Source organism: Gangjinia marincola (assembly GCF_039523415.1).
Classification (GTDB): Bacteria; Bacteroidota; Bacteroidia; order Flavobacteriales; family Flavobacteriaceae; genus Gangjinia; species Gangjinia marincola.
Genome location: NZ_BAAAFG010000002.1, coordinates 173,015 through 288,357, shown reverse-complemented (window position 1 = coordinate 288,357; position 115,343 = coordinate 173,015). Strand labels below are relative to the sequence as shown.

Here is a 115,343-nt window from a genome sequence, read left to right as displayed (position 1 = left end):
ATTCTGAACGTGATGATTTTACACTAGAGAATGCCGAAACTCAATCGTATAACGCATCGATTAATGCTAGCTACTTGTTATTTGATGGACTAGGGAGGTTGTATAACTTTAAGCGCTTACAAGAGCTTTATGCATTAAGTGAATTACAGGCTAGAGAAACAGCAGAGGTTACTGGTTTACAACTCTTTAGTGTATACTATGATGTTGCACGTTTAACAGAAAATGTTGAGGTTTTTAAAGAGACACTAAACACCTCAAGAGATCGTATCACCAGAGCTCAATACAGATTTGAGTACGGTCAGGCAAATAAACTGGAAGTACTAAATGCCCAAGTAGACGTAGCAAATGACAGCATTAACCTTCTCAATGCAATCCAATCATTAGGTAACGCTAAGAGAGATTTGAATCTGGTCTTGTCAAGAGATTTGATGGAAGAGTTTGAAGTAGATACCTTGGTAAACTTTACATCAAAATTGGTTATTGATGCATATTTAGTAGCTCCACTACAAAAAAATGTGCGCTACATGCAGAGTGAACAAAACATCAAAATAAATGAATATGATCTCAAAATAAGTAGATCGGGTTATTTCCCACGCATCGATTTATCAGGCTCATACGGTTGGAATCAAAATAGAAATCCTCCCAATCCACTTTTTGGTCAGCCACCAAACATCAACGAAAATGAAACGCTCTCTGCCGGTATCAATTTAACTTGGAATATTTTTGATGGAGGAGCCACTGTAAATAGGGAACGCAATGCGAAAATAACACTACAAAATCAGGAAGTCACTAAAAAACAGGTGGAACAAGAAGTACTAAGGGACATTAAAAATGCAGAAGCAAACTACCTTAGCCGCCTGATCGTTTTTGATATTCAAAAAAAAAATGTAGCTACTGCAAAAAATAATTTTGAACGAACTCAAGAAGTGTATAAGCTTGGTAGGGCTACTTCTATTGAGTATCGACAGGCACAAATAAATTATCTCAATGCCAGGACAAATCGCAATGCAGCCAAATATGACGCTAAACTGGCTGAACTCCAACTACTGCAGCTTACCGGAGAAATTCTAAATACAAAGTTTTAGTCATGTATGAACATTCTTTTCAATGTCCTTACTGCTGGGAAGAGATTTCAATGCTGCTCGATACATCAGTAAGACTTCAGAACTATGTAGAAGACTGCGAAGTGTGTTGTAACCCAATAAGCATTACCGTAGGTTTCCAAGATCATGAACTCATATCCTTTCAAGCAGAAAATTTAGAGCAGTGATGTCTACTGTAAGTTAATCTTAGAATATCGTCATACTTTCTTTAAGAGCAGCTCTCAAACTTATCCAGATATAGTTAAAAAAGGATTTTTGTTTATCCCGCTGTGAGGTGGCTTTCACGTTGTCAAAACTACCAGAATTTGATGTCGTATCTCCAGCCACAAGTAAGTTTCCTAAAAGTGTTTTGATGGTATTTTCGTCGCCGTCTGATCCAAGTACTTGGATATCCATTCCCGTATAGTCAATTTTCACGTCGGTAGTTGAGGAATCTTGATCGCCGTATATAGAAAAGTATAATTGATTTATGTTCCCTTTAGCAGTTATGTTAAAAAGGTTACGAATAAAAGGGGAAATACTTTCTAAATTTAAATGCTTCACATCTGCTCTAAAGGTGAAATTATCCCGCTCATCAAAAATATCGAATGACCACTGTGCATCAACATCGCCACTTCCCATCAGTAAAGTTGTAGCATCAATATCTATTTGCGATTTTTCTGCAGGAAAAGTATTAACTCCTGCAATTGTAGCATTCATATTAGTTAAAAATAGGGTGGCGGGACCATTGGCCTCAATCCTTTTTTCAGCATAAGCTATATACCCATCTTTAAGGGTAACGTCGCCAATGTTGAGATGTATAGGAAGATTTCTAAGCAGCTCACTGTACATTGCCCTTTTCTTTGGGTTATCCTTTATCAATTTATTGCGATACACATTAATTATGGGCTTATTTAGTATAATATCAGTAGCAGTAAACTCCGGCATTTCAGCGTTAAATTTAAGGTCATACTCTTTAACTGCTATCGATGGGAATTCCACATCAAAAATATCTCGTTCCATTCCAAACCTATCATAAATTTCTTGAGGTGAAACGATAGTTTTAAATGCAGCATTATTTAGGGTAATCGAGTCAGCATTTAATTTCAGTGCATTAAAAGTCAGTTGGTCATAAGGACTAATGGTCACAGATGTACTGTCTATATCCAGATCAAGTGTATTATACGTAAAGGGCAGTGTTGCGTTTAAACTAGTTGAATCGATCTTAATATTCTTAATGTTCAAGTCATTGATATAACTCTTAATCCAAGGCCTTTCTAACGAGTCTCTTTCAATAGTAACATTACCATTTCGTACTGAAAAGCGATTGATGGCAATACTTCTATCAAAATTTTTAGATTGCTTATTATTGCTGTCATTGCTTTTTGGTCGTAACATTGAATAGTTGAGATCAAAACCATGAACAACCACTTCCTCCATAGAGAGTGAAGTGCCCGTCAAAGCTTTTAAAATTTGTACTCCATTTATCTCTATCTGATCAGCCGTAAATGAATGATTTGATGTCCTATCCTTTTTTCCGGTTATTGTGACATCTCTAAGCGCTAAGTTTCCGGCAAACAATGAAGTAGAAATATCACTGTAGGCAATTTGATAGGATGATATAGCGGAGTCGGTCAAAAGAGAATCTATTTTTTGATGCACATACAACTTAACCACTACATACAACAGCACTAATACAGCAAGAACAGCTAAAATAATTTTCCAGGTTCGGCTTACATTTTTTATCATGATATAAAAATATAGAAATCAGCACGCTGCACTTTATTTTTATGATTTAGTGTTAAATCTGCGTGGTTAAGGTTTTACTGAATAGAAAAATAATGTATCTTTGTGCTTCAATAGCGCGAGGTAGAGCAGTAGGTAGCTCGTCGGGCTCATAACCCGAAGGTCGCTGGTTCGAGTCCAGTCCTCGCTACTAAATCAAAACCGCAACAAACCGTTGCGGTTTTTTGTTTACATTTATTTTCATTTAGATTGGATCCATATCCGCGGGATGGCGGACGCTGGTTCTCCCGACAGATTCGGGGCAGATCCTCGCTACTAATTGAAAGCTCAACAAACCCTTGCGGTTTTTGCTTTCTTTTATTTTTATTGAAGTTGGGCTCATATCCGCCGCCTGGCAGACGCTGGTTCTCTCGACGGATTCGGGGTAGATTCATACGCTACATTGAACCTTAACAATCATTGTTTCGATTTTCTGTTTTAGTGATACAGCTTAAAAACAATTACGAGTTAGCTTTCCTTTTTAAAATTGTATTTAAACACAAATCGGTATCTCAATCGGCTACACAATAATTCAAAATATCTTTAATAAGAGAACACCATCAATTATTTTGTCTTGTCTGAAAAATTTTGGTTCTATAAGAAAAATTGATGGCACCCTTTTTCAATCTTCTTTTAATCTATGTACATTAGTAAACCTATTTTGAAACTAATCCAATAAAATCATATACCATGGCAAATGAGAATACCGAAACTTTTGCAGTAAACGATCCCAGTCCAATTGCAAAATGCCCATTTATGGGCGGACCTCAAACTACAACAGCTGGTGGAGGAACCACTGTGCGTGATTGGTGGCCAAATGAATTACGCTTAAATATTCTTAGGCAACACTCTCCAAAATCTAATCCCATGGGAGAAGATTTTAATTATAAAGAAGCCTTTAATAGTCTTGATTTTCCAAAACTTAAACAAGAAGTGCTGGATCTGATGACCGATTCTCAAGACTGGTGGCCGGCAGATTATGGACACTACGGCGGATTTATGATTCGTATGGCTTGGCATAGTGCCGGGACGTATCGTATTGGTGATGGTCGTGGCGGAGCAAACTCTGGTACACAACGTTTTGCTCCTTTAAACAGTTGGCCCGATAATGGAAACTTAGATAAAGCCCGCCTATTGCTCTGGCCGATTAAAAAGAAGTACGGTAGAAAGATATCATGGGCAGACTTAATGATTTTAGCAGGAAACTGTGCCTTAGAATCCATGGGCTTTGAAACAATGGGTTTTGCAGGAGGCCGTGAAGATGTTTGGGAACCAGAGCAGGATATTTATTGGGGATCAGAAACGGAGTGGGGAGCAAATGATGCGCGTTATGCCGATGGTAAACTAGAGGAACCACTTGGTGCAGTAATGATGGGTTGGATTTATGTCAATCCTGAAGGTCCTAACGGTAACCCTGATCCTATGGGTTCTGCTGCTAATGTGAGAGAAACCTTTGGTCGTATGGCGATGAATGATGAAGAAACAGTTGCGCTTGTAGCCGGCGGACACACATTCGGAAAAGCGCATGGTGCGGCAGATCCAATTAAATACGTAGGGACAGAACCACATGGTGCATCCATAGAAGAAATGAGTACTGGATGGAAAAATTCCTACAAATCAGGAGTATTAGAAGATGTTATAACCAGTGGTTTAGAAGGTGCCTGGACACCTAACCCAACCCAATGGGATCACGATTATTTTGATATGCTGCTAAATCATGAATGGGAACTAACTAAGAGTCCGGCAGGGGCACATCAGTGGACCCCAACTAAGGAATCTAATGCTAAAATGGCACCGCGGGCGGGTGATAAGTCTAAATCCCAACCATTAATGATGACCACCGCAGATATTGCACTTAAGGTCGATCCTGATTATCTTGAAATATCTAAACGCTTCCATAAAGATCATAAAGCCTTTGAAGAAGCATTTGCTAAAGCTTGGTATAAGTTGACCCATCGGGATATGGGACCTATTGATCGCTACTTAGGTCCAGAGGTTCCCAAGGAACAAATGTTATGGCAAGATCCTGTTCCTGCTGTTGATCACGAATTAGTAAATGAACAGGATATAGCAGCTCTTAAAAAAGCAGTATTAGATTCAGATTTGTCTGTTTCAGAATTGGTAAGCACAGCCTGGGCCTCGGCATCTACTTACAGAGATTCAGATAAGCGAGGTGGAGCAAATGGAGCTAGAATACGATTGGCACCTCAAAACAGCTGGGAAGTGAATAATCCAAATCAACTGCATAGAGTACTTGGAGTTCTGAAGGATATTCAAAAGGAATTTAACGATCAACAATCTGGAAGCAAAAAAGTCTCGATGGCCGATTTAATTGTTCTTGCCGGTTGTTCAGGAGTAGAGCAAGCTGCTAAAAATGCAGGTTATAATGTTTCTGTTCCATTTACTCCAGGTAGAACAGATGCTACTCAAGAAAAGACAGATGTGGATTCATTCGGATATTTAGAGCCTAAGGCAGACGGTTTTAGAAACTATATTCAGAAAGATCAAAAAGCAGCAGATGAAGATTTTCTAGTTGATCGGGCGCAATTACTAACACTGTCTATTCCAGAGATGACTGTATTGGTGGGTGGATTACGTGTTCTGGGAGCGAACTACGATGGTTCTCACTATGGTGTATTTACAGACCGTATTGGAGCCTTAACCAATGATTTCTTCACTAATTTATTAGATTTTTCGTATACGTGGAAGGCTAACTCTGCTTCAGAGCGTGTGTTTGAAGGAAGTGACAGAAAAACCGGTGAAGTGAAATTTATAGGGACACGTGCAGATTTAATTTTTGGTTCGAACACAGAACTTAGAGCTGTTGCGGAAGTGTACGGAAGCAATGATGCACAAGAAAAATTTGTGCATGATTTTGTCGCAGCTTGGGATAAAGTGATGAATTTGGATAGATTTGATTTGAAATAAATACGAACTAAAAACCTTCCAAGATTTAAATCTTCAAAGTGTCTTTCATTTCTAGCTGTACTAATAGCCCTTAGGATATGCCCAAGAAAATACGACTGTCAACCGATAAAGTTGTGGCGATTGCAGCAATTGTCATTAGCGTTTGTGCTTTAGTAACTACCGTGTACCAAACGATCATTTTGAAAAAAGAACAGCACGCCTCAGTTTGGCCTCGTATTTCCTTACTACATACTTGGAGAACAGGAACTAATGAGAGTCATTATCGGCTAACCTTAAGCAATCTTGGACTTGGACCAGCAATCATTGAAGATTATAAGATCATTCATAAGGATTCCTCCTTTGTAAATTTTGCTTCATTGAGCAAAAATATCGCTAAAGAGGCAGGCCTTGCAGATTCGCTGGCATATGAGGATTATATGGATTTGTTCGGAGATCAAGTTGTTCCTCATAATAAGACTTTTGTAGTATTATATATTTCAAATAAGAATCAGATAGAAGCTTTCCTCAAAGAATTAAAACATATTCATATTGAAATCAAATACAAATCTCTTTATGACGATACATTTCAAGTGGAATATCCTAATGTAAATCACAAAACACTTTAGTTCACCTTGAACCCAGGCTTTTCATATCCTTCCGGGATATTTTTGAGGGGAACTGTTAATGAATTCCCATCTCGTATTGCACTGTAGTGAGGAGATAAAATTTCTATTCCCGCATCATGCATTGCATCTTTGATCGAATCGTGTAGGTTAGAGTAGATCAGCGCAGCTTTTTCAGGGGACTTGGTGTAAGCATTGATTTCATAATTAACGTAAAAATCGTCCAGACTTTTAATCAATACAAAAGGTTTGGGGTTTTCTAAAATAGCTTCCGTGCGAGTAGCACCTTCCACTAAAGCCTTAATCACTTCGTTGCTGGGTACATCATATCCTATGGTTACACTGGTATGTAAAATGATTCCGATATCTTCCGCAGCATTTTTTGAAAAATTTACAATGTGATTATTCAAAATCGCAGAGTTAGGTATAGTAATATCCAGATTTTTAATGGTTCGTACCCTGGTCACCAGTAAACTCTTATCGGTCACGTCACCTATGGTTTCTCCTATCTGAACACGATCTCCTAATTTAAATGGTCGCATGTACGTAATGACAATTCCCGCTACAATATTTGATATGGCTGAGGTTGACCCCAGTGAAAAAAGCACCCCAAAAAAGATAGATACTCCAGTGAATGCTTTAGAGTCAGATCCAGGGATATAGGGAAAAACAATTACTAGTGCAAAAGCGATTATAACGACTTTTGCCAGATTGTAGGTAGGTTTCGCCCAGTCGGCGTGAAATCCATCAATGCGAACGGCTTCGCGTTCCAACTCATTCGCCAGGTATTTTATAAAGCGCAATAGGTATTTCGTCACAAAAAAAATGACCAGAATAAAAAATAGATTTGGGATAAAACCAATTATTCCATCCCATAAAAAAAGAACAGGCTTTTTCAAATGTCCTAGTACAGTATCTGATATTGATCTTGTTTGAGGAAAAATCCTAAATAATATAGGAGTGTAAAAAATTAAGAATACAATGATTATGGCAATCCTCAAGAGTTTTGCTAGGAAGACCAGTATGTCTCGTTCTCGTCTTGGAGTGATATATTTAAAAAAAGAAGAAAACTTAGTCTTCTTAAAGAATAGATTTTTCTCAAGATGGTCAATTTTCTTTAGTGTTAGTTTATATCCTTTATTAAGCAGAAAAAAGAAAAGAATTATTCCACCCAATGCAAGAATGAACAACAAGATTTCTTTGACTAATTCATTCATGTGTGATCATTTAGTGGTAAATGTACTAAATGTTAGTATTTATATAACAGTATCATTTTAGCGTTATATATGGATTATAGTAGTTCTACGCTTTATTCATATTTTTTCATACGATAACCTACTTTTAGTCTATAGACTAGTATTTGATATGCATCTAATTAAAAAATGGGTTTAGAAAAAGATGAAGTATTTGATAATGCTGAGTATCAGTACAAAAAAACGCTTCAGGTTGAGCTGAAGCATTTTAATAAATATTAATTTAAAGATTTATTTCACAATGAGTAACTGCTTTTTTACCCCATGATTACTTCCGATAAGAATTACAGCATACACACCGGGCTTAAGTTGACTAACATCAATAATGTTTTCTGTAGTACTTGCAAAAGTTTTAATATTGGTGAACCTTGAACAGTAATTAGTTCTATCACATATTCTTGGCCCATCATGAGTTCACTTTCGTGAATAGGAAAGGTTTCAATAGCTGGGTTTGGAAATATGTTCAATGCCATCTGGGCATCAATATTACTGGTTTTTACTCCAAGTGTATTGTCTCCAGCTGCCTATAGAATAGCCTCAAGCATCATAGTCCTATTATTGATGTCACTTTGATAATCCACACTATTATGACCTAAAGCGGTATAGAAAGATCTACCGCCATCATACTCTTTATACCATGTGATAGGTCGTGGGGCATCTTGACTGTTATCGCCGGTTGATTCAACTTCTAGCAAATTAATGTTACCATCAAATAAATATCCTCGATTGAGTTCCCAGTAATAATACTCTTCATTTCATTCCAAGTATCTACTAAATGATCTACCGTATGACGTGAGGTCAATACAGTCATTGTAGCATTAAAATTATTTGAGGTATGATTGGTAGAAGTTTGTGCAATTTCTCCCACCAAATTATTATACGAAGGACAACTAGTATCACGGTAAGTATCTGTTATAGGATGAACGCCTACAAAGCCACCTCCATTTTGGATAAAGTTTTCAAATGCATCCTGCTCTGCGCCGGTACGTAAATCATTTCCTGAAGTATTTAACCAGACTACTACATCTGTATTTTTTAGATTGACCGAATTAAATACACTACTATTTTGGCTATCAGATACGGTCCACCCCAGATCATCTCCAAATTCATTAATCATATCTATTCCAACGTTTATAGAACTATGTCTAAATCCATTGGTTTCGTGATAAATCAAAATAGATAGATCATCATTCGCTTGTGTAGGTAAAAGTAGTGCCAACCAATCCTGATTGATATCACTAGGTGGATTTCCTATGGAAGTATTGGCTGTGGCCTGAACACTATTCACAGTTCCTGATTCAAGATTACCCGCTGTTCTAGGATAATACTATTAACGCTAAATATTCTTAAAAAACCAATTAAATCGATGGTATTTACTGCTTCATATGGGATTTAAATCCCATAGGCTGAATTAGGCGCTGCAAGTGCATATTTGTCGCTTTTGAGGTGATATTATCTGCACTATAGGTCAAGCCGAAAATGAAGAGCAAGGAGAAATAGGGAAAGGCCACATCAAGGGTATCGATAAATATGAAATCTAGATATAATACTTAGAAGTATATGTGTCCAAACTAAAAATGTAAGTTGAGAACGTCCTGGAGACGATATATGAGATAACCGGGAAGAAGCTTTAAACTCAGCAGAATTAATACCGCGGCAATCAATGAATTGTTATATGGTACAGTATAAATAAAAACATCCGCCGATCAGCGGATGTTTTTGTCTAAGACTTTCTTTTAAACCAAATATTCTTTCCTAAAAGAAATGCTAGCAGGCAGAGCAACAGAAGCATTGCAATATTTCCTGCTAAAAATCCTGCTCCGTACTCATTTAGATTATCAACCTTTAACAAAAATAAGTTGATTACATAATACGAAGCTCTAATGATTAAAATCAAAAGAAATAAAAAAAGTATTTGTTTTAAGACTCTCATTAGTACTTTACAGTAGTTGTCGTTGGCGTATAGATATTGAAAGTAATAGCAGCAACTAAACCATTAATGAAACTATGACGCGTGTGAACAGTGTAGTCTTTTGCACCATTTGCCATAGCAGCTGGGTCACTAACACCTACGGGCGCTAATCCAGCAATTACGTAATGGTTCCATTTAGTAACTTCATTACTACCTTGAGCACCTTGTCCTACAATGTGCATTTGAGAAAAACAAGACACCAAAAGAGCTGCCATTGCAATAACTAAAGTAAAATTTTTCAATTTGTTCATGTTGATTAAATTATGATTTATAATAGTCAAATATATGTTAAAGAAAGCTAAATTAATATAGTGAACGGTCTTTTTATTTTTCGATGCGTACCTTTGATTTATGACACATAAAGCAGGTTTTGTAAATATTATTGGTAATCCCAATGTAGGTAAAAGCACGTTGATGAATGCCTTTGTTGGTGAACGATTATCAATTATTACTTCTAAAGCACAGACCACTCGGCATCGTATTTTGGGAATCGTAAACGGTGAAGATTTTCAAGTGATTTTAAGCGATACACCAGGAATAATAAAACCCGCGCATGACCTTCACTCTTCGATGATGGACTTTGTGAAGTCTGCTTTTGAAGATGCAGATGTATTACTGTATTTGGTTGAGGTAGGCGAAAAGGAATTAAAAGACGAGGCTTTTTTTAAACGGATTAAACATGCCGAAATCCCTGTGCTGCTCTTGCTTAATAAGATTGATAAAGCCAATCAGCAACAAGTGGAAGAGCACATGGCACATTGGAAAGAAAAACTACCGACTGCCGAAATTATCCCGATTTCTGCACTAGAGAATTTTGGTGTTCGCGAAGTATTTGATCGTATTTTGGAACTTTTACCAGTGTCTCCACCATTTTATCCTAAAGATACACTAACCGATAAACCCGAACGGTTTTTTGTGAATGAGATTATTAGAGAAAAAATCTTATTGTATTACAAAAAAGAAATCCCCTATTCAGTTGAGGTAGATACCGAAGAATTCTTTGAAGAAGAACAAATCATTCGCATTAGGAGTATCATTATGGTAGAACGCGAATCTCAAAAGGGGATCATTATTGGTCATAAAGGAGCTGCCTTAAAACGTGTAGGCATTGAAGCCAGAAAAGACCTCGAAAAGTTTTTTGGCAAACAAATCCATCTGGAAACTGTAGTCAAAGTCAATAAAAACTGGCGTTCTAATCTGCGTCAACTTAAACGGTTTGGGTACAATCAAAAATGATAGAAATCATAGCTTTAATTTAGATTTCGTTCTATAGGCGTCTAATCTCTAAATTCTAAAAGCGAAGCGGTCTTTGCTCTTAGATAAACGCTACCTTTGTACTCAATTTTTTTATTATGAGTATTGTTGCTATTGTTGGACGCCCGAATGTAGGGAAATCCACTCTTTTTAACCGATTAATCCAGCGTAGAGAAGCTATTGTAGATGCCACCAGCGGAGTTACGCGCGATCGTCACTATGGTAAAACAGATTGGAATGGTAAAGAATTTACGGTGATTGATACCGGGGGGTATGTTAAAGGGAGCGATGATGTCTTTCAAGACGAAATTGACAAACAGGTTGTGCTTGCTATTGAAGAATCAGATGTAATCCTTTTTATGGTCGATGTAGAGTCAGGAATTACGGGCATGGATGAAGATGTGGCCAACCTCCTACGACGATCAGATAAACCTGTATTTTTGGTGGTGAATAAAGTAGATAGCGCTACAAGAGTGGCAGATGCCACAGAATTTTATGCACTAGGTCTTGGAGAATACTATACCCTTTCTAGTATAAACGGCAGCGGAACAGGAGAGCTCTTGGATGCGCTAGTGGAAAAATTACCAAATGAGGAGGAAAAAGAAGAAGATGAACTCCCCCGTTTTGCGGTAGTCGGTCGTCCAAATGCCGGTAAATCTTCTTTCATCAATGCGCTTATTGGGAAAGATAGATACATTGTGACTGATGTTGCCGGGACTACACGAGATTCCATTGATACGCGCTATAACCGTTTTGGTTTTGAATTCAATTTAGTTGATACCGCAGGAATACGCAGAAAAACTAAAGTCAAAGAAGACATTGAATTCTATTCGGTGATGCGAAGTGTTCGGGCTATTGAACATTGTGATGTGTGTATCGTAATGTTGGATGCCACACGGGGCTTTGATGGTCAAGTTCAAAATATCTTTTGGCTGGCAGAACGTAACCGAAAAGGGATCGTGATTTTAGTCAACAAATGGGATCTGGTAGAAAAAGAAACCCAAACCATGAAGGAATACGAAGAAACTATTCGCAGGCAGATGGAACCTTTTACAGATGTGCCGATTATCTTTATTTCGGTGCTGAATAAACAACGTATTTACAAAGCGATTGAAACAGCGGTTGAGGTTTATCAAAACAGAAGTAAACGCATCAAGACCAGTGAACTTAATGAGGTGTTACTGCCAATCATAGACCGTTATCCACCACCAGCTTATAAAGCAAAGTACGTTAAGATAAAATTCATTACTCAGCTGCCCACTCCGCAACCTCAGTTTGCGTTCTTTTGTAATCTTCCGCAGTACGTAAAAGATCCTTATAAGCGATTTTTAGAAAATAAGCTTCGGGAAGAATTTGACTTTACAGGGGTACCGATATCGGTATATATGCGTAAAAAGTAAAGTCCGCTTTTGACAACTACTTAGTAATATCGATAATACTATTATACAAGACTACCTCAGTACAGTAATGTACCAATATGCAATGGTTAGCCTGAGTTATAAGTTCAACACTCTAGGATCAAAAGGAGACGCCGGTAGAAGCTCTTTTTTCTTTTTTTTTGATTCCGTTTGAAACAAAGGAATCTTTCACCATAAGACGTGATTTTATTTTATTAGAAGACGATTTCCATTTTCCGCTCACGCGGAAGAATATTTTAAGCGACTACATTTGCTTTCTGTTATTTAACATTTGACATAAGGTTTGGGCTTTGCTTTTATCTGCATCGATTAACCAAATATGAAGCGTTTTGTTTTTTAAAGCTATTTCCAATCTAGCTTTATCTTTAAATGTACCACTTGCGCCCGTGCCGGATAAAAAATCAAAAATATAACTTAAGGCTGAAACCAGATAGACGGTACTTTCTTTTTTATAAACTACATTTTTGAGATGAGAAAACAAATATTGGCCACTATTTTTTTGATCAGCCAAGTCAATAACCTCAAATTCGTTTGAGCCAATGTTAAATGCTAATTTTGGCTTATCTCTTAATAAAAAAGTGTAGGGTTTCATTTATGTCTTGTAGGATGAATTGCTTACTAACTAATGTAGACTGATAGCTATGTGCTAAAATTCAAAATATCATTAAAATAATTAAATCTGATTTCGATAATAAGATACCGCCTTTAGGCGGCATGACCGATTCATACACATTTACGACTGTAAATGCGGTTCTCTGGTCACCAACTCCCGCCGGCACCACCACCTCCAAATCCGCCCCCACCGAAGCCTCCTCCAAATCCACCGCCTCCAAAGCTTCCGCCGCCTGATGATCCACCCCAGCTACTTCCGCCTCCAAATCCGCCCCGACCCATATTGCTCAGGATAATGGCTTCTAGGATATTTGTTGCGGTAGTACTTCGGCGACCGCCGTTGCGTCCTCCGCCTCTTCGATTTTTACTTAGTGCAAAAAGGACAATTATAAAGATGATGAATAACACGATCTGAAATGGAAATCCATCGCCAGAAGCATTCCGCTTGACGGGTACTCCTTTAAAGGTACCGCTAAGTGTTTGCATAATTGCAGTGGTTCCTTGATCCAATCCAGCGTAAAAGTTGCCTTGCTTAAACTGCGGAGTGATAATTTGGTCGATGATTTCTTTAGATCGTAAATCGGTCATATATTCCTCTAGACCATACCCTGTGGTGATCCAGATTTTTCGATCATTTTTCGCCACTAAGATAAGTAGCCCATTATCTTCTTTTGCCTGACCAATGCCCCATATAGCAGCCCAGTGTGCGGCATACGTCCCAATATACTCGCCGTCTAATGAATTGATGGTTGCCACTACGATTTGAGTCGAAGTCGTATCTGCATAGCGTATGAGCTTTTGCTCCAGCTGACTTTTCTCTACCCCAGATAATAAATTAGCATCGTCATAAACGCTGGTTTGTTTAGATGGTTTAGGCGGGATATCACGCTGCGCCATGAGGGAAGAACACACTCCCGTAAGCACTAGTAGATATATCAAAAAATGTTGCAATACCTTCATTTATCCTTTTGAGATTTCATCTGGTAGTTCATTGATATCACCCTGTTGCCAGGGGAAGTAGATACTTAATGCCTTGCCAGCCTCTAAAACACCTGCGACCAGACCTTGTTTGAATTTTCCCTTTTTAAAGTGGTCTTGAATGGTATCGCGCGTAGAGTCCCAAAAGCCCTGTCCCACTTTAGCGTGTATGCCCTTATCACCATAAATAATAAAATCACGATCATCCACAGCTACGTAGATGAGCACGCCATTTTTGAGGGCAGTATTATCCATTTTAAGCAAATGAAAAACCTCTAAAGCACGTCGCTCAAGAGGTGTTGTTTTGTGAGAGTGTTCTAAGTGAACACGTATTTCACCTGAAGTATTTTTTTCAGCCAGCCTTATTGCCTCAATAATTTCTTGCTCTTCGGCTTGGGTTAAAAACGCTTCAAGGTCTGCCATTAGGATTCAAAGTCAAAGTCTACATCAACCGCATTCTCACTTCCTGGATCAGCAGAATATCTGGCCATTTCATCAAAACCAAACCAACCCGCCAGAACAGAATTAGGGAATTTATTGGTGTATTTTTCGTATTGGCTCACTTGTTCATTGTAGCGGTCTCTAGCTACGTTAATACGGTTTTCAGTTCCTTCTAACTGTGACTGTAAGTTCAAGAAATTTTGATTCGCTTTAAGATCGGGATAGCGCTCTACAGTAACTAATAATCTTGATAACGCACCGGATAAGCCACTTTGAGCTTGTTGAAAATTAGCAATTGCCTCAGGTGTGAGGTTATTGGCATCAATATTTACCTGGGTAGCTTTAGAGCGCGCTTCAATCACGTCTTTTAAGGTGCCACGTTCAAAATCTGCCGCTCCTTGTACTGTTTTTACTAAGTTTCCGATAAGGTCATTACGGCGTTGATATGAACTTTCAACATTAGACCAAGCGGTTTTTGCGTCTTCTTCATAGACCACAGCTTGATTATTAAATCCTACTGCCCAATTGTATATGGCAAAAGCGATTACGCCAATGATTAATAATGGGATGAGCCATTTTTTCATAATTCTAGGTATTGATTGGTTATAAGTTTTCTTTAAGTGAAAGTAGTTCACTTTTTATACCCTCTAATTTATGGATAAGTTCGAAGTTGGTAAGGGTTTTCTTCTTATTTTCTTTTAAGTGCGTTTTAGCACCGTCAAGGGTAAATCCTCGTTCTTTTACCAGGTGATAGATCAATTCAAGATTTTTGATATCCTCTGGCGTGAATTTGCGATTCCCTTTGGCATTCTTTTTAGGCTGAATGACATCAAATTCTTTTTCCCAAAACCTAATTAATGAAGTATTTACGTCAAAAGCTTTAGCGACTTCGCCAATTCCATAATATAATTTCTTTGGCAAGTTAACATTCATTAATCCAGAGATTGATTTTCTTGAGTTGATTTGGTCAGCATGATATCGTACTCTTGCGCCGTAAGATCACCGTGATAAAAATTAACAGGGTTGATAGGAACACCGTTTTTATGTACTTCATAATGAAGGTGAGGCCCCGCTGATAATCCTGTGTTACCTATATATCCTATGATTTCTCCACGTGTAATTTTTTGCCCGTTTTTGACAGAAGATTTACTCAAATGCGCATAAAATGTTTCGTATCCAAAACCGTGGTCTATCACAATAAGATTACCATAACCACCGCTGTTAGCGGTATTTCGTTTTACAACACCATTACCCGTAGCGTAAATAGGTGTACCCGTAGGAGCAGTAAAATCCATCCCGTTGTGCATTCTACGATATTTTAGAATAGGGTGCATGCGCATTCCATATCCTGACGCCATTCTACTTAGATCTTTGTTTTGAACAGGTTGTATCGCAGGAATAGCTTCAAGTAAGTCCTCTTTTTCGCTGGCAAGCTGCGCGATTTCATCAAGTGATTTGGATTGGACATAAATTTGCTTGACCAGTCTATCCATGCGTTTAGAAGACTCAATAATCATTTTTGAATTATCAAAACCTTCTAAATCTCTGTACCGATTAATACCACCAAAACCAGAGGTTCGCTCCTCCTGAGAAATAGGATTTGCTTCAAAGTATACCCGATAAATATTATTGTCTCGATCCTCCAGGTTATTAAGGACTAATTCTGCTTCATCCATTTTTTTACCCAATAACTCGTATTGAAGCGAGAGATTATTGAGTTCTCTTCTCAATTCTTTTTCTTTAGGAGTTTGAATTTGGGGTAAATTAAGATATATGACCAATAGAAGAAAAGCTGCTAAGAAAACGGCTGCGATAGATACAAACGCAACGCCTATTTTTTTTCCTTTGCTATGTTGTATTTTTCGATAGGTGAGCGTCTCACTATCGTAGTAATATTTAACCTTCGACATAAGTTAAATTATCTTATTTTTACTGCCTTATTTGTTCTGGCAGCTACTAATATTTAAAGTTATTAACAGGCAAATATAAAAATTGTTTATTAAACATTGTGATCTTAATTACGACATTCGACTCAATTGCATGAAATCCAATAAAATACGCTCTACGTTTCTAGAATTTTTTGCCTCCAAATCACATCAAATTGTCAATTCTGCACCTATGGTGTTGCGTGATGATCCTACTTTGATGTTTACCAACGCAGGCATGAATCAGTTTAAAGAATATTTTCTAGGTGATGCAACTCCTAAGCATTCCAGAGTAACTGACACTCAAAAATGTTTACGCGTTAGTGGGAAACATAACGATTTGGAAGAAGTAGGAAAAGATACCTATCATCATACCATGTTCGAGATGTTAGGGAATTGGAGTTTTGGAGACCCGGGCGACGCATCAAAGGGGTATTTCAAAAAAGAAGCGATTCAATGGGCGTGGGAGCTTTTGACTGATGTATTTAAAATAGACTCTGCTAGTCTTTATGTGAGCGTTTTTGAAGGGAGTACTGATGCAGATCAACTTGATATGGATCAAGAAGCCTATGATTTGTGGAAAAAAATTGTTCCTGAAGATCGCATCATCATGGGCAATAAAAAGGATAACTTTTGGGAAATGGGCGATCAAGGACCTTGTGGCCCCTGTTCTGAAATTCATGTCGATATTCGGTCTGACGCCGAAAAAGCTAAAACACCGGGTAAAGACTTGGTCAACATGGATCATCCCCAAGTGGTCGAAATCTGGAACCTGGTTTTTATGCAGTTTAACCGAAAAGCAAACGGTTCACTAGAAAAACTACCGGCAAAACACGTAGATACCGGGATGGGGTTTGAGCGACTTTGCATGGTCTTGCAAGGCGTTCAATCTAATTATGACACAGATGTATTCAAGCCTTACATAAGGGAGATAGAAACCATTACCAAATCAACCTACGGTAAAAATGAGGAGACAGATATTGCCATTCGCGTGGTGGCAGATCATGTGAGAGCAGTAGCCTTTTCGATAGCAGATGGTCAGCTGCCCAGTAATACCGGCGCCGGTTACGTGATTAGAAGGATACTACGCCGCGCGATACGGTATGGTTTTACCTTTCTAAATACTCAGGAGCCGTTTATTTTCAAATTGGTTGAAACCATGAGTCAGGAAATGGGAGAGGCTTTTCCAGAGCTTAAAGCTCAAAAGCACCTTATTCAAAATGTGATCAAAGAAGAAGAACAGTCCTTTTTACGCACCTTGGATCAAGGATTGATCTTATTAGAAAATGTTATTTCTTCGGCTAAGGGGAAAGAGATTTCAGGGAAAAAAGCCTTTGAATTATACGACACCTATGGATTCCCCATCGACTTAACTGCGCTTATTCTAAGTGAACGTGGACTAACGCTCAATGAGGCTGAATTTAATTCCGCTCTTGCGGAACAAAAAAATCGTTCACGGGCTGCTTCTGAAACCTCTACCGAAGATTGGACCATCCTAGTTGACGATAACGAGCAGGAATTTGTAGGATATGACACACTTCAAACTCCGGTGAAAATTACCCGCTACCGGAAGGTCACCTCAAAAAAAGAAGGTGATCTCTTTCAGTTGATATTTAACATCACCCCATTTTACGGAGAGAGCGGAGGACAAACAGGAGATAAAGGATATTTAGAAGGTGCCAGCGGGGATGTGGTCTACATCATCGATACAAAGAAAGAAAATAACCTTACGGTTCATCTCACTAAAAACTTACCAAAAAAATTAGACCAAACCTTTAGCGCAATCGTGGATGAAAAACAACGTAAACGATCTGCCAGTAACCATACAGCCACGCATTTGTTGCATCAGGCGCTGAGAAAAATTCTAGGAACCCATGTAGAGCAAAAAGGATCTATGGTGCGCAGTGCATCGCTACGATTTGATTTTTCAAACTTTAGCAAGGTTACAGATGAAGAATTGCAACAGGTTGAAGATTTTGTCAATGCTAGAATAGAAGAGCAGTTACAAAAAGAAGAACGACGCGCTATCCCCTATAATCAGGCGATAAAAGATGGAGCGATTGCTTTATTTGGAGAAAAGTACGGGGATGCTGTGCGAACCATAAAATTTGGAAAATCTATGGAGCTCTGTGGGGGAACCCACGTGCAAAATACCGGAGAAATCTGGCATTTTAAAATCACTTCAGAAAGTGCAGTCGCTGCCGGGATCAGACGAATACAAGCCATCACCGGGGATGCAGCAAAAGAGTATTTTCAAAAAGAAAGTGAGCAGTTTGAAGAGATAAAATCTCTCTTAAAAAATCCAAAGGATACCATAAAGGCTGTTGAAGATCTACAATCTGAAAATTCGCACTTAAAAAAGCAAATCGAAGAACTTTTAAAAGATAAAGCAGCCAATATAAAAGGTGAATTGAAAAGTGAATTGAGCGATAAAAATGGCGTTCAGTTTTTAGCTAAAGAAGTCGATTTAGATGCTGCAGCAATCAAGGATGTAGCATTTCAACTGGGTGGAGAAGTTGAGAATCTATTTTTGGTGTTGGGAAGCAAAAAAGACGGCAAGGCAATTCTTTCTTGTTATATCTCTAAAAACCTGGTCAACGAAAAGAATTTAAATGCCGGGCAAATTGTGCGGGAATTAGGGAAGTACATTCAGGGCGGCGGCGGCGGACAACCTTTTTTCGCAACTGCAGGAGGTAAAAACCCGGCTGGTTTGCAGGAGGCATTGGATAAAGCCGAAACCTATATTAATTAGCACGCAAAGTCGCTAAGGCGCAGAGAGATGTATATGACTGAAAATGAACTTGCCAGAGTAATTGTGAATTCTTGTTACGACATTCACACGAAATTGGGTGCAGGTCTTTTTGAGTCAGTATATGAATCGGTACTATTTTATGAACTTGACGAATTGGGATATAATGTTAAAAGACAATCTCCGCTTCCTGTAATTTGGAAGGATCTTAAAATGGATGTTGGATTTAGAACAGATTTGATAGTGAATGATAAAGTCATTATAGAAATTAAATCTGTTGAGCATGTTCTACCTGTGCATTCAAAACAATTACTAACATACTTGAAACTAACAGGGTTAAAATTGGGATTATTGATTAACTTCAATGAATCTCTGATTAAAAATGGGATTAAGAGAATCGTTAATGGTTTATAATAGTTATCAAGAATGAATTCATGATAGCTAAACTTTTGCAAGTATTATGTATTTTACTTTTTGTTTTTCTGTGGAATAGATTTATAGTGGTCACGTTAGTTGACACATTCATTAAATTTTTAGAAAAAAAGAAAATATAAATTCTAGAAAAATCTATCTTATAATTAACAGAAATAGGAGTAATACTGTGTTATTTCTCAGCCTTTTTTACTGGTTGGGAGGTTGAATAATAATCTATGGAATTATTTTAAAATAATACTTTGCGCCTTAGCGACTTTGCGAGATGATACTACAAACCCCCGTTCCAATCCCTGATCTGTCAATTAAAATTGACTATGAGTCTAAATGCCTTTTTATAGGTTCTTGTTTTTCTGAACATATAGGTAACAAACTTAGATATCATAAAATCCCTACGCTGATCAATCCTTTTGGTGTTGTATTTCATCCAAAGCCATTAGAACACCTTGTCACGCGGGCTGTAAATCAATTGTATTTTTTTAACCAAGATTGTTTTGAGCATCTGGAACAATGGCATTCGTTGGAGGTGCACTCATCCTTGAACCAAGGCTCACAGAAAGCGCTAATCACGTATTTAAATCATGAGTTGGATGTACTTAGGCATAAACTTCAGTCGGCGACTCATGTTTTTATCACTTATGGTACCGCATGGGGATATAAACACCTGGAAAAAGATCAGATTGTTGCCAATTGCCATAAGCTTCCGCAGAAAAATTTTGCCAAAGAATTATACTCCGTAGAGGAGGTAACACAAACGACTCTAGAGATTGTGACTTTGCTAAAAGACCTCAATCCATCAGCAGAAGTCAGTTTTACCGTTTCACCGGTGCGACACCTAAAAGATGGTGTTGTCCAAAACACGCTTAGCAAGGCACATTTAATTGCCGGGATTCATCAGGCAAGAGAAAAGGAGCCGCGTATAGGCTACCTTCCGGCATATGAGATTATGATGGATGAGTTACGCGATTATCGGTTTTATCAAGATGATATGATTCATCCCAACTTAACGGCAATTGACTATATTTTTGAGCGTTTTAAAGAAGCTTGTATAGCGCCTTTGGCCTATAAAACTATGAGCAAGGTGTTGGACATACAAAAGGGATTAGCGCATCGACCTTTTAATGAAAATAGCGAAGCTAATCAACGCTTTTTAGCTCAGCTTAACGAGAAGATAAGCACGCTTCAAAAGGAGGTTCCACAGATCTCATTTTAAACCTTATCTTTGGTTTACCCAAATGTATTAATCGTGAAAAAGAGCCTTTTTTTTTTACTGTTCACCGGTATCATTGCTAATGCGCAATCTAAAACCTACGACGATATTCAGTGGGCTTGTAAGGTGATTTCTTCCAGTCAAGCCTACACCCGAGAGGCTAAAACCCCGCTAAAAGCAACGGGGACTCCAGATGTTATGATGTCTAAAGCGGGACTCTCTGATCAATCCTTTCATTTAGGCTTTAAAGAAGGGTTTACACAAGAGGTACCATTTTCGAGAGTAAAAGTCGGCTTTTGCAGTCCGCAAAAAATTAATAAGATTTTTATTGCAGAAAGTCATGCCCCCGGTAGCATTACCAAAGTCACGGTATATGATGAAGCAGATAAAGCGTATGAGGTATATGCGGAAAAGGCAAAAAAAGTAAATCAACCACGACGTTTATTGCAAATAGATCTGCCATTCACTAATTACAATGTAAGTGCAGTGAGTATTGAAGCTAATACAGGATTTGATACTGCAATAAATACCATTGATGGAATAGGAATCATAGAATCAGTGAATGACATTGAATTGCCGGTATATCTGCAAAATTTAGGTAGTCAAATAAACGATGGAGTGGACGATCTGGCACCGCACATTTCGGCCGATGGTAAAACCATTTATTTTGTACGCGATTCGCACCCTCAAAATGTAGGGATTAGGAAAAATAAAGATGATCAGGATATCTGGGTAAGTACTCAAAATAGTACAGGCGAGTGGCAGCAAGCTCAAAATATGGGAGAGCCCATCAATAATGAGGTGTATAACTTTCCGGTAAGCATCTCACCAGATGAACAAACAATTTATTTGTACGGTCATTACGATAAGTATGGTCGACCCAGCGGCGCGGGCATTTCATACAGTACTAAAACGGCTTCAGGCTGGTCTGTGCCCAAAAATATAGAGATCAAAAAATATTATACTAAGGTGCGACAGGTATCCATGTTTATGTCACAGAATAAAAAATACCTGCTTATGGCGATAAATCCCAAGTCTGGTAAGCACTTAGATTTGTACGTTTCTTTTCAAGAGAAAGAAGATAAATACGGCAGACCCATTTATATGGGGAACACAATCAATACAGATGCCAATGAGGTAACTCCTTTTTTAGCTTCAGATAATAAAACGCTTTACTTTTCATCAAATGGTCACGGCGGTAGAGGGAGCAATGACATTTTCGTCACGAAACGTTTAGATGATACGTGGACCAATTGGAGTACTCCGGTGAATTTAGGCGCACCCATTAACACCCCGGGTTACGATGCAGATTTTAGTCTTTCGGCCAAAGGAGATTATGGCTATTTGGTCACCACGACAGATACCTACGGCAAGGCAGACATTGCTCAGATTAAGTTGACTAGTGAAGTGAAACCAAACCCAGTAGTGTTAGTCACAGGTAGAGTATTAAATCAAAAGACCAATGAGCCCATAGGTGCAGAGGTGGTTTACGAACTACTTAAAAACGGGCAGGTTGAGGGTGTGGCGGCTTCAGATCCTAAAAATGGTGTTTATAAAGTGATCTTGCCGTATGGAGAAAATTATGGATATCGTGCTAATGTTTCGGGATTCTACCCCATTAGTAAAAACCTTGATTTAACCCAAGTGAGTGATTATAAAGAAGTAGTTAACGATTTGTATTTGGCACCCATTGAAAAAGGGGAAACCTTTAGAATGAATAATATTTTCTTTGAAACAGCAAAGTATGAATTGTTGTCAGAGTCATACCCAGAGTTGGATCGATTAGTGACCTTTTTAACTAAGCAGAAGGAAGTTTCCATAGAAATTTCCGGACATACAGATGATGTAGGGAACGGAGAGTATAATTTGGAACTTTCTCAAAACCGCGCCCAAGCAGTGGTAAATTATTTAGTGGAAAAGGGAATTGATACCAGCCGAATCATAGCACGAGGATACGGCGAAGCAAAACCGGTTACCACAAATGATACCGAAGAAGGCAAACAAGAAAACCGAAGAGTAGAATTTACTATCTTGTAAACTAAATATAAAAAAACACCTGCCATACTGAGCTAGTCGAAGTAGACAGGGATAAGGGGAGGACATGAGAAACATATTATTCGGTGCCGTATTAGCCTTAATCATTGTGTTTGGACTTCGATATTGCGAACAGCAAAAAGATGATCGGGAACAGTTAGAAGAATCTTCGGTGCTTATCCAGGAACAAATCAAAAATGTAGGTAAACTCATTGTGACCGAAGGGTATTTTTCTGAAGTCTTTACCTATAAAAACTCCAAAGAGTTATTCGGTAGATACATTCATGCCGATAAAAAAGCACTTGTTGTCGTCAATGCAAAAGTTACAGTAAGTTATGACTTGAGTAAGATTCAGACTATTGTTGATGAAGAAAACAAAACGTTGAGGATTCTTTACATTCCAGAAAAAGAACTAGACATCAATCCAGATTTTAATTATTACGATGTCAAGCAGGATTATTTAAATCCGTTTGAAGCTTCAGATTACAATACAATCAAAAAGAAAGTCGAAGCCCGTCTTGAAAATAAAATAGAGCAATCAAGCATTATCTCTAATGCAGAAAACAGATTGATTTCAGAATTACAAAAAATTTATTTACTTACCAATACGATGGGGTGGACCTTAGTGTATAAACAACAACCTATTCAAAACCTCGAAGAGATAAAGCTCTAATCCATCAAGCGCCAATACGCTCAATGAAAAAGAAAATTCGCAAAAAAGAAATTCTCAAAACAGCAGCAGGTCTTTTTAAAGAAAAAGGCTATAACGCCGTTACTATGCGTGACCTGGCCAAAGAGATGGATATTAAAGCAGCCAGTTTATACAATCATATAGATTCAAAGCAGCAAATTCTGTCAGAATTAATTCTAGAAGTTGCCCAGCGCTTTACAGAGGGAATGGATAAAATTGACTGTAAAGAAAACCCTGCGCTAGAAAAGCTGGAAGAGGTAATAGAATTTCATATTGACATTACCCTATCCTATACCGATGTGTTGGCGTCATTAAATAATGATTGGATGCATCTTGAAAATCAGGAGCTAGAGGATTATTTGATGATGCGCCAACGCTATGAAGATAATTTTAAAACGATCATTAAAAAAGGAATAGAAGAAGGTTCTATACAGCACTACAACGAGGAGATCATGCTGTTCTCCATTTTATCAACGCTGCGAACATTGTATTTGTGGTATCCAAAAAAGGAGAAAATTAAGGCAGAAATTCTTAAAGAACAAATGGTCGATACGCTGCTCTATGGGCTGGTGAGACGAAATTTAACGTAAAAAATTTGAACATTAAACTAACAAGCGTTAGTTTTGTTGCTCAAACGATATCGTACATGGCTAAATTTCATGACATACAAGTAAAAGATGTGTATAAAGAAACAGCAGATTGTGCCGTGGTCACGTTTGATATTCCGCAGGAATTAAAAGAGAATTTTGCCTTTGAGCAGGGACAGCATTTAACGCTCAAGGCGCAGATTGATGGAGAAGAAGTAAGAAGATCGTACTCCTTGTGTTCAAGTCCGGTGGATGATTTATGGAGAGTAGCGGTGAAAGAAATTCCAGGGGGTAAATTTTCAACTTTTGTAAATAACAAGTTGAGTGCTGGGGATACCTTAGGGGTCATGCCACCAAGTGGTAAATTCAACACAGCCGTTCATCAAGAAAATGCTAAAAACTATATCGTATTTGCCGCCGGTAGTGGGATTACGCCCATTCTGTCGATTATCAAAACCCATTTGGCACTAGAGCCCAAGTCCACTTTTAAGTTGTTTTACGTTAATCGTACGGCAAAATCCATTATCTTTAAAGAAGAGATTGAACAGCTTAGGAATCAGTTCTTTGGTAGGTTTGAAGTATTTTATTTTCTCACCCAAGAGGAGCGAGATATAGAATTTTTAAATGGACGCTTTTCCGCAGAAAAACTGGCATTCTTAACCCAGCATATTATTGATGTAGACACCGTGGACGAATGTTTTATCTGTGGTCCAGAGGAGATGATTTTTCTCATCAGGGATGAATTGCAAAAGGCAGGATTAGATAAAAATCACATCCACTACGAGTTGTTTGTGACCGGTTTATCAAAAGAAGATAAAGAAAGAGTAAAAAAACTAGCTCAAAGTCGTGTAGAGGGAACTGATGTAACCATCATTGATGGAGGAAAGCAATTCCATTTTGTCATGGCCAATGAACATGATAATATTCTCGATGGCGCACTCTCTGCCGGTGCAGATTTACCGTTTGCCTGTAAAGGTGGGGTTTGCAGCACCTGCAAGTGTAAGGTTGTAGATGGAAAAGTTGAGATGAAAATCAATTACGCGCTTGAAGAAGATGAGGTCGCCAAGGGATTGGTGCTTTCTTGCCAGGCAGTGCCACTAACTGATAAGGTGGTGGTTGATTTTGATGTGTAATGTAACTCCCTTCTTTTTTTGAAGGGGTAAGGTTTGAGAAGTTGGGCGTTCCTCCCCAAAATTTGGGGAGTCGGGCTTTCAGCAGTCGCTTCCCGATTAGATCGGGAGAGCTTCAACAAAGCCTCAATCCCTAACGCAAAAAGAAGTTTTGAATAATATGCAATGCTTCTAAAAGAATAGTAGCATAGCCTGGTGCGATAGTTAGAATTAAGAAAAAAAGAAATTATGAGCGATAAAGAAGTTAAAGATTTAGAAAAGATTTTCGATCAACGCATCGCAAATGATGAGAAGATTGAACCCAGAGACTGGATGCCAGAGAAGTATAGAAAAACACACATTAGGCAAATCTCTCAGCATGCACATTCAGAAATTGTGGGGATGTTACCCGAAGGGAACTGGATTACCCGTGCTCCCTCGTTAAGAAGAAAAGTAGCATTACTAGCTAAAGTACAAGATGAAGCCGGCCACGGACTTTATCTCTATAGTGCCTGCGAAACTTTGGGTATTTCTCGTGAAGAGCTCTACGAACAACTTCATTCAGGTAAAGCAAAGTATTCCAGTATTTTCAATTACCCCACCATCACTTGGGCAGATATTGGAGCCATAGGTTGGTTGGTCGATGGTGCAGCAATTATCAATCAAGTGCCATTGTGTAGTACCTCATTCGGTCCTTATGCCAGAGCAATGGTACGTGTATGTAAAGAAGAAAGCTTTCACCAGCGTCAGGGATTTGAAATCATGATGAAGTTAGCAAAAGGCACACCAGAACAAAAAGCTATGGCACAAGACGCGCTTAATCGCTGGTGGTGGCCATCGCTTATGATGTTGGGACCCACAGATTCAGAGTCTGTGCATACAGAGCAATCCATGAAGTGGAAACTTAAACGAAAAACCAATGACGAACTCCGTCAACAATTTATCGATCAAACCGTTCCTCAAGCAGATCTTATTGGACTCACTATTCCTGACCAAGATTTAAAATTTAATGAAGAGACAGGGCATTATGATTTTGGAGAGATTGATTGGGATGAATTTTGGCAGGTAGTCAAAGGTGAAGGACCTTGTAACAAAGAGCGTTTACAAACCAGAGTAGATGCTTGGGAAAATGGTGCATGGGTGCGAGATGCCGCCATGGCATACGCCGAGAAGCAAGAGAATAAGAAAGACGATTTAAAAGAAGCAGTATAACTTCTAACATGCAGGTTTCCAAAACTTGTGGTTAGAGACAAAATGGTGCTTAACAGTAAAATTATAACTAACAAAAAATTCCCTTTCCTTAGGAAAGGGTCAGGGATAGGATGAAAAAAAATTGGCCACTTTGGGAAGTATTTGTTCGCAGTAAGAATGGATTAGAGCATCGGCACTTTGGTAGCCTGCATGCAGCAGATGCCGAAATGGCACTGAAAAATGCACGCGATGTATACTGCCGCCGTAATGAAGGCGTAAGCATTTGGGTGGTGGAGTCCAAACATATCACGGCTTCAAACCCAATCCAAAATCAAGAACTCTTCGATCCGGCAGAAGATAAGGTATACCGTCACCCTACCTTTTACGATCTCCCAGATGAAGTCAAACATATGTAAGTTGAACTTGTTCAAATTACATTTCCCATGAAAAGGGAAAACTAATTTATTTACAATTTAAAATAAAGATCAATTTAAAATCGAAAAAGCTGTCACGCTGAGCGGAGTCGAAGCGCAGGGTTAAGACTTAAGTAAGACTTCATCTTCATATAAAGATTCATGAAAAACCTTAAAAATTACATCCTCCAAATAGCCGATAACAATTTGATCTTAGGTCAGCGTTTATCAGAATTATGCGGGCATGGACCAAGTCTGGAAACCGATATCGCCTGCACCAATATCGCATTGGATCTTTTGGGACAAACCAGAAGTTACTATCAGTATGCTGCCTCTCTTGAAAATGACGATGTAACAGAAGATGATCTAGCCTACCAAAGAACAGAGCGGGAATATAAAAATGTTCTTTTAGTTGAATATCCAAACAAGCACTTTGGCTATATTATTATGAGACAATTCTTGTTTGATGTGTTTCATCAGCTTTTTCTTACAGAACTACTTTCAAGTAAAGATGAGCAGTTAGCAGCCATTGCCCGCAAGGGCATTAAAGAGGCTAATTATCATGTGAGTTTTTCAGGAGATTGGATAAAGAGATTAGGTGACGGCACACAAGAGAGCCATGAAAAAGTCCAAGAAGCCTTAGATGCATTATGGTCATATACAGGAGAATTATTTGATCCTTCGGAATATGAAAAACAATTGATAGAAGAAGGTATAGCCGTGAATCTGGAGAAAATAAAACCTATTTATCTGGAACGTGTAAGCAAATTGTTCGCAGAGGCCACCTTAACCATTCCGGAAACCAAATGGTTTAAAAAAGGAGGGAAACAAGGAGTGCATACAGAACATATGGGGTATATATTGGCAGATCTGCAGTATATGCAGCGTACTTATCCTAATATGAGCTGGTAGGATTTTCCGCGAAAGCAAAAAAATAAAAAGTCAATTTGGGTGATTTAAAGAACATAACAACCACAAATACTGGTCAAAACATTGATCCGTCATTGATTCCAATACTGGAAGAAATTTCAGACCCAGAAATTCCTGTACTCAAAATTTTGGATATGGGTGTGGTGCGCAAAGCTGTTTGGCAAGATGATGAGGTTTATATCAACTTGACCCCAACCTACAGTGGATGCCCGGCAATGGATGTGATGGCAGATGATATTACCGCAGCATTTGAAAAAGAAAATATAAAAGTGAAAGTGAAGTTGGTGCTCTCTCCTGCGTGGACAACAGATTGGATCACCCCAAGAGGTCGTAAGGCTTTAGAAGAATATGGAATAGCAACTCCATTAGAAGAACATGCAGACAAAGAAGCATTACTGGGGAATAAACGTATCGTAAAATGTACCAACTGTGGTTCGCTTAACACGACCATGGTAAGTCAATTTGGCTCAACAGCCTGTAAGGCACTGTTTCAATGTCAAGACTGCCAAGAACCTTTTGATTATTTTAAATGTTTAAAATGATGCCGTTACAAAGCCCTTTTTCTCGGTGGGAGAGGGGTTGGGGTGAAGGCAAATTAATATAAAATGACAGAATCCATACAATTACAGATAGAACATAAGGTCGCTACCATTACTCTCAATCGTCCTAAAGCCTTCAATAGTTTTAACAGAGAAATGGCGCTACGTGTTCAGGATGTGTTAGATCAATGCGAATCTGATGAACAGGTAAGAGCGATAGTTCTCACGGGGAACGGAAAAGCCTTTTGTGCAGGTCAGGATTTAAAAGAAGTCACCAGTCCAGAGCTGAATCCCGGATTCAAAAAAATCTTAGAAAAGCATTATAACCCCATCGTACTACGGCTTCGGGCGATTGAAAAGCCCATTATAGCTGCCGTTAACGGGGTGGCAGCCGGTGCGGGAGCAAATTTAGCCTTGGCATGCGATATAGTGATTGCGCATGAGGAAGCGAGTTTTATTCAGGCATTTAGTAAAATTGGGCTTATTCCGGATAGTGCCGGTACATTCTTCTTGCCGCGATTAATCGGTTTTCAAAAAGCTTCAGCCTTAATGATGCTTGGCGATAAAGTTTCGGCTCAAGATGCCATGGAATTAGGGATGATCTATAAAATCGCTTCCGCAGAAGCGTTTACAGAAGTAGTTCAACAAACAGCATTAGAACTGGCAAATATGCCTACAAAAGCACTGGGTTTAACCAAGCGCTTACTCAATCAATCAATGAGTAATACGTTAGAAAAGCAACTCGACCTAGAGTCGAAGATTCAAATTGAAGCTGCTCAAACTAAAGATTATGAAGAAGGAGTAAATGCATTTGTAGAAAAACGGAAACCAAATTTTATCGGCAAATAGAAAAAAAATGGCTTTATAGAGCTTTCAGTTTCGTTTGAATAATGTAGGCAAGAGTTATGCAGCCTAGATTTTTTGTTTCTTTTTCATCAATGGAGAAAGAATAAAGAAAAAATAGAATGATAAAAAATATCGGAATTATAGGCGCAGGAACCATGGGCAGCGGTATCGCTCAAGTGGCAGCAACTGCCGGATGCAAGGTTCATGTATATGACACCAATAAAACGGTTCTTCAAGATGCTAGAAGCAAGCTAAGTAAAATTCTTGCGCGTTTGGTAGAAAAAGGCCGCATAGGTCCAGCCAAAAAAGAAGAAATTGAACAGAATATCACTTATGTTTCCGACCTAAAGGATTTGGCAGAGTCAGATTTAGTGATTGAAGCCATCGTTGAAAATCTTACCGTAAAACAAAAGCTCTTTAAGGAACTAGAGCAATTGGTTTCTAAAGAAACCATTTTGGGAACTAACACCTCATCCCTTTCTATCGCTTCTATTGCTTCTGCATTAAAACACCCGGAGCGCTGTATCGGAATTCATTTTTTTAATCCGGCCCCATTGATGAAATTGGTAGAAGTAATTCCAGCAGTTCAAACTTCATCCACAGTTACAACACGAGCTGTTCAAACGATAGAGGACTGGGGAAAAGTCGTAGCCGTGGCTAAGGATACGCCCGGATTTATCGTAAATCGTGTTGCACGTCCTTTCTATGGAGAGGCCTTGCGTATCTATGAAGAAGGCTTCGCATCTTTTGCGCAAATCGATGATGCCATGAAAAGGCTGGGAGGATTTAGAATGGGACCTTTTGAGCTAATGGATTTCATTGGGAATGATGTGAATTATGTGGTGACTGAAACGGTATTTACCTCTTTTTACTTTGATCCCCGCTACAAGCCTTCATTTACGCAAAAGCGTATGGCAGAAGCCGGCTATTTTGGTAGAAAATCGGGTAAAGGATACTATGACTATGATGAAAACGGGTCGAAAGTAATTTCGATTTCAAGTGAAGAATCTCACGATCCTGCGTTAGCAAAAAAGATTTTGAATCGCATTCTGGTTATGCTCATCAATGAAGCCGCAGATGCGCTTTTTTGGAACGTGGCTTCAGCACAGGATATTGATAATGCCATGACTAAGGGCGTAAATTATCCCAAAGGATTACTGGCTTGGGCAAACGAAAAAGGAATAGCTTGGTGTATAGAAGAAATGGATCAACTGTATGATACGTATCGAGAAGATCGCTATCGGTGTAGTCCTTTGCTTAGAAAGATGGCATTAGAGGGAGTTAGTTTTGAGTCTTTCAGTGGTGAGTAAAAATTCTTATGGGTAAAAGTAATTATCATTTTAGATTTGAAGATTTACAGGTGTATCAAAAAGCAATTGACTTTGGCGAACATGTAAATGGTTTAACGATGACATTTCCAAAAGAAGAAATGTACAAGCTTTCTAGTCAATTTAGCAGAGCCGCAGACTCTATAGCATATAATATTGCTGAAGGATCTGCAAGTACAGACATAAATTTTAATCGATATTTGAAAATGGCTTGGGATAGTTCCCATGAATGTGTTGCAGCCTCTACGAAAGCGAGATTAAGGGGATATATATCTTTTAGCCAAGATGAAGAAAATAGACGGTTATTGACAGAAATTGGTAAAATGATTTCTGCGCTTAGAACTCACTTGAAGAAAAAATTTTAATATAAAAACACTCATCAACTCACCTCTCATGGACTCACTACTCATACCAAAAAAAATGCTCTCACAAGACGCATTCAGCACATGGCTAGGTATTGAAATTATTTCGGTAGAGTTGGGAAGGTGTAAAGTTGGGATGATCATTAGAAAGGATATGTTGAATAGTATGAATAAAGCTCATGGCGGAATTAGCTATTCCTTAGCCGATACTGCGTTTGGATTTAGTGCAAATACGCACGGTAATTATGCGGTATCTATAGAAACCAGCATTAATCATATTGAGGCCTTGGAAGAGGGTGATTATATCACCGCAGAGGCAGTAACCGATATTTCAAAAAACAAACTGGGATTTAATATAGTGGAAGTAAAACGTGGAAATGAAATCGTAGCCTTGTTTAAAGGTGTAGTATATCGCACGAACAAAAAATGGGAAGTATGAAAATTCTTTTTTTAATAAGTATCTTAATAATTAGTACGCATATATTTTATGCGCAAAATGATGATAAAGATGATGGGATATATGTAGTGGAAGAATTTAACGCTTCCAACGCCTCCTCATTTGAAGGCGTACAGATAATTTACTTGGGACACAGAGAATTTTCTACTTATTTCAGAAAGCTTTCAAAAAAATTAAAAAATATTGGACACCTTAATATTCAACACACTATTTCATTAGAAAAGGAAGAAATTTTTACTGTTAACAGTTTCGATGATTTGAATGTAAATAGTGATTTAATTTCAAAAGAGATGCCGGCTATATGTCTTCTACATATTGGGGAAAATATTGTTGTAGAAAGAACAAGAAATAAGAGCCTTACAGATATAAACCAAAGACCAGTTAATTATTATTTGTATTTAAAATTGTTAGATACAAATACAAACGAAGTAGTTTTAAAAAGAAAATTCTTGGTAAAAACTAGGTATACAATGTTAGAAAATGTAAAGGAGTTAGCCAAAGAGATTTCTCAAGTATTATTATTGAAAAAAATAAAGTGATTTGAAAAATGCATACATAATCGACGGCGTACGAACGCCTATAGCTAATTATAAAGGAACCTTATCGCCTGTTCGAACAGATGATCTGGCTGCGATGGTGATCAAACATCTGGTTGAGCAACAACCCAATATTCCGCAAGAGAAATATGACGATGTAATTTTAGGTTGTGCTAATCAAGCCGGTGAGGATAATCGCAATGTTGCGCGCATGGCTAGTCTATTGGCAGGATTACCTTATAGCGTTCCTGGAGAAACGGTGAATCGCTTATGTAGTAGTGGACTTTCAGCAATCATACATGCTAATAGAGCAATTAAAGCAGGTGACGGAGATTTGTTTATTGCCGGCGGAGTGGAACATATGACGCGTGGTCCTTACGTGATGTCAAAAGCCTCTACTGCCTACGGGAACGATAGTAAGATGTACGATTCCAGCTTTGGATGGAGGTTTATAAATCCTAAAATGCACGAGGCTTACGGAACCGATGGGATGGGGGTCACAGCCGAAAATCTGGTAGAAAAGTATAACATCTCACGTGAAGATCAAGATGCATTCGCCTATCGCAGTCAACAAAAAGCAGCAAAAGCGCAAGAGAACGGAAGACTGGCTAGAGAAATCATGACGGTTGAAATTCCGCAGCGCAAAAAAGAATCCATCGTATTTAATCAAGATGAATTTATAAAGCCAACTACCTCAAAAGAAGTGCTGGCAAAATTACGCCCTGCCTTCAAAAAGGATGGATCAGTCACCGCAGGCAACAGTAGCGGACTAAACGATGGAGCAGCAGCGACAATCATTGCCTCTCAAGAAGCAGTAGATCAATACAACCTCAAACCATTGGCGAGAATAGTTAGCTCTGCTGTAGTAGGTGTAGAACCCAGAATTATGGGGATAGGCCCGGTAAAAGCTTCCAATTTAGCACTAGAAAAAGCAGGATTAACCATGCAAGACATGGATGTTATTGAATTGAACGAAGCCTTTGCAGCTCAGGCATTAGCCTGTATTAGAGCATGGGATTTAAACGATGATGACCCCAGAATAAATCCAAACGGTGGAGCTATCGCAATAGGTCATCCCTTGGGAGTGACGGGAACCAGATTAGCGCACACCGCAGCGCTTCAGCTTAATGAAGAAAATAAACGCTACGCACTTATCACCATGTGCATAGGCGTGGGTCAGGGGTATGCAGCAATTATTGAAAATACCAATCAAAAGCAATAATCGATGAAGAAAACACAGCATTATATCCAAGGCCATTGGCGTGAAGGAGAAGGTGAGGGTACAATTATTCACGATTCAGTTACCGGCGAAGCCTTTACTTCAGTTTCGGTAGAAGGATTGGATATACCTTCCATCTTGAATTACGGCCGTGAAGTTGGGAATAAAGCGCTTAGAAAAATGACCTTTCAAGAGCGCGGTAATATGCTTAAAAAGCTGGCGCTTTACCTCACCAAAAGAAAAGAAGAGTTTTATGAACTAAGTTATCGTACAGGCGCAACTCGCGTGGATAGCTGGATTGATATTGAAGGAGGCTTTGGGAATTTGTTTGCCAATGCTTCGCTGCGTAAACTATTTCCTAATCAACCTTTTCATGTGGAGGGAGATCCCATTGATCTCTCCCGTGGTGGTCGATTTATGGCGCATCACATTTTAGTGCCAAAGCGCGGCGTGGCAGTGCATATTAATGCGTTTAACTTCCCCGTTTGGGGCATGCTGGAAAAATGTGCAGTAAACTGGATGGCTGGGATGCCCGCAGTAGTGCTACCGGCACCACAAACGGCTTATCTGGCTGAAGCTGTTGCAAAAGCTATGATTGAATCGGGTATTTTGCCTGAAGGTGCCCTGCAAATCATCAATGGTACCGCCAAGAATATTTTAGATACTGTTAGCTCACAAGACGTAGTAACCTTTACAGGATCTGCCAGTACGGGTAAAATTCTAAAAGCTCATCCTAGATTAATTGAAGAATCTGTACCCTTTACCATGGAGGCAGACTCGCTTAATGCAGCGATTCTAGGAAAAGATGCCGTACCAGGCACCCCTGAGTTTGACCTTTTTATCAAGGAAGTGCGCAAAGAAATGACGGTAAAATGCGGCCAAAAGTGTACTGCAATTCGCCGAATCATCGTTCCCGAAAATGTATTGGAAGATGTTCAAATCGCGTTGGGTCAGCAGTTAGATAAGGTAACCATAGGTGATCCACGGCTGAAAGAAGTTCGCATGGGAGCATTAGTGGACAAAAATCAAGTAGAAAGCGTTAAACGTCAAGTTGCTCAAATTGCTAAATCAGCAGATCTAGTGTACGGATCGATGGATTCACTCAACCTTACCGGTGCTGATGCTGAAAAAGGTGCGTTTATCAGTCCGATATTATTACGAGAAGATGATCCGTTTAACAATGACGCTGCCCACATCACCGAAGCTTTTGGTCCGGTGAGTACTCTCATGCCTTATAAAACCTTAGATGATGCCATTGAATTAGCTCATAAAGGGAAGGGATCATTGGTTTCTTCTATCGCGACCTTTGATGATCAAATTGCGAGAGAATTTACAGTAGAAGCGGCCACACATCACGGTAGAATCTTAGTGCTCAACCGTGAAAACGCCAAGCAAAGTACAGGTCACGGCTCACCCTTACCATATTTAGTCCACGGCGGACCGGGACGAGCAGGCGGCGGAGAAGAAATGGGTGGTATGCGCGGGATTAAGCATTATATGCAGCGTTGTGCTATCCAGGGAAGTCCGACCACAATTTCAGAAATTACCGGGATTTATCAGGCCAATGCTGCCTATAAAGAAGCAGAAAAGCACCCCTTTTCATACCATTGGGAAGATATCCAACAAGGCATGTCGCTCAAAACACATAAGCGTACGTTGACTGATGGAGACATCGTAAACTTTGCCAACCTTACCTGGGATCATTTCTACGCACATACCGACATCACTTCACTAGAAGGGAGCATTTTTGAACAGCGCACTGTTCATGGATATTTTATTCTGGCAGCAGCAGCAGGACTTTTTGTGTATCCTAATAAAGGACCTGTAGCAGCCAATTACGGACTGGAAGAATGTAGATTTTTGAAGCCGCTGTATCATAATGACACGGTATATGTACGACTGACATGCAAAGAGAAAATTGATCGCGATCAACGCGGCAGAGAACTCCCGGCCGGTGTGGTAAAATGGTTTGTAGAGGTTTTTGATCAAGAAGATGAGCTGGCGGCAATTGCTACCATTTTGACCTTGGTTCAAAAAAAGCAGAATGTTTTCACTGAAATCACCGAAGAATCACTCCATCAGGCACTTGCTAAATTGAACGAAGATAGCGAACCGGTTTGGGGAAGTATGAGCGCTCAGCAGATGATAGAACATTTAGAGTATAGTTATCGCATTGCTTCGGGAGAAATTCAGGATTTTGATATTGTGACTCCGGAAAAATACATTGAAAAAGTAGCTGAAACGCTTTATCAGTACGAAGTTATGCCGAGAAACTATGATTTTCCGTTGGCAGACAAGGCCAAGATGAGTGAGCTAAAACATCCTGATTTAGCTTCCGCGAAAGCGAAATTAGTAGAAGCCAGAGACGCGTATTTAGCCTATTTTGAAGAACATCCCAAGGCTACGCTTAAAAATGCAGTGTTTGGAGAATTGAATAAATTTGAGTGGTATTTGTTAGATCGCAAACACGTGAATCATCATTTCACACAGTTTGGTCTTTTTTGACCAAACTGTGTGAAACTCCCGTGAAAACGGGAGTCTAAAAAATGAACAATTAGAAAAATTGGATTCCCGTGAAAACAGGAGTCTAAAAAATGAACAATTAGAAAAATTGGATTCCCGTGAACACGGGAGTTTAAAAAATTAACCAACAGGAAAATTGTATTTTCTTAAAAACGAGAGTCAAATTTAATGAGTAAGCTGAAGAAATTTGTTCTGTGAGAAAGATTTCGTGATATGACAGCAGGTGATTCAGAAACTTGCACGGTGTATATTATTACAAATAAAACGAACACGACATTATATACAGGTGTGACCAAGGATTTAAAAAGAAGGATGTATCAGCATAAGAATAAAGTACGTCCTAAAACTTTTTCAGCACGTTATAATTTGAGTAAGTTGGTACATTTTGAAAAGTTTAAGTCTAAAGAAAAAGCTTATTTAAAGGAAAGACAGCTAAAAAAGTGGAATCGAGATTGGAAAGTACAGCTAATTGAAGAAACGAATTCTGATTGGATCGATTTAACAAAAATGATTTAATAATTAAAAAGACTTCCGCTTTCGCGGAAGATGAATATGACAGCACCATACGTAAAAGAACACCTAAACAACGGAATATCAACCATAGAATTTTTTCATCCCGCACATAATTCGCTCCCTGGGGATTTGTTAGCCCAACTAGCGGAAAAAATTGAACAAGCCGGAAAGAACGATGAGGTAAAAGTAATTGTATTAAAAAGTGGAGGCGACCGAACCTTCTGCGCAGGAGCCAGTTTTAAAGAACTCGTCAATATCGACGATGAAGAAACCGGAAGAGTATTTTTTTCGGGATTTGCCAACGTGATCAACGCTATGCGTAAATGCCCCAAGTTTATCATTGGGCGAATTCAGGGAAAAACCGTGGGTGGTGGAGTAGGTTTAGCATCAGCGACAGATTATTGTATGGCAACTAAATTTGCCTCCATAAAACTGAGTGAGCTCAATGTAGGAATTGGTCCTTTTGTGGTAGGACCCGCCGTAGAACGAAAGTTAGGAACAAGCGGAATGTCTCAAATAGCGATTGACGCCAATAGCTTTTATTCCGCAGCGTGGGCCAAGGAAAAAGGATTATTTGCCCAAGTGTATGATTCGACCGAAGAACTTGATGAAGCAGTAGAGGCTTTTGCGAAAGATTTATGTTCCTACAATCCTGAGGCTATGAAAGAAATGAAACGAATGTTCTGGCAAGGCACAGAGGATTGGGATGAACTCTTGGCAGAACGTGCGAAAATTAGTGGTCGATTGGTGCTCAGTGAATTTACTAAAAATGAATTAAGTACCTACAAGTAGATTATAATGAGCTGATTAGATTTTAGCCGTTAGCTTTGAGTATATTAAATATGGATTTCGAAAGTAAATATCATTTTAGTTTTGAGAATTTGATTGTTTATCAAAAAACGATTGATTTTGGAGAGAAGATTAACGTTCTTACAGAATCCTTTCCTAAAAAAGAAATCTTTCGTTTAACCTCTCAATTTTGTAGGGTAGCAGATTCAATAGCTGCCAATATTTCTGAAGGTTCGGCTAATACGGACCCAAATTTTAATCGTTATCTCAAGATGGCTTGGGATAGCAGTCACGAATGCGTTACTTGGAACACAAAGGCATATTTAAGAATATATATCACGAAAGAGGAATTTGAAATGAATAGAGCCGCACTAACAGAAATAGGAAAGATAATTTCTTCTCTACGAAAGAGATTGAAAACGAAATAACTCAAAACTCATCACTCATCACTCATCACTCACGAACTATGATCTACAGCTTTAAAGGACATATCCCGGTAATTCACGAATCCAGCTTTGTGCATCCATTTGCTGCAGTGACAGGCAACGTAATTATTGGTAAAGACTGCTACGTTGGTCCTGGGGCTGCGATACGTGGCGATTGGGGTGAGATTATTTTAGAAGATGGGGTGAATGTACAGGAAAACTGTACGATACATATGTTCCCGGGTAAATCTATACGCTTACAAGAAGGTGCTCACGTAGGCCATGGAGCGATTATCCACGGAGCAAACTTAGGAAGAAATTGCCTTATCGGAATGAACAGTGTGATTATGGATGGCTCTAGTGTTGGAGCAGAATGTGTCGTAGGTGCCATGAGCTTTATAAAAGCTGAAACTCAGGTTCCAGAAAGAAGTCTTATTGTGGGTAATCCTGCAAAAGTGGTTAAACAAGTAACCGATGAGATGATTGCCTGGAAAACTGCAGGGACAAAACTATATCAACAACTGCCTGCAGATTGCCATGAGTCGTTAAGGGCAGTAGAGCCCTTGAGAGAAATTCCGGCGAACAGACCTGTTCAAGAAGATTTTTATAAGACACTTAACGAATTTAAGAAGACGGAAAGTTAACTTTAAAAGCACTAAATGAACTTAGTTGCAGAGTGCTAAATAAGATTATAATGAAAACCAAAGATAAAACAACAACCACCGACTTTAAAATGCCTAAAATGGGCGAAAGTATTACTGAGGGTACCATTATCAACTGGTTGGTGGCCGTGGGAGATGAGTTTGAAGAAGGCGATGTTTTAGTCGAAGTAGCCACCGATAAAGTAGACAATGAGATACCAGCCCCTTTTTCCGGGAGAGTGGCAGAAATTTTGTGCGATACAAATGAGGTGGTTGAGGTAGGAACGTCAATCGCACGACTTGAACTAGCAGAGGTTGGAAATACAGATGAGATCAAAAAACAACTTGTAATAAGTAGCCCTAACACTTCTGCGAAAGCCAATAAGGGTAATAAAGCTTCGGGTAAGTCTACAACTAAGAAAACTGAGCAAAAGTCTTCATCCAGTAAGAATTATTCCATTCCGTCAAACCAAAATACGTTTATTTCTCCTTTAGTGAATCAAATTGCTAGAAAGGAACACATCAGTTATGAAGAACTGGCCCGAATAAAGGGAACAGGAAAGGATGGTAGGTTACGAAAGAGCGATATATACCAATACTTGGAGGAGGGAAGGCCGGCTCAGTTCGCTCAACCCGTCGCGCCAATAGATGAAGAAGCGTTTAGACTTCCAAAAATTAAATTAGACAAAGGAACGGGTGAGATAGTAGCGATGGATCGCATGCGGCAGATGATTGCAGATCACATGGTGTACAGCAAACACACTTCGCCGCATGTTACCGCCTATGTAGAGGCAGATCTTACCGATTTAGTGAATTGGCGTACGGCCAATAAGCAGGAGTTTCAAGAAAAACATGGAGAACGACTTACATTTACTCCGCTAATCATTCAGGCAGTAGCTAAAGCGATCCAAGAATTCCCCATGATCAATGTATCGGTGGATGGCACCAATATTATCGTAAAAAAGGAGATCAATATAGGAATGGCAACAGCCTTACCTTCGGGGAATTTGATTGTGCCTGTGGTAAAGAATGCAGATCAAAAAAGCTTACTGCAGATTGCTAAAGATGTAAATCAACTTTCGGCGAAAGCCAGAGAAAACAATTTAGGCGGGGATGATATTAAGGGCAGTACCTTTACGATTTCTAACGTGGGCACCTTTGGCAGTTTAATGGGAACACCTATCATTAATCAACCAGAGGCAGCAATTCTCGCAACCGGAATCATAAAGAAGAGGGCAGAGGTCATGGAGCGACCCGAAGGAGATTCGATTGAAATACGACAAATGATGTATCTTTCTCTAAGTTTTGATCACCGCATCGTCGATGGATATTTAGGAGGGAGCTTTTTAAGGCGTATCGCAGATCATTTAGAAAATTTTGAACAAGAACAAGTTTAGGCCATCTCACCTATACTCACCATAATTTATTAAAACAACGACCATCAATCAAAGCGCAGTGACAAAAAATACCTTAAAAAAAATGTTCATCAATCTGGTCAAGGCAAAAGCCATGGCAGAATTGTATGAAGCCAAAGTCAAGGTCACCTCAAAGTACGTTCACGCGACGTCCAGGGGTCACGAAGTTATTCAGACCGCAGTGGGGATGCAGCTTTTGCCACAGGATTATGTCTATCCTTATTACCGGGATGATGCAATGTTATTATCTATGGGACTTACGCCCTACGATTTAATGCTGCAGTTGCTGGCAAAAAAGGATGATCCCTTCTCTGGCGGGAGAACCTATTACTGTCATCCTAGTTTGCGAGATGAGGATAAACCAAAAATTCCGCATCAAAGTAGTGCCACAGGCATGCAGGCGATTCCTGCAACCGGAGCTGCGATGGGGATGTGGTACAAAGAGGTGATTAATAACAAAGAAGGCAAGAATGTTTTTGACGTTTCTGAGCAAAATCCGGTGGTGGTATGTTCATTGGGAGATGCTTCGGTCACCGAAGGGGAGGTAGCAGAGGCATTTCAAATGGCGGCCTTAAAACAGTTGCCAATTTTATATTTGATTCAGGATAATGAGTGGGATATTTCGGCGAATGCTAAAGAAACCAGAGCTCAAAATGCCTTTGAATACGCTAAAGGATTTCACGGCATAGAAGCCATAAGCATTGATGGAACTGATGCCGAGGAGTCATATCTCACCATTGGGAACGTGCTAAAAGTCATGCGAAAGGAACGTCGTCCATTTCTTATCCATGCTAAAGTACCTTTACTAAACCATCACACCTCAGGCGTTAGAATGGAGTGGTACAGAGATGATCTGGAAGAAGCAAGAAGCAAAGATCCCTATCCAAAACTTAAAGAACTTTTGTTGCAGAATGATTTTTCTTCGGAAGAGATTGAGCACATAGAACACGAGGTAGTACAAGAGGTTCAGGCAGATTTTGACCGAACGAAAGAGGCTGAAGATCCACAACCCGAGGATCTATTTACCCATGATTTTGCACCTACATCCATCACCGAAGAAGAGGGAACCCGATCTCCTCAGGACGGCGAACCTACGGTGATGGTGGACTGTGCGTTGTTTGCGGTAGAAGAACTCATGCGTGAACATCCCGAATGTTTATTATATGGGCAGGACGTCGGCATACGTCTAGGCGGAGTTTTTAGAGAAGCAGCCACTTTAGCCGAAAAATTTGGGCAAGAACGTGTGTTTAATACTCCTATACAAGAGGCATTTATCATTGGATCTACCGCCGGAATGAGTGCGGTGGGTTTAAAACCTATTGTTGAGGTTCAATTTGCCGATTACATCTGGCCGGGACTCAACCAACTTTTTACTGAGGTAAGCCGTAGCTGTTATCTTTCTAACGGTAAATGGCCCGTATCCATGATTTTGCGGGTTCCTATCGGGGCCTATGGGAGTGGTGGGCCGTACCACTCGTCTAGTGTGGAGAGTGTGGTTGCCAACATTCGCGGAGTCAAAATTGCATATCCCAGTAATGGTGCAGATTTAAAAGGCCTGATGAAAGCAGCCTACCATGATCCTAACCCCGTGGTGATTTTTGAGCATAAAGGCTTGTATTGGAGTAAGGTTAAAGGCACCAAAAGAGCAACCAGCGTAGAACCAGATAAAGATTACGTGCTGCCTTTTGGCATGGCAAATGTAATTCAAGAAATTTGGCCAAGTGATGAGGATGAGACAGTCTCCATCATAACCTACGGCATGGGCGTCCATTGGGCGCTTAATGCTTCAGAACAATTAGGTATGACCGATCAGATTGAAGTAGTGGATTTGAGAACGTTACATCCATTAGATGAAGAAACGATCATAAAATCGGTAAAAAAGTGTAAAAAATGCTTGGTGGTAACAGAGGAGCCCAGCGATAATTCTTTTGCCAGAGCCCTGTCCTCAAAAATTCAAGAGGAGTGTTTTCAACACTTAGATGCACCCGTCATGGTGATTGGTAGTGAAAACATGCCGGCTATACCGCTTAATAATGTATTAGAAAAAACCATGATACCTTCGACGGAGAAGGTCAAGGCTAAAATTGAGGAGTTGCTGAGTTATTAAGAATATTTAATTGAACTCCAATAGATACAATAAAACTATTTGATTGGTCAAATTGATCTTGTATTAGATCATTTGTTGTAATATCTAAAAAATCAGTGTAATTAATTAGATTTAAGTAAATCGAGATTGTTTTGTCAAAATGTGCTTGGATTGTTGTTGACAAACTTAGAGAATTGCCTGTATCCTTAAAATTTGAGTTTTTTGTATTCTTATATTTGACATGGGAATATCCAATTTTTGGAGTGATTGACATCATTTGAGTAATTTGGAACATATAACCTGCTCTTAAATTAGCTCTGCTTATTCTAGATCTTTGTAAATTTCCTGTAAATCTGTCATCTTTTACGCTCAGATTATTCCAGGACAATCCTCCTTCAAAGATGATCTTACTCAATACAGAAAATCCCATATTATATTCCACTCCTGTTTTTCCACGATAGGCATTCGTGGCAAAATTGTCTCCATATAGAAAAGGATGTGATAAGCCTATTTGAATAAAGAAAAAATCATCTGAGGGCTTTTCTACTTCTGGTTGTACTTCTTTTTGGGAGTAAAGAGACAGTGATAATGTGAATAATAAAATAAATAGAAGAATTGATTTAATAGATAACTTCATAATTTGTAATTGGTTCATTTATCATTATCACTTCAGACTCTTCTGATATGATCTTACCATCTTCATCATAGAGGCTGTAATTTATGGTTGCCATAGAATTGAGTATTAGGTTATCAATAGCTCTAGTAAAGTTTTCCTCTGAGGTCGTGCCTTGAGCAGGAAAGTATGAAATCAACTGATTTGTAGAGAGATCAATTTTTCTTATAGCTGGAGTATAATCAACTTCATATTGAAGTTCAACGGCAATTCCATTTGTGTTATTAAAATTTATTTGAAGTTGTGCTCTTGGTCTTAATCTAATTTCTGGTAGCACTAATGCTAGATTCATAAATTATTCAGGGTCAACCTGATAAATAATCTTTTCTAAGGTTGAATTTTCTTCAATTTCTTCATTTGATTCGCCATTGATGACGACTTCTATGAATTCTTCGTCTGATGGTGATAATGTGATAATTACCAAATCCCCATTTTCATCGCTAACGTTTCTACCAATTATTTCTGTATATCCTAAGCCTTTTGCATAAACCGTTGTTTCAATACCAGAAATAGGATCATTGTTTTGATCTTTTATCGTCGTTTGAACAAGTAGCCTTTGATTGTCATTTAAGTCAATTTCACTACAATCAGACATTAAAAATGAGATTGCTAACGGCAGGTAATAGAAAAATTTCATTTGTACATTTATTACTAGATGCAGGGTGACATGATAGGTTGTATTTTTGTATGTTACAAAATCGTTAACAAAAAAACTCCGCCAATAGGCAGAGTTTAACACGATAAAGCACGATGAAGTTTAATTATCCTCTCTTCCAGGAGGATAGGTTGCTAAAATTTCTTTCACAATTAAATTAATACGCTCCTGTTTTTTTGCGATATCTTCTACATATAATCTAGCGTTTCCAACACCTTGCCAGACCAGTTCTTTGTTTTCAGCATCGATTAGGTCTATGATGAGTGAGCCCTCTGTTGTAGTGGTGACATTTGTGCCGCCCATACCCCACCAGGGATTCCAGCCCCAACCCCAGCCCCAGCCTCCCCAGCCAAAGTTGTTGTTGTATACATTTACATTTTCGCGTTCTTCTGTAAAGAAGCTTACCAAAAGATCTGGATCTTCAGATTTGATCATTCCCTGTGTAGAAAGTTCAGCTTCAATGGAGCGTAAAATTCTTTTTTTATCTAAATCAGAGATTTCGGCCTGGTCAATGCCTGGTTTAAAAAAAGCAAAGGTCTTATATTCATTAAAATTTGCTTGCGTATCATAATCGTTAGTTACTCTCACCGCATTACATGAGGTAAAAGCAATAAGTGCAACAATACTTAGTAAGGTGAAAAATTTATTCATTGCGTTACGTATTTAATAGATTATAGCCTTCGGGTACATTTACAATTTACTTCATCAAGAAATATGCCAATAGACTTGTAAATCCATTACTAAGATATTGGATACAAGTAAAAAGGAACACTAATTTAAAAGAAGTTTAAGGAAAATTAATTGATAATAACCTACCTCAAGATAAAGATTTTAATAAAGGTAGTTTATCGATTTTTGTCGTAGCCGTAAGGACAATGTCTACAGCCGCTTTCACAACAATATCCACGCTTTAGGTGGTACTGCTCTGTAAAACATTTGTATCCCTCTGGGGTGAGGTAATAGTCACCTTTTTCTAGCGGAATTTTTTTCTTGAAAAAACTCATGCGTCAAAAATACATTAAAAACCTTTAATACTTATCTTTGTACCATGTTCGTGATTACTAATAAATATCTGATTGGTAGACGCTTTGCAGGTGTAACCTTATGGCCGTTTATCATTTTAAAGCGAAAAGAGCTGGCACAAGACCGCAGGTTTATGAATCATGAATATATTCATCTTAGACAACAGCTTGAGTTATTCATTGTACCTTTTTATCTCCTATATTTTATGGAGTATATTTTTAGACTAATTCAATTCAGAGATTTCTACAAAGCCTATCGTAACATATCCTTTGAGCGTGAGGCCTATGCTAAAGAATGGGATTTAAGCTATTTAGAGAACAGATCATTTTGGGCACATATTCAATACCTGTGGCATGAAGATTCCTTATAAGCAGGAACCTTTAAATCAATTTATTTATACCGATAAAAAAAATCATGTTTCGCTGTATATCAAGCGAGAAGATTTAATTCATCCCACGGTTTCTGGCAATAAACTGCGGAAATTAAATTATAATCTGGCTTACGCCGAAGAAAAAAATTTCAGCACCTTACTTACCTTTGGCGGAGCATTTTCAAATCATATTGCTGCAACGGCCGAAGCTGCTAAGCGCTGTGGTTTTAAGAGCGTAGGTATAATCAGAGGTGAAGAGCTGGGTAATAATATCGCAAAGACATTTCAAAATAACCATACCCTAAAGCAAGCACATGAAAATGGGATGGAACTTAGGTTTATTTCAAGAGCCGCGTATAGGGGCAAAGAAACCCAGGAATTTTTAGACAATATCAATGCAAAATATCCCAATGCCTATATTCTGCCAGAGGGTGGTACAAACGCACTAGCGATTAAAGGTTGTGAAGAAATATTGACTAAAGAGGACTATATCTTCGATTATGTCACTTGTGCTTCGGGAACAGGAGGTACTGTTGCAGGCATTATTAATTCAGCACAAAAACATCAACAGGTACTAGCTTTTTCTGCCTTGAAAGGGGATTTTCTTCAACGGGAAATAGAAAAATTCACTCATTCAAAACGATGGAAATTAATGACATCATACCACTTTGGAGGATATGCAAAAGTACCCGTCAAGCTAGTAGATTTTATAAATGATTTTAAACGTGATTACGGCATTCTTCTTGATCCGATCTATACAGGAAAAATGCTCTATGGGATCATTGATTTGATTAAAAATGAGTATTTTGCACCACATTCTAAGATACTGGCTATTCATACTGGCGGTATCCAGGGAATACATTCAATCAACACACGATTGAAAGCTGGGGGGCGAACATTAATTAATACAAACTATGAATAATTTTAAAATGATTATTGCCATTTTATTGGCGATGACCATCATCTCTTGTGGTGCAAAGAAAAATACCACTACTTCTACAACGAGTGACACAAAAACTAAAACAACGACAGTTCAGCAACGTACTAAAACTATCGGGCTAAGTAAGAAAGAGAAAAAAACTGATGCCTCAAGTCTAATTGACAGGCCATATTCAGAGATCATTAAAAATTACATAGATGATTACGCTCAAGCGGCAATATCTGAAATGGAATTATACGATATCCCCGCAAGTATAACCTTAGCACAAGGTATTTTAGAATCTGGTGCAGGAATTGGCGATTTAAGTCGAAAAGCGAACAATCACTTTGGCATAAAGTGTAAGGATTGGAAAGGTGCTCGCGTTTATCATGATGATGATAAAGAGCAGGAGTGTTTTAGAAAATACACAGATCCAAAATTTTCTTTTAGGGACCACTCTATATTTTTATACTATGCTAAGCGCTATGCGCCCTTATTTCAGCTGGAGGCAGACGACTATAAAAGTTGGGCAAAGGGCCTCAAAAAGGCAGGTTATGCCACAGATCCAAAATATCCTCAAAAATTGATCAGCTTGATTGAACGCTATCAACTAGATCAGTATGATGCAAAGGTATTAGGCAAGAGTGTTTCCAAAAGCAAACGAGAATCAGGGAATACTGTTGCTGATTTAGAAAGTGAACAATACGAGGTTAAAAAGGGAGATACGCTCTATAGTATTTCCAGAAAATTTGGTCTCAAAGTTGAAGAACTTAAACGATTGAACCAATTGACCTCAAATAGTCTGGCCATTGGTCAAATGTTATTTGTAAAAGAAGCTCAATAATCCATGATATATCAGCGTAGTAGCGCTTTATTTAGTGAAGCGCAAAAAGTAATCCCAGGCGGAGTGAATTCTCCCGTACGTGCATTTAAAGCCGTTGGAGGAGATCCTGTATTTGTAGAACGTGCTAAGGGAGCCTATTTATATACTGAAGATGGCACAACACTCATCGACTACATCAACTCATGGGGTCCTATGATTCTGGGTCACGCCTTTGACCCTGTGGTAAAAGCGGTACAAGAGAAAGCTGAAAAAGGCACTTCTTTTGGAATGCCAACCGCCATAGAGACAGAAATTGCTTCATTAGCTGTTAGCATGGTTCCTGGTATTGAAAAAATACGATTTGTCAACAGTGGTACAGAAGCGTGCATGAGCGCGATACGATTAGCACGCGGTTATACAGGTAAGGATAAGATCATCAAATTTGCAGGCTGTTATCACGGTCATAGTGATTCATTTTTGATTCAGGCAGGCAGTGGAGCAGTAACCTTTGGTTCTCCAAACAGTCCTGGTGTAACCCAGGGAACCGCCAAAGACACCTTATTGGCAGATTACAATAACCTGGCTGATGTGAAGCGTCTAATTGAAGCAAATCCAGGCGAAATAGCAGCCATTATTCTTGAACCTGTCGCAGGTAATATGGGGTGTATTCCGCCGGCCGAAGGTTTTTTAGAAGGATTAAGGCAACTCTGTGATGATCATAATATTCTTCTCATTTTTGATGAAGTGATGACCGGTTTTAGACTGGCAAAAGGTGGTGTACAGGAGCTTAAAGGAGTAACAGCAGATATAGTCACCTTCGGAAAAGTAATAGGTGGTGGCTTACCGGTTGGGGCATTTGCCGCCAACAGTAAAATTATGGATTATTTGGCTCCGGTAGGACCCGTATATCAGGCAGGTACGCTTAGCGGTAACCCGTTAGCAATGGCAGCAGGATTAACCATGCTAACACATTTAAATACGCATTCAAAAGTATTTTTAAGTCTGGCAGAAAAAACGGCTTATCTACATGAAGGTTTAGCTAAGGTGCTCACCCAACATGGCGTTACACACTCCATCAATCGATTAGGTTCGATGATTTCTGTACATTTTGCTAAAGATGAGGTTATCGACTTTAAAACTGCAGCTGCCGGGAATAATGATACGTTCAACAAATTCTTTCATGGTATGTTGAATGAAGGAATTTACATTGCTCCTAGTGCATTTGAAAGTTGGTTTTTGACCGATGCACTTTCTTATCGGGATCTGGATAAAACTATTGATGCTGTGGGACAGGTTGCAAAGGTCTTATAGTTTGTAATTACTATTCCTTCACTAAACTACTATTTATCACAATATCTCGTATTCCTGTTTCAAAATGGTACACCACGCTTGGGTCTTCGTGGTCGTGATACACATTCTCTACTATAATTATGCTCATTTTTTCTCCGGGACGTAGAATTTAAAATTAACAAAACCCATTCTCCTACCGCGATGACCAATGTATTTTATGGGCGTATTTTCACATAAATTAACTCCATAACCATACTTCACATTGCTGTCAATATGATGTGTATCAATAATATCAGAGGTAGTCATAAGTTTATAGGTTTCATTTTCTAGAATATCATCATTGTGCAGTTTTTTGTCCCAGAGACTCAAATCATAGGCGTTAGAAACCATTCCGCCAGCTGGAAGCATTTCTTGCCAGGATTCTTTAGTGTATTCATACTCTTCAAAGGTGGCAATTCTAAAATCATCTTCAAAAATCCAGTAACCATCGATCAACTCAGCATCAGTATGACCGTATTCAAAAGCGTAACTATTTTCCATTCCTAATTGAGCAAAAAGTGAATTAGCCATTGCTGCAAATTTTCTATTTGTGACTTTCTCGATAATCTTACCTAAAAGACCATACGCCGGATTACTATAGTAAAAGTCCGTTCCCGGTTCAAAGGCTAAAGGTTGATCGATATCTGTTATTCCAGAGGACATATTTAAAAGGTGATGAACCGTTACAGTATTTGCCCAAGATTGGTCAAAATCAGGTAAATATTCACTAATGGGTTTTTGTAAATCGATAGTTCCTTTCTCAACTTCCCTAAGAATTAGTACTGCTGTTATTTGTTTACTATTAGACCATATTCTGAATTTATCATCTAACGATATCGGTTTTTTAGTTTCAAAATCTGAATAGCCATATTCCTTTTTATAAACGACTTCATCGTCTTTGGTAATGAGGATAACACCGTTAAAGAAATGAGGTTCTTTGGTTTGTATCAAACTGTCGATTCTAGCAGAGTAATCATCAATAGTTTGATCTTCCTTTAGTGTATTCGGCTTATTCTTTTTCTCGCTACAACCAGTAATAGGGAGTAGGATAAATAAAAGTAAGATTTGAAAGATTTTTTTCATTGTAGTGTTTATACAAATAAGTTTTTAATTATTTCACCAAGCTACTATTCAACACTATCTTTCTTATCTCTTTTTCAAAATGAAAGAAGATCTCACTATCATCATAAAATAGATTTTGCAAAACGATTACGCTCAAATCTGTGTCAGGGACATAGAATTTGTAAGAACCAAAACCAAGACCTTTTCCAGGGTGCCCTATATTTAATAAAGGTTCGTTACTAATGCATACCCCGTAGCCATAACCTATTTTCTCTTCACCATACGCTTTAAAATAGTCTGTTCTTCTATCATCGCTACTTATCATTAATTTGTATGTTTCTGGTTTTAACAAATCCCCTTTATGCAAGTGTTCGTCCCATATTCTCAGATCATTTAAGTTTGAAATAATACCGCCAGCAGGAATAAAGTTTTTCCAAGATTCTTTAGGATTAGGTAGGGGTGACAAATTCTTATCTATGTCCTTTACCATAAATTTTTTTGTTTCATTGTCGTTTCCATATCCATTTATTAATTCATTATTAATCATTCCTAGTTCATAACAGTACGTACGATTCATTCCTAATTCCTTAAATAATTCATTTGCGATCTCAACATATTCACTACCAGTAACATTCTTAATGATCTTCCCCAAAAGTCCGTATGCAGGATTACTATAATAAAAATCTGTTCCAGGCTCAAAAAGTAACGGATCCTCGATACTTGAAATTCCTGAAGACATATTCAGCAGCTGATGTACCGTGACAGCATTAGCCCAAGTTGCCTTTAAGCCTGGTAAATATTGTTTTATGGAGGTGTGAAGATTTATATTTCCCTTTTCGAATTCTTTTAAAATCAAAACTGCAGTTATTTGCTTACTGTTCGATTGAATACGGAAATTATCACTTAAAGAAATGGGTGTCTTATTTTCAAAATCTGAATAAACGTGGGCTTTGGAATACTTAATTTCACCTTTCTGGGTTATTAAAATAACACCATTGAACTTTCTTGGGTTGGTGGTTTGTATTAAACTATCAATTTTTGCAGAATAGTTGTCAACTACTCGATTTTCTTTGGGTGTATTCGGCTTATTCTTTTTTTCGCCACAACTAAAACTTATAAGAGATATGATTATAAGTGAGATCTGAAAGACTTTTTTCATTTTAGTATTTTAAGGAAACGATTATATAAACAGCATTTACGAAAAATAGAGTTGGTTTCATCTATTAGTCTTTTTATTGACAATTGTCCTAAGTTCATCTGAAATCTCTCTAACATTACCGTGCTTTTGATTGGTAAGCACAACGATGTATAAATCCTCATCTGGGAAATACCGAACAATGCCTTCGTAATTGACACTTGACCCATGGTGCGAATGTTCTATGACCTGGTCATCTTGCCACTCACAATAACCGATAGGCGCCGATATATTTCCAAATCCATCATACTCTTCTGATAGCTTTTTCAGAGAATTCCTGTTTATAATTTTACCTTGATGAAGTGTTTTAAGCCATTGATATAAATCCTTTGTCGATGCTAAGAACAAAAGATTTTTCGTTGACATCCTGTACGCGTCTTCTTTAAAATTCTCATCAAAAGGTATAGCCATCAAGTCCTTATTTTCATACGGAAAGTTGTTTTTTAAAACTATAGATTTCATTTCTGAAGGTATAAACAAATGTCTGTTTGCAAAGTCTTTAAAAGACAAACCGCTAATCCGCTCAACTATTTTCATCAGTAGTATTGGGCTATAGTTGGTGTAGATGTAATCTGTGCCAGGTTCAAACTGAAGTGCGCCGACATTTAAAAGGTCTTTCCAAATTTTGTCATCTGTAAGCTTGATATCATTTTCAAAGTATTTATTCCAATCTACTTTCGGCAGTCCGCTGGTGTATTGTAATAAATGCAAAATTGTAATTTCTTCTGACCACTTTGGCAATTCTTTAATGTAAGTGTTGAGCGAATGACTAAGCTGTAATTTTCCTTGTTCTTGAAGTTGCATAATGGCAACCGCAGGAAATTCTTTATAAATAGAGCCTATGTTGAATCTATAATCTGGTGTTAACTCGCTGTTTTTACTCCCATCGATATATCCAAATGAACTATTGATGATTATAGAATCATTTTTCACGACCAATATATTGCCGTTCAATTTTCCGTTTTGATGCATTTCTTCGAGGTAGGCATCAAGGGATTGGTAGTTTTTACAGCTGAAAACGGTTAATATAACTGTTGTTAATAGCAGTTTTAATATTGAATTGATCATTTTAACTTTTATTGCATCGATTTATACGTATAACTCTTATGCACGATCTTCCATTTCCCGAGATATTTTACAAGTAAAAAAAAATCGGTAAATACTCTACGTTCCGGGATGATGATTTCGGCTTTTGCGGTGGCTACATTCTGGTCAAAGTCGATGGAAATTATTCGTCCAACTCTATTGGATTTTTGACCCTTTTTAATCTTTGAAGTATAGTCCGAACCTTTCCAGATGCGCAAACTATCTTCTTGAGTGACTGAATACAAATTAAAGTCGGGATGAAAGGCTTCTTTGAGTTTTTCCAGTTGGCCATTGGCTGTACCGTCGATGTATAGCATTAGTGTTTTTGAGATTTGTTCAATTTCGGAATCACTTTCGATCGTTTGTCCAAAAGAAATAGATGAAAAAAATAACAAGGTAATTGTAATTAGTGAAAGTCTCATTTTATTTGTTTGTAGATTGATTTGATTGCTCTTTAAGTTTCGCTACAACTAATTCCGCCACTCTAGCAGAAGCCGTGGGATCCTGTCCCGTAATTACCCTACCATCTGCAATGGCATAACCATCCCAACCATCAGCTGAATAGGTAAAGAAGCCATCGTGTTCATTGATTTTTTCTTCAATCGAAAACGGAAAATATTGATAATACGGTCTGTCTTTTTTCTCAAAGGCATCTGGAAAACCGTTTATTTTCTTTCCTTTGACTAAGTAGTTTCCATCTTGAGTTTTCAGGCTTACAATTCCTGCTGTACCATGACATACTGCTGAGATGACGCCATTTTGTTTTTCATAAACAGTCATCGTGATATTTTGAATAGCCTTGTTTACAGGAACGTTGTACATCGCCGCTCCGCCACCCACATAATAGACAGCATCGTAATTAGAAGCTATAACTTCCGTAGGTTTCAAGGTTGAATTAAGGCGCGTCATGAATTTGACATCGTTATAATACCGATATTGAAGCGTGTCTTTTGCCTTGTAGTAATGCCCCAAATGAATCTTTCCACCATTAGGTGTTAAAAAATCGACTCTGTAATCATTTTTGACAAAGACATCATATGCATAGACGATTTCGGCAAAACTGGTTCCGGTTTCAATATCTGAATCGCCATAGGTTTTAGCGTTGGACATTATAAAAAGGATCTTATTATGACCATTTTTTTCTGAAGGAGTTTGCGCTGATAATCCTGAAACAAAACAAAGTAAAAAAGCTAGGATGTTGAATTTCATTTTTCGGTGTTTTTGAATCCATTACCAAAACTCAGAAAACAAAATAAAAATCCATTCCTATTTACTATCAGAAAGGTGCAAGATTATAATTTTGGACTAAAAATCCTTACGAAATCTGCTTTTTGAAAGATGAAGGTGTGGTGCCAGTGACTTTTTTAAAGGTACTATAGAAAGAAGATTTTGAACTAAATCCCGCTTCAAAACCGATAGCCTCAAGCGTAAACTGGTCGTTGTTTTGAATCAATTTCTTAGCGGTTTCCACACGCCAGGTATTGATATACTGTGAAAAAGATTTCCCTAAATTATCGTTGAGCAATTGAGAAAGGAAATGCGAAGAAATATTCAATTTTTCCGCAAGTTGTTTCAATTTTATCTCGGGTTTTTTATGTAATTCTTCCTTTTGCATAATGATATTTAATTGTGCAATAATAGTTTCGGCTTCGGATGCGGTTATTTTTTTTGAAGTATATTTTTGGGGTTCTTCAAAGAAAAGATCCGACTTACGTCTTTTGAGAATCCAAAATAGTATACTTAGGTACAATACAAATGAAAATGAGAGCGCACCTACAATATAAGAGGTATAATTGGTGGTGAAATAAGCCAGCCAAATTATGAAAACACCAGTGTTTATTGTGATTAGCCAAACCTGCTTGTTGGTAAGCTCTACTCTTTTAAAGATCAGCTTTTTTAACTCGGATTTTAGCATCATAAAAGATAAAAGTACATAGGTAAACCACTGCCCGAATAGAAACCAACATAAGTAGCCTGATTGAGTCCGCATCCATAAATACCTGTGTTCTTTATAAGGGTAATATATTCCTATCAACGTCATTCCAATAATTACGGGTACCACGTGCCATAACCATTGATAAGATTTTTGTTTTACGGTTGACGTAGCTTCTTTTACATAGAGGTACAAAAAAGGGCCTATAAGCATACAGGCAGAAAGCCCCACCTGAATAAAATGCGTCGATATCCCTTCATAAAAGATGAGGAAGACAGATTTAGTGACACGCACACTTACTACAAACAACAGTGCTGCTAGAAAATAAGTAGATCGGTTTTTATTTTTAATAAAAAATGCAAAATACGCACTTAAAAAAAGTCCGTTAAAGGCGCCGATTGCACTAAAAAAGAAGAGTATTTGTTGGCCAATATCCATGAGGGTAAGACAACGGTGTTACTTATTCATTTTTAATAATTCCTCCAAATAGTCACGTTTATTCGATAATCGAGGAATCTTATGTTGACCTCCCAATTTTTCATTTGCTTTTAGCCAATCATAAAATAAGCCGGGTCTTGCATTGTTTATTTTTAGATTGGTAAGCGTGATATCGTTATGTCGCTTAGCCTCATAATCACTGTTTAGCTCTTGTAAGGTTTTGTCCAGCCTCTTTTCGAACTGTGCCATATCTTCAGGCGGATTTCTAAACTCTATGATCCATTCATGACTTCCCTTTTCTGTTCCTTCCATAAAAATGGGAGCTGCCGTATATTCCACGATATCACAATTGAGTGCTACTGTAGTAATATGAAGTGCTTTTTCAGCGTTTTCAATGATAAGTTCTTCACCAAATACATTAATGTGGTGCTTTGTTCTTCCGCTAACTCGTATGCGATATGGATGCAATGAGGTGAACTTTACCGTATCACCAATTTTATATCGCCACAGTCCTGCATTGGTAGAAATGATAATGGCGTAATTTTTATCTAACTCAACTGCTGAAAGTGGTATAACTTGCTGGTGTGGAGTACCATAGGTTTCCATTGGGATAAATTCATAGAAGATCCCATAATCCAACATTAAGAGTAGATCCTTGCTATTGTTTTGATCTTGTACAGCAAAAAAACCTTCTGAAGCATTATAAATTTCATAATATTTCACATCATGATTGCCCATTAGCTTATTATATTGCTCTTGATAAGGTTCAAAGCTGACTCCGCCGTGAAAATACACTTCAAGATTGGGCCAGACTTCCTTTAAATTTGTGGCTCCTGTTTTATCTAAAACATTGTTAAGTAAGACCATCATCCATGAGGGAACTCCAGCTAAACTCGTCACGTTTTCTTTTACGGCCTCATCTACAATAGCAGGCATTTTAATCTCCCAATCACTCATTAGAGATACATCGTTACTTGGAGTACTGCTGTAATTAGCCCAAAATGGCATATTAGCAATAAGAATAGCAGATAAATCTCCAAAGACTGTCCCGTTTTCCTGATACAATTCTTTACTGCCGCCTAAACGTAAACTTTTTCCGGTGAACAATTTAGAGTCTGGATTATTGTTGAGATACATACATAGCAAATCCTTCCCTGCATTAAAATGACACGCTTCAAGTGATTCTGCACTTACCGGAATAAATTTACTTTTTGAGCTAGTAGTTCCGCTGGATTTAGCGAACCATTTTATAGGTGTAGGCCAAAAAATATGATGCTCTCCACGTCTGCTTCGTTCAATAGCTGGTTGATAATCCTCATAATTCTGTATAGGTACCTGGTGTTGAAATTGATCGTAATTCTTTATACTTGAAAAGCCGTATTTTCTTCCAAACTCGGTTTCAGATGCTTTTAAAAGCAACTGGCTAAGCAGTTCGTGCTGTACTTCGTTTGGATATTTTAGAAAAAGTTCAATTTGGTGAATGCGTTTTTTCAAAAACCAGGAAGCAATAGAATTTACAATAGGAATTGGCATTAAACGCGTATCTTTAGTGTTGAAATGTATGTAAAAATCTTCGGTTAAAAATAAAAAAAAATGCAATACCAGGGCGTACTTAAAAAGATGCAAACTTCTTATGACTCACCGATTCAATATTATCTCGTGTTTGAAAATGATTTTATTCACGTTAACCAACTCATCAATAAAAAAATAGGCATTGCCTTCGTAAAATATCAATGCCTTGCTTGTGGAGAGAATAAAAAGATATATCGCCAAGGCTATTGCTATGATGATTTTTTTAATCAACCTCAGGCAGGAGACTGGATTATGAATCCAGAGTTAAGCAAAGCACATCTTGACATAGAGGATCGTGATCTGGCTTATGAAAAACGAGTACAGCTTCAACCTCACGTAGTTTATTTAGCCAACTCCAGTAACGTAAAAGTAGGGGTGACACGAAAGTCTCAGGTTCCCACACGTTGGATCGATCAAGGGGCTCATGAAGCTATAGAAATAGCAGAATTACCTAACCGTTATTTAGCTGGAATTACAGAAGTTGCCTTAAAAGATCATGTGGCTGATAAGACTAATTGGCGTACGATGCTTAAAAATGAGATTAAGGACGAAGATTTAGTAGAATGGCGCAACAAGCTGAAGCAATTCTTACCCGCCGAAGCTCAGGAATATTATATAGAAAATAATACCGAAACAGCTATCGATTTTCCGGTGGAGCGTTACCCCGAAAAACTTAAAAGCCTAAACCTAGACAAAACCCCAGAATTTGAAGGGACATTAAAGGGAGTAAAAGGTCAATACTTGATTTTTGAAGATGATACCGTGTTTAATGTACGTAATTGGGAAGGGTATGTCGTCGCGATAACCGTGAATTCTTAGTATGGGTATAACAAACCGCAAAATGTAGTACTATACCACTAATGACGCTGATTTCTAATTCACGCCAGCAAGGTTGAAATCTGCCCGTTAAGTATCATTGGTTGCATAATGAAAGCTTACAAGGTCTCAAACCTTGCAGGGTAATCTATTACTTTATTTTCATTTCTCTATCATTTAATTCCTTTTGAGTAAAATCACTGGGTAACGCTATGGGTGCTTTAAACTTGGTTTGATCAGTCAATGCATTCATAAATGCAATGAGGTCGTTAATTTCCTGTTCAGATAAATCCAGCGCATCTGGTGCTAGGGTTTGATGCGGCACTTCCATCCCATGACCTGCGCCACCACCTTTATTATAAAAATCCATGACCTCTTCAAGTGTATTGTAAATCCCGTTGTGCATGTAAGGAGCGGTTAAGGCAATATTGCGTAAAGTAGGGGTTTTAAAGGAATTTTTTAAGTGATCTGCCTTAGCTGTCTCTCTACCGTTAGCGAATCTTCCTAAATCATCATCCATAATGGATTTATCTTCAAACGCTTCAGAAACGCCTAGAACTTCAGACTCAGATTCTGTATAGAGTGGGGGAACGGTACCATTAAACGTGGGAATAAAATGACAGGTCGCGCATGCAGCCTTTCCCGTGAATAGATTAAATCCACGTTTAACATCATTTGGTAAGTCTACTAGTTCACCACGCATGTATAAATCTAAAGGAGAATCAAACGCATTGAGTTTTAGTATGTAGGCTGTAAGCGCATAATCTATCGTATGTGCTGCAACTCCGTCATATTCAGGAAAGGCCTCTGTAAATAGATTAGTATACGTAGGACTATGTTGTAATTTTTGAATAACGGCATTATAGGTCGTATTAAACTCATTGTCATGAACGATTACGTGCTCAAATTGATCTTCTAGACGCTCTACGCGCAAATCATGAAAAAAGCCTGTTGCCAATCCGGAATAATTTAGTGTAAGTGTATTCCTTTTCAAAGGTTTACCATCAGACCCTAAACTTAAAACATTACCATCTGTAAATGCTTTTTCCGGATTATGACAGGTTGCGCAAGACATAGTATTATCTGCTGATAAAACCGGATCGTAAAATAATAACTTCCCTAGGGCTGCTTTTAACTCAAACTGCTCGTCTTCTTGTAAACTAACATAGTAAAATTTATTAAGGAAATCCTGATCAAAAATATTCTCGGCTTCATAGGTAAGCGAAGAAGCATATGGGCTAATTTCTTCCAATGTTTCATACCCCAATGCTACGTGTACTTGCTTGTACTTGCGATACAGTGGATTGATAACATCTTTTATGAAGGAGAGTCTGTCAAAAGAGTTGAACGTTTTGTTTTGCCTTAATTGCGCTTCCGCGGAAGCAAAAACCTCTTGTGTATCATTTTTTAAATCAGGTCGCTTTATAGTATGCAACTCATGATCATAGAAGCTAAAGGTCTCCCGAAGCGTATGTATAAGATAGACAGCATCCTCAATACCCTTGAGTGTTCCAGGAGTGTCGAATCCTGTGATTCCTAGTGCTGCCAGCCTTACCAATGCTTGTCGTGAAGCTTCAAAATATTGCCTGTTTGAAAATTTATACGACCCTATATAGCTTTGCATTTTTTTTATATCCCCTGCCAGCTGTGTAGAAACATCTACAATTTCTTCGCTGTTATCTACGGGATTTGCCATGAGTTCGTCCAGAACTTGAAAGCCTTTGGGAGAAATGATCATAAAATCTGCTGTTTTAGGTTCAACTTTGAGCAAAGGAGCACCATTAAGTGTTTTTTCATATGCCTCTTCATCCAGGTAGGCAACGATATACTCTACTTTTTTAAATTTTTCCCTTAAAGAGGCATAAGCCTGCTGTAGTTTTTGAGAAGATTTTTGTTTTTCATGATACGATTGAGATAGCTTGACAAACAAATTGGACTCGGTTCTTAGTGCATCAAAATCTTCATTGTATTTTTTTTGGATGAGGGGAAGTGCTTTAGAGGCGTATGTATGATCAACTTTTGGAGGTGAAGAACAAGAGTTTGCCAATAATGTGGCTATTACCAACATTACGATGGATAAACGTTTCATAATTGAAGAATTTTGTAATAATTAAAAAAGTGAAGCCGAATTACAGGAACCCGACTTCACTTCGTACTAATCAACTGCAATGCCTAAGGATTATTTTTTGATGAATTTTACACCTTCACCTTCTGCAGTCTTTATCAAGTAAGTTCCTGCGCTCATATGCTGTGTGTCATAACTTTTAGCCTGACGTTTCACAGCAATTCGCTTACCGGTCAAATCGTAAATCGCAATATCGGTGACCTTATTGAAGTACAGAATTTCTTCTACTGCATTAGGGTACACACTAAAGCCTTCTTCCGGTTTTCCATCAAAGTCTGGCGTTGAAAGTGCGCCAATCGCATCTGCATTATCAAAGCCAGTAATGGCAAAGGTTAAGCTGTTGTTGTATGGAAAAGGATTATCTGTAGAAGGATGTTGAGAGTTCACCAAGACTGATTTACCATCTGGTGTTCCCACCGCTCCAGTGATTTCTGCACCACGCGGAGTTTGAGTTAACCTGATCATATTATCGATCGTAGGATTGTCTACACTCATGTCAAGAATGTACATCTCGCACATTCTATCATTAGGATATTCTGCCGGTGTTCTACCAAAGGAAGTTCCGTTGAGATCCTCTTGGACAAGCATGAACGTTTTATCCTCACCATCAACATTGGTGTATAAAAAATTAAGCCCATCAGGATTAGAAATATGTTTATCTGGATAGTTCGCTAGGGTAGGGCTTTCATCAAAGAATGGTCCTCCCTCAAAGAAAACAGTTACTTCATCAGTTGCAGGATCATACTCAAGGATTCTACCGTAGTAATCCCAGTAGTTATCATCATCGGGTCCTGTTGCGCCTTGCTCAGTAGCTCTGGCGATGTGATGAGGAGCGTATACTGCTCCCGCAGCAGCTTCATCAGCCCATCTTGAAGCCGGGTTGTCACGACCTGTTTCAGTCATATATACTTTCCCAGTATTTTTATTATAGGCTACCCACTCTAGACGATTAAACATGGTAGCTCCACCAGCAACTGCCTCATCGGCATAGTTAAGCATCTTGTCAAAATCCTCATTGTCAATTTCAACCCAATTACCGTCGCCACCAGCTGCGTCATGTTTATAAACGTATAACGATCCATTTGTGAAGTCTCCCGGAATATCGGCCACAAATTTTGTGAAGAACCCGGGGGTTGCATCTGCACCTGTATATACAGTTCGGTTATCATTGGCTACGGTTCCACCTTCAAAGGGTTGGCGGCCCCAGTTATACTGCTTTCGTATGGCTTTAGCCTGGCGGGGATCAACTTCTACCATCCAGTTGAAGTTTTGGTATTTCTCGATGGTTTGAAAGTTTGCAAATTCAAGCTCAGTATACTTAATGGTATAGTCTGATAAGTCGCGCACTGCAGGAGTGATATCGTCGTTTGAATTTCTAAACCATTCTTCTGCTGTCCAGATACGACCGTCAATTCCAGAGTTGATACCACCACAATTCATTCCTGTTTCACCCACATTGGCAAAGTCCACATTAAAGAATGAACCTTCACGACCATCAGTCAGTTTTTGATCGATAACATATAGTTCGTCGGTTACCGGATCTCTTCCCAAGAGAAAAGCGGTCATACCGCCACCATCTCCAATCTTATCGTCAGAAATGATCATCTCATGATTTACACTTACCCATCCTAAAACATTAGGATCATCAGTACAGTCATCATTATCATTAAATGGAGTAAAACCAATAAAGTCATGCCATTGCTTGGCAGGAACAGATTCATTGATGCCGGTTTGTACCTGGTCTTCCCCACCTACAAAGATCACTTGAAATTGAAAAGGAGATGGAGGCATCACCACTTCAGTCGCCTCCCAGTCTACGTCTACTTGTAATTGAGACTCAAATGTGTTTTGAGCAAACGATACTGCAGATGCTATCAGCGCCGCAGTACCAAGGATAATTTTTTTCATTGTTTAGTTTGTTTGATTACGTGTGGCTAAAGTAGAAGCAGACTGTTAGGGCAGTCTTACACATAGTTTATCAAACAACTATTACAATGTTAATTTTATTAAGATTTCATTACTGAAGTTTAGTTATGAACAGGTATATTTAATATTCAAGTAATCTCAATAACCTTATTCTAACATTAAATTAAAATCACTATTTATGTTAATTATGAGCTCAAAGTAACCACGGTAGGGGGTGAGTAATGAGAAGAATTAATTTCCTTTATTCGTTGAATCGGCAGCTTTTTTCTTTCTTCCAAAAAGTCCTCCTAAAACATCTTTAGCGATATCCTTTACAGCGTCTTCGGGTTTTACCTTGGTAGAATCTTGTTTCACCGCAGTGCTGTCCTTCTTATTTTTATTAAAGATGTCACTAATTACCTCATTGAGCTTATCTTCTCCTTTTTCTTTGAGTTTTTCTTTTTGCTTAGCAACAATTTGTTGCGTGAGATTTGTAATCGCAGCTTTTGTATTTAGTTTTACAGTAGGGTTTAAAAACGATCCTGTAAGCTGAATGGGCAAATCTACCTTCATCGTATTAACCTCTTCTTGACTTAATGAAGCTAATTTACCACCAACTTCATCGCCCAGGTATTTTGCAGGGATGTCCAACGCCACATTATAGTTCAATTGGTTATCAAAGCCATGACCACCGCTAACGTTAACCTTAATGTCCTTAACATCAAAATCAAAGGGTTTAACGTTGATCTGCCCATCTTCAAAAGCTACTTGAGTCGTAAGGTTGTTTAGGTTTATCTTATCTAAATCCACAAAATTTAATTGTTGATCCAGCTTGCTCAACAATGGTGTTTGAGAAGAGTTTACCTTTGCTTCTAATAAGGTGGCCAGCGCATTCCCTTTTACACTATTTAGTACTGGAGTAAGGTCTTTAGTAAGATTTCCATCTAATGATAAAGTGGTATTGAATGAGCCGGCTAATGCTTTTGCAATAGGAGCCAATCCTTTTATAAGTTCCATTTTCTCAAAAGTTTCGGCAATGTTGATCGCGTTTAAATCTACATTCATGGCAAATGTGGGAATTTCATTTTTTGTAGAAACGTTTCCGTTTACTGCGATTTTTCCCTTAAAGATATCTGAGGTGAAATTTTTGATTTCAGCTTTTTCATCTTTAATAATTGCAGTCCCTCTTGCATTGGTAAGGCTTAGATTGTCATATAAAATTTTATCTGCCCTAAAGTTTAGCGTAGCATCTAAAAACGACGGAATCTTAATCGCCTTGTCAGAAGAATCAGATGTATTGTTACCATCAGAGGTTTTAGATGAATCACCAGATTTTTTAGGATTGTTCTCTGCAATCATAAAATCATTTAAGGCAAACGTGTTGGATGAAACATCAAATACTCCTTTTAAATTTTGATCAGTAAATAAATACCCTAACAAATTATTGATTGTACCCGTCGCTCTCATATCAGTACTGCCAGAGGTTAATTGCATTTCTGTCAATTTTAATGTTCCCGGAGTAAAAGAAAGTGCAGCAGCAGCTATTTGCACGGGGTTCGGAATTTCTGGCGAAGAAAAACTAAATCCTTTAATCGATGCAGAACCCTGGCTTTTGACATTTTGATACTGTTCATTTTCAAGAGAAGCCATGTCAAAATTTGTAGTGAGATCAGCATTTAAAATTCCTTGTAATTTTTGTTCCAGCTCTAGCGGATACGCCTTGTCAAGATTAGCCAAATTAAGTGTTCCTTTTACCCCTAGATTCACTAACATATTTTGAGTTAGATTTTTTAGACTTCCGCGAAGCGCAAATACATCTTGATCAATTCTAAAGGTGGCTTGATTAATATTGACGTAGGTGTCATCTATTTTTCCGGTTTCATTGATAATCTTCGTATCTATGGAGATATCCTCTACTCGCTTGGGCAAGTCTGAAAATTTGAAGGATGCATTATTACTTGTAATGGCAATGTCCATGGTGGGTATCGTATTTTCATCTGCAATACCCTTAATTTTTCCATCTACGATAAAGTCCCCGGTGGTAGTAACTCCGTCAAGGTTTTTTCGGTATACTTCGGGAATAACGGCAAGAAAATTCTTAAAGTCAGAAGAAGGTGTTTTAAAGCTGAGGTCAATTTCATTATTATCTTCATTGACCTTCACGAATCCATCAAACTCAAGTGGAAGATCATTTATATGCGCACTATTTTCAAGAAATGTATATGTTTGATTCTCTAAATTAAGCTGAAAATTAGCATCTAGGTCGAGATGGTTTTCATTTAAATAGTTAATGCCGTCAAAAGCAAAAGATACATTTCCGCTAGAGGTAGTCTCCAGAATAAATTCATTTGCCGAAAAATCACCTGTTCCTTCATGGGTAAAATCAGATAGCGTCAAATACGTTGTGGAGGCTTTGTCATCATAGACAAGACTGGATTCATTAATCTCATAGTGATTAACGTCAAAGGTAAAACTTTGAGAAGCTTGCGTACCTTCGGTTACTTGAGGTGCATCAGACGTAACGGCAATATCGTAGTTTGCATTACTTAAAGAATCTACTTTAATGAGAATGTCGGCTTTATTGACGATGAGTTCATCTACTTTTATGGCTTCTTCGGCACCTTTGAACAGCTCTTTGACAGACATTTTTAAAGAAAGGTTTTTCACAAAAGCTAACGTATCGCCTTCAAAAGGAGCATTATTAATTACGCTAACTCTATCAAGGGTTAATGTTGCGTTGGGGAATCCTTTGAGTAGACTCAAGCTTAGATCCTGCCATGCCACGCGCGCATTTAAATTGTCGTTAATAGCTTTGTTTACCATCTTTTCCAGATTTCCTTTAAAGATAAATGGAGCGGCAATTAGGAGTATAATGAGAATTCCCAGTACAATACCAATTATTTTTAATGCCTTTTTCATGAATATGTGGTTGTTATAATGTCGTTGATTCGTTTGCTTCTATAAACGCAATTTCCTTTCCATTTAATTCAAATCTTTTGTTAAATAAATAAACGCCAAGATAAAGCAGGGGTGTGTCTAATGCAGCGACTAAAACTTTAAATAAAAATCCACTTAATAGCAGGCTCCAAAATAGTTCCCATTTAATTTCACCAAAGCCGCACAGGAGTAATAAAATGGCGGCAGTATCTACAAATTGAGATAAAAAAGTAGAAAAATTATTCCTTAGCCAAAGATGTTTACCCTTTGTAAGGCGTTTCCAAAAATGATAAATATAGATATCGATATATTGAGCTAACAAATAGGCCAGCATACTAGAGAATACAGCGATTGCAGTCGCTCCAAAAACGTTGGTAAAAACCTCATTACCAATGGGCGACCAGATCGTTGCCGGTGTGGCATCTGCCACAAAGACGATTAGTAGTGAAAAGAACGAAGCGAAGATTCCTGCGGTAACCACTTGATTGGCTTTTTTCTTCCCATAAATCTCGCTAATCAAATCTGTGATTAAAAAGGTAATGGGATAGGGTAAAATTCCTACCGAAATTTCAAACGTATATATCCCAAAAAAATCCCAGCTAAAAAACTTTTGAAAAATTAAATTAGAAACTACCAGAGAGGTGATGAATAATGCACTCAAAATCATGTAGATTCGATATGCAACCAGGCGGTCTTGAAATTTCAATATAAATTTTATTTAGTTAGTGGTGTCAAAGTTAGTGGCATGTGCATTTGTTTTACTTAATTTGTTGTGAAAATTAGGTTTAATACATTGAATACTCCGCAGATCGCATATATTTCTTTAGGCACTAATCTTGGTGATAAAGCGCTTAATCTTCAGCAAGCAATCGGGGAAATTCATTTAAACGCAGGTGAAGTTGTTGGGATATCTAAAGTCTATCAAACTCCAAGTTGGGGTTTTGAAGGTCATACTTTTTTTAATGCCGCGCTAAAAATTTTGACCAGGCTTTCGCCGAAAGAACTGCTGGAGGCCTTATTGGCTATTGAAACTACATTAGGCCGAAGGAGGTCCACACCTAAAGGATATGAAAACAGGCTGATTGATCTGGACATTCTTTTTTACAGTGATACTATAGTTAACGAACACTACCTGAAGATTCCGCACCCCACTCTACAAGATCGCAGGTTTGTATTACAGCCAATGATGGATCTGGATGAAAGCTTAAACCATCCTGCCTTTGATATGTCTATCGTGGAGCTGCTGGAGGAAACAACAGATAAAGATCCTATCGAAGAAGTAGAGGTAATACTTGAATCATCTAAAAATTCGTGCAGTTTAACTCAATTTAGGTATCTCGCCATAGAGGGAAACATTGGTTCCGGAAAAACTAGCTTAGCGACAATGATCGCACAGGATTATAATGCTAAACTGGTATTAGAGCGTTTTAAAGACAATCCTTTCTTACCTAAATTTTATGAAAATGCGAGTCGCTTTGCTTTCCCGCTGGAAATGTCTTTTTTGGCAGACCGCTATCAACAACTTAAGGATGAATTGGCTCAATACGATTTATTCAAGGATTTTATAGTGAGTGATTATGATGTATTCAAATCACTCATATTTGCAAAAATCACGCTGGCTGAAGATGAATACAGTCTTTATAAAACACTATTTGATATTATCCACAAGGATTTGGTCAAGCCTGATGCTTATGTGTATTTATATCAAAATACTGAACGACTTTTAGAGAACATCAAAAAACGCGGTCGTCAATACGAACAAAATATCCAACCTGAATATCTTGAGAAAATCAATAAAAATTATTTAGCCTACATCAAATCTAAGCAGGATGCGAATGTTAAGATCATTGATGTGTCAGCTTTGGATTTTGTGGCGAAAAGAAAAGATTATTTGGCGGTGTTGGAGGAGATTGGGTGATTTAGGAATTTGCATTTATTTTGCCCCAAAAGTCCCACATCACCATTCCTGCGCTCACTGCAATATTCAGCGAATGTTTATGTCCAAACTGAGGGATTTCTATAGCCCCATCACATTGTGACACCACCTGTTGTTGGACTCCCTTTACCTCATTACCAAAGACTACCGCGTAGGTCGTTTTCGGATTTGGTTCAAAATTATTGAGCATTACAGCATCACGGGCTTGTTCGATGGCGCATACAAAAATGTGTTGTTGTTGCAATTCTTTAACTACCTCAATCGTATCTTCACGGTACTCCCAGTTCACGGTATCTGTTGCTCCCAAGGCAGTTTTATGAATATCGCGGTGAGGCGGAGTTGCCGTGATACCACAGAGATAAATTTTCTCAATCAAAAAGGCATCGGCTGTTCTAAAGACAGAACCTATATTGTTCAAGCTTCGAATATTGTCTAGGATAACAATCAGCGGAGTCTTAGACGCATTTTTGACTTCCTCCAGACTTTTTCTGTCCAGTTCGTGGTTTTTGATTTTTTGATACTTCACGGCTTAAAAATACATTTTTTAGGCTGTAATTTGTTGAAAAAAGGGGATAACTCTTATGAGCCTTAAAGGTAATTTTAAAGGCTTATTTTTACATTAGCAGTTCATCATACGACTTATATTTTACTATGGCTAAAAAAGGGAAAGTCACTCCTTTAATGAAACAATACAATGCGATCAAGACAAAGCATCCTGACGCCTTACTATTGTTTAGAGTCGGTGACTTTTATGAAACCTTTGGTGAAGATGCTGTGCGCACTGCCCGCATTCTTAATATTGTACTGACCAATAGAAATAACGGTGGTGAACGAACAGAACTTGCAGGATTTCCTCATCACTCTCTTAACACCTATCTGCCTAAATTAGTAAAGGCAGGTGAGCGGGTTGCGATTTGTGATCAATTAGAAGATCCTAAACAAACTAAAACGATCGTAAAGCGCGGGGTGACCGAGTTAATCACACCCGGTGTAGCCTTTAATGATGAAGTGCTTCAAAGCAGATCGAATAATTTTTTATGTTCTGTACACTGTGCAAAAAAAAATTATGGTATCTCTTTTTTAGATGTATCTACAGGTGAGTTTCTTACTGCACAGGGCGATCGAGAATACATTGATAAATTACTTCAAAATTTCAATCCCAGTGAGGTGCTTATTGCGAAACAGCGCAAAGCTTCTTTCTATGAAAATTTTGGAAAAGAATATCACTCTTTCTACGTTGAAGATTGGGTTTTTAAAATTGACTACGCTCATGAACAACTTAATCAGCATTTTAATACATCTTCCTTAAAAGGCTTTGGCGTAGATCATCTGGAAGAAGGAATTATTGCTGCCGGGGCGATTTTATACTATCTCAATGAGACGCATCATAACCAATTAAAACACATCACTTCGATCAATCGCATTGTCGAAGATCAGTATGTTTGGATGGATAGGTTTACCGTACGCAATCTGGAGTTGTATCATTCGCATGCCGATCAGGCGGTTACTTTAATTGATGTGATTGACAAGACAATTTCTCCCATGGGATCGCGTATGCTTAAGCGTTGGTTGGCGCTTCCGCTAAAAAATCTTGAATCCATCAAAAAGCGTCATGAAGTAGTAGCGGTTTTTGTGTCGAATACTCCTTTTTCGGCAAAAATGGTGAATTACATTAAGCAAATAGGAGATTTAGAACGGCTTATTTCAAAAGTGGCAACCACTAAAATTTCACCTCGTGAAGTCATTCAGCTTAAAAACTCTTTGGAGGCAATTGTTCCCATTAAAGCACTGGCTGTTTCTGCGGAAAATGAATCGCTCCAGATTATAGGAGAGCAATTACAACCTTGTGACTTGCTGCGACAAAAAATCAAAGAAACCCTATACGAAGATGCGCCAGTTAATATTTTGAAAGGACATGTGGTGGCCGAAGGTTTTTCTGAAGAGCTGGATGACTTGCGTAATATCGCATTCAGCGGGAAAGATTATTTGGATCAAATGTTGGAGCGGGAAGCCCAGGCTACAGGAATTACGTCTTTAAAGATCGCCAGCAACAATGTATTTGGCTATTATATTGAAGTGAGAAATGCCCATAAAGACAAGGTGCCTGACGCTTGGATTAGAAAACAAACTCTGGTCAATGCAGAGCGTTATATTACTGAAGAACTCAAAGAGTATGAAGCTAAGATTCTAGGTGCCGAAGAAAAAATTGCTTTACTGGAGCAGCAAATATTTCAGCAATTGGTAGAGTGGATGATAGAATACGTAAAGCCGATTCAACAAAATGCTCATGGAATTGCACAGCTGGATTGTTTATCCGGTTTTGCCGCTCTGGCACGAGAGAAAAACTACGTAAGACCGAGTGTTGATGATTCTTATGAATTACGAATAGTGGATGGTCGCCATCCCGTAATTGAACAACAATTACCTGCCGGTCACCCCTACATTGCTAATGATGTTTTTCTTAATAGAGAAGATCAACAAATGATTATGATCACGGGTCCAAACATGAGTGGTAAGTCAGCCATCTTGCGCCAAACAGCCTTGATCACTTTACTGGCCCAAATAGGTTCTTTTGTTCCGGCTAAAGAGGCAAGTATAGGTAGAGTAGATAAGATATTTACCCGTGTGGGAGCGAGTGATAACATTTCTATGGGCGAATCTACCTTTATGGTAGAGATGAATGAAACGGCCAGTATCTTAAACAATATAAGCGATCGCAGTTTGGTGTTGTTGGATGAAATTGGAAGAGGAACAAGTACCTATGATGGGATTTCTATTGCCTGGGCGATAAGTGAATTTTTGCATGAACATCCTGCCAGACCTAAAACGTTATTTGCAACACATTACCACGAACTCAATGAAATGACCGAAACCTTTGATCGGATCAAGAACTACAATGTTTCAGTAAAAGAATTAAAAGATAATGTACTGTTTTTGAGAAAGCTCATTCCCGGCGGGAGCGAACATAGTTTTGGGATTCATGTAGCCAAAATGGCCGGAATGCCACAACAAGTACTACATCGGGCAAATAAAATCCTAAAAAAGCTTGAGCAGTCTCACAGCAGCGAAGAACTAAGCGGAAACATCAAATCTGCCACAGAGCGTGAACCTCAATTAAGTTTTATCACCTTAGATGATCCCTTGTTAGAAGAGATCAAAGAAGAGATATTAGGGATTGATATTGACACGCTTACTCCGGTAGAGGCCTTGATCAAATTAAATGAGATTAAACGCATGTTACGACCAAAAAAAACAAATGCATAAACAGTGCGGTGATTTTTCTAAAAAAGACTTTGCTGAAACGGGAAAAGTATTAAATTTGCATCCGCCTTTGAAAACAAAGGTAACGTTCATATACTTTGCGAAAATAGCTCAGTTGGTAGAGCGCCACCTTGCCAAGGTGGAGGTCGCGGGTTCGAATCCCGTTTTTCGCTCAATAGCTTAACAATATTAGTTGCTCGGATGGTGGAATTGGTAGACACGTTGGACTTAAAATCCAATGAACATTAGTTCGTGCGGGTTCAAGTCCCGCTCCGAGTACGGAGAAACCCTCACGCATAGCGTGGGGGTTTTTTGTTTTACGGAGTAAAACACGGGACTTGTGTTCACTCCCCAAGAAGTTGGGGGACCGCTCCGAGTACGGAGAAACCCTCACGCATAGCGTGGGGGTTTTTTGTTTTACGGAGTAAAACACGGGACTTGTGTTCACCCCCAAGAAGTTGGTGAGCCCCTCTGAGTAAGGAGAAGCTATTACTCATAGTGTGGGGGTTTTTTGTTCATGAAATCCACAATTGAATAGTCGCAGCGCAACATATTCAATAATGCTGCTTGGATTTATCCTGTAGCATTCCAGGAATCTTTATTGAAATTACAGTAATTCGGTAAAAATGTATTGGATAGAGCTGGTTTGTGGGATGTAAGGAGAAGGCAATACGTGGCACTTAATGGTACATAGCTGCTTTTTGAAGATTTTTTTGTTTTCTTTCTTGATCATGTTACGATTTAATGCAAAAGCAATCTTTATTTAAGTTAATTTGCTTAATTTCATGATCTTGTACAATAAACTACTGCTACATGGATAAAAAAATACGCTTCTCTATCTCCAAATTCTCTTTAATTAGTTTCCTTTTACTGGGATTTCTAGCCATCAGCACAAATTTAAACGCACAGTGTACTTCGCAGGAATATAATCCTGCCGAATGTGATCAAATTGCTATCGATCGGATTAATTCATATCGTTCAGATTTAATCGCTGACAGAGCGAATAAAGCTCAGGCAAGTGATATTTATTATCTACAATCTGATAATGTTACCTTTTTAGACGATTTTGATAATACGCAAATAATGAATTCAGCTTACGGAGCCGGAAATTGGACTAAAGCAACTTATCAGGCGCTTAATCCCACGACAGTTTTCGTATCGACCACTACCGTTGTTTTTATGGATGGTAGCGGGGATCAGGTTACAGCATTTCAAGATTTTCTTACCGCGAATACTGCGCTAATAGAAACTTGGGTAAATAATGGCGGAGTCATTTTAATCAACGCAGCTCCTTCACCAGCCAGTCCAAATGTAGATTTGGGATTTGATGGCACTCAATTAATATCCAACACATTCATAGGTTCTGCAGATGTCGTAAATACTAATTTCCCCGCATTTGTAGGGCCAAATACACCCACAGTTACACCAATGGGGGGTGCATTTTACGCTAATGCAAGAGTTCAAGGACCAGGTCTAACGACGATTATGAGTGATCAACTTAATAATTCAAATATCGTTTTAGCAGAAAAGAATCTTGGACTGGGTAAGGTATTATTTGGTGGGATGACGCGCAACTCCTTTCACTCGCCATTCACAGAAAGCCGAAACTGGCGCGTAAACCTTTTCATTTACATGTTTGATTCTGTCATTCAGGAACCTACAATTGAATGTCCTGATGATGTGAATGTCAGTAGTGATGCAGATGCATGTGGAGCAGTAGTAACGTTCAATCCTGCTACAGCCGAAGACATTCAAGATGGAACGTTGATCACGGTTCAAACACAGGGACCTGCAAGTGGCTCACTTTTTCCGCTAGGAGAAACCACAGTTTCTTTTTCCGCTACCGATGGCGATAATAATACGGTAGCATGTTCCTTTACAGTAACGGTCACAGATAATGTTGCACCTGTAGTAATCACACAAGATTTTGTTGCAGTATTAGACGAAAACGGTACGGCTTCTATCAACGTAAGCGATATTGATAACGGTTCATCAGATAATTGTGCCGTTGACGAACTTTCCGTGGACGTGTCTGATTTTACCTGTGATGATATTGGAGATAATGTAGTTACTCTCTCTGCCACTGATGTAAATGGAAATACATCTTCTCAAACGGCAGTTGTTACCGTTGAGGATGTTACAGCGCCTTTCGCTTCAGTAATACAATCATTAGTCTTTGATTTAGATGAAAATGGTGAGGTAACTATTAATCCAACGGTTTTTGATGACGGTTCTACCGATAACTGTAATGAGCTTTTCTTTTCTATTCCGCAAACGGTGTATACATGTGCAGATGTTGGTTTAAATACTATGACATTAACGGTAGCCGATGCAAGTGGAAATGAAACAAATGTTGATGTTGATTTTACGATTGAGGATAATATCATTCCAACCGTTATTACACAGGACATTACGATTAGTCTAGACGCTAATGGGCAGGCAGCTATAGATCCTCAAGATGTCAACAACGGTTCATTTGATAATTGCGATTCGTTAAATTTCCAATTGAATATTAATTCATTTGATTGTAGTAATATAGGGGACAATGTAGTGACCTTAACCATTTTTGATGCGAATGCGAACAGTAGTGAAAGTGATGCGATTGTAACCGTAGTGGATGATTTGGCTCCGGTGATCATTTCTACCAGCGCGACATTAGCATTAGATGAAAATGGTGAGGCTACTTTAGATGCAGCTAATCTTGATGTAGCCTCTTTTGATAACTGCGGAATAGCAGATGTTAGCGTGGATAACGACAGTTTTGATTGTGATGATGTAGGAACGAATTCGGTTATACTCTCTGTAACAGATGTCAACGGAAACACCTCTACTACATCGGTAGAAATTACCATAGAAGATAATATAGCACCAACCTTTGATGCTGATACTCTACCTGTAGATCAAACCGTAAACTATACCACAGATACCGGTTATGAAGTTCTTGATTTCACACAAAACATTACCGGCACAGACAATTGTGGAGTAGATAGTATAACGCAAGATGTTGCTGCAGGAACAGAACTATTAATGGGCGTTTACGTCATTACAATCACTATTACAGATGATAATGGCAATACAACACTTTATACGTTTGAATTAACTGTAGAGGAGGATTTAGGAATACAAGATTCTACCAGTGTTGTGTTTTCTATTTATCCTAATCCTACGCATGGAGAGCTAAACATTACAAGCGAAGATGAAATAGCACGAGTGCAAGTTTTTGATTTGACCGGGAAACGAATTCAGTTTAATGCTGGCATACCTTTGGACGTTTCTATGTTACAAGCAGGTGTGTATGTTATAAAGGTTGAGAGTAACGAACGCAGTGCATTTAAGCGTTTTATAAAGAAATAGCAGATAAGAAAAAGGCTTTTTAATCGTTACTAAATTGATCAAAAAGCCTTTTTATAAAGTGAATTTGTTCTACTGATTCATCTTTTTTACGGCGTCATTAGTCGTTTTTTTTACAGCTTCTCCAGCTTTATTAACTGCATCAGTCGTTTTTTCTTTTGCTTTGTCAATAACCTCTTCGGCTTTATCTGCGGCTTTATGCATAATAGAGTCTACCTTATCTTCGGCATTTTCCATTACTTTTTCAGCATCATCAGCAGCATCTTCCATAATATCACCGGCTTTATCGGCGGCGTCTTCTAATTTTTGAGCTGCATCATCTGCGGCTTGTTCGACTTCTGCCGCAGCTTCTTCGGCTTTGTTCGCAGTTTCTCTACATGATGTTAGAGACAGGGTTAATGCACTAAGGGCAAGAACTACGTAACGTTTTTTCATCTTTAATGGTTTTAGAAATTATATTTCATCAAAGGTATTCATTTTCAGAATAATGGATAAACAGAGATTTAAAATTTCTGTTCTCTACAATTCAATAAGGAATTATTCCATTAAGTTGTGGAAATAATCCATAATATGTATATTTAACGCATGATGAAAAAAACAGATATTCATATTAAGAATTTTAAAGCTGTACGAGAAGAATTGGGTTTCACACAAGCCGAATTTGCTCAGGAGCTGGGCATAAAGAATTCTACGGTTGAGATTGAACGGGGCCGTACAAAGATTTCGGGTAGAGTAATTACACAATTACTACGAAAATACCATATTAATCCCCTGTGGATTTATGGATATAGTATGCAGCAATACCTGGATCCCAAAGGACTTAATGTTTCACCTAAGTCTGTTGTGGTGGACAATCAGGGAAATGAAAATATCTTATTGGTTGATCAAAAAGCAGCCGCCGGTTATCCTCAAAATATTACTGATGCCTCATGGATCGAACAGCTGCCAGCATTCGAATTTCCGATCAAAGAGTATCGAAATGCGACTTACAGAGGTTTTCAAATAGAAGGAGATAGCATGCTGCCACAATTCTATCCTGGTGATTGGGTTATTGCCAAAGCAATTGAAAATTTTAGTGAAGCTAAATCTGGAAGTATATATGTATTCGTATTACAGGATGCTGTTTTGATCAAGAAATTGCAAAAAGTACCTAATGCATTACAAGTTATTTTAGTTTCATTGAATGAAGAATATGCACCCATGCCGGTCAATATGATGGATATAAGAGAAGTATGGGCAGTGAGTAGTAAGCTCACATTTTCACTGGATACCAATAACGATTCAGCTCTGCTTAAAGAGTTACAACAATCAATGGAGGAGCTCAAGGAAGAATTTAGACAATTAAAAAAGGACGCCTCGTAGAGACGTCCTTTAATAGTAAGATCAAGCTTAGACTAGTTATCGTCTGTTTCGTTGATTTCTTCGTTTAATTCACGTTGTGCATTTTCAGTTGCTTTATTAACTTCATTTGCTGCGTTATTTGCTGCTTCGTTAACTTCGTTTGCGCCTTCCTCAATCTCCTGATCGATTTCTCTTCCCGCATTTTCAAAAGCACCTTCGGCATCATCTGCCGCTTCTTCTACGTCATTTTCCATCTCCTCCATACCATTTTCTATTTCTTCTACTTCTTCGTTGGTTTCTTTTGCGGTCTCTCTACATGAAACGACAGAAACAGTTAATAATGCAAGGATTACAAGGCTAAAAATTGACTTTTTCATTAGTGTTAATTATTGATTAGACAACAAACATAATAAACTAATTATTTTAATTGTTAAAATTTTGATATAAATTTATCATAAATCATCTTCAATTTGCCATCGAAGACCTAGTTTTAAAAGAAAAAATGAGTTTTCACGCCCTTTATGAATTCTTAAGAGATCTTCAAAAAAACAACAGTAAAGAATGGATGGATAAGCATCGCAAACGCTATCACGAAGTTAGGGATTGGTATATAGAATGGCTTAATGAGTTAAATGAAGAATTAGCTGCGATCCATGAGGATTATACGGATACACCGGGAAAGAAAGCGATCAATAGGATCAATAATAATCTCCTATATCATCCTAATAAACCTACGTATAAAGACCATTTTGGAGCGGGTTTAGATCAGGCATCAAAGCAAGGCGATTTTTATATTCACTTAGGAACTTCAGAATCATTTATCGCAGGCGGATACTATAAACCAAAAAAGGAAATCCTGGATAGTATTCGAGATGCGATTGATTATAATGGGGATGAATTGAAGAGTATTCTAACTAAATCGTCTTTTAAGGAAATGTTTGGAGAGCTTATGGATGAAGAACTATTGAAAACATCTCCTAAAGGTTTTTCAAGTGATCATAAACATATTGATTTGTTAAGACACAAGAGTTTTGCGGTCTCACATCAAGTCACTCAAAAACAAGTGATGGATGATAATTTTAAGACCTATGTGATCAAGGTATATAAAGAAATGCTACCATTTAGACAGTATCTCAATCAGGCGGTTTCTGTTTGATTCATTACATGCTCCATTATTATCCTGGTTGCACCTGTATTGCTATTGATGTAATGTCCGCAGATCATACCGGTTTGACGCCGAAACTTCTCGTCCATGATGAGCTTAATCATAATATCTTGAAGCTCTTTTGCCGAAGCTACGCTGTATAATCCTGCTAGTTGCCGAAGTTTTTTAGCTTCAGGAAAATCATCAAAATGTTGTCCAATTACTATAGGGATTCCAAAGGTAGCCGGTTCTAAAATATTATGTAAACCAGTATCTCCCATCGCTCCGCCTACATAAGCAATATCTGCATAACTATACGCACGTGTTAGAAATCCAATGGCATCAATAATCAACACATTAACTTGCTGGGGTGTTTGACCGTTAAGGTTAGAGTAGCGAAAACTGCTTACAGCTAGCTTTTCTTCTAGCTGATTGATATGCTTATCATTAATTTGATGCGGGGCAATAACAATTTTAATACGATTTTCTTGTACAATAGGAGAGTTTATAAAATCTATTAAAATCTTTTCATCTTCAGGCCAAGTGCTTCCGCATACGATACACAGTTGATCTTTTACAAAATCTTCTATGAATGAGAGTGTATTATCTTGTTCAATTTGATGCGCTACTCGGTCAAATCGTGTATCGCCACTTACAATGGTTTCTGTAATATCTATGGAATGTAATAGTTGTTGAGAAGCCTGGTTTTGCAGGAAAATGTAGTCAAACGCGTTGAGCGCCTTCCGCATAAATCCTCCATACCATTTAAAATAAAGCTGAGTTTTTTTAAATGCTCCAGAGACTAAATAGGTCTTGCCCTTGAGCTTTTTTAATTGCTGAAGGTAATTTGGCCAGATATCATATTTGATAAAAAAACTAAGGTCTGGGTTGACTATTTGCATAAACCGTTCAGCATTTTTAGGAGTGTCCAGTGGAAGATATGTAATCAAATCTGCCAACGGACTCATTTTTTTATTCTCATACCCTGAAGGTGAAAAAAACGTAAGTACTATAAAATGGTCACTTAATCTGTGACGTATCTCTTGCAATACAGGAACGGCCTGTTCGTACTCACCTAATGAAGCGGCATGAACCCAGATGGTTTTTTTTTGAGTGAGATCGCTATTTTCAAGCGTTTTGAAAATATTTTTTCTACCTTCTACAAACAACCTTAGTTTAGGATTGACTCCTTTGAATAAAGGCAGTAAAGCATCAAAAATATGTATGGATAGGTCGTAAAGGAGCTTCATTGACTGCTAAAATACTTCTTTAGCGCTAATTTGATGGAGATGGAAATGTTATTTTGTATTTTCGTTTCAATCAATCCTAGTTATCCCTCATGAAAAAAATTCAAATGGTCGACCTTAAAGGTCAATATGAAGAAATTAAAAATCAAGTCAACAATTCTGTGTTCAATGTAATTGATTCTGCGGCTTTTATTAATGGTCCAGAGGTACATGCTTTTCAACAAGATTTAGAAGAATACCTTGGTGTAAAGCATGTTATTCCCTGTGCCAATGGGACAGATGCACTTCAAGTTGCTATGATGGGCTTGGGGTTAAAACCTGGGGATGAGGTAATTACAGTAGACTTTACATTTGCAGCTACTGTTGAGGTTATCGCATTGCTTCAATTTACGCCTGTATTAATTGATGTTGATCCAAATACGTTCAATATTGATATAGACCAACTCAAACACGCCATTACGTCTAAAACAAAAGCGATTGTGCCGGTCCATCTATTTGGTCAGGTAGCGAACATGGATGAGATCATGAATATCGCAAAAGAGCATGATCTTTTTGTGATAGAAGATAACGCGCAAGCTATTGGAGCATCCTACCGCTCTAAAAATGGCTCAAAACAAAAAGCAGGAACAATAGGTCATGTTGGAGCCACATCTTTTTTTCCTTCAAAAAATTTGGGATGTTATGGAGATGGAGGAGCTGTTTTTACCAATGATGATGATTTAGCTCATACGATTCGCGGTATTGTAAATCACGGGATGTATGAGCGCTATCACCACGATGTGGTTGGAGTGAATTCAAGATTGGATAGCATCCAAGCTGCCGTATTAAGAGCTAAGTTACCTAAATTAGAAGCATATAACAACGCGCGTAGAAGTGCTGCGCGAAAATACAATGAGGCTTTTAAAGAGGTTGAGCAAATTATTACTCCTAAGGTAGAACAACATTGCCCGTCAAGCGGAAGCAGTAACTACTGCAACGATTGTGATTGCCACGTATTTCATCAATACACCTTGAAAGTGAAAGATGTAGATAGGGATGGTTTGGTCAAGCATTTGAATGAAAACGGAATACCTTGCGGGGTGTATTATCCTATTCCGCTACATAAACAAAAAGCATATGCCGATAAACATTATGATGAGAAGAATTTTGAGGTCACTAATACCATTAGTGATGAAGTAATTTCTCTGCCCATGCATACCGAACTGGATGATGAACAAATTGAATTTATTACTGCTAAAGTAAAAGAGTTTATCCAAAATTAAACCTCACTAGTGATACTTAACCAACTATGAAACATCTCCTAATAACATTTTGCCTTTTTGCGTCTTTCGCAGCGATGTATGGTCAACAAACTTATATTCAATGCGGAAAACTCGTTGATACCCAATCTGGTAAAATTCTTACAAATAAAACCATCATCGTAGAAGGGAACATGATTATAAACATTGAGGATGGAAAATCAACTTCCAGGCGAAACGATGTAACGATTATTGATTTGAGCGATAAGGTCGTTATGCCAGGGCTCATTGACATGCACGTCCATATTGAGAGTGAGACAAGTAAAAATAAGTATTTAGAGCCGTTTGTGTTAAATGATGCCGATGTAGCCTATAACGCACAGGAAATTGCAAAACGTACCTTATTTGCGGGTTTTACAACTGTTCGGGATTTAGGTGGAAGTGGTGTAAATGTTTCGCTGCGAAATGCCATTAATGCCGGTAAAGTAGAGGGGCCAAGAATTTTTACTGCCGAAAAAGCTATAGGTACCACAGGAGGTCATGCTGATCCTACAAATGGAAGACGCAAAGAACTGATGGGAGATCCCGGTCCTGCTGAAGGAGTAATAAATGGTATTGAGGATGCTGCAAAAGCAGTTCGTCAACGCTATAAAAATGGAGCTGACTGGATTAAGATCACTGCAACAGGTGGTGTACTAAGCGTAGCTAAAAGTGGAAAAAACCCTCAGTTTACCGAGAAGGAAATGAAGGCTATTGTTACAACAGCAAAGGATTATGGCATGCAGGTAGCTGCACATGCGCACGGTGATGAGGGCATGCAAAGAGCGGTGAGAGCCGGAGTGAAGACCATTGAACATGGAACGCTTATGAGTGCCGAAACTATGGCGTTGATGAAAGAAAAAGATGCCTATCTCGTTCCAACGATTACCGCAGGAAAATACGTGACAGGAAAAGCTAAAATTGAAGGCTATTACCCTGCGATTATAGTTCCTAAAGCCTTAGAAATTGGGCCTAAAATTCAGAATACGTTTAAAAACGCCTATAAAACCGGAGTCGGAATTGCGTTTGGAACAGATGCAGGGGTATTTCCTCATGGAGAAAATGCCAAAGAGTTTGGGTATATGGTTGAAGCAGGCATGCCGGTGATGGAAGCTATTCAATCGGCAACTGTAGTAAACGCGAAAGTACTTGAAATGGATGACCAGTTAGGTCAGCTCAAAAAAGGATTTTTAGCCGATATTATCGCAGTGAATGACGATCCTACCAAAAAGATAGAGACAATGGAAAATGTGGTGTTTGTGATGAAGAATGGTGAGATCTATAAAAAATAAACAACACTTTAATAATATAAAGTGCCTTGTGAATGTTTCAGAAGGCACTTTTTTGTTTTAGGATATTATGCTCGCCGTATAATATTATACAGTATTGCAATTATTGCTATTACCAGCAAAATATGAATTAGACTACTTGAACCTATGCCGGCAATAATGCCGAAAAATCCAAGTAACCAGAGTACGATACAAACTACGGCGATAAGCCAAAGAATACTTCTCATAATGTTATAATTTTATGGTTGTATTCTAAAGTAGGGAAAAATGATTTGGCTTTAATTAATTGATTGTCAAAAGCCTGTAATTTGGTAAAGGATTAACGAGGATTCTTAAGATTTTGCAAAAAAAATTAGATTTCTACTCCGCTGGTTTCTGCTGATCTATCTATTTTCTTTACAAGTCCTTGCAAAACTTTTCCTGGACCAACCTCAGTAAAAAGAGTTGCCCCATCTGCAATCATTTGTTGTACAGATTGGGTCCATCTAACGGGAGCTGTGAGTTGTTCCATCAAGTTCTTTTTGATTTCTTCAGGAGAAGTAACTGCGCTGGCGGTTACGTTTTGATACACCGGGCATGATGGATTGCTAAAGATAGTGGCTTCAATAGCTAAAGCTAGTTCTTCTCGCGCAGGCTCCATCAAAGGAGAATGAAAAGCTCCTCCAACAGGAAGAATGATAGCTCTCTTCGCACCCGCTTCTTTCATCTTTTCACAGGCTTCTTCAATCGCCAATACATCTCCAGAAATTACAAGTTGACCGGGACAGTTATAGTTAGCGGCCACCACAACGCCATTGGTTTCTTCACACACTCGTTCAACTACATTATCGTCTAGTCCTAATACAGCAGCCATGGTAGAAGGACGCATTTCACATGCTTTTTGCATGGCCATTGCCCGCTTTGAGACAAGCTGAAGTCCATCTTCAAACGTCAACGTGCCATTAGCTACTAAGGCAGAGAATTCTCCCAGGGAATGTCCCGCAACCATATCTGGTCTAAAATCATCACCCATAACTTCACTAAGAATAACAGAATGTAAAAAAATAGCGGGTTGAGTAACTTTAGTTTGCTTTAAATCCTCTGCAGAGCCTTCAAACATAATGTCACAAATATTAAACCCTAAGAGATCATTCGCATCTTCAAATCGCTCTTGAGCTTTTGGATATTTCTCGTACAGATCTAAACCCATTCCTGTGAATTGCGCCCCTTGACCTGGAAAAATATATGCTTTCATACTATTCTTATTTGAGGGTAAAAATACTTATTTCTTTCTATATGTTAAATATGTAAATGCGTAATCGTGACGATCGTCTTTATGGTGATGTTGTTCACGGATTACTTCCCAATTTTTATCGTCTATTTTAGGGAAAAATGTATCAGCTTCAAACGTACCATGAACACGGGTAAGTTCAATTTTATCAGCGTAGGGCATAGCTTGATCATAAATCTCTCCTCCACCAATCACAAAAACTTCACTTTCATCTTCAGCTAATTTAAATGCATCTTCCAGGTGGTGAACTACGATGCAACCTTCTGGTTGGTAATCCTTTTGACGCGTTATGACTATATGTGTACGATTGGGTAATGGCTTTGGGAAAGATTCAAAAGTCTTTCTCCCCATGATAATGAAATGTCCTGATGTAATTTGTTTGAAGCGCTTAAAATCATCTGGTAGATGCCAGACTAAATCATTTTCTTTTCCCAGTGCATCATTTTCAGCTGCAGCGGCAATCATTGTGATGGTTGTACTCATGAAGGGTTTGAATCGTTTTTTGGAAGCGGGAGTTGTGGATCGTTGGTCGTTTTTTTTTCAGGGAGAGGGTGATTTTTTTCTACTTCTTGCTGTAGTGCTGCTATTTTCTTTTTTTGCTTGGCTACTAAACGTTCCAGCTGCTCTTCTTCCCATTTTTTTCCGATAAAAGGATTTAAAACAAAGACATTGAGCAGGTGTATTAAAAAGACAAATGTCCATAACAAAATAGCCCATACAAACCAATCTGTATTTAGAATAGTAAAGTCTTTACCATATCCTAATACGAGATTAACTACGATAAGAAGCACAGCACCGGCTAGAAAAATGATAAAGTGCCGGTAAAGATTTTTCTTTTTCTTAATACGTTCTTGTGCGTGTTCAAAAAGGATACGCTGTTCGTGATCAATTTCGGTTTCCTTTTTCTTTTTTGAAAACATAATAAGGACTATATTTCGTTCAATCAAATGTAGCGTTTTTACCCCCTTACCCTTTATCGCTTATGAATAATTTAAGAAAGCATTTCCCTATCCTAAACGACTGTATCTACGTGAATACGGCGAGTGCAGGTTTGTTGCCAGAACCAGTTCTAGCTTTTAGACGTGAACACGATCAGTCCTTTTTTGAACGGGGGAGCTTATTTAAGGATCAACAAATTGAATTCTTAACTACGTATAGAGAAGAGGTAGGTAGGTTTTTTGAGTGTCCGCCGAATCAAGTAGCCTTAGTGCCCAATTTTTCTTTTGGGTATAATATGCTGATGGAAGGAGTTAAGGAAGGTTCAAAGATATTGTTGCTCACCGGGGATTACCCCTCGGTCAATTGGGGAGTTACCTTTAGGACCTTTGAAGTAGTATACGCCAATCTGGATGAAAATCTGGAGCAGAACATCGCCGAAGCTGTTAAATCCGAAAAACCTGATTTCTTATGCTTAAGCTTAGTACAATATATTAATGGCATAAAAATAGACTTCCACTTTTTGGATCAACTCAAAAAGAACTATCCTAATCTTTCCATTATTGCTGATGGAACGCAGTACTTGGGTACAGAACGATTTAGCTTCCGCGAAAGCGGAATAGATGTACTTATCGCCAGCGGCTATAAATGGATGAACGGTGGCTACGGCAATGCCTTGATGCTCTTCAAAGAGCACATTCCTGCTATAATCTTTCCCAGATCACTGGGATTTGGATCGGTTAAAGGAAAATATAAACCTGAAGATGGTAGCTTTATAGGTAGATTAGAACCCGGTCATCAAGACACCTTAAATCATGGCAGTTTGGTTGAAGGACTTAAACTTCATACCAAAATAGGGCGTGATGAAGTCCAACAGCAAAATTATAACCTAGCAATGTATGCCAAAGAAAAATTTACTGAGTTCGGATTATTAGAAGATGAGGTTGTTGCCAGAGCGAATCACTCTACCATATTCAACATTAAAGGAGACCAACAACTTTTTGACGATCTGTCAAAAGAAAAAGTGATTTGTTCACAACGAGGTGATGGGCTTCGCTTAAGTTTTCATTTTTACAATACGTTAGAAGAAATTGATCTTATTTACGATTTGCTCAAACGTTATCGTTGATTTTCAGATAGATAGATATTTAATTTTAAGGCACATTAAAACTGAAGGATTATTACTTTGGGCGGTATTATTTCTCATTTTTATCAAAAAGTGCGGGTATAATTTTAAGAGTTCATAAAAATTATGCTAAATCAATAGGCTTTGGCGGGACAACCGTTTTGAGTTTTAATTTTACCCTACCAATTAAACTCATAATTATGGCACTTAAAAAACAATTCTTAAAATCGAAACCGGTTTGTAAAGTAACCTTTTCTATTCCTGCAAAAGAGGCAAGCACTGTAGCTGTTGCCGGAGACTTTAATAACTGGAATGTGGAAGAAGCTGCGCTTAAAAAATTAAAGAACGGAACCTTTAAAACAACCCTTAATTTACCCGCAGGTCAAGCGTATGAATACAAGTATGTTGTTGATGGGCAGTGGCAAAATGACGCTGAAGCAGATCGCTACCAGTGGAATGATTTTGCAGCTGCAGATAACAGTGTAGTCGAGTTATAGATTAGGGTTCTATTTTAACACCTTTCCAAAACGCCACGTGGTCTTTGATATCTTTAGCTGCGTGGCTGGGATTTGGATAGTACCAGGCTGCGTCTTTATTTTCTTCTCCATCAACTTTTAGCGTGTAGTAGGAAGCATCACCTTTCCACGGACAGTGTGAACTGGTGTCACTTTTTACGATCGTATTTTTATTTACCGACTCTGGCGGGAAATAATGATTATTTTCAATTACTACTGTTTTGTCGCTCTGGGCGATTATCTCACCATTCCAAACTGCTTTCATATCTTATTTTTTTTGAAAAATATAATTTTTATAGTACAGATCTGGATCAGCGTACTGTCGGGTAATTTTTAATCCCGCCTCATCAGCCAGCCAATCGACCACATCATCATCGTATTTTTGAGAAATTTCAGTGTGAATGGTTTCCCATTGCTTAAAAGAGGTAGTCAACTGCAAATCTTCGATCGTTACTTCCTGGTCTATTTTACTTACTAAAAAGCTCTTTGCTGTACCCGTTTCAGGGTCATATACTTCCCAATGTAAAAACTGATCGGAGTTAAAATCCCCGTTTAATTCATTATTAATTCGCGTAAGTATATTTTTATTAAATGCTTCGGTTACTCCTGTGGGATCATTGTAAGCATCAAGAATAGTCTGCGGATTTTTCTTTTGATCAAAACCCATAAATAGCATATCCTCATCGCTCATCACCTCTTTGAGTTTTCTAAGAAAATCGATCGCTTGCGGGTGCAAGAGATTTCCTATGTTAGAACCTAACACAAGGATTACTTTTTTACGGGTATTGTATTCTGCAATTTGTTCTAAGATTTCAAAGTATGTGCCTTGCTGAGGTTTAACGCTCATCGCGGGATAAGACTCTTTTAAGGATGCCTCTAGTTGATCTAAGACATTTTGACTTATGTCAATAGGCAGGTAATTAAAATCAATTTTTTGATGAATGAGTTCTTCTATAAGAAGTTTAGTTTTTTTACCATCCCCGGCACCTAACTCGATAAGGTCAAATCCATGGTCGTGGTTGAACTCCAATGCCATTTCTTTTTTATACAGATCGATAATATTATACTCACAGTTAGTAAGATAATATTCCGGTAAATTCATGATATCCTGAAAGAGTTGATCTCCATTTTTATCGTAAAAATACTTTGAAAGTAAATATTTAGGATATGAAGTTAATCCTTCAAGTACATCCTTTTTAAATGCCGAAGCGAATGTGGTTGTTGAGCTCATATATTATTTAGCCAGGCGTATGCCGGTAAACTGCCATTGCAGATTGGGTTGAAAAAAATTGCGATACGTACAGCGCGTGTGTTTAGATGGTGTGGCGACAGAACCACCACGTAGTACTTTTTGATTCACCATAAATTTGCCATTGTATTCACCAAGGGCACCTTCTGGCTTGGTATAATTAGGGTACGGGGAATAGGCACTTTCTGTCCATTCCCAGCGTTGTCCCCAATTAAAATATCCATTGGCGACTTCCCACTCAAATTCTGTTGGTAGCCGCATTTCTTTCCATTGAGCAAAAGCAAAGGCTTCAAAATACGATACGTGTGTTACCGGAGCAGATAGATTCAAGGGTTCAAGACCACTTAAGGTATATTGATGCCAGTTATCATTAATTTTATGCCAGTACAAAGGATGCTTCATTTGGTTTGAATTGATCCAGTCCCAAGCTTCGGCATGCCATAACATCGCGTTTTGGTATCCGCCTTGTACAATAAATTCCAAATACTCTTGATTGGTCACAAGTTTATTACTGATTTCAACGTCATGTAAATATACCTTGTGAACTCCCTTTTCATTGTCATAACAAAATTGATCTTCTTCCTGATGACCTATGGTGTACATTCCTTCTTCAATAGAAATCCATTCTAATTCGTGTGATTCTGATATGTTTTCTTTGAAAGCTCTATTGTATGCGGGTAATAATGGATTGTTTCCTAGAATAAATTTTATATCGGTCAACAGCAGTTCCTGGTGTTGCTTTTCATGATGAATGCCAATTTCTAATACAGACTCAAGTTCGCTAGTCATATGCTCTTTTATCAGACTAGCCATATGCTTGGTCACATAAGTTCTGTATGCGTAGATTTGATCTACCGTTGGGCGCGAGAGGTTTCCCCTATCGGTACGCACGACTCGCTTCCCTACACTTTCATAGTAGCTATTGAAAACGAAGGCAAAATTTTTATCAAATAGCGTATAACCAGGATAATGAGGTTTTAGCAGGAACTCTTCAAAAAACCAGGTAGTGTGGCCCAAGTGCCATTTAGGTGGCGAAACATCTACGATGGGTTGCACCACATAATCCTCGGTTTTTAGTGGAGCACAGATTGTTTCAGAATGCGCGCGGGTTTCAGTAAAAAGTGCTAAGAGTTCGTCAGTAGCGACCATAGTTGAAAAGATCGATTTCTTTCAAAGTTAGCATTTTTTATTTTCGGCTAAGGAAATCCATAGTTAACTCAACGTTAAAACGCCTTTTTAAACCGCAACTGCTCCTTTGATATGTGGATGAGGATCGTAATTGGTAAGCGTGAAGTCTTCAAATGTAAAACTAAAGATATCTTTTACCTTAGGATTAATCGTCATGGTAGGCAATGGTCTAATATCTCTGCTTAACTGAAGCTCTAATTGCTCAAAATGATTACTATAGATATGTGCGTCTCCAAATGTATGGATAAAATCACCGGCCTCATAGCCACACACCTGCGCCATCATCATGGTGAATAGTGCATAAGAAGCTATGTTGAAGGGCACGCCCAAAAATACATCGGCACTACGTTGATATAGTTGACAGGATAGTTTATCATTAGCCACATAAAATTGAAAAAAAGCATGACAGGGAGGAAGCGCTGCTTTACCATTGGCTACATTTTCAGAAAATGGTTTTGAAGTATCTGGCATGACACTTGGATTCCAGGCGCTGACTAACATCCTGCGGCTATCAGGATTGTGTTTTAGGGTTTGGATAATATCTTTAATTTGATCAATGCCCTCACTATTCCAATTACGCCATTGATGTCCGTAAACGGGTCCAAGATCACCTTTATCATCTGCCCATTCATTCCAAATGCGTACGCCATGATCTTGTAGGTATTTTACATTAGTATCTCCATTTAAAAACCAAAGCAATTCATAAATGATGGATTTTGTATGCAGTTTTTTGGTGGTCACCATGGGAAAGCCTTCACTCAAATCAAAGCGCATTTGATACCCAAATACACTTTTGGTTCCGGTTCCGGTGCGGTCGCTTTTCTCAACGCCATGGTCTAAAATATGTCGTACTAAGTCGTGGTATTGTTTCATATCATGTCCTGAACCTGTTTCAGGATCTTTTTAAATTAACTTCATGCTTGTCTATAAACCCATTAAAAATTCAGCATAGAATTTGTGGATCCCTTTCTAAATTAACTTTTTGCTTGTCTATTAATTCTATCAAAAATTCAACACAGATTTGGGAATCTTTTTGTGTCATTCACGTAAAAAAGGAGATCTGTTGTTTATATACTCAAATTCTACTTCCGCGCAAGCGGAAAGTAAACTATTCTCCGTAAGTAACCTTTTCTAAAATTCGACTGAAAATTACTGAACTATTTTTAAAAACAGTTCCTTATAAATCTGCCGAAAATTAAAGAAAAGAGGGATTATCCACGAATCTTGCCACTTAAAGAAGCTAAAAGTTATCAACGTGGTGTTAAATACATATGAGTACGAAAACGAAATTTATTTTGACTATGATTTATTGTAGCACCCGCTTTAGTGTACCTCTATATGCAGAGGGGGTTTGACCGGTAAATTTTTTAAATGATTTTGCAAAATGCGAAAAATTATTAAATCCAGATTCAAAGCATATATCGGTAATACTTAAACGTTGCTCTGTAAGAAGTTTTGAGGCTTGTACCAGCCTACATTCATTGACAAATTGTACAAAAGTTTTGTTGGTTGTTTTTTTAAAATAACGACAAAAAGAAGGCGGCGTCATACTTACCAAACCGGCGATTTCTTCAAGGGATATTTCTTCGCGGTAGTGCTCATGCACGTAATTAAAAACTTTTTCAATACGGTCGTTATCCCCAGCAACAGTTTGAATAGCTAAGCCATTAGCGTTAAGAATGGCAAACTCATCACTTTGACCCAGGTCATTTAGGATAGATAGTATGCCAAGTAACCGGTTAAACTCACTTTCATCTTGTAGCGCCTCAATTTTCGCACCGATCCTATCTTTAGATGCACCTCTAAATGCCATACCACCCTGAGCCTTTTCAAAAAGAGTAGCGATTTGTTTCATCTCTGGAATGCTAAAAAATTGGTCACCCAGAAAATCGGCTTTCATTTGAATAACGGTTTCAGATCGATTACCGGTGAGCGAATCGGTAAAGCCGCAATGAGGAAGATTGCTTCCAATAAGAATCAAATCACCATTTTTATAATACGAAACATGACTGCCAATATGCCTCTTCCCGTTGCCTCCATTAACGTAGACTAATTCAATTTCCGGGTGATAATGCCAAAAGATATTTTCATTATGGTTATAGGCATCATAGCGTGCATAGGTAAAGGAGTGACCAAAATTTGGCTCAATAGATTCTAAGGTGGGTTTATATTGTGCCATATCTATATAATTTAACGACTAAATTAGATCGCTTTTTATCACAACTACTATACAAATTTACCTTGAATATGTGGTATTTTACCATGCTGCATTTTTTAATACTTAATATTTGATAAAATAATACAGATACAGGGTAATCCTGTGGTCTTCATGACCAATCTCTCGCCATAGCTTTGTATCGTAATCAAAAAACAAGATGTATGAACACAATTAGAAAAAGTGCAGTCATGGTAGCGTTATTATTACTTGCTCAAACAGGTATGGCTACCGAAAAGAACCCGGGAAAGGGTAAAACTAAAAGCGAACAGGTTCCTGTCATGCGAATTACAGATGATTTGATTTATCTTACTTATCTTAATTTATCTCAGGAGAAGGTGACGATAACAATTTTTGATCATCACGATAATAGAGTTTTTTCTGAAACGATAAAGGGAAAAGCCGAAGTCGGTAAAATATTTGACTTTAGTAAGGTTGAGTTAATGGACTTTAGATTTATCGTTAAGACCGAAGACCAGACCTTTACCAAGAAAAATATGAAAGTAGTAAAATGGTAAAGAGGCTAAGTGATTACTAAATCCGGTTTGTATAGGCAGATCGGATTTTTTGTTTCAGCTGAAGGGGAAACTACCCAATAATCATTCCGGCAATAGTTGCAGAAAGTAATGATGCAATGGTCCCGCCAATTAGGGCTTTTATCCCAAACTCTGAAAGTGTTTTACGTTGCCCTGGAGCCCAAAGAACCAATCCCTCCAATTTGAATCCCGATCGAAGCAAAATTCGCAAAACCACACAGCATATAGGTCGCCATGATAACTGATTTTTCGTAGTTTAAGCTTAGAATATTATTCATGTCTTTGAGTTCTGCCAATTGGATGTAACCTACAAATTCACTTGCAGCTAATTTGATCCCCAGCAACTGGCCCATAAGCATCACATCATCTTTTGCGATACCGATCAACCACATGAGTGGAGCAAAGACGGTTCCTAAAATGGCTTCTAGAGAAAATTGCTGGTACGGGGTGTTCGCGGCCAGCCAATCGTTAAAGCCACCTATCAAACCGGCTTTCCCAAGACCATAATTGATCATCGCTATAAAGGCTACAAATACCAGTAACATCGCACCTACATTCACGGCGAGTTTCAACCCTTCGGTAGTACCATTGGCGATAGCGTCTAGAATGTTTGAACCTATTTTTTCTTGAGAAACGCTCACTTCATTATTAATGGGTTCAGTTTGAGGGTACAGTATTTTTGAAATAATAATTGCACCAGGTGCCGCCATAACAGAGGCCGTTAATAAATGTTTAGCAAAGACGAGTTGGAGTGCCAGGTCATCACCACCCAGAAATCCAATATATGCTGCAAGAACAGCCCCTGCTACAGTTGCCATCCCGCCGGTCATTACCAACAATATTTCAGATTTATTCATACGCTCTAAGTAAGCTTTGATAAGGAGGGGAGCTTCTGTCTGACCTAGAAAAATATTCCCGGCAACTGATAAACTTTCGGCTCCGGAGATCTGAAGGAGTTTGGTCAATACCCAGGCTAATGCCTGAACGATTTTCTGGATTATACCTAAATAAAATAAGACCGAAGTTAAAGCAGAAAAGAATATAATCGTTGGCAATACCTGAAACGCGAATATAAATCCAAAGGTTTCAGTATCTACAATTAAACCTTCAAAGAGAAATTTGCTTCCTGCTTTGGTGAACTCAAGAATTTGTACAAATACCTTCCCGGCATATTCAAAACCTTTTTGAATAAAGGGAACTTTAAGTACCCCAATGGCGATGATCAATTGAAATGCTAATCCAATCCCAACTGTTTTCCAGTTAATACCTCTTTTTTTACTGCTAAATAAAAAGGCCAGAGCAATAAGTGTGATCATCCCAAGAACGCCTCGCCATAAACTTTCAAGTGAAAAGCCTTGACTTGGAATTAATTCTTTTAATGGAACCTGATCTGGTTGAATGTTTAGCGTTGTAACTAACGCAAAAAGTGAAGTGATCATTATGCGTTAAGAGGTACGTTTAGAAATTTCATCCCTTATTCTAGCAGCACGTTCGTAGTCCTCACTATCTACAGCTTTGCCTAAGAGGGTGTTGAGTTCATCAAGCGTTTTATTTTTGAAATCACTTTCCTTTACCTTACCTTCTTTTGGTGACTTTAACGTAACCTTTTCTTTTTTAGTTGTTTTCTCTTCGGTAGTTTGATCGTTTGAAAGATAAATCCCTGCTTTATCTAAAATATTCTTGTAGGTAAATATTGGAGCCTTAAATCGTAAGGCTAAAGCAATAGCATCGCTGGTACGGGCATCTATGATTTCTTCGATTTTATCTCGTTCACAGATTAAACTCGAATAGAACACACCATCTACTAATTTGTGAATAATCACTTGTTTTACCACAATATCAAATCGATCAGAAAAACTTTTAAATAAATCGTGTGTAAGCGGTCGGGGTGGTCTAATATCTTTTTCAAGTGCAATTGCAATGGATTGAGCTTCAAAAGCTCCGATCACGATAGGCAACTGTCGTTCGCCGTCTACCTCATTGAGAATGAGTGCATAGGCACCATTTTGGGTTTGGCTATAGGAAATACCTTTTATGTTCAATCGCACAAGACTCATAGAATATTCAAAAAAAAACAGTCCGTAAAGGACTGTTTTTAATAGCATTCAGCCCTCTTCTTCAAGGGCGGCAAGTTAACAAAATTATGCGTTATTCGCCTTAAATTCCTTTAACTTTTCAGTGAGTTTAGGGACAACTTCAAAGGCATCACCTACGATACCATAATCTGCAGCTTTGAAAAAAGGAGCTTCCGGGTCATTGTTGATGACCACTTTAGTTTTAGAAGCGTTGATTCCTGCAAGGTGTTGAATAGCACCAGATACTCCTATAGCAATATAAAGGTTAGATGCAACCGGCTTACCGGTTTGTCCTACATGTTCACCGTGGGGTCTCCAGCCCATATCACTTACCGGCTTAGAACACGCGGTAGCGGCTCCAAGAACCTCAGCCAGATTCTCGATAAGATGCCAGTTCTCAGGACCTTTTAGACCTCTACCGCCAGATACGACCACCTCGGCATCTGCAATGGTTACTTTATCTGTGGCTTTATCGACCGAAACAACTTCGACTGAAAAATCACCCTCATTCAAGGATGGTGAGAACGCCTTTACTGCGCAATTTGTTTCATTTTCTTTAAGTCCGTAAGCATTCTTACCAATTCCTACGATTTTTACATCGGTCGAAATCGTTGTCATCCCGAAAGCCTTGTTGGTAAATGCCGTGCGCTTTACACTAAAAGGATCTGCGCTTTCTGGCAAAGCCACCACATTAGAAACGTACCCTGCTTCCAGATGAACCGCCAGTATAGGAGCTAAGAATTTAGCATCTGCTGTTTGACTTACCACTACAACCTTGGCATCTTCTTGCTTGGCAGCTTGTGTGATTGCATCAGCATAAGCTTTTGCATTAAAGTTCTTTAATTTATCATGTTCGACATTGAGAACTTTAGAAACACCGTATGTTCCTAATACATCAGCATCTACTGCGTTAAATGAAATCGCACTAACGCTTGTGTCTAACATATCTGCAATGCCTTTGGCATAAGAAGCCGCCTCAAAAGCTGTTTTTTTGAATTTTCCGTTTTCTGATTCTGTATAAACTAAAACTGACATAAGTTATTTTTTATTGATCCTGAACTTGTTTCAAGAGATTAATTTTGTCATTCCTGCGTCCGCGTGTCGCAGAAGCATTAGCGGAGGAGCAAGCCAGGAATCCTGGTCGACTTATCTATATTGCCTTTGCTTCATTATGAAGCAGATCGATTAATTGATCAATATTATCTGCATCTACTAGTTTTACTTCTCCTTTTGGAGTAGGCTTTTCAAAACTGGTAATATCTGTTGCTTGGACTGCACCCACAGGTTCAACTACATTAAGTGGTTTTTTACGTGCCATCATGATTCCTCTCATGTTTGGGATACGTAAATCACTTTCTTCCACTAAACCTTTTTGACCTCCAATGACTAAAGGTAAACTAGTTTTCAAGGTTTCTTTACCACCGTCAATCTCGCGAACTGCCGTGGCGGTAGTTCCGTCAACTTCAAGACCAACACAGGTGTTTACAAAATTAGCGTCTATCATTGCTGCTAACATTCCGGGGACCATCCCGCCGTTATAATCGATAGATTCCCTACCGGCAATGACTAAATCGTAACCTCCATCTTGGACAACTTTTGCTAGTTCTTTGGCGACTTGCATTCCGCCTTGAGCGGGTGTATTAACACGAATGGCATTATCTGCTCCAATAGCTAGTGCTTTTCTAAGGGTAGGTTCTACTTCTGCACCGCCAACAGTAACTACATCTACACTTGCGCTTTGCTTTTCTTTAAACCACATGGCACGTGTAAGACCAAATTCATCGTTAGGATTAATGACAAATTGAACACCATTAGTATCAAATTTGGTGTCACCATCTGTAAAATTGATTTTAGAAGTCGTGTCTGGAACATGACTAATACATACTAAGATCTTCATATTAAGGTATGAATGTTTATTGAGTTAAGACTAAAAATTCTTGAATCATTACTAAGAGTCTAAAAATAGGGCTCTTTTTTGCCGATTTTGCATAAAATACTGCTAAAAAATACGAGTCGACGAAGATAATACTTAAAAACTAAATTTCCTATGCGCGCATAATAAATTTTTGTCGGTTAGCATTAGAAAAACCATCTTTGAATTGTTATTTTTGCTCAGCTCCTGTAGCATAAAGACAACATTATATGAGAACAATACAATTTAGAGAAGCGGTTTGTGAAGCGATGAGTGAAGAAATGCGTCGTGATGAATCGATCTATTTGATGGGTGAAGAAGTGGCAGAATATAACGGTGCGTATAAAGCTTCAAAAGGAATGCTGGATGAATTTGGAGCAAAACGTGTGGTAGATACCCCAATATCTGAACTTGGTTTTGCAGGAATTGGAGTGGGTAGTGCCATGCTGGATAATCGTCCTATTATTGAGTTTATGACCTTTAATTTCTCTTTAGTTGGTATTGATCAAATTATCAATAATGCAGCTAAAATGCGTCAAATGAGTGGCGGTCAAATTAATATTCCTATTGTCTTTAGAGGACCTACCGCAAGTGCAGGGCAATTGGCGGCTACACATTCTCAAGCATTTGAGAGTTGGTTTGCGAACTGTCCGGGTTTGAAAGTAGTAGTACCATCTAATCCTTATGACGCTAAAGGCTTATTAAAAACAGCGATTAGAGATGACGATCCTGTGATTTTCATGGAGAGTGAGCAAATGTATGGCGATAAGGGTGAGGTACCTGAAGAAGAGTATACGATACCACTAGGAAAGGCTGATATCAAACGTGAGGGAGATGATGTGACTATTGTTTCCTTCGGAAAAATTATAAAAGAGGCTTATGCCGCTGCCGAAGAATTGGAAAAAGAAGGCATCTCTTGTGAAATCATCGATCTTAGAACGGTAAGACCTATGGACCATGAAGCTATTTTCACTTCGGTTAAAAAAACAAATCGATTGGTTGTTCTTGAAGAAGCATGGCCTTTTGGAAATATTGCAACAGAAATCACCTATCAGGTTCAAGAAAATATCTTTGATTATTTAGATGCGCCTATCGTTAAAATAAATACGGCTGATACCCCAGCGCCTTATTCACCGGCTTTATTGAAGGAATGGTTACCAAACGCTAATGATGTTGTGAAAGCCGTAAAAAAAGTCTTGTATAAAGATAATTAGACATAAATGCTGTAAGGCGGTTAACTTTCCTTCGACCATCTACAATAATAGTAGATGGTTTTTTATTATTGCACTTTAAATAAACCCAACGCGTTACCTAGGTAAGCACTTATGAAAAGTTTTTTTTCTCTTTTATTGGTATTGCTTGCCCAGATTGCATTAGGTCAAACTAAGGTAAGCGGTGTCGTGCTGGATGATACCGGTCTTGGTATTCCCTATGCAAATGTTCTTTTTAGTGATTCTTCTGAAGGGACTATCACAAATGAAGAAGGTCGTTTCTACTTAGAGTCTGATCAAAATTATGAGGCAATTGTAGTTTCTTTTGTTGGCTTTGAAACCAAAATAGTAGATATCGAGAAAGGAGCAAATTACAATCTTGAAATTGTACTTACTACCGAAGCAGCTACCCTAAATGAAGTAGTGATCTACAAAGGAAAAACATCCAAAAAGAATAATCCCGCTATTGATATCCTGCGCAAGATCTGGGAAAATAGAAGAGAAAACGGGGTGAAAAAGTTCAACCAGTATGAGTATAATAAATACGAAAAAATAGAATTTGACCTCAATACCATTGATAGCTCCGTCATCAACAGCAGGGTCTTTAACGGGATGGAGTTCATCTTTGATCAAACCGATACGAATAGTGTCACCGGTAAAACCTATCTCCCTATTTTTCTCAATGAATCTGTCTCTAAAGTCTATGGAGATAATGTCGAAAATAAAGAGAAAGAAGATTTACGCGGGAATAAAAACTCTGGATTCAACAGTAATCAAACGCTAATCGCATTCATTAAGGACTTATATGCAGATTATAATGTGTATGACAATTATCTCAAGTTTTTTGATAAGAGTTTTATAAGTCCGTTGTCTACCACCGGGATCAATGTGTACAACTATGTACTTTCAGATAGTGCCTATATAGGAGATAAATGGTGTTATAATATTGTGTACTATCCGCGTAGAAAAGGTGAACTCACGTTTAAAGGAGATTTTTGGGTGAACGATTCAACCTGGGCCATCAAAGAAATTAACCTTCAGGCATCCAAGAGTGCTAATATTAACTGGGTAAAAGAAATTTATATTGAACAAGAATTTGATGTTCTCAATGATTCTACTTTTTTAATTAAAAAGGATTATTTCATGTCAGACTTCGCCTTCCGTAAGAAAGAAGAATCCCGTGGAGTCTACGGTAAGCGCACCACGTTATACGATAATTATGAATTTGATAAACCTAAAGGAGAAGGATTTTATGATCAAGAGGTAGACCCCTATAATGAAAAGATCTATAACAGAGATGATAATTTTTGGGAGGTCAATCGTCTTGAAAGTTTGAATAAAGACGAAACGGGAGTCTATAAAATGCTGGATACACTTAAAACAGTTAAAGCATTTAAACGATTGTATAATGTAGGGACAATTTTAGCTTCGGGTTATGTGGAATTTGACGGGTGGGATTACGGACCTATTTTCTCCACTTTTGGATTTAATGAAGTAGAGGGAGTAAGACTTCGCGGGGGCGGAAGGACCTATTTTGGTCAAAACGACCCTTGGCGAATTGAAGGATATTTGGCGTATGGATTTAGGGACGATCGATTTAAATACGGGATTTCAGGAAAATGGTTACTGGACCGAAAATTACGTCTGACCGTTTCTGGTGGAAACCGCAGAGATATTGAGCAACTTGGTGCAAGCCTAACTAACACCAGCGATGTGTTGGGGCGTAGTTTAGCATCTTCTGCTGTTATCACCGTTGGAGCAAACACCAGTCTTACCGATATTAACCTAACTACTATGGCACTTGAGTTGGAGCCAGCAAAGAATTTTCAGGTTAGATTTGGGGGGTCTTATCGCACATTGACTTCTGCTTCAAATGAATTTGACTTAAGTTATGTTCGGCCAGGAGCAACAGATACTGTAGCTACTGTGGAGCAAACTGAGCTTTCAACCATAATTCGCTATACGCCAAAAAGAAAAACTACGGGCTACGGGGTGGAGCGAACCGTTGTGAATAGCGGAGATTTTCCCAGTTTGTTTCTAAACTATTCTACCGGAGTAAAAGGATTATTTGGAAGTGATTTTGACTATCAGCGCTTGCAGTTTTATTATCGTCAGCCTTTTCTGGTTGGTGGGTTAGGAAGGCTTACATCTACCTTTGAGGCTGGGAAAACATTTGGAGAAGTTCCATTAGGATTATTGAATGTGGTGCCCGGTAACCAAACCTTGTTTTCTATTTTTGGAACTTTTCCGCTACTCAATTTTTACGAGTTTGTCACAGATACCTACGTGAGTACACATATAGAACACAATTTTAACGGACGACTGTTTTCTCGTATCCCGTTTATGCAAAAACTTAATTGGCGAGAGGTAATAGGAGTACGCGGAGTGTGGGGTGAAATTAGTGAAGAGAATCAAGCTCTAAATGCTTCATTTTCTAATCCTGTTTTAAGAGCGCCAGATGATCAAATATATTGGTCGTACAGTGTGGGAATCAGTAATATTTTTAAGGTATTTAGGCTAGACGCTCACTTTAGAGGGAATTACTTTGATAATCCGGATGCCAGATCCTGGGGGATTACTGGAGCTTTTGGCTTTAATTTCTAATTATATTTTACGTTATCTTAACATTTCAAATCCCTTTCTAACCCTGTATTAGGCTATTTTTGCACTCCTAAATTTTGAAGAAGATGACAGCTGAAAAAATCTCTACGTTTGACGTTCTGATAGAAATTCCTAAAGGAAGCCGAAATAAATATGAGTACGACTTTGAACTAAAAAAGATCAGGTATGATCGCATGATATTTTCTTCTATGATGTATCCCGCGGATTATGGTTTCGTACCTGAAACTCTAGCCTTAGATGGAGATCCATTAGATGTATTGGTGTTGGTGACAGAGCCAACGTTCCCTGGATGTGTTATTGAGGTTAAGCCGATTGGAGTATTTCATATGACGGATGAGAAAGGTCCAGATGAAAAAGTAATCTGCGTACCCGTGAGTGATCCAATCGCTAATACGGTCGAAGATCTATCAGAGCTTAATCCACATTTAATTAGAGAAATTGAACATTTCTTTCAGGTATATAAAGATCTGGAAAAAAAGAAAGTTGATGTTGGTGGTTGGGGTGATGTCAGTGAAGCCAAAGATATCGTTTCCAAGTGTATTACTCGCTTTCGCGAAAGTAATGTGCCTGTGGAAGAGGTTAGTATAAAATAAATACATGTTTTTAAGTGAGTTAATTAGACTCACGCGACAACATTCAACAGAAAATTTTAGAGGCCATTAGGCCTCTTTTTTTATGTTTGAGGTTTTTAGTACTTTTGCCGCCGGATTTAACAAACCGATAACAAAAATAACAACATAATTTATGGAATCATCAATAATCTATGTGCCTATTGGGCTAGCAATAGTTGGATTAATTTTCATGTTCATCAAAATGGCATGGGTTAAAAAACAAGCTGCCGGGAGTGAACGTATGCAATCAATTTCAAAAAGTATTAAAGAAGGTGCACTTGCCTTTTTAGCGGCAGAATATCGTCTCTTAGCTATATTCGTCGTTATTGCTTCTGTTGCCTTATTCGGAATATCATTATTGGTGGATACAACAAGTTGGATGATTGTTCCGGCATTTATCGCAGGAGCGTTCTTTTCTGCGTTAGCAGGAAATATTGGGATGCGTATCGCCACAGATGCGAATGCCCGTACGGCTGAAGCTGCCAAAACATCTTTGCCTCAAGCGCTAAAAGTTTCTTTTGGAGGAGGTACAGTAATGGGTTTAGGGGTCGCCGGTCTCGCGGTATTAGGACTTAGCTTATTGTTCTTATTCTTCATGAGTCAATTTATCACAGGAGGTGAGTCGTTTTATAAGGAAATGACCATCGTCTTAGAAACCCTTGCTGGGTTCTCTCTTGGTGCTGAAAGTATTGCGCTATTTGCTAGAGTAGGTGGAGGTATTTATACCAAAGCTGCCGATGTTGGAGCAGATTTAGTAGGTAAAGTAGAAGCAGGAATCCCAGAGGATGATCCTCGTAACCCAGCAACTATCGCAGATAACGTGGGTGATAACGTTGGTGATGTAGCGGGAATGGGTGCAGATTTATTTGGATCATACGTAGCTACGGTGCTTGCAGCCATGGTATTGGGTAATTACCTGATTAATGATATGTCCATTGCAACAGGAGAAACCTTTACGGATCCATTTAATAATATGGGACCTATCTTATTACCCTTGGTTATTGCAGGTGTAGGTGTTTTAGCTTCTATCATCGGGACCTTCTTGGTAAAAATCTCTAGCAATGAAGCAAAAGAGGCAAAAGTACAGCAAGCTTTAGATACCGGTAACTGGGTGTCAATCATTCTTACCTTAATTGCTAGTTGGTTCTTGATCGATTGGATGCTGCCAGAAGTAATGAGCATGAAGTTCTTTGGTGAAGGTGTAAAAGAAATTCCTTCACTTAATGTATTCCTATCGGCCTGTATAGGTCTTGCCGTGGGAGCTTTGATTTCATTTGTAACGGCCTACTATACAAGTTTAGGAAAGAAGCCGGTGATGGACATCGTTCAAAACAGTTCAACAGGAGCAGCGACTAATATTATTGCGGGTCTTGCTGTTGGGATGAAGTCTACGTTTGCTTCAGTATTGTTATTTGCAGCCGCGATTTACGGTTCGTATGCATTAGCAGGATTTTACGGGGTTGCATTAGCAGCTTCTGCGATGATGGCTACTACTGCGATGCAGTTGGCAATTGATGCTTTTGGGCCTATTGCAGATAATGCAGGTGGGGTGGCAGAAATGAGTGAACTTGAAGATCACGTTCGTGAGCGTACAGATATATTAGATTCAGTAGGAAATACGACTGCTGCTGTAGGTAAAGGATTTGCGATTGCTTCGGCTGCATTAACTGCACTAGCTTTATTTGCTGCTTATGTTACGTTCACGGGAATCGATGGAATTAACATCTTTAAAGCAGATGTGTTGGCGATGTTATTTGTTGGCGGAATGATACCTGTGATCTTTTCGGCTTTAGCCATGCAATCTGTAGGGAAAGCTGCGATGGAAATGGTAGAAGAAGTACGTAGACAGTTTAGAGAAATTCCGGGGATTATGGAAGGTACCGGCACTCCTGAATATGGTAAGTGTGTGGATATTTCAACTAAAGCTGCACTAAAAGAAATGATCTTACCCGGTCTTATTACGATCATCACTCCGATCATCATCGGTTTGATTTTTGGCGCAGAGCCACTTGGCGGATACATGGCAGGAGTGTGTGTATCTGGTGTGATGTGGGCTATTTTCCAAAATAATGCAGGTGGTGCTTGGGATAACGCTAAGAAGTCCTTTGAAGCCGGAGTAGAAATTAATGGAGAGATGACCTACAAGGGATCAGATGCGCATAAAGCAGCTGTAACCGGTGATACCGTTGGTGACCCTTTTAAAGATACTTCTGGTCCATCAATGAATATTTTGATCAAACTCACCTGTTTAGTAGGTCTTGTGATTGCTCCGATTCTAGGAAATCATGCTGAAGAAAATGAGGTTCTGGGTCAAGCCGAAGAAATGCAAATCAATGTTGAGGTGAATACCGAAAGTAATGACGTTGCTATAGCTGTAGTTACGTTTGAAGAAAATGTAGATGGTGAGAAGAAAATGACCAAAAAAGAATTTACAGGAACTTTAGAGGAAGTTGAGCAAGCGGTTGAAGAGTTTAAAACAGCAAAAGGTGCTCAAGTTATGGAGATAGACATTAAAAAAGATGTGAAGAAAAGCTAAGACGCTCTCTTTTTAATAATTTCAAAACCGGCTCAGTGATGAGTCGGTTTTTTATAGTATGATCATTACTGCGTCCGAATGTCGCTAAGGCTTCAGTATAATAGCAGAGCAGGAATCTTTTAGCGTATTTGGTATTACTCATAATTGAGATTCCTGCCTTACTCCTCCGCTAAAGCTTCTGCGACACGCGGAGGCAGGAAGGACAAATTGAGTTATAAATGGTGTCCTATGGAAAAATCCTATTTATATCCGTTAATCAAATAAATAAGCCTACCTTCGGCGTTTATTAAAAGAGGCTGCTAAAGCTTTTGAAGATTGTTGCATGTAGGATCAATCATGATCCATGAGTTCACTTAGGTAAAGCTACGAAGGACTCCACCTTCAGGTTTCATTATTTTTCCCATCCTCATTACTAATTTATATTTATGACATTTAAAGCCTTAGGCTTGTCGACGCCTTTACTAAGAGCAGTCGATAAAAAAGGGTACGAAGTACCTTCTCCTATTCAGGAAGAAGCAATTCCCACAATTTTAAACAAACAAGACGTATTAGCTTCGGCCCAGACCGGTACTGGTAAAACAGCGGGGTTTACGCTGCCTATGCTTCAGTTGTTGAGTGATCAGCGCCCAGTAAAAGGGAAAAGAGCTATACGTGCACTTATTCTAACTCCTACACGAGAACTTGCAGCGCAGATTTTTGAAAACGTGAAGGAGTATTCAGAATTTTTAGACATTCGATCTGTAGTCATTTTCGGCGGAGTCAATGCTAATCCGCAAATCTCAAAGCTTCGGGCAGGTGTAGATATACTAATTGCTACCCCCGGTAGATTGCTGGATTTACAACAACAGGGCGCCTTATCGCTTTCACGAGTAGAATTTTTGGTACTAGACGAGGCAGACCGTATGTTGGATATGGGCTTTCAACGTGATATCAATAAGATCATGGCGATGCTTCCTAAGCGAAGACAAAATCTGTTGTTTTCGGCTACCTTTTCTAAAGAGATAAAGGCCTTGGCAGGCAAGTTTTTGCATGATCCAAAAACCATTGAGGTTACCCCGGAAAATTCTACGGCAGAACAAGTAGAGCACAGCGTTTATCAGGTGGATAAGCCCAAAAAGACAGCTTTATTGATTAAGCTCATTGATGACAATGAAATGTACCAAGTGCTTATTTTTACCAGGACAAAGCACGGGGCGAATAACCTGACCAAAAAGTTGATCAATGCCGGAATTTCAGCCGCGGCTATTCACGGCAATAAGACCCAAAATGCCAGAACAAAAGCCCTTGCAGGATTCAAAGACGGTTCATTTAACGCCTTAGTTGCGACAGATATCGCCGCTAGAGGACTAGATATACCTCAATTACCGTATGTGATTAATTTTGAACTTCCTAATATCGCAGAAGATTACGTGCATCGTATCGGTAGAACCGGAAGAGCAGGGGAGACAGGAGAAGCTATATCCTTAGTAGCCGGAGAAGAAATGGGCTACCTAAAAGGTATTGAAAAACTCTTGGAAGAAAAAATAAATCGAGTAATTGTAGAAGGGTATGAACCTACCGAAGAAGAGATTTTTGTCAAACCTAAACATGGTTCAGATCGCAAGAATAATTCGCGTGGTAGAAACCACAACCGGAATCGATCAAATGTTTCGAGAAAACCCGCAAACAACAGACGCAGGTAATCCCTTGAAAATAGTGTAAAACGAAGAAAGCTTCCGATGTAAATCAGAAGCTTTTCTTTTTATGGTCAATATAGAGATTAAGCGATTTTATTTCGCTTGCGGTCCACCTCTTTCAAAAATACTTTTCGTAGTCTTAAGTGACTAGGAGTTACCTCAACGTACTCATCTTTCTGGATATATTCCAAAGCTTCTTCTAACGAGAATTTAATCGCCGGAACGATCTTAGCCTTATCATCTGCTCCAGAAGAACGCACGTTAGATAACTTCTTTGTTTTGGTTACGTTCACAGTCATATCATCACTACGTGAATTTTCACCAATCACTTGACCTTCATAGATGTCTTCACCCGGATCTACGAAGAATTTTCCACGATCTTGTAGTTTGTCTATAGAATACGGGATCGCAGACCCTTTTTCCATAGAGACTAAGGAACCATTATTTCTACCCGGGATATCACCCTTCATGGGCTGATATTCCTTAAAGCGGTGTGCCATGATTGCTTCACCCGCAGTGGCGGTGAGCAATTGATTACGTAAACCAATGATACCACGTGACGGAATCATAAATTCACACACCATACGATCTCCTTTGGCTTCCATGCTTAACATTTCACCTTTTCGCATCGTCACCATCTCTACTGCTTTACCAGATACAGACTCTGGTAAATCAATCGTCAATTCCTCAATCGGCTCACATTTGACTCCGTCTATCTCTTTGATAATTACTTGTGGCTGCCCGATTTGTAATTCGTATCCTTCACGTCGCATAGTTTCGATCAACACAGACAAATGTAAGACTCCACGACCAAATACCATAAATTTATCTGCACTGTCGGTTTCTTCAACTCGAAGCGCTAAGTTTTTTTCTAATTCTTTTTCAAGTCTCTCTTTGATGTGTCTTGAGGTCACGAACTTACCGTCTTTTCCAAAGAAAGGAGAGTCATTAATGGTAAATAACATGCTCATGGTGGGCTCATCAATGGCAATGGTTTTTAATCCTTCAGGATTTTCAAGATCAGCAATCGTATCTCCAATTTCAAAGCCTTCTAACCCTACAATCGCACAAATATCACCCGCTTCAACTTTGTCGACCTTTCTTCGGCCTAGGCCTTCAAACGTATGAAGTTCTTTGATCTTAGTCTTTTTGATCGTGCCGTCTCTTTTGACCAAAGAAACTTGCATGCCTTCAGTTAACGTACCGCGTTGGAGTCTTCCGATAGCAATACGACCTGTAAAGGATGAAAAGTCTAAGGAAGTGATCAACATTTGAGGAGAGCCTTCTTCTACCTTAGGCGAAGGAATATGCTCTATCACCATATCGAGTAGGGGCTCAATATTTTCCGTTTCATTTTTCCAATCCTCACTCATCCAATTGTTCTTCGCAGAACCATAAACTGTAGGAAAATCAAGTTGCCATTCTTCGGCACCTAATTCAAACATTAGGTCAAAAACTTTCTCGTGTACCTCATCTGGCGTACAGTTTTCTTTGTCTACCTTATTGATCACTACACAAGGTTTAAGGCCTAAATCAATCGCTTTTTGAAGTACAAAACGCGTCTGCGGCATGGGACCTTCAAAGGCATCTACTAAAAGTAAAACTCCGTCGGCCATATTAAGTACACGCTCTACTTCACCACCAAAATCGGCGTGACCGGGCGTGTCGATAATATTAATTTTCGTTTTTTTGTAAACGACAGATACGTTTTTAGAGGTAATGGTAATCCCTCTCTCCCGTTCTAAATCATTATTGTCCAGGATCAAATCGCCCGTATTTTCGTTTTCACGAAACAGCTGACAATGATACATGATCTTATCAACCAAGGTAGTTTTACCGTGGTCAACGTGCGCAATAATTGCGATATTTCTTAACTGCATGATTACCTGTTTAAAATCGGTGCAAAAGTACTCTTTTAGAACAACACAAAACCTATAAAAGTCAATATTCTTTTGAGTTAAATTATAGTGGTTGTTTTTCTAGTTAAGGGTTTGTTATTGCAGGCTTTGCAACGATTAAGTTTTTTATCTTAGCTTTTACAGAAGTAGACGTTATGAAGGAACTCAATTTTGCAGTAATCGGTTGTGGTCATATTGGTAAAAGACATATTAAAATTATTGAAGAAACTGTCGGGGCCAATTTAAAAGCAATTTGTGATATTAAGGAAGAGATTTTATTTGATTTAGCCGAAGATATTCCAGACGTAGTGACCTACACATCGTTCGATCATCTACTAGATCACGAGGAGCTGGATGTGATATGTATTTGCACCCCACATGCACTCCACGCCCCAATGAGCATTAAGGCGGCCGAAGCTGGTCATCATATATTGGTTGAAAAACCAATGGCGCTAGACAGTGAGCAGAGCAAAAAAATGATTGAAGTGGCAAAAGAAAATAATGTACGCTTGTTTGTGGTGAAGCAAAACCGCTATAACACTCCAATTTTGCATGTCAATAAGGCGATTAAAGAAGGAAAGTTGGGTAAACTATTTATGGTGCAATGTAATGTGATGTGGAATCGCCATCAAGAATATTACAATCAGTCACCCTGGCGGGGGAAAAAAGCTTCAGAGGGAGGCGCCTTACAAACGCAGGTGAGTCATTTCTTAGATTTGCTGGTGTGGTGGTTTGGTAATATCACAGAAGCTAAAACCATCATGGATACGCTCAATCACGACATTGAAATTGAAGATTGCGGAGTTTCTGCCTTGAGATTTGAAAATGGTGCCATAGGCTCTTTGCTGTGGACTACCTGTGTGTATAACGTGAATTACGAAGGGAGTATCACCATAATTGGAGAGAAGGGTACGATCAAAATTGGTGGCAAATACTTAAATGAATTAGAATTTTGGGATGTCCAGTCCTATCCCGTTCCTACAGATCTGGAATTTGACGACAAGCCTAATGAGTACGGAACCTACCAAGGATCCAGTTCAAACCATGATAAGCTTATCGTTGAGTTGATCGATCATATTACCGATAGCCGCAAAGGTGTTGTAGAGGGAGATGAAGGTTTAAAAAGCATCCAGGCGATAGAAACCATTTATCAAAACGCATAAGTTGAGTGTTATTTTAGAAGAGCTTGATGTAAATTCTGCTGTTGGTACGCACCTGTTTGATGATTCGCATTGGCTCAACGTGCTCCAAAAAACATATGATTTTACTTTTTACAGGGTTATCTTCAGGAAAGGATCAAAGCAATTGGTGTTTGCTCACGTTACTTTGCCATATGGTGAAAAAATGATTAGCTTGCCTTTTTCAGATTATGTGAACACAGATGGTGTTCAAGTTGATGAGTTGGTGGAGGTTAAAAAAATGCTTCAGCAAAACTTTCCGAAGGCAAAACTTATTTTCAAGACCACATTGAAGGAAGAGCATAACCTATCTAAAATTGGTGAAATTAGCCGTAAAGCAGTCTATCATCGGGTAGATTTAAACAATCATTTAAATTGTAGTTCATCGTTTAAACGCGGAGTCAAAAAAGCAAAAAAGACAGGAGTTACCATTAAGTTCACTAATGAAGCAGAGTCACTAAAACGTTTTTATACGCTTTATGCTAAATTGAGGCTAGAGAAGTTTAATAGTATTCCGCAGGCATTTTCTTTCTTTCTGCACATCTTTGAGGAGTTTGTAAAAAAGAATAAAGGTTGGATGGTAGAAGCTAGGTATGAAGATAAGGTTGTTGCTTCAGCAATAGTGCTGGCGTCCGGTGATGGATGGTACTATAAATTTGGCGCTTCTGCCCTGGATCAATTGGAGGTGCGACCCAATAATCTACTTTTTCATATGATTATACAGAAAGCTCAGCAAGAGGATGTGGCATTTTTAGATTTAGGCTTAAGCGGAAGCTCTACAGCCTATGAAGGATTAAGAAGATTTAAAGCCAGTATGGGAGGCGAAGAGAACCCCATCCATTACATCACCCACACTCCTGAAGAATATGACCAGGAGGCAGAGACAAATTTTAGTAAGCGTTTGGGGGAAATAACTTCTGGGATCATTGCTAAGAGCCCAACTCCTCGTGAACTCTCTAAATATGCGGAAACTTTATATCCCTATTTCGTATGAAAATAGCGTTGGTTGGAAATAATGATGGGCCTTTGCGTTTGTACAACTCCATGAAGCATGTAGGGTTAACACCGGTATTTGTAGGATTACAAAAAGAACCTTCTGCTGCTGTTTTATCCAGGTATGAAGAAGAAGTAGAGATAGAATTAAACACCAATTTCCAAGAAGAAAAACTACTTAAACATTTAACAGCCCTAAATGAACGACCTGATCTGATCATGAATTGTTTCTGTAATTTTAAGTTTGTTCAGTTATTAGATCATTATATTGTGTTGAACGTTCATCCCTCGCCATTGCCTTTATATAGAGGTAGACATCCATTGCATTGGGCACTTATCAATGGGGAGCAAAGCTTTGGAATTAGTATCCATGAAATGACCCAAGACTTTGATGCAGGTGCGATATACTGGCAAAAAATGATAAGGGTTCCTAAAGCTTGTTCAGTTCAATTGCTGCGGGAGCGTTTGATGAAGGAGTTAGAATCAGATTTTGGATCTTTCTTAAAGCGATATATTCATGAGGAAATCATACCCATACCGAATCCTAGGGAAAAAGCTACTTACATTAAAAGACGTTATCCTGCAGATAGTGAATTGACTGAATGGAATGATGGAGCTATGATTTACCGAAAAATCCATGCGCTAAAAAGCGAAGATCATCCTGCATTTATTCATCTAAATGAACAGAAGATTCCTATTTTTGATGCTGAAATGAGTTTAGGTAAAGCGGAAACCGTATCGAAGGTTACTATTACTAAGGTCAATCCAGATGGTATTCTAGTTACCTCTAAAGATGGTAGAATACTAACGTTAAGAATTAAACATCCGGAAGACTACTCTTTAGAAAAAAATCAAGTTATCTCATGAACGTACCTTTTATCAACTTAAATCAGCAATATTTAAATATAAAGACCGAATTAGACGCAGCTATAGCCGACGTGATTGAGCGATCGAGTTATATCAACGGTCCTTCTGTCAAAAAATTTGAGCAAGAATTTGCGGCTTATCTTGGAGTGAATGAAGTCATAGGCTGTGGGAACGGTACAGATTCTCTTGAGGTGTTGCTAGAGGCCTATGGGATTGGAAAAGGCGACGAAGTGATTGTTCCCTCAATGTCATGGATTTCAACCAGTGAAGTTGTGGCGACCGCCGGAGCTACGCCTGTTTTTGTAGATGTAGATGAAGAATCTTATTGCATTTCTGCGGAAAAGATGGAGGGAAAAATCACAGCGAACACAAAAGCTATTATTGCCGTTCATTTATACGGTCATCCTGCGGATATGCCGACAATTATGAAGTTAGCTAAAAAGCATAATTTAAAGGTTATTGAAGATTCTGCTCAGGCACACGGTGCAGAAGTAAACGGAAAGAAAATAGCGACTTGGGGAGATGCCGGAAGCTTTAGCTTTTTCCCCACTAAGAATCTGGGTGCCATGGGAGATGCAGGCGGCATAGTACTGAGCGATAAGGAAACTGCATTAACGGTTCGAAAAATTCATAATCACGGTCAGTTAACGCGACATCATCATGAATTGCACGGTAGAAACACCAGATTAGATAGTATGCAGGCCGCTGTATTATCAGTCAAGTTAAAACATTTAGATGAATGGACCCGTAAGCGCATCGAACGGGCAGCCTGGTATAACGAAGAATTAGCAGATTGCAAAGATATTCACTTGCCTAAGGTCAAGTCAAATTGTAAACATGTGTACCACTTATTTGTAATCCGTACCAAAAAGCGAAATGAATTAAAAAACTTTTTAGCTGAAAAAGGGATTCAAACCTTAATTCACTATCCATTGTCATTGCCTTTTCAAGCATGTTACGCCGAAATGAATTATAAATCTGATGACTTTCCATTAGCGTATCAATATCAAGATGAAATTCTATCTCTGCCGTTATACCCTGAATTGACGAAAGAGCAGCATAGCTACGTATGTGATCAAATAAAAGCTTTTTTTGCCTAATGAAGCATCGTTTACTTAAGTTTGATATAATTCATCCTACCGAGTATCTGGATCAAAAGAAAAAAGAATGGACAGATCTGGATAAGCTTTCTTTAGCCCAATACAGAGAGCGCTTAATCAAATTGCGGAGTAATTATTCAGATTTCTACACCTATCACCTGAATAAATATGAGGATTGGACTGCCGAAGAATTTTTCTTGATGGATGACGTCTTTATGGAAAAAGTCGAGCAGGAATTATTAGGTAATAAGGCCAAACTCAAACGACTAAAGTTTGCCCTAAAAAAAACCAAACGGTTTAAGGTGACAGATAGAATTTGGCATGAACACTTGATACGTTTGTACATCGCCCAGTTTAAACCAGATGTCATCTTTGTGCGATCACACCCTTTACCAAGTTCATTTTGGAAAAGATTCCGTGAAAACAACTTGCTGGTAGCGCGACTATCTGCGCGTTTACCAAAGCGCTGGCATCCTAATGATTGGGACATGATCTATACCGATCAACCAGATTTTAAAACCTTTTTTGAATTGCACGGGGTTACCACGGTCATCAACGATCAGGGATTTGATAAGCGTATTGTGGATGAACTGATCGAACGTCCTAAGAAGCACGATCTTATTTTTGTAGGTGGTTTGGGAATGCAGAACTTCACCAAACGAACTCACTTCTTTAATACGATCGCCAAAGAAACTGACTTTACGTGGTGCGGATATTGGTGGAGACACGGTGGGGGAGATGGCAGGACACTGGAGGATTTCCCTGCTTTAGCAAAAACATTCAAAGGGTCCACCAGTGGTCTTGAAATGTTTCAGTTGTACAAAGATTCAAAAATAGTGGCAAATGATTACGTGGATACCGCTAATGGAATAGGCTTTAATCAACGTATGTTTGAAGTCATGGGGAGTGGTGCATTTATGCTTACCCGTGAAGCTCCAAACTTTGAAAAAGATTTTCCGCCAGGAATATTTGGAACCTATACCGATGAGAAGGACTTTATCCAAAAAGTCAACTATTATCTATCGCAAGAAGAAGAGCGAGAAGCCATTGCAAAAAAAGGGCAGGAGTTTATTTTATCCAATTATGATTATAGTAGAATTGTTGCGGAGTTTAAACAGGACTTAGAGCGAGAAATTTCAGCTGTAAAGAGTTAGCCTTAATCCATTTATTTCATCGGTTACTTACATAAAACAAAACCATGGGCATTTCTAAACAATGGGTTTGATTTGTCTTTTTCTTCCCAATTGGATTGATCTGTATGTTGAGAAGTATAATCTGATGCTTTCAATATTCTAAAATCAAACGAAACTCTGGATGCGTTTGTTGTGTTCGGCATGGCGCCGTGTAATAGTGAAGCTCCGTTAAATCGTGCATATTGGCCCATCCTAACATTCATAGGGGATAAATCTTCTTTTCCTCGTTCACTTTCTATCCACACGGTATTGGTATCGAATGCTTTGGTTTGCGGTAAAAAATAATTGATTTCCTTTGGATGATGACCGTAATCACTATCCCTATGCAATCTGGATACTCCGGGGGTATCTGCAAAAATAATACGGTGGGTCGGTTTTTCCTGAAAATAAATAGGTTCATCGTACTGTGGTTGGATCACTTCACGAATAAATTTTCCATACAATGTATAGAATTGATCGCCTATGGGAGAATTGAGCTTTTGATAGAGTTTGTTATAGGCTTCAGATTGTTCCATGTTCTTATACATGGAATATGAATCATCGAATTTATCTTGGCTTACTTCTTCATTAAGTTTCAATTGAGATAAATCATCAATCCCTATAAAATCAGAAATGATTTCATGGAAATTGTATTTTTTAGCATTAAATGCATGTATATTAAATGCGTTGGTCATATTATTTTTCTATAGCATATCCAAATCCGGTAGCTCCAAAACCGTTTCCATTATAAAATAAATACTTTTTTCCTTTATGTTTTATGACATTGGGATAGGTCTGCATGGTAGAATCCCAACCCGTCTTAGAGTATGAGATTCCGGCTTCATCATCTTTCCTGGTCCAGTTTATGGCATCTTCTGATTCTGCATAACCGATGCGATACGCTTGTGGACCGTCTCTAAAGTCAACACTTCCTCTATAGCAATACCACATTTTATATATACCATCTTCTTTGATTACTGTGGGACGTGCGTTGGCTTCAAACTTATCCTTGGGCTTTATGCAGGTGACATTATCACGCCGCCAGTGAATTCCGTCTGTTGATTGAGCATATTTAATGATATACACTGGTTCAATTTTACCCAGCGCTTCAACAAATCCTGTGCTACTTGAGTACCACATGTGCCATATATCACCTTCTTTCATCACCGCAGGAGAGGCCGTAAAGTAGGGTTCATTCATATTGCGATCAACGATGGCTCCGTCGAACAAGCGTTCAAATGTTTCTCCGTCATTCTCACTTACCGCTAATCCAATCGCATTTCGATAAGCAACTGATACACTAGGGTTCCAACCAACGTAATAGAGGTATAATTTCCCGTCGTTTTGGGCAATGTTACACGGCATTATACCACCATCATCAAAGGTTCCGCGTTTGCCCAGTGACATGATTGGTCTAGAACTGATATCAAGAATGTTCTTAGGATTATCTGCGGCCACATCAACGTAGGCGACCATACTTTGCCCTTTTTCATTTCGGGGAGAAAAGAATATCCTAAAGACGTCTTCATTGAGTATATGAACAGTAGGAGTACAGGCGTGCGACACCATCCAGTCAAACTGATTGTTGGTATTAAAAATGACTCCTTTTTTTTGCCAGGTCATATTATCCGTTGGATTTATGTGAAATACTATCCAGATCCATACTTTTCTTAGGCATCACGGTAGACCTTGCTCCTAAAATAATTTGGTAAGGCTCAGTATCTTTTGTAATGATAGCTCCCATCCCTACCAGTGTGGCTTCTGCAATCATAGTTTCATCCCGTATGGTAGCATTAACACCAAAGAAAGCATGATCTTCAATGGTACAGGCTCCAGATATTACTACATGGGAGGTAATAAATACGTGGTTTTTTATTACGGTATGATGGCCTATGTGATTACCACTCCATAAAATACAATTATCTCCTATCTTAACATACGGCTGAATATTGTTGTCTTCAAAAATAAAGCAGTTCTCTCCTATATCAAGGCCGGGCCAGGTAGTGGCCTTTGAGCTTACATAACTTACCAAAGAATACCCTTTTTCTTTAGCCGCTTCAAACTTTTCTCGTCGTAAATGACTCATGCGTTTAAAGCTAATGGGCAAAAACATGTAATATTCTGAAGGTGGATAGTGCTCCTGAACGGTTTCAAAATCAACCAACGGTAAATTTTCAAATTGATCAGACTTTCTGTACGCTTTGTCTACACTAAAAGCTACAACCTCGTGTGACGAGTCATGTTTAAAATAAAAATGCGCCAAGCTAGCCAGTTGACTTTCGCCGAAAATAACGATTTTCTTTTGTGAGGTGTCTTTTTCCATAGAATAGTTCCTTGAATTCCCAAAGTAGTTTGAAAATGAGAAATTTTCAACCTCATAGTTCAGGATTAATTATTTATTAACGCTTAAGCAAACAGGTTTTTTATTGTTCTAATAATCTGTCAAGAGTCTTTAACTCTTTTAGCGTGTAAACATTTTGTTTTATTTGTGATTCTAGGTAGCCATAATACGCTGTGATAATATTTTCAAGTCTATGGTCTGTAATGAAATCAATTTCATCAACAGGATAGAGCGTAGTATATCGTACTTTATTGAAGAAATAGGGTGTCACGTATTCTTTGATAAAATCATTAAATAATTCTTCAGTTCGATCCAGTCGTTCTAAAGATTCATACGTTTTAACCAGTTGTTTTCTCAACTCAAAATCTTCTATAAGATCAAGATCTCCAGATTCTGTGATATAGTCCATCGTAATTGTCAATGGTCTATAATCAATATTGTTAGTTAATGTAGCTGATATTTTACCAATTTTAGGATTAGCATATTGCCTGGTTCTAAAGAGTTTTTGCAGGGTGTCCATTTGACTCTTTCTATACTCTAACGTCGCCAATGATGTACTAATCGTAGATATATTCTCTTGATTTTCATTAAAAAAACTCTCTGTATAATGTCTTACCTGAGCTTTGGTTCGATCTCCTTCACGACAGGTATTGAGTTGAAAGGCAATCGTAATACCTATAATAACGATAAAAAAATCTATGATTTTAGATTTCCAATCTATTTTTGAATGCTTCATTTTTTTCATGCAACTAGTTTGAAGTAAAGCTACTTAAGTTGTGAAAGAATACCAATCTTTTTTTTAGGCAGGGATCGGCCAACGGTCAGACAAGTTAAAGCGGCATTCTTTTTATCGTGGCGATTAAGCTTGTCGAAATTATCATAACGAAAATATATAGCAGAAAGCCAGGTTCCCATACATGAAGAAAGCCTTGCCCATTAAATGAATAATCCGTGGACCTCTGCGTCGATTTTATTGATGATATTACCTAAATCTTCGGGTTCATCCACAAAATTGACATTATCAACATCAATAACAATCAACTTGCTTTTATCATAATCTGAAATCCAGGCCTCATAGCGCTCATTGAGACGGCTTAAATAATCAATGGATATCGAATTTTCGTATTCGCGGCCTCTTTTTTGGATTTGCGAAACCAGATTAGGGATGGAACTTCTCAAATAAATCATTACGTCGGGTCCTTTAACCAATCCTTCAATTAAGTCAAAAAGTGACTTGTAATTCTCATAATCACGATTTGTCATAAGTCCCATCGCATGAAGGTTAGGAGCAAAAATATGTGCATCTTCATAAATGGTTCGATCTTGAATGACCGTTCTTTTACCATTTCTAATTTCTTTCATTTGGTTAAACCGACTTTTCAAAAAGTAGACTTGAAGATTGAATGACCAGCGCTCCATAGAGGTGTAAAAGTCCTCCAGGTAGGGATTATCCAACACATCTTCATAAAGAGCTTTCCATTTGTAGTGCTTTGCGAGTAATCCTGTAAGTGTGGTTTTACCGGCACCAATGTTTCCGGCTATGGCAACATGCATCATTTTGTGTTACTTTTTGGAGTGGTTAAGAGTATAGTAATGGATCGCATTACCGTCGTAAATATAGAATTTTTCACCGTTTAGGTAAAACTGTTGCGGGATAACTTCTAAATTTTCTAAAGGTTTTAGGCTTTCGTCTTTACGGGTGTATAAAGAATATCCGGTATCCTTGCTATATAAAATAAGCTGCTGATCTCGTTCACAAAGTTGAACGATATTTGGAATAGGAATACTATTCGTAAGTACTCCATAAAGAGAATAGGTGAGTAATTGATCTTTGGTGATCTTATACGCATAATTATATCCTGTATCGAATAGTAAAGCAGCTTCTTTTAGCGGCGGTGTATTTGCTACAGATCGTTGCTGCAAATAATCAAAGAGTTCGATTTGATTGAGAAGCGTATTGTAGATCCAAATCGTTTGACCTTTGCCGGATCCTGCAAAATCAACCGCTTTGATTGACGGCAATTCATTAAAGTTGATACGGGTGATTTCATTGAGGCGATTATCCAGGATTACTACCGTATTAACATCCCTGTAAAACAGTAAAATTTTTAATGGGTTTAATATGTCAACACTTGTAAGCTCACCGAGTTGCAGGTCTACGAATTGTGTTTTTTGGTTTTTTTGTTGTTTAAAAAATGTATTTTCTTTTACGTAGAAAAGATTATTGAAATCATCAATGCCAACGAATATATCTGCATCAAGAGGGGTTATCGTATCTGCAGAATGCACCAAGACATCTTGAGCAAGTCCAACGTTTGTAGCGAATAGTAAGAATATCAGGACATGTTTCATATCTCCTGAAATGTACAAAAGTTTATTGACAAGCTGATTTCAGAATTTTCGGTAAGAACTATTCCTCACTTTGCCTATCTTTTGATTGTATAGCGCGTAGATCGTCTTTTATAACTTAAAAGCCTTCTTTACCTTATCGACAAAATCCAATTTTTCCCATGTGAAAAATTCAACTTCTTTGGACACTTTTCCTGAATATGGACTTTCGTATACCTTAGTTTCGGTTCTGGGTTCTTTACCCATGTGACCGTATGCCGAAGTTTCTCTGTATATCGGATTGCGTAATTTTAACCTGGATTCAATCGCTGCAGGACGCATATCAAATATATCGGCTACTTTTTTGGCAATTTCACCGTCATTGAGGTCAACACTGGCAGATCCATAGGTATTCACAAAAATAGAAGTAGGCTCAACCACACCAATGGCATAACTTACTTGCACTAATACTTCAGACGCTACGCCTGCTGCGACCAGGTTTTTCGCAACGTGACGGGCGGCGTAAGCCGCACTTCGGTCTACCTTACTAGGGTCTTTACCACTAAATGCACCACCGCCATGAGCTCCTTTCCCGCCGTAGGTGTCGACAATGATCTTTCTTCCGGTTAATCCTGTATCTCCATGAGGTCCACCAATGACGAACTTACCGGTAGGGTTAATATGGTATTGAATATTTTCGTTAAATAAGTCCTTGACATAATCTGGTAATTGCGCCTTTACCCGTGGAATCAAGATTGAAATAATATCCTCTTTAATTTTTTTAAGCATGGTGTCGTCATCACTGTCAAACTCATCATGCTGCGTAGAAACAACAATCGTATCGATGCGTTGAGGTTTATTATCATCGCTGTATTCAATGGTTACCTGGCTTTTTGAATCTGGACGTAGGTAGGTTATCTCTTTTCCTTCACGTCTTAATTTGGCCAATTCAATGAGAATCTTGTGGGAAATATCCAATGCCAGTGGCATGTAGTTTTTAGTCTCATTGGTGGCGTATCCAAACATCATCCCTTGATCCCCGGCACCTTGCTCTTCTTTTTCTCCGCGATCAACGCCTTGGTTTATATCTGGTGATTGTTCATGAATTAGAGAAATTACCCCACAAGAATCGCCACTAAATTGATATGCTCCTTTGGTATACCCTATGTCATTAATAACATCTCGTGCAATTTGTTGAACGTCCAGGTAGGTTTTAGATTTTACTTCCCCTGCAAGAACAACTTGCCCTGTGGTGACTAAGGTTTCGCAGGCTACTTTTGAAGATGGATCGAAAGCTAAAAAATTATCAAGTAATGCGTCGCTGATTTGATCTGCGATTTTATCGGGGTGTCCTTCAGAAACACTTTCTGAAGTAAATAAATATGCCATGTATACTGTAAATTTAATCGGATGGATTTGACGTAGAAATTGAATTTTCCTAACAGCCTAAGTCTGTTTTAGCAATTTTTAACGAGGTTGCAATCAGTCAAATCCGTCCTCTTTTTCTATGGGAGCAAAAGTAATAAAAACTGCCTGACCTCAAAATGCCTGAGTCTCTTTTCACAAAAGCTTAGTAACTCCATTAATTTAAAAATTAACAAAGTTTTATTTTGATTTCTAAACTTTGTGTTGCAATATTTGTCCAATAAAGTTCAAACACATTTTGACTGTTATAAAGAAAGGCAGAGGGATTAGACCCATTGAAGCCTTAGCAACCCTTACATTAATCTAATGATTTAGTAAGAAGGTGCTACATTCTACCGCGCATCGCGTGGAAAGATAACAACAACGTTTTTTCATTTTTCTTGAAAAAACATATCCTTTCTACATAACATTATAAATACCATTGCTTACAAAAGCATTGGCGTTTGGCTTTTTATTTCATTTTTAACTCTTAAAAAGCAACGTAATGAGTACTACACATTTTTCAACCAATGCACTTCATGCCGGTCATGATGTGACGACTAACGGAGGTACAAGAGCCATCCCTATCTATCAATCAACCAGCTATGTATTTAATAACGCAGAGCACGCCGCCAATTTGTTTAATCTTTCTGAACCCGGGTTTATTTATACCCGTATAAACAATCCCACAAATGATATTTTAGAGCAGCGCCTAGCGGCACTGGAGGGTGGAATAGCAGCGGTGTCAACCGCATCTGGTACAGCTGCTATTAATACCACATTGTTAACATTACTAAAGGCTGGGGATCATATTGTGGCGTCAAACAGTCTATACGGTGGCACGTATAACTTATTAAGTGTCACCTTACCCAGATTTGGAATAACAACTACTTTTGTTGATCCCAGTGATCCTGAAAATTTTACAGCTGCCGCTCAAGAAAATACCAGAGCAGTATTTATCGAATCCTTGGGGAATCCAAAGTTAGATGTTCTGGATATCAAAGCAATTGCTCAAAAAGCAAAAGATCATAAGGTTCCGCTGATTGTAGATAACACCGTTGCTACACCGTCTTTGCTGAATCCCATTGAGCACGGTGCTAACATTGTGATCCATTCTTTGACCAAATATATCAATGGAAATGGTACCGCGCTGGGCGGAATCATTATTGACGCCGGAACGTTTGATTGGGCCAATGGTAAGTTTCCAGAATTTACAGAACCCTCTCCCGGATATCATGGTTTGGTCTATCATGACGCACTACAAGAAGCAGCATTTATCGCAAAAGTGCGTATTGAAGGATTACGAGATCACGGTGCTGCATTGAGTCCATTTAATGCGTTTCAAATTCTGCAAGGATTGGAAACTTTAGAAATTAGAATGAAAAAACACAGTGAAAATGCCCTGGCACTTGCACATTGGTTAAAGGAGCAATCCCTTGTAAGCTGGGTCAATTATCCGGGATTGGAAGAAAGCAACTATCATGACCTGGCCAAACAATATCTCCCAATTGGGCAAAGTGGTATAGTCACCTTTGGAGTTATAGGGGGCTTTGAATCTGCTAAAAAAATTGCAGATGAGACCAAATTGTTTTCACTGTTAGCCAATATAGGTGACAGCAAATCACTGATTATTCATCCTGCTAGTACAACGCATCAGCAGCTTAAAGACGAGGATCAATTGTCAACCGGTGTTACAAAAGATTTGATCAGGCTTTCCGTAGGACTAGAGCATATAGAAGATCTAAAAGCTGATTTAAGAGAAGCTTTCACTACGATCAATAAAAGTGCGCTGGTAACTAATTAACACATAAAATCTCATTTTACTTCCTCTCCCACCGGGAGAGGATTGAGGTGAGGGCTTACAATGTAAATGGCTTAATTATTTCATTATGCTTAAAGAAATTTATATCTCATCCTTTACAACACACACGGGTTTTGAACGAGATATCACATTATATTACGAAACCTTTGGTCCTCCACTGGGTAAGGCTCCGGTTGTATTGGTTAACCACGCATTGACAGGAAACTCCACTGTTACCGGTGAAAAGGGATGGTGGAAAGACCTGATAGGTACTCAAAAGTGCATCGATACAGATCATTTTACTGTTCTCGCATTTAATATTCCGGGTAATGGCTATGCCGGTAAATCGGTTGATTTAATAGAAAACTATACAGATTTTAATTTACAGGATATGGCTCAGCTGTTTTTACTTGCCATTGATCAACTTAATATTGATAGCATTTTTGCCGTGATTGGTGGATCGATTGGTGGTGCACTGGCGTGGCATCTGGCGGTAACTCAACCTGCGTTATTTGAGCATATCATACCCATCGCGACAGATTGGAAGGCAACAGACTGGCTTATTGCGCAATGCAAGGTGCAAGAGCAGATTTTGTTACACTCAGATCAGCCGGTTCATGATGCACGCATGCATGCGATGACGTTTTATCGCACGCCTCAATCGCTTCAGCAAAAGTTTCGGGCAGAGAAGGATGAGAAAGGAAATTTTCAGGTGGGACAATGGTTGCTTCATCATGGCAAAATGCTTAAGGATCGTTTTGAACTTTCAGCATACAAACTAATGAATCACCTCTTAATGACGATAGATGCTACTAACGGTAGTGGCGATATTTTCGCTTCCGCGGAAAAAATTAAAGGTCGACTAAAAATGATTTGCGTGAACACAGATGGTTTTTTTCTCCCCGAAGAAAACTGGGATACCTACGTACTCCTTTCTGAAAAAATGGATAATGTTCATATTTCAGAAATTAAATCCATTCATGGTCATGATGCTTTTTTAATGGAGTACCATCAACTAAGTGCTATCCTAAAACCTATTTTTCAACCAATACATCACGCAGAAGCGATCTAACACTCATCCCTCATGAAAAACATACAACTTATTTTATTTGGCATCGGCAATGTAGGTGGTACATTGATCGATCAGATTATTGCGCAAAAAGAGAAATTAAGGCAGCAACATATAGATCTTCAATTTTCAGCTATTTTGAACTCAAGTAACGTTTTTTTTCCCAGTCACAATTTAACATCATCATGGAGAGCATCATTTGAGGAGAATAGTATGTCTTATACATTTAATGATGTACTAAAACATATTCAAAAGATTGAAGACAAAATTATAATAGCTATCGATGCTACTGCAAGTGATGAGGTAGTAAACAAATATGAAACTTTGATTGAAGCCGGATGTCACTTAGTTTCTGCCAACAAAATTGCCAATACCATTTCGTACGATTTCTATATTCGTTTGAGAAAAAAATTATCCTTACACCAAAGGCAATTTGAATATGAAACGAATGTTGGTGCCGGTCTACCGGTGATCGAAACAGTTAAAAAATTGCATCAAAGTGGAGATGAAATCACAAAGGTAAGAGGGGTAT

The 115,343-nt window shown here is 38.5% G+C and carries 110 protein-coding genes, 3 tRNA genes, 1 pseudogene and 1 riboswitch (2 of these 115 running past the window's edge); of the genes and pseudogenes, 61 read left to right on the top strand and 53 right to left on the bottom strand.

Translation table 11 applies throughout. The features are described from left to right. A protein-coding gene (locus ABD000_RS02885; RefSeq protein WP_343763574.1) for a TolC family protein crosses the window boundary here: on the top strand, positions 1-1,085 show its 3' portion. Its footprint begins 262 nt before the window's first position; the window shows 1,085 of its 1,347 coding nt (coding positions 263-1,347); its start codon lies beyond the left edge, outside the window; its stop codon occupies positions 1,083-1,085. A 2-nt stretch (positions 1,086-1,087) separates the two neighbouring features. Further along, positions 1,088-1,270: a CPXCG motif-containing cysteine-rich protein gene (locus ABD000_RS02880; RefSeq protein ID WP_343763572.1), complete on the top strand. Its 183-nt coding sequence runs from the start codon at positions 1,088-1,090 to the stop codon at positions 1,268-1,270. Positions 1,271-1,289: 19 nt separating this feature from the next. Here ABD000_RS02880 and ABD000_RS02875 read toward each other — a convergent pair whose 3' ends face one another. Continuing rightward, on the bottom strand, positions 1,290-2,831 hold the full coding sequence (locus ABD000_RS02875) for a DUF748 domain-containing protein (protein WP_343763570.1): 1,542 nt from the start codon (positions 2,829-2,831) through the stop codon (positions 1,290-1,292). 114 nt (positions 2,832-2,945) lie between these two features. Here ABD000_RS02875 and ABD000_RS02870 point away from each other — a divergent pair. The 3 genes from ABD000_RS02870 (at position 2,946) to ABD000_RS02860 (ending at position 6,400) form a co-directional block, all read left to right on the top strand. Further along, a tRNA-Met gene (locus ABD000_RS02870) sits at positions 2,946-3,018 on the top strand. Positions 3,019-3,557: 539 nt separating this feature from the next. Beyond that, positions 3,558-5,795, top strand: a complete 2,238-nt coding sequence (katG, locus tag ABD000_RS02865; protein WP_343763568.1) for a catalase/peroxidase HPI — start codon at positions 3,558-3,560, stop codon at positions 5,793-5,795. A gap of 77 nt (positions 5,796-5,872) precedes the next feature. Next, positions 5,873-6,400 (top strand): hypothetical protein, encoded by a 528-nt coding sequence (locus tag ABD000_RS02860; protein WP_343763566.1) that lies wholly within the window; start codon positions 5,873-5,875, stop codon positions 6,398-6,400. Here the strand turns inward: ABD000_RS02860 and ABD000_RS02855 are convergent. The 5 genes from ABD000_RS02855 to ABD000_RS02835 all read right to left on the bottom strand — a co-directional run bounded on the left by ABD000_RS02855 (position 6,397) and on the right by ABD000_RS02835 (position 9,873). Further along, positions 6,397-7,614, bottom strand: a complete 1,218-nt coding sequence (locus ABD000_RS02855) for a mechanosensitive ion channel family protein (protein ID WP_343763564.1) — start codon at positions 7,612-7,614, stop codon at positions 6,397-6,399. The genes ABD000_RS02860 and ABD000_RS02855 overlap by 4 nt on opposite strands. 320 nt (positions 7,615-7,934) lie before the next feature. Further along, positions 7,935-8,123, bottom strand: a complete 189-nt coding sequence (locus ABD000_RS02850; RefSeq protein WP_343763562.1) for a hypothetical protein — start codon at positions 8,121-8,123, stop codon at positions 7,935-7,937. 51 nt (positions 8,124-8,174) lie between these two features. Then, a complete protein-coding gene (locus ABD000_RS02845; RefSeq protein WP_343763559.1) occupies positions 8,175-8,345 on the bottom strand; it encodes a ThuA domain-containing protein in 171 nt (56 codons plus the stop codon). Continuing rightward, a complete protein-coding gene (locus ABD000_RS02840) occupies positions 8,339-8,938 on the bottom strand; it encodes a ThuA domain-containing protein (RefSeq protein WP_343763557.1) in 600 nt (199 codons plus the stop codon). The genes ABD000_RS02845 and ABD000_RS02840 overlap by 7 nt, the downstream gene beginning before the upstream one ends. Before the next feature lie 644 nt (positions 8,939-9,582). Further along, positions 9,583-9,873, bottom strand: coding sequence for a Bor family protein (locus tag ABD000_RS02835; protein ID WP_343763555.1), 291 nt, complete (start codon positions 9,871-9,873; stop codon positions 9,583-9,585). Positions 9,874-9,973: 100 nt separating this feature from the next. Here ABD000_RS02835 and era point away from each other — a divergent pair, with 100 nt between their 5' ends. Then, positions 9,974-10,858 carry a GTPase Era gene (gene era, locus ABD000_RS02830; RefSeq protein WP_343763553.1) on the top strand — a complete coding sequence of 295 codons (885 nt, stop codon included), beginning with the start codon at positions 9,974-9,976 and terminating at the stop codon, positions 10,856-10,858. Positions 10,859-10,971: 113 nt separating this feature from the next. Continuing rightward, positions 10,972-12,276 (top strand): ribosome biogenesis GTPase Der, encoded by a 1,305-nt coding sequence (der, locus tag ABD000_RS02825; RefSeq protein WP_343764022.1) that lies wholly within the window; start codon positions 10,972-10,974, stop codon positions 12,274-12,276. A 262-nt stretch (positions 12,277-12,538) separates the two neighbouring features. On the opposite strand, the gene ABD000_RS02820 is transcribed toward der, so the two are convergent. The 6 genes from ABD000_RS02820 to ABD000_RS02795 form a co-directional block, all read right to left on the bottom strand. Continuing rightward, the gene (locus tag ABD000_RS02820; protein WP_343763550.1) at positions 12,539-12,886 is read right to left on the bottom strand and encodes a hypothetical protein; all 348 of its coding nucleotides are present in this window, start codon (positions 12,884-12,886) and stop codon (positions 12,539-12,541) included. Positions 12,887-13,053: 167 nt separating this feature from the next. Continuing rightward, positions 13,054-13,866 carry a TPM domain-containing protein gene (locus ABD000_RS02815; protein WP_343763548.1) on the bottom strand — a complete coding sequence of 271 codons (813 nt, stop codon included), beginning with the start codon at positions 13,864-13,866 and terminating at the stop codon, positions 13,054-13,056. After that, positions 13,867-14,307, bottom strand: coding sequence for a TPM domain-containing protein (locus ABD000_RS02810; protein ID WP_343763546.1), 441 nt, complete (start codon positions 14,305-14,307; stop codon positions 13,867-13,869). Continuing rightward, positions 14,307-14,909: a LemA family protein gene (locus tag ABD000_RS02805; protein ID WP_343763544.1), complete on the bottom strand. Its 603-nt coding sequence runs from the start codon at positions 14,907-14,909 to the stop codon at positions 14,307-14,309. Before ABD000_RS02805 ends, ABD000_RS02810 begins: the two co-directional genes overlap by 1 nt. A gap of 19 nt (positions 14,910-14,928) precedes the next feature. Continuing rightward, positions 14,929-15,258 (bottom strand): MerR family transcriptional regulator, encoded by a 330-nt coding sequence (locus ABD000_RS02800; RefSeq protein ID WP_343763542.1) that lies wholly within the window; start codon positions 15,256-15,258, stop codon positions 14,929-14,931. Continuing rightward, on the bottom strand, positions 15,258-16,235 hold the full coding sequence (locus ABD000_RS02795) for a M23 family metallopeptidase (RefSeq protein ID WP_343763541.1): 978 nt from the start codon (positions 16,233-16,235) through the stop codon (positions 15,258-15,260). The genes ABD000_RS02800 and ABD000_RS02795 overlap by 1 nt, the downstream gene beginning before the upstream one ends. Positions 16,236-16,365: 130 nt before the next feature. Here ABD000_RS02795 and alaS point away from each other — a divergent pair, with 130 nt between their 5' ends. The 24 genes from alaS to ABD000_RS02675 all read left to right on the top strand — a co-directional run bounded on the left by alaS (position 16,366) and on the right by ABD000_RS02675 (position 41,296). Then, complete coding sequence (alaS, locus tag ABD000_RS02790; RefSeq protein ID WP_343763539.1) at positions 16,366-19,002, top strand: alanine--tRNA ligase; 2,637 nt, start codon at positions 16,366-16,368, stop codon at positions 19,000-19,002. Between the two features lie 33 nt (positions 19,003-19,035). Continuing rightward, entirely contained in the window at positions 19,036-19,413 is a 378-nt protein-coding gene (locus ABD000_RS02785; protein WP_343763537.1) for a GxxExxY protein, read from the top strand. 283 nt (positions 19,414-19,696) lie between these two features. Continuing rightward, positions 19,697-20,644 (top strand): GSCFA domain-containing protein, encoded by a 948-nt coding sequence (locus tag ABD000_RS02780; RefSeq protein ID WP_343763535.1) that lies wholly within the window; start codon positions 19,697-19,699, stop codon positions 20,642-20,644. 33 nt (positions 20,645-20,677) lie between these two features. Then, complete coding sequence (locus tag ABD000_RS02775) at positions 20,678-22,678, top strand: OmpA family protein (RefSeq protein ID WP_343763533.1); 2,001 nt, start codon at positions 20,678-20,680, stop codon at positions 22,676-22,678. A 64-nt stretch (positions 22,679-22,742) separates the two neighbouring features. Beyond that, the gene (locus tag ABD000_RS02770; protein ID WP_343763531.1) at positions 22,743-23,348 is read left to right on the top strand and encodes a DUF4230 domain-containing protein; all 606 of its coding nucleotides are present in this window, start codon (positions 22,743-22,745) and stop codon (positions 23,346-23,348) included. Between the two features lie 23 nt (positions 23,349-23,371). Beyond that, positions 23,372-23,956, top strand: coding sequence for a TetR/AcrR family transcriptional regulator (locus tag ABD000_RS02765; RefSeq protein WP_343763529.1), 585 nt, complete (start codon positions 23,372-23,374; stop codon positions 23,954-23,956). A 56-nt stretch (positions 23,957-24,012) separates the two neighbouring features. After that, positions 24,013-25,086, top strand: coding sequence for a 1,2-phenylacetyl-CoA epoxidase subunit PaaE (gene paaE, locus ABD000_RS02760; protein ID WP_343763527.1), 1,074 nt, complete (start codon positions 24,013-24,015; stop codon positions 25,084-25,086). Between the two features lie 225 nt (positions 25,087-25,311). Further along, entirely contained in the window at positions 25,312-26,274 is a 963-nt protein-coding gene (gene paaA / locus ABD000_RS02755; protein WP_343763525.1) for a 1,2-phenylacetyl-CoA epoxidase subunit PaaA, read from the top strand. Between the two features lie 110 nt (positions 26,275-26,384). Next, positions 26,385-26,669, top strand: a complete 285-nt coding sequence (gene paaB, locus ABD000_RS02750; protein ID WP_343763523.1) for a 1,2-phenylacetyl-CoA epoxidase subunit PaaB — start codon at positions 26,385-26,387, stop codon at positions 26,667-26,669. 159 nt (positions 26,670-26,828) lie between these two features. Further along, a complete protein-coding gene (paaC, locus tag ABD000_RS02745) occupies positions 26,829-27,578 on the top strand; it encodes a 1,2-phenylacetyl-CoA epoxidase subunit PaaC (protein ID WP_343763519.1) in 750 nt (249 codons plus the stop codon). Between the two features lie 35 nt (positions 27,579-27,613). After that, entirely contained in the window at positions 27,614-28,138 is a 525-nt protein-coding gene (paaD, locus tag ABD000_RS02740) for a 1,2-phenylacetyl-CoA epoxidase subunit PaaD (RefSeq protein ID WP_343763517.1), read from the top strand. A gap of 63 nt (positions 28,139-28,201) precedes the next feature. Then, positions 28,202-28,984 carry an enoyl-CoA hydratase-related protein gene (locus tag ABD000_RS02735; protein ID WP_343763515.1) on the top strand — a complete coding sequence of 261 codons (783 nt, stop codon included), beginning with the start codon at positions 28,202-28,204 and terminating at the stop codon, positions 28,982-28,984. 116 nt (positions 28,985-29,100) lie between these two features. Further along, positions 29,101-30,291 carry a 3-hydroxyacyl-CoA dehydrogenase NAD-binding domain-containing protein gene (locus ABD000_RS02730; RefSeq protein WP_343763513.1) on the top strand — a complete coding sequence of 397 codons (1,191 nt, stop codon included), beginning with the start codon at positions 29,101-29,103 and terminating at the stop codon, positions 30,289-30,291. A gap of 8 nt (positions 30,292-30,299) precedes the next feature. Then, the gene (locus ABD000_RS02725; protein ID WP_343763511.1) at positions 30,300-30,674 is read left to right on the top strand and encodes a four helix bundle protein; all 375 of its coding nucleotides are present in this window, start codon (positions 30,300-30,302) and stop codon (positions 30,672-30,674) included. A 28-nt stretch (positions 30,675-30,702) separates the two neighbouring features. Then, entirely contained in the window at positions 30,703-31,110 is a 408-nt protein-coding gene (locus ABD000_RS02720; protein WP_343763509.1) for a PaaI family thioesterase, read from the top strand. Continuing rightward, positions 31,107-31,667, top strand: coding sequence for a hypothetical protein (locus tag ABD000_RS02715; RefSeq protein ID WP_343763507.1), 561 nt, complete (start codon positions 31,107-31,109; stop codon positions 31,665-31,667). The genes ABD000_RS02720 and ABD000_RS02715 overlap by 4 nt, the downstream gene beginning before the upstream one ends. 1 nt (position 31,668) lies before the next feature. Beyond that, positions 31,669-32,886, top strand: a complete 1,218-nt coding sequence (gene pcaF / locus ABD000_RS02710; RefSeq protein WP_343763505.1) for a 3-oxoadipyl-CoA thiolase — start codon at positions 31,669-31,671, stop codon at positions 32,884-32,886. A gap of 3 nt (positions 32,887-32,889) precedes the next feature. Then, entirely contained in the window at positions 32,890-35,388 is a 2,499-nt protein-coding gene (gene paaZ, locus ABD000_RS02705; protein ID WP_343763503.1) for a phenylacetic acid degradation bifunctional protein PaaZ, read from the top strand. A 231-nt stretch (positions 35,389-35,619) separates the two neighbouring features. Then, positions 35,620-35,922, top strand: coding sequence for a GIY-YIG nuclease family protein (locus ABD000_RS02700; protein WP_343763500.1), 303 nt, complete (start codon positions 35,620-35,622; stop codon positions 35,920-35,922). Between the two features lie 36 nt (positions 35,923-35,958). Further along, the gene (locus ABD000_RS02695; RefSeq protein ID WP_343764019.1) at positions 35,959-36,711 is read left to right on the top strand and encodes an enoyl-CoA hydratase/isomerase family protein; all 753 of its coding nucleotides are present in this window, start codon (positions 35,959-35,961) and stop codon (positions 36,709-36,711) included. 50 nt (positions 36,712-36,761) lie between these two features. Then, entirely contained in the window at positions 36,762-37,136 is a 375-nt protein-coding gene (locus ABD000_RS02690; protein ID WP_343763496.1) for a four helix bundle protein, read from the top strand. A 38-nt stretch (positions 37,137-37,174) separates the two neighbouring features. Next, complete coding sequence (locus ABD000_RS02685) at positions 37,175-37,777, top strand: acyltransferase (RefSeq protein ID WP_343763494.1); 603 nt, start codon at positions 37,175-37,177, stop codon at positions 37,775-37,777. Positions 37,778-37,827: 50 nt separating this feature from the next. Further along, a complete protein-coding gene (locus ABD000_RS02680; RefSeq protein WP_343763491.1) occupies positions 37,828-39,171 on the top strand; it encodes a dihydrolipoamide acetyltransferase family protein in 1,344 nt (447 codons plus the stop codon). A gap of 82 nt (positions 39,172-39,253) precedes the next feature. After that, positions 39,254-41,296 carry an alpha-ketoacid dehydrogenase subunit alpha/beta gene (locus ABD000_RS02675; protein ID WP_343764016.1) on the top strand — a complete coding sequence of 681 codons (2,043 nt, stop codon included), beginning with the start codon at positions 39,254-39,256 and terminating at the stop codon, positions 41,294-41,296. On the opposite strand, the gene ABD000_RS02670 is transcribed toward ABD000_RS02675, so the two are convergent. The 5 genes from ABD000_RS02670 to ABD000_RS02650 form a co-directional block, all read right to left on the bottom strand. Further along, on the bottom strand, positions 41,268-41,912 hold the full coding sequence (locus ABD000_RS02670) for a hypothetical protein (RefSeq protein WP_343763488.1): 645 nt from the start codon (positions 41,910-41,912) through the stop codon (positions 41,268-41,270). The genes ABD000_RS02675 and ABD000_RS02670 overlap by 29 nt on opposite strands. Then, positions 41,896-42,240, bottom strand: a complete 345-nt coding sequence (locus ABD000_RS02665; protein ID WP_343763485.1) for a hypothetical protein — start codon at positions 42,238-42,240, stop codon at positions 41,896-41,898. The genes ABD000_RS02670 and ABD000_RS02665 overlap by 17 nt, the downstream gene beginning before the upstream one ends. 3 nt (positions 42,241-42,243) lie before the next feature. Continuing rightward, positions 42,244-42,585, bottom strand: a complete 342-nt coding sequence (locus ABD000_RS02660; protein ID WP_343763481.1) for a hypothetical protein — start codon at positions 42,583-42,585, stop codon at positions 42,244-42,246. A 120-nt stretch (positions 42,586-42,705) separates the two neighbouring features. Further along, positions 42,706-43,254 carry a DUF4136 domain-containing protein gene (locus ABD000_RS02655; protein WP_343763477.1) on the bottom strand — a complete coding sequence of 183 codons (549 nt, stop codon included), beginning with the start codon at positions 43,252-43,254 and terminating at the stop codon, positions 42,706-42,708. Between the two features lie 194 nt (positions 43,255-43,448). Continuing rightward, positions 43,449-43,607: a C1orf53 family protein gene (locus ABD000_RS02650; RefSeq protein ID WP_343763473.1), complete on the bottom strand. Its 159-nt coding sequence runs from the start codon at positions 43,605-43,607 to the stop codon at positions 43,449-43,451. Positions 43,608-43,651: 44 nt separating this feature from the next. Here ABD000_RS02650 and ABD000_RS02645 point away from each other — a divergent pair, with 44 nt between their 5' ends. The 4 genes from ABD000_RS02645 to hemL are packed head-to-tail and all read left to right on the top strand — an operon-like array spanning position 43,652 to position 47,049. Beyond that, positions 43,652-43,996, top strand: coding sequence for a hypothetical protein (locus ABD000_RS02645; protein ID WP_343763469.1), 345 nt, complete (start codon positions 43,652-43,654; stop codon positions 43,994-43,996). Then, positions 43,980-44,918 carry a 1-aminocyclopropane-1-carboxylate deaminase/D-cysteine desulfhydrase gene (locus tag ABD000_RS02640; RefSeq protein ID WP_343763467.1) on the top strand — a complete coding sequence of 313 codons (939 nt, stop codon included), beginning with the start codon at positions 43,980-43,982 and terminating at the stop codon, positions 44,916-44,918. The genes ABD000_RS02645 and ABD000_RS02640 overlap by 17 nt, the downstream gene beginning before the upstream one ends. Then, the gene (locus ABD000_RS02635; protein WP_343763462.1) at positions 44,911-45,759 is read left to right on the top strand and encodes a glucosaminidase domain-containing protein; all 849 of its coding nucleotides are present in this window, start codon (positions 44,911-44,913) and stop codon (positions 45,757-45,759) included. The genes ABD000_RS02640 and ABD000_RS02635 overlap by 8 nt, the downstream gene beginning before the upstream one ends. A gap of 3 nt (positions 45,760-45,762) precedes the next feature. After that, on the top strand, positions 45,763-47,049 hold the full coding sequence (gene hemL, locus ABD000_RS02630; protein ID WP_343763457.1) for a glutamate-1-semialdehyde 2,1-aminomutase: 1,287 nt from the start codon (positions 45,763-45,765) through the stop codon (positions 47,047-47,049). 123 nt (positions 47,050-47,172) lie between these two features. Here the strand turns inward: hemL and ABD000_RS02625 are convergent, their stop codons facing one another. The 7 genes from ABD000_RS02625 to ABD000_RS02595 all read right to left on the bottom strand — a co-directional run bounded on the left by ABD000_RS02625 (position 47,173) and on the right by ABD000_RS02595 (position 54,314). Further along, on the bottom strand, positions 47,173-48,150 hold the full coding sequence (locus ABD000_RS02625) for a serine hydrolase domain-containing protein (protein WP_343763452.1): 978 nt from the start codon (positions 48,148-48,150) through the stop codon (positions 47,173-47,175). Between the two features lie 28 nt (positions 48,151-48,178). Beyond that, positions 48,179-49,288: a serine hydrolase domain-containing protein gene (locus ABD000_RS02620; protein ID WP_343763446.1), complete on the bottom strand. Its 1,110-nt coding sequence runs from the start codon at positions 49,286-49,288 to the stop codon at positions 48,179-48,181. 57 nt (positions 49,289-49,345) lie between these two features. After that, positions 49,346-50,392 (bottom strand): serine hydrolase domain-containing protein, encoded by a 1,047-nt coding sequence (locus ABD000_RS02615; RefSeq protein ID WP_343763444.1) that lies wholly within the window; start codon positions 50,390-50,392, stop codon positions 49,346-49,348. A gap of 8 nt (positions 50,393-50,400) precedes the next feature. Then, positions 50,401-50,832, bottom strand: coding sequence for a nuclear transport factor 2 family protein (locus ABD000_RS02610; RefSeq protein WP_343763442.1), 432 nt, complete (start codon positions 50,830-50,832; stop codon positions 50,401-50,403). 1 nt (position 50,833) lies between these two features. After that, the gene (locus ABD000_RS02605; protein WP_343763439.1) at positions 50,834-51,619 is read right to left on the bottom strand and encodes a type 1 glutamine amidotransferase domain-containing protein; all 786 of its coding nucleotides are present in this window, start codon (positions 51,617-51,619) and stop codon (positions 50,834-50,836) included. A 106-nt stretch (positions 51,620-51,725) separates the two neighbouring features. Further along, positions 51,726-52,781 carry a helix-turn-helix domain-containing protein gene (locus tag ABD000_RS02600; protein WP_343763433.1) on the bottom strand — a complete coding sequence of 352 codons (1,056 nt, stop codon included), beginning with the start codon at positions 52,779-52,781 and terminating at the stop codon, positions 51,726-51,728. Between the two features lie 18 nt (positions 52,782-52,799). Next, positions 52,800-54,314 carry a GH3 auxin-responsive promoter family protein gene (locus ABD000_RS02595; RefSeq protein ID WP_343763430.1) on the bottom strand — a complete coding sequence of 505 codons (1,515 nt, stop codon included), beginning with the start codon at positions 54,312-54,314 and terminating at the stop codon, positions 52,800-52,802. Between the two features lie 60 nt (positions 54,315-54,374). On the opposite strand from ABD000_RS02595, the gene ABD000_RS02590 reads away from it, so the two are divergent. Next, positions 54,375-55,172, top strand: a complete 798-nt coding sequence (locus ABD000_RS02590; protein ID WP_343763426.1) for a DUF2797 domain-containing protein — start codon at positions 54,375-54,377, stop codon at positions 55,170-55,172. Between the two features lie 148 nt (positions 55,173-55,320). Here ABD000_RS02590 and ABD000_RS02585 read toward each other — a convergent pair whose 3' ends face one another. From ABD000_RS02585 to ABD000_RS02570, 4 genes are all read right to left on the bottom strand, one after another. After that, entirely contained in the window at positions 55,321-57,258 is a 1,938-nt protein-coding gene (locus ABD000_RS02585) for a cytochrome-c peroxidase (RefSeq protein ID WP_343763423.1), read from the bottom strand. Positions 57,259-57,348: 90 nt separating this feature from the next. After that, positions 57,349-59,202 (bottom strand): alkaline phosphatase PhoX, encoded by a 1,854-nt coding sequence (locus tag ABD000_RS02580; RefSeq protein WP_343763420.1) that lies wholly within the window; start codon positions 59,200-59,202, stop codon positions 57,349-57,351. 249 nt (positions 59,203-59,451) lie between these two features. Continuing rightward, positions 59,452-62,118: an AsmA-like C-terminal region-containing protein gene (locus ABD000_RS02575; protein ID WP_343763418.1), complete on the bottom strand. Its 2,667-nt coding sequence runs from the start codon at positions 62,116-62,118 to the stop codon at positions 59,452-59,454. Between the two features lie 13 nt (positions 62,119-62,131). Beyond that, positions 62,132-62,803 carry a queuosine precursor transporter gene (locus ABD000_RS02570; protein ID WP_343764014.1) on the bottom strand — a complete coding sequence of 224 codons (672 nt, stop codon included), beginning with the start codon at positions 62,801-62,803 and terminating at the stop codon, positions 62,132-62,134. A gap of 105 nt (positions 62,804-62,908) precedes the next feature. Here ABD000_RS02570 and folK point away from each other — a divergent pair, with 105 nt between their 5' ends. Then, positions 62,909-64,054 carry a 2-amino-4-hydroxy-6-hydroxymethyldihydropteridine diphosphokinase gene (gene folK, locus ABD000_RS02565; protein WP_343763416.1) on the top strand — a complete coding sequence of 382 codons (1,146 nt, stop codon included), beginning with the start codon at positions 62,909-62,911 and terminating at the stop codon, positions 64,052-64,054. Position 64,055: 1 nt separating this feature from the next. On the opposite strand, the gene ABD000_RS02560 is transcribed toward folK, so the two are convergent. Continuing rightward, a complete protein-coding gene (locus tag ABD000_RS02560; RefSeq protein ID WP_343763414.1) occupies positions 64,056-64,598 on the bottom strand; it encodes an RNA methyltransferase in 543 nt (180 codons plus the stop codon). 125 nt (positions 64,599-64,723) lie between these two features. On the opposite strand from ABD000_RS02560, the gene mutS reads away from it, so the two are divergent. From mutS to ABD000_RS02540, 4 genes are all read left to right on the top strand, one after another. Next, positions 64,724-67,336 carry a DNA mismatch repair protein MutS gene (mutS, locus tag ABD000_RS02555; RefSeq protein ID WP_343763411.1) on the top strand — a complete coding sequence of 871 codons (2,613 nt, stop codon included), beginning with the start codon at positions 64,724-64,726 and terminating at the stop codon, positions 67,334-67,336. 97 nt (positions 67,337-67,433) lie between these two features. Then, positions 67,434-67,506: transfer RNA gene (locus ABD000_RS02550), tRNA-Gly, on the top strand. 22 nt (positions 67,507-67,528) lie between these two features. After that, positions 67,529-67,612 (top strand) — tRNA-Leu (locus ABD000_RS02545). A gap of 534 nt (positions 67,613-68,146) precedes the next feature. After that, positions 68,147-70,687, top strand: a complete 2,541-nt coding sequence (locus ABD000_RS02540; RefSeq protein ID WP_343763409.1) for an HYR domain-containing protein — start codon at positions 68,147-68,149, stop codon at positions 70,685-70,687. Between the two features lie 69 nt (positions 70,688-70,756). Here ABD000_RS02540 and ABD000_RS02535 read toward each other — a convergent pair whose 3' ends face one another. Further along, positions 70,757-71,119 carry a hypothetical protein gene (locus ABD000_RS02535; RefSeq protein WP_343763407.1) on the bottom strand — a complete coding sequence of 121 codons (363 nt, stop codon included), beginning with the start codon at positions 71,117-71,119 and terminating at the stop codon, positions 70,757-70,759. A 150-nt stretch (positions 71,120-71,269) separates the two neighbouring features. Between ABD000_RS02535 and ABD000_RS02530 the strand changes: the two genes are divergently transcribed. Further along, complete coding sequence (locus ABD000_RS02530; protein ID WP_343763405.1) at positions 71,270-72,046, top strand: S24 family peptidase; 777 nt, start codon at positions 71,270-71,272, stop codon at positions 72,044-72,046. Positions 72,047-72,078: 32 nt separating this feature from the next. On the opposite strand, the gene ABD000_RS02525 is transcribed toward ABD000_RS02530, so the two are convergent. Then, a complete protein-coding gene (locus ABD000_RS02525) occupies positions 72,079-72,402 on the bottom strand; it encodes a hypothetical protein (protein WP_343763402.1) in 324 nt (107 codons plus the stop codon). Positions 72,403-72,527: 125 nt separating this feature from the next. Here ABD000_RS02525 and ABD000_RS02520 point away from each other — a divergent pair, with 125 nt between their 5' ends. Further along, the gene (locus ABD000_RS02520) at positions 72,528-73,181 is read left to right on the top strand and encodes a DUF2461 domain-containing protein (protein WP_343763400.1); all 654 of its coding nucleotides are present in this window, start codon (positions 72,528-72,530) and stop codon (positions 73,179-73,181) included. On the opposite strand, the gene ABD000_RS02515 is transcribed toward ABD000_RS02520, so the two are convergent. Continuing rightward, on the bottom strand, positions 73,163-74,419 hold the full coding sequence (locus ABD000_RS02515; RefSeq protein ID WP_343763398.1) for a 3-deoxy-D-manno-octulosonic acid transferase: 1,257 nt from the start codon (positions 74,417-74,419) through the stop codon (positions 73,163-73,165). The two genes, ABD000_RS02520 and ABD000_RS02515, sit on opposite strands and share 19 nt — an antisense overlap. An 89-nt stretch (positions 74,420-74,508) precedes the next feature. On the opposite strand from ABD000_RS02515, the gene ABD000_RS02510 reads away from it, so the two are divergent. Both ABD000_RS02510 and ABD000_RS02505 read left to right on the top strand, forming a co-directional pair. Beyond that, entirely contained in the window at positions 74,509-75,678 is a 1,170-nt protein-coding gene (locus ABD000_RS02510; protein ID WP_343763395.1) for a DegT/DnrJ/EryC1/StrS family aminotransferase, read from the top strand. 26 nt (positions 75,679-75,704) lie between these two features. Continuing rightward, positions 75,705-76,985 (top strand): metal-dependent hydrolase family protein, encoded by a 1,281-nt coding sequence (locus ABD000_RS02505; RefSeq protein WP_343763392.1) that lies wholly within the window; start codon positions 75,705-75,707, stop codon positions 76,983-76,985. Between the two features lie 65 nt (positions 76,986-77,050). Here the strand turns inward: ABD000_RS02505 and ABD000_RS02500 are convergent, their stop codons facing one another. The 4 genes from ABD000_RS02500 to ABD000_RS02485 form a co-directional block, all read right to left on the bottom strand. After that, complete coding sequence (locus tag ABD000_RS02500) at positions 77,051-77,209, bottom strand: lmo0937 family membrane protein (RefSeq protein WP_343763388.1); 159 nt, start codon at positions 77,207-77,209, stop codon at positions 77,051-77,053. Positions 77,210-77,334: 125 nt separating this feature from the next. Beyond that, entirely contained in the window at positions 77,335-78,216 is an 882-nt protein-coding gene (gene fabD / locus ABD000_RS02495) for an ACP S-malonyltransferase (RefSeq protein WP_343763383.1), read from the bottom strand. 27 nt (positions 78,217-78,243) lie between these two features. Then, positions 78,244-78,735: a dihydrofolate reductase gene (locus tag ABD000_RS02490; RefSeq protein ID WP_343763378.1), complete on the bottom strand. Its 492-nt coding sequence runs from the start codon at positions 78,733-78,735 to the stop codon at positions 78,244-78,246. Next, positions 78,732-79,172, bottom strand: coding sequence for a 2TM domain-containing protein (locus ABD000_RS02485; RefSeq protein ID WP_343763372.1), 441 nt, complete (start codon positions 79,170-79,172; stop codon positions 78,732-78,734). Before ABD000_RS02485 ends, ABD000_RS02490 begins: the two co-directional genes overlap by 4 nt. 62 nt (positions 79,173-79,234) lie before the next feature. Between ABD000_RS02485 and ABD000_RS02480 the strand changes: the two genes are divergently transcribed. Together ABD000_RS02480 and ABD000_RS02475 are read left to right on the top strand one after the other, a co-directional pair. Then, positions 79,235-80,317 carry an aminotransferase class V-fold PLP-dependent enzyme gene (locus ABD000_RS02480; RefSeq protein ID WP_343763366.1) on the top strand — a complete coding sequence of 361 codons (1,083 nt, stop codon included), beginning with the start codon at positions 79,235-79,237 and terminating at the stop codon, positions 80,315-80,317. Positions 80,318-80,514: 197 nt separating this feature from the next. Beyond that, complete coding sequence (locus ABD000_RS02475; protein ID WP_343763363.1) at positions 80,515-80,811, top strand: isoamylase early set domain-containing protein; 297 nt, start codon at positions 80,515-80,517, stop codon at positions 80,809-80,811. Position 80,812: 1 nt separating this feature from the next. On the opposite strand, the gene ABD000_RS02470 is transcribed toward ABD000_RS02475, so the two are convergent. The 5 genes from ABD000_RS02470 to ABD000_RS02450 all read right to left on the bottom strand — a co-directional run bounded on the left by ABD000_RS02470 (position 80,813) and on the right by ABD000_RS02450 (position 85,445). Next, positions 80,813-81,094 (bottom strand): DUF427 domain-containing protein, encoded by a 282-nt coding sequence (locus ABD000_RS02470; RefSeq protein WP_343763359.1) that lies wholly within the window; start codon positions 81,092-81,094, stop codon positions 80,813-80,815. A 3-nt stretch (positions 81,095-81,097) separates the two neighbouring features. Continuing rightward, positions 81,098-82,060 (bottom strand): L-histidine N(alpha)-methyltransferase, encoded by a 963-nt coding sequence (locus ABD000_RS02465; RefSeq protein ID WP_343763355.1) that lies wholly within the window; start codon positions 82,058-82,060, stop codon positions 81,098-81,100. A 3-nt stretch (positions 82,061-82,063) separates the two neighbouring features. Next, a complete protein-coding gene (gene egtB / locus ABD000_RS02460) occupies positions 82,064-83,227 on the bottom strand; it encodes an ergothioneine biosynthesis protein EgtB (protein ID WP_343763350.1) in 1,164 nt (387 codons plus the stop codon). 87 nt (positions 83,228-83,314) lie between these two features. Next, a complete protein-coding gene (locus ABD000_RS02455; RefSeq protein ID WP_343763347.1) occupies positions 83,315-84,139 on the bottom strand; it encodes a thymidylate synthase in 825 nt (274 codons plus the stop codon). Between the two features lie 433 nt (positions 84,140-84,572). Further along, on the bottom strand, positions 84,573-85,445 hold the full coding sequence (locus tag ABD000_RS02450; RefSeq protein ID WP_343763344.1) for a helix-turn-helix domain-containing protein: 873 nt from the start codon (positions 85,443-85,445) through the stop codon (positions 84,573-84,575). A 200-nt stretch (positions 85,446-85,645) separates the two neighbouring features. On the opposite strand from ABD000_RS02450, the gene ABD000_RS02445 reads away from it, so the two are divergent. After that, on the top strand, positions 85,646-85,999 hold the full coding sequence (locus ABD000_RS02445; protein ID WP_343763341.1) for a hypothetical protein: 354 nt from the start codon (positions 85,646-85,648) through the stop codon (positions 85,997-85,999). A gap of 70 nt (positions 86,000-86,069) precedes the next feature. On the opposite strand, the pseudogene ABD000_RS02440 reads toward ABD000_RS02445, so the two are convergent. The 4 genes and pseudogenes from ABD000_RS02440 to ABD000_RS02425 all read right to left on the bottom strand — a co-directional run bounded on the left by ABD000_RS02440 (position 86,070) and on the right by ABD000_RS02425 (position 89,989). Further along, positions 86,070-87,456: pseudogene (locus tag ABD000_RS02440) on the bottom strand (NupC/NupG family nucleoside CNT transporter). Between the two features lie 6 nt (positions 87,457-87,462). After that, positions 87,463-88,074 (bottom strand): bifunctional nuclease domain-containing protein, encoded by a 612-nt coding sequence (locus tag ABD000_RS02435; protein ID WP_343763338.1) that lies wholly within the window; start codon positions 88,072-88,074, stop codon positions 87,463-87,465. Between the two features lie 84 nt (positions 88,075-88,158). Next, complete coding sequence (locus tag ABD000_RS02430; RefSeq protein ID WP_343763335.1) at positions 88,159-89,127, bottom strand: electron transfer flavoprotein subunit alpha/FixB family protein; 969 nt, start codon at positions 89,125-89,127, stop codon at positions 88,159-88,161. Between the two features lie 115 nt (positions 89,128-89,242). Further along, a complete protein-coding gene (locus ABD000_RS02425) occupies positions 89,243-89,989 on the bottom strand; it encodes an electron transfer flavoprotein subunit beta/FixA family protein (RefSeq protein WP_343763332.1) in 747 nt (248 codons plus the stop codon). 245 nt (positions 89,990-90,234) lie between these two features. Here ABD000_RS02425 and ABD000_RS02420 point away from each other — a divergent pair, with 245 nt between their 5' ends. The 5 genes from ABD000_RS02420 to ABD000_RS02400 all read left to right on the top strand — a co-directional run bounded on the left by ABD000_RS02420 (position 90,235) and on the right by ABD000_RS02400 (position 98,666). Further along, positions 90,235-91,218 carry a pyruvate dehydrogenase complex E1 component subunit beta gene (locus ABD000_RS02420; RefSeq protein WP_343763328.1) on the top strand — a complete coding sequence of 328 codons (984 nt, stop codon included), beginning with the start codon at positions 90,235-90,237 and terminating at the stop codon, positions 91,216-91,218. A 111-nt stretch (positions 91,219-91,329) separates the two neighbouring features. Further along, positions 91,330-93,819 (top strand): DUF5686 and carboxypeptidase-like regulatory domain-containing protein, encoded by a 2,490-nt coding sequence (locus ABD000_RS02415; RefSeq protein ID WP_343763325.1) that lies wholly within the window; start codon positions 91,330-91,332, stop codon positions 93,817-93,819. 83 nt (positions 93,820-93,902) lie between these two features. After that, positions 93,903-94,430 carry an inorganic diphosphatase gene (locus ABD000_RS02410; protein ID WP_343763322.1) on the top strand — a complete coding sequence of 176 codons (528 nt, stop codon included), beginning with the start codon at positions 93,903-93,905 and terminating at the stop codon, positions 94,428-94,430. 151 nt (positions 94,431-94,581) lie between these two features. After that, positions 94,582-96,984: a sodium-translocating pyrophosphatase gene (locus ABD000_RS02405; protein WP_343763319.1), complete on the top strand. Its 2,403-nt coding sequence runs from the start codon at positions 94,582-94,584 to the stop codon at positions 96,982-96,984. Between the two features lie 425 nt (positions 96,985-97,409). After that, positions 97,410-98,666 carry a DEAD/DEAH box helicase gene (locus tag ABD000_RS02400; RefSeq protein ID WP_343763316.1) on the top strand — a complete coding sequence of 419 codons (1,257 nt, stop codon included), beginning with the start codon at positions 97,410-97,412 and terminating at the stop codon, positions 98,664-98,666. 77 nt (positions 98,667-98,743) lie between these two features. On the opposite strand, the gene typA is transcribed toward ABD000_RS02400, so the two are convergent. Further along, positions 98,744-100,540 (bottom strand): translational GTPase TypA, encoded by a 1,797-nt coding sequence (gene typA / locus ABD000_RS02395; RefSeq protein WP_425545343.1) that lies wholly within the window; start codon positions 100,538-100,540, stop codon positions 98,744-98,746. 173 nt (positions 100,541-100,713) lie between these two features. On the opposite strand from typA, the gene ABD000_RS02390 reads away from it, so the two are divergent. From ABD000_RS02390 to ABD000_RS02370, 5 genes are read left to right on the top strand one after another with little or no spacing between them, the layout of a single operon-like run. Beyond that, positions 100,714-101,721: a Gfo/Idh/MocA family protein gene (locus tag ABD000_RS02390; protein ID WP_343763313.1), complete on the top strand. Its 1,008-nt coding sequence runs from the start codon at positions 100,714-100,716 to the stop codon at positions 101,719-101,721. A gap of 1 nt (position 101,722) precedes the next feature. After that, a complete protein-coding gene (locus ABD000_RS02385) occupies positions 101,723-102,730 on the top strand; it encodes a GNAT family N-acetyltransferase (RefSeq protein ID WP_343763310.1) in 1,008 nt (335 codons plus the stop codon). Then, on the top strand, positions 102,727-103,596 hold the full coding sequence (locus ABD000_RS02380) for a formyltransferase family protein (protein ID WP_343763307.1): 870 nt from the start codon (positions 102,727-102,729) through the stop codon (positions 103,594-103,596). The genes ABD000_RS02385 and ABD000_RS02380 overlap by 4 nt, the downstream gene beginning before the upstream one ends. Then, positions 103,593-104,696: a DegT/DnrJ/EryC1/StrS family aminotransferase gene (locus ABD000_RS02375; RefSeq protein ID WP_343763305.1), complete on the top strand. Its 1,104-nt coding sequence runs from the start codon at positions 103,593-103,595 to the stop codon at positions 104,694-104,696. Before ABD000_RS02380 ends, ABD000_RS02375 begins: the two co-directional genes overlap by 4 nt. Beyond that, on the top strand, positions 104,696-105,850 hold the full coding sequence (locus ABD000_RS02370; RefSeq protein WP_343763304.1) for a glycosyltransferase family protein: 1,155 nt from the start codon (positions 104,696-104,698) through the stop codon (positions 105,848-105,850). Before ABD000_RS02375 ends, ABD000_RS02370 begins: the two co-directional genes overlap by 1 nt. 23 nt (positions 105,851-105,873) lie before the next feature. On the opposite strand, the gene ABD000_RS02365 is transcribed toward ABD000_RS02370, so the two are convergent. The 7 genes from ABD000_RS02365 to metK form a co-directional block, all read right to left on the bottom strand. Then, complete coding sequence (locus tag ABD000_RS02365; RefSeq protein WP_343763302.1) at positions 105,874-106,563, bottom strand: hypothetical protein; 690 nt, start codon at positions 106,561-106,563, stop codon at positions 105,874-105,876. A gap of 1 nt (position 106,564) precedes the next feature. After that, positions 106,565-107,491, bottom strand: coding sequence for a glycoside hydrolase family protein (locus ABD000_RS02360; protein ID WP_343763300.1), 927 nt, complete (start codon positions 107,489-107,491; stop codon positions 106,565-106,567). A gap of 1 nt (position 107,492) precedes the next feature. Then, entirely contained in the window at positions 107,493-108,191 is a 699-nt protein-coding gene (locus ABD000_RS02355; protein WP_343763298.1) for an acetyltransferase, read from the bottom strand. A gap of 100 nt (positions 108,192-108,291) precedes the next feature. Then, the gene (locus tag ABD000_RS02350) at positions 108,292-108,954 is read right to left on the bottom strand and encodes a hypothetical protein (RefSeq protein ID WP_343763294.1); all 663 of its coding nucleotides are present in this window, start codon (positions 108,952-108,954) and stop codon (positions 108,292-108,294) included. A gap of 191 nt (positions 108,955-109,145) precedes the next feature. After that, positions 109,146-109,763 carry a deoxynucleoside kinase gene (locus tag ABD000_RS02345; RefSeq protein ID WP_343764009.1) on the bottom strand — a complete coding sequence of 206 codons (618 nt, stop codon included), beginning with the start codon at positions 109,761-109,763 and terminating at the stop codon, positions 109,146-109,148. A 9-nt stretch (positions 109,764-109,772) separates the two neighbouring features. Then, positions 109,773-110,561, bottom strand: a complete 789-nt coding sequence (locus tag ABD000_RS02340) for a hypothetical protein (protein ID WP_343763293.1) — start codon at positions 110,559-110,561, stop codon at positions 109,773-109,775. 108 nt (positions 110,562-110,669) lie between these two features. Further along, positions 110,670-111,926, bottom strand: coding sequence for a methionine adenosyltransferase (metK, locus tag ABD000_RS02335; RefSeq protein WP_343763291.1), 1,257 nt, complete (start codon positions 111,924-111,926; stop codon positions 110,670-110,672). 278 nt (positions 111,927-112,204) lie between these two features. Next, positions 112,205-112,323: riboswitch (SAM riboswitch) on the top strand. Positions 112,324-112,446: 123 nt separating this feature from the next. Here metK and ABD000_RS02330 point away from each other — a divergent pair. From ABD000_RS02330 to ABD000_RS02320, 3 genes are all read left to right on the top strand, one after another. Further along, a complete protein-coding gene (locus tag ABD000_RS02330) occupies positions 112,447-113,745 on the top strand; it encodes an O-acetylhomoserine aminocarboxypropyltransferase/cysteine synthase family protein (RefSeq protein ID WP_343763289.1) in 1,299 nt (432 codons plus the stop codon). Positions 113,746-113,830: 85 nt separating this feature from the next. Further along, complete coding sequence (locus ABD000_RS02325) at positions 113,831-114,814, top strand: alpha/beta fold hydrolase (RefSeq protein ID WP_343763287.1); 984 nt, start codon at positions 113,831-113,833, stop codon at positions 114,812-114,814. A gap of 12 nt (positions 114,815-114,826) precedes the next feature. Next, positions 114,827-115,343, top strand: the 5' end (the start) of a protein-coding gene (locus ABD000_RS02320; protein ID WP_343763285.1) for a homoserine dehydrogenase family protein. 548 nt of this gene lie beyond the right edge of the window; the window shows 517 of its 1,065 coding nt (coding positions 1-517); the start codon lies at positions 114,827-114,829; its stop codon lies beyond the right edge, outside the window.

Bases quoted from the DNA above. Each gene is read 5' to 3' on its own strand.
- ABD000_RS02880 (WP_343763572.1), top strand. From the start codon at position 1,088: ATGTATGAACATTCTTTTCAATGTCCTTACTGCTGGGAAGAGATTTCA.
- ABD000_RS02875 (WP_343763570.1), bottom strand. From the start codon at position 2,831: ATGATAAAAAATGTAAGCCGAACCTGGAAAATTATTTTAGCTGTTCTT.
- katG (WP_343763568.1), top strand. From the start codon at position 3,558: ATGGCAAATGAGAATACCGAAACTTTTGCAGTAAACGATCCCAGTCCA.
- ABD000_RS02860 (WP_343763566.1), top strand. From the start codon at position 5,873: ATGCCCAAGAAAATACGACTGTCAACCGATAAAGTTGTGGCGATTGCA.
- ABD000_RS02855 (WP_343763564.1), bottom strand. From the start codon at position 7,614: ATGAATGAATTAGTCAAAGAAATCTTGTTGTTCATTCTTGCATTGGGT.
- ABD000_RS02850 (WP_343763562.1), bottom strand. From the start codon at position 8,123: ATGGCATTGAACATATTTCCAAACCCAGCTATTGAAACCTTTCCTATT.
- ABD000_RS02835 (WP_343763555.1), bottom strand. From the start codon at position 9,873: ATGAACAAATTGAAAAATTTTACTTTAGTTATTGCAATGGCAGCTCTT.
- era (WP_343763553.1), top strand. From the start codon at position 9,974: ATGACACATAAAGCAGGTTTTGTAAATATTATTGGTAATCCCAATGTA.
- ABD000_RS02820 (WP_343763550.1), bottom strand. From the start codon at position 12,886: ATGAAACCCTACACTTTTTTATTAAGAGATAAGCCAAAATTAGCATTT.
- ABD000_RS02815 (WP_343763548.1), bottom strand. From the start codon at position 13,866: ATGAAGGTATTGCAACATTTTTTGATATATCTACTAGTGCTTACGGGA.
- ABD000_RS02810 (WP_343763546.1), bottom strand. From the start codon at position 14,307: ATGGCAGACCTTGAAGCGTTTTTAACCCAAGCCGAAGAGCAAGAAATT.
- ABD000_RS02805 (WP_343763544.1), bottom strand. From the start codon at position 14,909: ATGAAAAAATGGCTCATCCCATTATTAATCATTGGCGTAATCGCTTTT.
- ABD000_RS02800 (WP_343763542.1), bottom strand. From the start codon at position 15,258: ATGAATGTTAACTTGCCAAAGAAATTATATTATGGAATTGGCGAAGTC.
- ABD000_RS02795 (WP_343763541.1), bottom strand. From the start codon at position 16,235: ATGTCGAAGGTTAAATATTACTACGATAGTGAGACGCTCACCTATCGA.
- alaS (WP_343763539.1), top strand. From the start codon at position 16,366: ATGAAATCCAATAAAATACGCTCTACGTTTCTAGAATTTTTTGCCTCC.
- ABD000_RS02785 (WP_343763537.1), top strand. From the start codon at position 19,036: ATGACTGAAAATGAACTTGCCAGAGTAATTGTGAATTCTTGTTACGAC.
- ABD000_RS02780 (WP_343763535.1), top strand. From the start codon at position 19,697: ATGATACTACAAACCCCCGTTCCAATCCCTGATCTGTCAATTAAAATT.
- ABD000_RS02770 (WP_343763531.1), top strand. From the start codon at position 22,743: ATGAGAAACATATTATTCGGTGCCGTATTAGCCTTAATCATTGTGTTT.
- ABD000_RS02765 (WP_343763529.1), top strand. From the start codon at position 23,372: ATGAAAAAGAAAATTCGCAAAAAAGAAATTCTCAAAACAGCAGCAGGT.
- paaE (WP_343763527.1), top strand. From the start codon at position 24,013: ATGGCTAAATTTCATGACATACAAGTAAAAGATGTGTATAAAGAAACA.
- paaA (WP_343763525.1), top strand. From the start codon at position 25,312: ATGAGCGATAAAGAAGTTAAAGATTTAGAAAAGATTTTCGATCAACGC.
- paaB (WP_343763523.1), top strand. From the start codon at position 26,385: ATGAAAAAAAATTGGCCACTTTGGGAAGTATTTGTTCGCAGTAAGAAT.
- paaC (WP_343763519.1), top strand. From the start codon at position 26,829: ATGAAAAACCTTAAAAATTACATCCTCCAAATAGCCGATAACAATTTG.
- ABD000_RS02735 (WP_343763515.1), top strand. From the start codon at position 28,202: ATGACAGAATCCATACAATTACAGATAGAACATAAGGTCGCTACCATT.
- ABD000_RS02730 (WP_343763513.1), top strand. From the start codon at position 29,101: ATGATAAAAAATATCGGAATTATAGGCGCAGGAACCATGGGCAGCGGT.
- ABD000_RS02725 (WP_343763511.1), top strand. From the start codon at position 30,300: ATGGGTAAAAGTAATTATCATTTTAGATTTGAAGATTTACAGGTGTAT.
- ABD000_RS02720 (WP_343763509.1), top strand. From the start codon at position 30,703: ATGGACTCACTACTCATACCAAAAAAAATGCTCTCACAAGACGCATTC.
- ABD000_RS02715 (WP_343763507.1), top strand. From the start codon at position 31,107: ATGAAAATTCTTTTTTTAATAAGTATCTTAATAATTAGTACGCATATA.
- paaZ (WP_343763503.1), top strand. From the start codon at position 32,890: ATGAAGAAAACACAGCATTATATCCAAGGCCATTGGCGTGAAGGAGAA.
- ABD000_RS02700 (WP_343763500.1), top strand. From the start codon at position 35,620: ATGACAGCAGGTGATTCAGAAACTTGCACGGTGTATATTATTACAAAT.
- ABD000_RS02695 (WP_343764019.1), top strand. From the start codon at position 35,959: ATGACAGCACCATACGTAAAAGAACACCTAAACAACGGAATATCAACC.
- ABD000_RS02690 (WP_343763496.1), top strand. From the start codon at position 36,762: ATGGATTTCGAAAGTAAATATCATTTTAGTTTTGAGAATTTGATTGTT.
- ABD000_RS02685 (WP_343763494.1), top strand. From the start codon at position 37,175: ATGATCTACAGCTTTAAAGGACATATCCCGGTAATTCACGAATCCAGC.
- ABD000_RS02680 (WP_343763491.1), top strand. From the start codon at position 37,828: ATGAAAACCAAAGATAAAACAACAACCACCGACTTTAAAATGCCTAAA.
- ABD000_RS02675 (WP_343764016.1), top strand. From the start codon at position 39,254: ATGTTCATCAATCTGGTCAAGGCAAAAGCCATGGCAGAATTGTATGAA.
- ABD000_RS02670 (WP_343763488.1), bottom strand. From the start codon at position 41,912: ATGAAGTTATCTATTAAATCAATTCTTCTATTTATTTTATTATTCACA.
- ABD000_RS02665 (WP_343763485.1), bottom strand. From the start codon at position 42,240: ATGAATCTAGCATTAGTGCTACCAGAAATTAGATTAAGACCAAGAGCA.
- ABD000_RS02660 (WP_343763481.1), bottom strand. From the start codon at position 42,585: ATGAAATTTTTCTATTACCTGCCGTTAGCAATCTCATTTTTAATGTCT.
- ABD000_RS02655 (WP_343763477.1), bottom strand. From the start codon at position 43,254: ATGAATAAATTTTTCACCTTACTAAGTATTGTTGCACTTATTGCTTTT.
- ABD000_RS02650 (WP_343763473.1), bottom strand. From the start codon at position 43,607: ATGAGTTTTTTCAAGAAAAAAATTCCGCTAGAAAAAGGTGACTATTAC.
- ABD000_RS02645 (WP_343763469.1), top strand. From the start codon at position 43,652: ATGTTCGTGATTACTAATAAATATCTGATTGGTAGACGCTTTGCAGGT.
- ABD000_RS02640 (WP_343763467.1), top strand. From the start codon at position 43,980: ATGAAGATTCCTTATAAGCAGGAACCTTTAAATCAATTTATTTATACC.
- ABD000_RS02635 (WP_343763462.1), top strand. From the start codon at position 44,911: ATGAATAATTTTAAAATGATTATTGCCATTTTATTGGCGATGACCATC.
- hemL (WP_343763457.1), top strand. From the start codon at position 45,763: ATGATATATCAGCGTAGTAGCGCTTTATTTAGTGAAGCGCAAAAAGTA.
- ABD000_RS02625 (WP_343763452.1), bottom strand. From the start codon at position 48,150: ATGAAAAAAATCTTTCAAATCTTACTTTTATTTATCCTACTCCCTATT.
- ABD000_RS02620 (WP_343763446.1), bottom strand. From the start codon at position 49,288: ATGAAAAAAGTCTTTCAGATCTCACTTATAATCATATCTCTTATAAGT.
- ABD000_RS02615 (WP_343763444.1), bottom strand. From the start codon at position 50,392: ATGATCAATTCAATATTAAAACTGCTATTAACAACAGTTATATTAACC.
- ABD000_RS02610 (WP_343763442.1), bottom strand. From the start codon at position 50,832: ATGAGACTTTCACTAATTACAATTACCTTGTTATTTTTTTCATCTATT.
- ABD000_RS02605 (WP_343763439.1), bottom strand. From the start codon at position 51,619: ATGAAATTCAACATCCTAGCTTTTTTACTTTGTTTTGTTTCAGGATTA.
- ABD000_RS02600 (WP_343763433.1), bottom strand. From the start codon at position 52,781: ATGGATATTGGCCAACAAATACTCTTCTTTTTTAGTGCAATCGGCGCC.
- ABD000_RS02595 (WP_343763430.1), bottom strand. From the start codon at position 54,314: ATGCCAATTCCTATTGTAAATTCTATTGCTTCCTGGTTTTTGAAAAAA.
- ABD000_RS02590 (WP_343763426.1), top strand. From the start codon at position 54,375: ATGCAATACCAGGGCGTACTTAAAAAGATGCAAACTTCTTATGACTCA.
- ABD000_RS02585 (WP_343763423.1), bottom strand. From the start codon at position 57,258: ATGAAACGTTTATCCATCGTAATGTTGGTAATAGCCACATTATTGGCA.
- ABD000_RS02580 (WP_343763420.1), bottom strand. From the start codon at position 59,202: ATGAAAAAAATTATCCTTGGTACTGCGGCGCTGATAGCATCTGCAGTA.
- ABD000_RS02575 (WP_343763418.1), bottom strand. From the start codon at position 62,118: ATGAAAAAGGCATTAAAAATAATTGGTATTGTACTGGGAATTCTCATT.
- ABD000_RS02570 (WP_343764014.1), bottom strand. From the start codon at position 62,803: ATGATTTTGAGTGCATTATTCATCACCTCTCTGGTAGTTTCTAATTTA.
- mutS (WP_343763411.1), top strand. From the start codon at position 64,724: ATGGCTAAAAAAGGGAAAGTCACTCCTTTAATGAAACAATACAATGCG.
- ABD000_RS02540 (WP_343763409.1), top strand. From the start codon at position 68,147: ATGGATAAAAAAATACGCTTCTCTATCTCCAAATTCTCTTTAATTAGT.
- ABD000_RS02535 (WP_343763407.1), bottom strand. From the start codon at position 71,119: ATGAAAAAACGTTACGTAGTTCTTGCCCTTAGTGCATTAACCCTGTCT.
- ABD000_RS02530 (WP_343763405.1), top strand. From the start codon at position 71,270: ATGATGAAAAAAACAGATATTCATATTAAGAATTTTAAAGCTGTACGA.
- ABD000_RS02525 (WP_343763402.1), bottom strand. From the start codon at position 72,402: ATGAAAAAGTCAATTTTTAGCCTTGTAATCCTTGCATTATTAACTGTT.
- ABD000_RS02520 (WP_343763400.1), top strand. From the start codon at position 72,528: ATGAGTTTTCACGCCCTTTATGAATTCTTAAGAGATCTTCAAAAAAAC.
- ABD000_RS02515 (WP_343763398.1), bottom strand. From the start codon at position 74,419: ATGAAGCTCCTTTACGACCTATCCATACATATTTTTGATGCTTTACTG.
- ABD000_RS02510 (WP_343763395.1), top strand. From the start codon at position 74,509: ATGAAAAAAATTCAAATGGTCGACCTTAAAGGTCAATATGAAGAAATT.
- ABD000_RS02505 (WP_343763392.1), top strand. From the start codon at position 75,705: ATGAAACATCTCCTAATAACATTTTGCCTTTTTGCGTCTTTCGCAGCG.
- ABD000_RS02500 (WP_343763388.1), bottom strand. From the start codon at position 77,209: ATGAGAAGTATTCTTTGGCTTATCGCCGTAGTTTGTATCGTACTCTGG.
- fabD (WP_343763383.1), bottom strand. From the start codon at position 78,216: ATGAAAGCATATATTTTTCCAGGTCAAGGGGCGCAATTCACAGGAATG.
- ABD000_RS02490 (WP_343763378.1), bottom strand. From the start codon at position 78,735: ATGAGTACAACCATCACAATGATTGCCGCTGCAGCTGAAAATGATGCA.
- ABD000_RS02485 (WP_343763372.1), bottom strand. From the start codon at position 79,172: ATGTTTTCAAAAAAGAAAAAGGAAACCGAAATTGATCACGAACAGCGT.
- ABD000_RS02480 (WP_343763366.1), top strand. From the start codon at position 79,235: ATGAATAATTTAAGAAAGCATTTCCCTATCCTAAACGACTGTATCTAC.
- ABD000_RS02475 (WP_343763363.1), top strand. From the start codon at position 80,515: ATGGCACTTAAAAAACAATTCTTAAAATCGAAACCGGTTTGTAAAGTA.
- ABD000_RS02470 (WP_343763359.1), bottom strand. From the start codon at position 81,094: ATGAAAGCAGTTTGGAATGGTGAGATAATCGCCCAGAGCGACAAAACA.
- ABD000_RS02465 (WP_343763355.1), bottom strand. From the start codon at position 82,060: ATGAGCTCAACAACCACATTCGCTTCGGCATTTAAAAAGGATGTACTT.
- egtB (WP_343763350.1), bottom strand. From the start codon at position 83,227: ATGGTCGCTACTGACGAACTCTTAGCACTTTTTACTGAAACCCGCGCG.
- ABD000_RS02455 (WP_343763347.1), bottom strand. From the start codon at position 84,139: ATGAAACAATACCACGACTTAGTACGACATATTTTAGACCATGGCGTT.
- ABD000_RS02450 (WP_343763344.1), bottom strand. From the start codon at position 85,445: ATGGCACAATATAAACCCACCTTAGAATCTATTGAGCCAAATTTTGGT.
- ABD000_RS02445 (WP_343763341.1), top strand. From the start codon at position 85,646: ATGAACACAATTAGAAAAAGTGCAGTCATGGTAGCGTTATTATTACTT.
- ABD000_RS02435 (WP_343763338.1), bottom strand. From the start codon at position 88,074: ATGAGTCTTGTGCGATTGAACATAAAAGGTATTTCCTATAGCCAAACC.
- ABD000_RS02430 (WP_343763335.1), bottom strand. From the start codon at position 89,127: ATGTCAGTTTTAGTTTATACAGAATCAGAAAACGGAAAATTCAAAAAA.
- ABD000_RS02425 (WP_343763332.1), bottom strand. From the start codon at position 89,989: ATGAAGATCTTAGTATGTATTAGTCATGTTCCAGACACGACTTCTAAA.
- ABD000_RS02420 (WP_343763328.1), top strand. From the start codon at position 90,235: ATGAGAACAATACAATTTAGAGAAGCGGTTTGTGAAGCGATGAGTGAA.
- ABD000_RS02415 (WP_343763325.1), top strand. From the start codon at position 91,330: ATGAAAAGTTTTTTTTCTCTTTTATTGGTATTGCTTGCCCAGATTGCA.
- ABD000_RS02410 (WP_343763322.1), top strand. From the start codon at position 93,903: ATGACAGCTGAAAAAATCTCTACGTTTGACGTTCTGATAGAAATTCCT.
- ABD000_RS02405 (WP_343763319.1), top strand. From the start codon at position 94,582: ATGGAATCATCAATAATCTATGTGCCTATTGGGCTAGCAATAGTTGGA.
- ABD000_RS02400 (WP_343763316.1), top strand. From the start codon at position 97,410: ATGACATTTAAAGCCTTAGGCTTGTCGACGCCTTTACTAAGAGCAGTC.
- typA (WP_425545343.1), bottom strand. From the start codon at position 100,540: ATGCAGTTAAGAAATATCGCAATTATTGCGCACGTTGACCACGGTAAA.
- ABD000_RS02390 (WP_343763313.1), top strand. From the start codon at position 100,714: ATGAAGGAACTCAATTTTGCAGTAATCGGTTGTGGTCATATTGGTAAA.
- ABD000_RS02380 (WP_343763307.1), top strand. From the start codon at position 102,727: ATGAAAATAGCGTTGGTTGGAAATAATGATGGGCCTTTGCGTTTGTAC.
- ABD000_RS02375 (WP_343763305.1), top strand. From the start codon at position 103,593: ATGAACGTACCTTTTATCAACTTAAATCAGCAATATTTAAATATAAAG.
- ABD000_RS02370 (WP_343763304.1), top strand. From the start codon at position 104,696: ATGAAGCATCGTTTACTTAAGTTTGATATAATTCATCCTACCGAGTAT.
- ABD000_RS02365 (WP_343763302.1), bottom strand. From the start codon at position 106,563: ATGACCAACGCATTTAATATACATGCATTTAATGCTAAAAAATACAAT.
- ABD000_RS02360 (WP_343763300.1), bottom strand. From the start codon at position 107,491: ATGACCTGGCAAAAAAAAGGAGTCATTTTTAATACCAACAATCAGTTT.
- ABD000_RS02355 (WP_343763298.1), bottom strand. From the start codon at position 108,191: ATGGAAAAAGACACCTCACAAAAGAAAATCGTTATTTTCGGCGAAAGT.
- ABD000_RS02350 (WP_343763294.1), bottom strand. From the start codon at position 108,954: ATGAAAAAAATGAAGCATTCAAAAATAGATTGGAAATCTAAAATCATA.
- ABD000_RS02345 (WP_343764009.1), bottom strand. From the start codon at position 109,763: ATGCATGTTGCCATAGCCGGAAACATTGGTGCCGGTAAAACCACACTT.
- ABD000_RS02340 (WP_343763293.1), bottom strand. From the start codon at position 110,561: ATGAAACATGTCCTGATATTCTTACTATTCGCTACAAACGTTGGACTT.
- metK (WP_343763291.1), bottom strand. From the start codon at position 111,926: ATGGCATATTTATTTACTTCAGAAAGTGTTTCTGAAGGACACCCCGAT.
- ABD000_RS02330 (WP_343763289.1), top strand. From the start codon at position 112,447: ATGAGTACTACACATTTTTCAACCAATGCACTTCATGCCGGTCATGAT.
- ABD000_RS02325 (WP_343763287.1), top strand. From the start codon at position 113,831: ATGCTTAAAGAAATTTATATCTCATCCTTTACAACACACACGGGTTTT.